Origin of the sequence: Nesterenkonia haasae (genome assembly GCF_010119385.1) — a bacterium.
Taxonomy (GTDB): Bacteria; Actinomycetota; Actinomycetes; order Actinomycetales; family Micrococcaceae; genus Nesterenkonia; species Nesterenkonia haasae.
The window spans coordinates 10,631-122,782 of sequence record NZ_VFIE01000019.1 but is presented as its reverse complement, the minus strand read 5'-3'; the positions used below and the strand labels follow the sequence as shown (position 1 = coordinate 122,782).

Annotated in this window: 102 protein-coding genes, 3 tRNA genes and 5 riboswitches; of the genes, 62 read left to right on the top strand and 43 right to left on the bottom strand. The window is 60.7% G+C overall.

Annotation, left to right across the window (positions count from 1 at the left end; translation table 11 throughout):
* The 3 genes from FH975_RS16280 to FH975_RS07195 all read left to right on the top strand — a co-directional run.
* On the top strand, window positions 1-697 hold a 697-nt coding region (locus tag FH975_RS16280; protein ID WP_202923097.1), incomplete at its 5' end, for a sensor histidine kinase.
* 37 nt (window positions 698-734) lie between these two features.
* Window positions 735-1,520, top strand: coding sequence for a LytR/AlgR family response regulator transcription factor (locus tag FH975_RS07200; protein ID WP_162320735.1), 786 nt, complete (start codon window positions 735-737; stop codon window positions 1,518-1,520).
* Window positions 1,521-1,628: 108 nt separating this feature from the next.
* Window positions 1,629-2,459 carry an aldo/keto reductase gene (locus FH975_RS07195; protein ID WP_162320734.1) on the top strand — a complete coding sequence of 277 codons (831 nt, stop codon included), beginning with the start codon at window positions 1,629-1,631 and terminating at the stop codon, window positions 2,457-2,459.
* Window positions 2,460-2,544: 85 nt separating this feature from the next.
* On the opposite strand, the gene FH975_RS07190 is transcribed toward FH975_RS07195, so the two are convergent.
* Window positions 2,545-4,674, bottom strand: a complete 2,130-nt coding sequence (locus tag FH975_RS07190) for a BCCT family transporter (RefSeq protein WP_162320733.1) — start codon at window positions 4,672-4,674, stop codon at window positions 2,545-2,547.
* A 190-nt stretch (window positions 4,675-4,864) separates the two neighbouring features.
* Here FH975_RS07190 and FH975_RS07185 point away from each other — a divergent pair, with 190 nt between their 5' ends.
* The 4 genes from FH975_RS07185 to FH975_RS07170 all read left to right on the top strand — a co-directional run bounded on the left by FH975_RS07185 (window position 4,865) and on the right by FH975_RS07170 (window position 9,437).
* Entirely contained in the window at window positions 4,865-6,151 is a 1,287-nt protein-coding gene (locus tag FH975_RS07185) for an endonuclease/exonuclease/phosphatase family protein (RefSeq protein WP_162320732.1), read from the top strand.
* A gap of 18 nt (window positions 6,152-6,169) precedes the next feature.
* Window positions 6,170-7,231, top strand: a complete 1,062-nt coding sequence (locus FH975_RS07180) for a hypothetical protein (RefSeq protein WP_162320731.1) — start codon at window positions 6,170-6,172, stop codon at window positions 7,229-7,231.
* A gap of 100 nt (window positions 7,232-7,331) precedes the next feature.
* The gene (locus FH975_RS07175) at window positions 7,332-8,336 is read left to right on the top strand and encodes a glycerophosphodiester phosphodiesterase (RefSeq protein ID WP_162320730.1); all 1,005 of its coding nucleotides are present in this window, start codon (window positions 7,332-7,334) and stop codon (window positions 8,334-8,336) included.
* Window positions 8,337-8,399: 63 nt separating this feature from the next.
* Entirely contained in the window at window positions 8,400-9,437 is a 1,038-nt protein-coding gene (locus FH975_RS07170) for a universal stress protein (protein WP_162320729.1), read from the top strand.
* Window positions 9,438-9,561: 124 nt separating this feature from the next.
* Here FH975_RS07170 and FH975_RS07165 read toward each other — a convergent pair whose 3' ends face one another.
* Both FH975_RS07165 and FH975_RS07160 read right to left on the bottom strand, forming a co-directional pair.
* Window positions 9,562-11,940, bottom strand: a complete 2,379-nt coding sequence (locus FH975_RS07165) for a C40 family peptidase (protein ID WP_162320728.1) — start codon at window positions 11,938-11,940, stop codon at window positions 9,562-9,564.
* A gap of 401 nt (window positions 11,941-12,341) precedes the next feature.
* Complete coding sequence (locus FH975_RS07160) at window positions 12,342-12,707, bottom strand: metallopeptidase family protein (RefSeq protein ID WP_162320727.1); 366 nt, start codon at window positions 12,705-12,707, stop codon at window positions 12,342-12,344.
* 167 nt (window positions 12,708-12,874) lie between these two features.
* Here FH975_RS07160 and FH975_RS07155 point away from each other — a divergent pair.
* The 5 genes from FH975_RS07155 (at window position 12,875) to FH975_RS07130 (ending at window position 14,683) form a co-directional block, all read left to right on the top strand.
* Window positions 12,875-12,947: transfer RNA gene (locus FH975_RS07155), tRNA-Glu, on the top strand.
* Window positions 12,948-13,032: 85 nt separating this feature from the next.
* A tRNA-Asp gene (locus FH975_RS07150) sits at window positions 13,033-13,106 on the top strand.
* Between the two features lie 22 nt (window positions 13,107-13,128).
* Window positions 13,129-13,201: transfer RNA gene (locus tag FH975_RS07145), tRNA-Phe, on the top strand.
* A gap of 528 nt (window positions 13,202-13,729) precedes the next feature.
* The gene (locus tag FH975_RS07135) at window positions 13,730-14,191 is read left to right on the top strand and encodes a YgaP family membrane protein (RefSeq protein ID WP_162320726.1); all 462 of its coding nucleotides are present in this window, start codon (window positions 13,730-13,732) and stop codon (window positions 14,189-14,191) included.
* Between the two features lie 66 nt (window positions 14,192-14,257).
* Window positions 14,258-14,683, top strand: a complete 426-nt coding sequence (locus FH975_RS07130) for a DUF302 domain-containing protein (RefSeq protein ID WP_162320725.1) — start codon at window positions 14,258-14,260, stop codon at window positions 14,681-14,683.
* A gap of 446 nt (window positions 14,684-15,129) precedes the next feature.
* Here the strand turns inward: FH975_RS07130 and FH975_RS07125 are convergent, their stop codons facing one another.
* The 5 genes from FH975_RS07125 to FH975_RS07105 form a co-directional block, all read right to left on the bottom strand.
* Complete coding sequence (locus FH975_RS07125; protein ID WP_162320724.1) at window positions 15,130-15,408, bottom strand: metal-sensitive transcriptional regulator; 279 nt, start codon at window positions 15,406-15,408, stop codon at window positions 15,130-15,132.
* Between the two features lie 48 nt (window positions 15,409-15,456).
* Window positions 15,457-16,344 (bottom strand): sulfite exporter TauE/SafE family protein, encoded by an 888-nt coding sequence (locus FH975_RS07120; protein WP_407938619.1) that lies wholly within the window; start codon window positions 16,342-16,344, stop codon window positions 15,457-15,459.
* Entirely contained in the window at window positions 16,344-16,958 is a 615-nt protein-coding gene (locus FH975_RS07115; RefSeq protein ID WP_162320723.1) for a rhodanese-like domain-containing protein, read from the bottom strand. The genes FH975_RS07120 and FH975_RS07115 overlap by 1 nt, the downstream gene beginning before the upstream one ends.
* A 97-nt stretch (window positions 16,959-17,055) precedes the next feature.
* On the bottom strand, window positions 17,056-18,447 hold the full coding sequence (locus FH975_RS07110) for an MBL fold metallo-hydrolase (RefSeq protein WP_162320722.1): 1,392 nt from the start codon (window positions 18,445-18,447) through the stop codon (window positions 17,056-17,058).
* 158 nt (window positions 18,448-18,605) lie between these two features.
* Window positions 18,606-19,484, bottom strand: a complete 879-nt coding sequence (locus tag FH975_RS07105; protein WP_162320721.1) for a M56 family metallopeptidase — start codon at window positions 19,482-19,484, stop codon at window positions 18,606-18,608.
* On the opposite strand from FH975_RS07105, the gene FH975_RS17065 reads away from it, so the two are divergent.
* Window positions 19,438-19,722, top strand: coding sequence for a (2Fe-2S)-binding protein (locus tag FH975_RS17065; protein WP_407938618.1), 285 nt, complete (start codon window positions 19,438-19,440; stop codon window positions 19,720-19,722). The two genes, FH975_RS07105 and FH975_RS17065, sit on opposite strands and share 47 nt — an antisense overlap.
* 10 nt (window positions 19,723-19,732) lie before the next feature.
* Here the strand turns inward: FH975_RS17065 and FH975_RS07095 are convergent, their stop codons facing one another.
* Window positions 19,733-20,608, bottom strand: a complete 876-nt coding sequence (locus FH975_RS07095) for a Cof-type HAD-IIB family hydrolase (RefSeq protein WP_328821814.1) — start codon at window positions 20,606-20,608, stop codon at window positions 19,733-19,735.
* Window positions 20,609-20,666: 58 nt separating this feature from the next.
* On the opposite strand from FH975_RS07095, the gene FH975_RS07090 reads away from it, so the two are divergent.
* The gene (locus tag FH975_RS07090) at window positions 20,667-22,169 is read left to right on the top strand and encodes a DUF1538 domain-containing protein (protein ID WP_328821813.1); all 1,503 of its coding nucleotides are present in this window, start codon (window positions 20,667-20,669) and stop codon (window positions 22,167-22,169) included.
* Window positions 22,166-22,492, top strand: coding sequence for a P-II family nitrogen regulator (locus FH975_RS07085; protein WP_162320717.1), 327 nt, complete (start codon window positions 22,166-22,168; stop codon window positions 22,490-22,492). The genes FH975_RS07090 and FH975_RS07085 overlap by 4 nt, the downstream gene beginning before the upstream one ends.
* A 12-nt stretch (window positions 22,493-22,504) precedes the next feature.
* On the opposite strand, the gene FH975_RS07080 is transcribed toward FH975_RS07085, so the two are convergent.
* Together FH975_RS07080 and nadE are read right to left on the bottom strand one after the other, a co-directional pair.
* On the bottom strand, window positions 22,505-23,308 hold the full coding sequence (locus FH975_RS07080; RefSeq protein ID WP_162320716.1) for an exodeoxyribonuclease III: 804 nt from the start codon (window positions 23,306-23,308) through the stop codon (window positions 22,505-22,507).
* Between the two features lie 105 nt (window positions 23,309-23,413).
* On the bottom strand, window positions 23,414-24,238 hold the full coding sequence (nadE, locus tag FH975_RS07075) for an ammonia-dependent NAD(+) synthetase (protein WP_162320715.1): 825 nt from the start codon (window positions 24,236-24,238) through the stop codon (window positions 23,414-23,416).
* A gap of 100 nt (window positions 24,239-24,338) precedes the next feature.
* Between nadE and pyrE the strand changes: the two genes are divergently transcribed.
* On the top strand, window positions 24,339-24,932 hold the full coding sequence (gene pyrE / locus FH975_RS07070) for an orotate phosphoribosyltransferase (protein WP_407938617.1): 594 nt from the start codon (window positions 24,339-24,341) through the stop codon (window positions 24,930-24,932).
* A 27-nt stretch (window positions 24,933-24,959) separates the two neighbouring features.
* Entirely contained in the window at window positions 24,960-26,204 is a 1,245-nt protein-coding gene (locus FH975_RS07065; RefSeq protein ID WP_202923096.1) for an MFS transporter, read from the top strand.
* Here FH975_RS07065 and FH975_RS07060 read toward each other — a convergent pair.
* Window positions 26,161-27,342 carry a MalY/PatB family protein gene (locus tag FH975_RS07060; RefSeq protein ID WP_162320713.1) on the bottom strand — a complete coding sequence of 394 codons (1,182 nt, stop codon included), beginning with the start codon at window positions 27,340-27,342 and terminating at the stop codon, window positions 26,161-26,163. The two genes, FH975_RS07065 and FH975_RS07060, sit on opposite strands and share 44 nt — an antisense overlap.
* 146 nt (window positions 27,343-27,488) lie before the next feature.
* On the opposite strand from FH975_RS07060, the gene FH975_RS07055 reads away from it, so the two are divergent.
* Complete coding sequence (locus FH975_RS07055) at window positions 27,489-28,085, top strand: TrmH family RNA methyltransferase (RefSeq protein ID WP_328821838.1); 597 nt, start codon at window positions 27,489-27,491, stop codon at window positions 28,083-28,085.
* Here FH975_RS07055 and FH975_RS07050 read toward each other — a convergent pair.
* The gene (locus tag FH975_RS07050) at window positions 28,018-28,383 is read right to left on the bottom strand and encodes an MGMT family protein (RefSeq protein WP_162320711.1); all 366 of its coding nucleotides are present in this window, start codon (window positions 28,381-28,383) and stop codon (window positions 28,018-28,020) included. The genes FH975_RS07055 and FH975_RS07050 overlap by 68 nt on opposite strands.
* An 85-nt stretch (window positions 28,384-28,468) precedes the next feature.
* Between FH975_RS07050 and FH975_RS07045 the strand changes: the two genes are divergently transcribed.
* Window positions 28,469-29,095 (top strand): SAM-dependent methyltransferase, encoded by a 627-nt coding sequence (locus FH975_RS07045; RefSeq protein ID WP_162320710.1) that lies wholly within the window; start codon window positions 28,469-28,471, stop codon window positions 29,093-29,095.
* A 4-nt stretch (window positions 29,096-29,099) separates the two neighbouring features.
* Here the strand turns inward: FH975_RS07045 and FH975_RS07040 are convergent, their stop codons facing one another.
* Window positions 29,100-29,774, bottom strand: a complete 675-nt coding sequence (locus tag FH975_RS07040) for an aspartate/glutamate racemase family protein (RefSeq protein ID WP_162320709.1) — start codon at window positions 29,772-29,774, stop codon at window positions 29,100-29,102.
* A gap of 49 nt (window positions 29,775-29,823) precedes the next feature.
* Window positions 29,824-30,612 (bottom strand): SDR family NAD(P)-dependent oxidoreductase, encoded by a 789-nt coding sequence (locus FH975_RS07035; protein ID WP_328821810.1) that lies wholly within the window; start codon window positions 30,610-30,612, stop codon window positions 29,824-29,826.
* Window positions 30,613-30,755: 143 nt separating this feature from the next.
* Here FH975_RS07035 and FH975_RS07030 point away from each other — a divergent pair, with 143 nt between their 5' ends.
* The 3 genes from FH975_RS07030 (at window position 30,756) to FH975_RS07020 (ending at window position 32,884) form a co-directional block, all read left to right on the top strand.
* Window positions 30,756-31,607: an MmyB family transcriptional regulator gene (locus FH975_RS07030; protein ID WP_162320707.1), complete on the top strand. Its 852-nt coding sequence runs from the start codon at window positions 30,756-30,758 to the stop codon at window positions 31,605-31,607.
* 213 nt (window positions 31,608-31,820) lie between these two features.
* On the top strand, window positions 31,821-32,576 hold the full coding sequence (locus tag FH975_RS07025) for an AzlC family ABC transporter permease (protein WP_162320706.1): 756 nt from the start codon (window positions 31,821-31,823) through the stop codon (window positions 32,574-32,576).
* Window positions 32,573-32,884 carry an AzlD domain-containing protein gene (locus FH975_RS07020; protein ID WP_162320705.1) on the top strand — a complete coding sequence of 104 codons (312 nt, stop codon included), beginning with the start codon at window positions 32,573-32,575 and terminating at the stop codon, window positions 32,882-32,884. The genes FH975_RS07025 and FH975_RS07020 overlap by 4 nt, the downstream gene beginning before the upstream one ends.
* Window positions 32,885-33,064: 180 nt before the next feature.
* On the opposite strand, the gene FH975_RS07015 is transcribed toward FH975_RS07020, so the two are convergent.
* Window positions 33,065-35,251: a transglycosylase domain-containing protein gene (locus FH975_RS07015; RefSeq protein ID WP_162320704.1), complete on the bottom strand. Its 2,187-nt coding sequence runs from the start codon at window positions 35,249-35,251 to the stop codon at window positions 33,065-33,067.
* Window positions 35,252-35,640: 389 nt separating this feature from the next.
* Here FH975_RS07015 and FH975_RS07010 point away from each other — a divergent pair, with 389 nt between their 5' ends.
* Window positions 35,641-38,448: a gamma-glutamyltransferase gene (locus FH975_RS07010; RefSeq protein ID WP_162320703.1), complete on the top strand. Its 2,808-nt coding sequence runs from the start codon at window positions 35,641-35,643 to the stop codon at window positions 38,446-38,448.
* A 524-nt stretch (window positions 38,449-38,972) separates the two neighbouring features.
* On the opposite strand, the gene FH975_RS07000 is transcribed toward FH975_RS07010, so the two are convergent.
* A complete protein-coding gene (locus FH975_RS07000) occupies window positions 38,973-39,371 on the bottom strand; it encodes a DUF1801 domain-containing protein (protein WP_162320701.1) in 399 nt (132 codons plus the stop codon).
* Window positions 39,372-39,469: 98 nt separating this feature from the next.
* On the opposite strand from FH975_RS07000, the gene FH975_RS06995 reads away from it, so the two are divergent.
* From FH975_RS06995 to FH975_RS06950, 10 genes are all read left to right on the top strand, one after another.
* The gene (locus tag FH975_RS06995; protein WP_162320700.1) at window positions 39,470-40,186 is read left to right on the top strand and encodes a helix-turn-helix domain-containing protein; all 717 of its coding nucleotides are present in this window, start codon (window positions 39,470-39,472) and stop codon (window positions 40,184-40,186) included.
* Window positions 40,187-40,248: 62 nt separating this feature from the next.
* Window positions 40,249-41,136 carry a fructose bisphosphate aldolase gene (locus FH975_RS06990; RefSeq protein ID WP_162320699.1) on the top strand — a complete coding sequence of 296 codons (888 nt, stop codon included), beginning with the start codon at window positions 40,249-40,251 and terminating at the stop codon, window positions 41,134-41,136.
* A 171-nt stretch (window positions 41,137-41,307) separates the two neighbouring features.
* Window positions 41,308-42,330 (top strand): class II fructose-bisphosphate aldolase, encoded by a 1,023-nt coding sequence (gene fbaA, locus FH975_RS06985; protein WP_162320698.1) that lies wholly within the window; start codon window positions 41,308-41,310, stop codon window positions 42,328-42,330.
* 53 nt (window positions 42,331-42,383) lie between these two features.
* Window positions 42,384-43,181 (top strand): HAD family hydrolase, encoded by a 798-nt coding sequence (locus FH975_RS06980; RefSeq protein WP_162320697.1) that lies wholly within the window; start codon window positions 42,384-42,386, stop codon window positions 43,179-43,181.
* 214 nt (window positions 43,182-43,395) lie between these two features.
* Window positions 43,396-44,472 (top strand): phosphate/phosphite/phosphonate ABC transporter substrate-binding protein, encoded by a 1,077-nt coding sequence (locus tag FH975_RS06975; RefSeq protein WP_162320696.1) that lies wholly within the window; start codon window positions 43,396-43,398, stop codon window positions 44,470-44,472.
* Window positions 44,473-44,572: 100 nt separating this feature from the next.
* Window positions 44,573-45,442: a phosphonate ABC transporter ATP-binding protein gene (gene phnC / locus FH975_RS06970; protein WP_162320695.1), complete on the top strand. Its 870-nt coding sequence runs from the start codon at window positions 44,573-44,575 to the stop codon at window positions 45,440-45,442.
* Complete coding sequence (locus tag FH975_RS16910; RefSeq protein ID WP_162320694.1) at window positions 45,439-46,515, top strand: PhnE/PtxC family ABC transporter permease; 1,077 nt, start codon at window positions 45,439-45,441, stop codon at window positions 46,513-46,515. The genes phnC and FH975_RS16910 overlap by 4 nt, the downstream gene beginning before the upstream one ends.
* Window positions 46,512-47,693: a PhnE/PtxC family ABC transporter permease gene (locus FH975_RS06960; protein WP_328821809.1), complete on the top strand. Its 1,182-nt coding sequence runs from the start codon at window positions 46,512-46,514 to the stop codon at window positions 47,691-47,693. The genes FH975_RS16910 and FH975_RS06960 overlap by 4 nt, the downstream gene beginning before the upstream one ends.
* Window positions 47,694-47,739: 46 nt before the next feature.
* Window positions 47,740-48,165 (top strand): DUF3151 domain-containing protein, encoded by a 426-nt coding sequence (locus FH975_RS06955; RefSeq protein ID WP_162320693.1) that lies wholly within the window; start codon window positions 47,740-47,742, stop codon window positions 48,163-48,165.
* Window positions 48,165-48,818: a thymidine kinase gene (locus FH975_RS06950; protein ID WP_162320692.1), complete on the top strand. Its 654-nt coding sequence runs from the start codon at window positions 48,165-48,167 to the stop codon at window positions 48,816-48,818. The genes FH975_RS06955 and FH975_RS06950 overlap by 1 nt, the downstream gene beginning before the upstream one ends.
* Window positions 48,819-48,851: 33 nt before the next feature.
* Here FH975_RS06950 and FH975_RS06945 read toward each other — a convergent pair whose 3' ends face one another.
* On the bottom strand, window positions 48,852-50,342 hold the full coding sequence (locus tag FH975_RS06945) for a hypothetical protein (protein WP_162320691.1): 1,491 nt from the start codon (window positions 50,340-50,342) through the stop codon (window positions 48,852-48,854).
* A 335-nt stretch (window positions 50,343-50,677) separates the two neighbouring features.
* Here FH975_RS06945 and FH975_RS06940 point away from each other — a divergent pair, with 335 nt between their 5' ends.
* Both FH975_RS06940 and FH975_RS06935 read left to right on the top strand, forming a co-directional pair.
* Window positions 50,678-51,964 carry an adenylosuccinate synthase gene (locus FH975_RS06940; protein WP_162320690.1) on the top strand — a complete coding sequence of 429 codons (1,287 nt, stop codon included), beginning with the start codon at window positions 50,678-50,680 and terminating at the stop codon, window positions 51,962-51,964.
* A 37-nt stretch (window positions 51,965-52,001) separates the two neighbouring features.
* A complete protein-coding gene (locus FH975_RS06935; RefSeq protein WP_162320689.1) occupies window positions 52,002-52,889 on the top strand; it encodes a PfkB family carbohydrate kinase in 888 nt (295 codons plus the stop codon).
* A 6-nt stretch (window positions 52,890-52,895) separates the two neighbouring features.
* Here the strand turns inward: FH975_RS06935 and FH975_RS06930 are convergent, their stop codons facing one another.
* The 4 genes from FH975_RS06930 to FH975_RS06915 form a co-directional block, all read right to left on the bottom strand.
* Entirely contained in the window at window positions 52,896-53,435 is a 540-nt protein-coding gene (locus tag FH975_RS06930) for a CoA-binding protein (protein WP_162320688.1), read from the bottom strand.
* Window positions 53,436-53,439: 4 nt separating this feature from the next.
* Window positions 53,440-54,735, bottom strand: a complete 1,296-nt coding sequence (locus FH975_RS06925; RefSeq protein WP_162320687.1) for an O-acetylhomoserine aminocarboxypropyltransferase/cysteine synthase family protein — start codon at window positions 54,733-54,735, stop codon at window positions 53,440-53,442.
* Window positions 54,732-56,750, bottom strand: coding sequence for an acetate--CoA ligase (locus FH975_RS06920; RefSeq protein ID WP_328821837.1), 2,019 nt, complete (start codon window positions 56,748-56,750; stop codon window positions 54,732-54,734). The genes FH975_RS06925 and FH975_RS06920 overlap by 4 nt, the downstream gene beginning before the upstream one ends.
* A gap of 96 nt (window positions 56,751-56,846) precedes the next feature.
* On the bottom strand, window positions 56,847-57,386 hold the full coding sequence (locus FH975_RS06915) for a flavin reductase family protein (protein ID WP_235928553.1): 540 nt from the start codon (window positions 57,384-57,386) through the stop codon (window positions 56,847-56,849).
* A 7-nt stretch (window positions 57,387-57,393) separates the two neighbouring features.
* Window positions 57,394-57,481, bottom strand: a riboswitch (SAM riboswitch).
* A 167-nt stretch (window positions 57,482-57,648) separates the two neighbouring features.
* A riboswitch (SAM riboswitch) is annotated at window positions 57,649-57,738 on the top strand.
* Window positions 57,739-57,746: 8 nt separating this feature from the next.
* Between FH975_RS06915 and FH975_RS06910 the strand changes: the two genes are divergently transcribed.
* From FH975_RS06910 to mgrA, 3 genes are all read left to right on the top strand, one after another.
* On the top strand, window positions 57,747-58,967 hold the full coding sequence (locus FH975_RS06910) for an acyl-CoA dehydrogenase family protein (RefSeq protein ID WP_162320686.1): 1,221 nt from the start codon (window positions 57,747-57,749) through the stop codon (window positions 58,965-58,967).
* Window positions 58,968-59,058: 91 nt separating this feature from the next.
* Entirely contained in the window at window positions 59,059-60,276 is a 1,218-nt protein-coding gene (locus FH975_RS06905; RefSeq protein WP_162320685.1) for an acyl-CoA dehydrogenase family protein, read from the top strand.
* 57 nt (window positions 60,277-60,333) lie between these two features.
* Window positions 60,334-61,404: an L-glyceraldehyde 3-phosphate reductase gene (gene mgrA, locus FH975_RS06900; RefSeq protein WP_328821808.1), complete on the top strand. Its 1,071-nt coding sequence runs from the start codon at window positions 60,334-60,336 to the stop codon at window positions 61,402-61,404.
* Between the two features lie 34 nt (window positions 61,405-61,438).
* On the opposite strand, the gene FH975_RS06895 is transcribed toward mgrA, so the two are convergent.
* The 4 genes from FH975_RS06895 to FH975_RS06880 form a co-directional block, all read right to left on the bottom strand.
* Complete coding sequence (locus FH975_RS06895; protein ID WP_162320684.1) at window positions 61,439-62,326, bottom strand: carbohydrate ABC transporter permease; 888 nt, start codon at window positions 62,324-62,326, stop codon at window positions 61,439-61,441.
* A complete protein-coding gene (locus FH975_RS06890) occupies window positions 62,319-63,146 on the bottom strand; it encodes a carbohydrate ABC transporter permease (RefSeq protein WP_328821807.1) in 828 nt (275 codons plus the stop codon). Before FH975_RS06890 ends, FH975_RS06895 begins: the two co-directional genes overlap by 8 nt.
* A 148-nt stretch (window positions 63,147-63,294) precedes the next feature.
* The gene (locus FH975_RS06885) at window positions 63,295-64,644 is read right to left on the bottom strand and encodes an ABC transporter substrate-binding protein (RefSeq protein ID WP_162320683.1); all 1,350 of its coding nucleotides are present in this window, start codon (window positions 64,642-64,644) and stop codon (window positions 63,295-63,297) included.
* Between the two features lie 59 nt (window positions 64,645-64,703).
* Window positions 64,704-66,143 (bottom strand): LLM class flavin-dependent oxidoreductase, encoded by a 1,440-nt coding sequence (locus tag FH975_RS06880; protein WP_268896686.1) that lies wholly within the window; start codon window positions 66,141-66,143, stop codon window positions 64,704-64,706.
* A 208-nt stretch (window positions 66,144-66,351) separates the two neighbouring features.
* Window positions 66,352-66,472: riboswitch (SAM riboswitch) on the bottom strand.
* Between the two features lie 168 nt (window positions 66,473-66,640).
* A riboswitch (SAM riboswitch) is annotated at window positions 66,641-66,729 on the top strand.
* A gap of 6 nt (window positions 66,730-66,735) precedes the next feature.
* On the opposite strand from FH975_RS06880, the gene FH975_RS06875 reads away from it, so the two are divergent.
* The 8 genes from FH975_RS06875 (at window position 66,736) to FH975_RS06840 (ending at window position 74,869) form a co-directional block, all read left to right on the top strand.
* Window positions 66,736-67,644, top strand: a complete 909-nt coding sequence (locus FH975_RS06875; protein ID WP_162320681.1) for a methionine ABC transporter ATP-binding protein — start codon at window positions 66,736-66,738, stop codon at window positions 67,642-67,644.
* Complete coding sequence (locus FH975_RS06870; RefSeq protein WP_162320680.1) at window positions 67,644-68,318, top strand: methionine ABC transporter permease; 675 nt, start codon at window positions 67,644-67,646, stop codon at window positions 68,316-68,318. The genes FH975_RS06875 and FH975_RS06870 overlap by 1 nt, the downstream gene beginning before the upstream one ends.
* A gap of 42 nt (window positions 68,319-68,360) precedes the next feature.
* On the top strand, window positions 68,361-69,245 hold the full coding sequence (locus tag FH975_RS06865) for a MetQ/NlpA family ABC transporter substrate-binding protein (protein WP_162320679.1): 885 nt from the start codon (window positions 68,361-68,363) through the stop codon (window positions 69,243-69,245).
* 12 nt (window positions 69,246-69,257) lie between these two features.
* On the top strand, window positions 69,258-70,493 hold the full coding sequence (locus FH975_RS06860; RefSeq protein WP_162320678.1) for an acyl-CoA dehydrogenase family protein: 1,236 nt from the start codon (window positions 69,258-69,260) through the stop codon (window positions 70,491-70,493).
* 87 nt (window positions 70,494-70,580) lie between these two features.
* Window positions 70,581-70,670: riboswitch (SAM riboswitch) on the top strand.
* 12 nt (window positions 70,671-70,682) lie between these two features.
* Window positions 70,683-71,525: an ABC transporter ATP-binding protein gene (locus tag FH975_RS06855; protein ID WP_162320677.1), complete on the top strand. Its 843-nt coding sequence runs from the start codon at window positions 70,683-70,685 to the stop codon at window positions 71,523-71,525.
* Between the two features lie 76 nt (window positions 71,526-71,601).
* Window positions 71,602-72,654 (top strand): aliphatic sulfonate ABC transporter substrate-binding protein, encoded by a 1,053-nt coding sequence (locus FH975_RS06850; protein WP_328821805.1) that lies wholly within the window; start codon window positions 71,602-71,604, stop codon window positions 72,652-72,654.
* Window positions 72,651-73,454, top strand: coding sequence for an ABC transporter permease (locus FH975_RS06845; protein ID WP_162320675.1), 804 nt, complete (start codon window positions 72,651-72,653; stop codon window positions 73,452-73,454). Before FH975_RS06850 ends, FH975_RS06845 begins: the two co-directional genes overlap by 4 nt.
* Before the next feature lie 11 nt (window positions 73,455-73,465).
* Window positions 73,466-74,869, top strand: coding sequence for an LLM class flavin-dependent oxidoreductase (locus FH975_RS06840; RefSeq protein WP_162320674.1), 1,404 nt, complete (start codon window positions 73,466-73,468; stop codon window positions 74,867-74,869).
* 11 nt (window positions 74,870-74,880) lie between these two features.
* On the opposite strand, the gene FH975_RS06835 is transcribed toward FH975_RS06840, so the two are convergent.
* Genes FH975_RS06835 through FH975_RS06810 form a run of 6 tightly spaced genes read right to left on the bottom strand, consistent with a single transcriptional unit; the run spans window position 74,881 to window position 80,670 of the window.
* On the bottom strand, window positions 74,881-75,852 hold the full coding sequence (locus FH975_RS06835) for an endonuclease/exonuclease/phosphatase family protein (RefSeq protein ID WP_162320673.1): 972 nt from the start codon (window positions 75,850-75,852) through the stop codon (window positions 74,881-74,883).
* Between the two features lie 55 nt (window positions 75,853-75,907).
* Window positions 75,908-76,624 carry an HAD family hydrolase gene (locus FH975_RS06830; protein ID WP_162320672.1) on the bottom strand — a complete coding sequence of 239 codons (717 nt, stop codon included), beginning with the start codon at window positions 76,622-76,624 and terminating at the stop codon, window positions 75,908-75,910.
* Window positions 76,621-77,703, bottom strand: coding sequence for an ABC transporter ATP-binding protein (locus FH975_RS06825; protein ID WP_162320671.1), 1,083 nt, complete (start codon window positions 77,701-77,703; stop codon window positions 76,621-76,623). The genes FH975_RS06830 and FH975_RS06825 overlap by 4 nt, the downstream gene beginning before the upstream one ends.
* Entirely contained in the window at window positions 77,703-78,572 is an 870-nt protein-coding gene (locus tag FH975_RS06820) for an ABC transporter permease (RefSeq protein WP_153078274.1), read from the bottom strand. Before FH975_RS06820 ends, FH975_RS06825 begins: the two co-directional genes overlap by 1 nt.
* Window positions 78,560-79,540 carry an ABC transporter permease gene (locus tag FH975_RS06815; RefSeq protein ID WP_202923095.1) on the bottom strand — a complete coding sequence of 327 codons (981 nt, stop codon included), beginning with the start codon at window positions 79,538-79,540 and terminating at the stop codon, window positions 78,560-78,562. The genes FH975_RS06820 and FH975_RS06815 overlap by 13 nt, the downstream gene beginning before the upstream one ends.
* Window positions 79,537-80,670 carry an ABC transporter substrate-binding protein gene (locus FH975_RS06810; RefSeq protein ID WP_153078275.1) on the bottom strand — a complete coding sequence of 378 codons (1,134 nt, stop codon included), beginning with the start codon at window positions 80,668-80,670 and terminating at the stop codon, window positions 79,537-79,539. The genes FH975_RS06815 and FH975_RS06810 overlap by 4 nt, the downstream gene beginning before the upstream one ends.
* A 197-nt stretch (window positions 80,671-80,867) precedes the next feature.
* On the opposite strand from FH975_RS06810, the gene FH975_RS06805 reads away from it, so the two are divergent.
* The 5 genes from FH975_RS06805 to FH975_RS06785 all read left to right on the top strand — a co-directional run bounded on the left by FH975_RS06805 (window position 80,868) and on the right by FH975_RS06785 (window position 85,577).
* On the top strand, window positions 80,868-81,635 hold the full coding sequence (locus FH975_RS06805) for a GntR family transcriptional regulator (protein ID WP_162320670.1): 768 nt from the start codon (window positions 80,868-80,870) through the stop codon (window positions 81,633-81,635).
* Window positions 81,636-81,657: 22 nt separating this feature from the next.
* Window positions 81,658-82,374 carry a hypothetical protein gene (locus FH975_RS06800; RefSeq protein WP_162320669.1) on the top strand — a complete coding sequence of 239 codons (717 nt, stop codon included), beginning with the start codon at window positions 81,658-81,660 and terminating at the stop codon, window positions 82,372-82,374.
* Between the two features lie 16 nt (window positions 82,375-82,390).
* On the top strand, window positions 82,391-83,557 hold the full coding sequence (locus FH975_RS06795) for a hypothetical protein (protein ID WP_162320668.1): 1,167 nt from the start codon (window positions 82,391-82,393) through the stop codon (window positions 83,555-83,557).
* A gap of 173 nt (window positions 83,558-83,730) precedes the next feature.
* On the top strand, window positions 83,731-84,456 hold the full coding sequence (locus FH975_RS06790; protein WP_162320667.1) for a DUF6318 family protein: 726 nt from the start codon (window positions 83,731-83,733) through the stop codon (window positions 84,454-84,456).
* A gap of 332 nt (window positions 84,457-84,788) precedes the next feature.
* Complete coding sequence (locus FH975_RS06785; protein WP_235928552.1) at window positions 84,789-85,577, top strand: PKD domain-containing protein; 789 nt, start codon at window positions 84,789-84,791, stop codon at window positions 85,575-85,577.
* 192 nt (window positions 85,578-85,769) lie between these two features.
* Here the strand turns inward: FH975_RS06785 and FH975_RS06780 are convergent, their stop codons facing one another.
* The 5 genes from FH975_RS06780 to dcd all read right to left on the bottom strand — a co-directional run bounded on the left by FH975_RS06780 (window position 85,770) and on the right by dcd (window position 91,910).
* Window positions 85,770-86,165: a hypothetical protein gene (locus tag FH975_RS06780; protein ID WP_153078279.1), complete on the bottom strand. Its 396-nt coding sequence runs from the start codon at window positions 86,163-86,165 to the stop codon at window positions 85,770-85,772.
* Between the two features lie 200 nt (window positions 86,166-86,365).
* Window positions 86,366-87,562, bottom strand: a complete 1,197-nt coding sequence (locus FH975_RS06775) for a CynX/NimT family MFS transporter (protein ID WP_162320666.1) — start codon at window positions 87,560-87,562, stop codon at window positions 86,366-86,368.
* A 48-nt stretch (window positions 87,563-87,610) separates the two neighbouring features.
* Window positions 87,611-90,190, bottom strand: coding sequence for an HAD-IC family P-type ATPase (locus FH975_RS06770; RefSeq protein WP_162320665.1), 2,580 nt, complete (start codon window positions 90,188-90,190; stop codon window positions 87,611-87,613).
* A gap of 11 nt (window positions 90,191-90,201) precedes the next feature.
* The gene (locus FH975_RS06765; protein ID WP_162320664.1) at window positions 90,202-91,332 is read right to left on the bottom strand and encodes a YggN family protein; all 1,131 of its coding nucleotides are present in this window, start codon (window positions 91,330-91,332) and stop codon (window positions 90,202-90,204) included.
* Window positions 91,329-91,910 carry a dCTP deaminase gene (gene dcd, locus FH975_RS06760; RefSeq protein WP_153078283.1) on the bottom strand — a complete coding sequence of 194 codons (582 nt, stop codon included), beginning with the start codon at window positions 91,908-91,910 and terminating at the stop codon, window positions 91,329-91,331. Before dcd ends, FH975_RS06765 begins: the two co-directional genes overlap by 4 nt.
* A gap of 108 nt (window positions 91,911-92,018) precedes the next feature.
* Here dcd and FH975_RS06755 point away from each other — a divergent pair, with 108 nt between their 5' ends.
* The gene (locus tag FH975_RS06755; protein WP_162320663.1) at window positions 92,019-92,978 is read left to right on the top strand and encodes an AEC family transporter; all 960 of its coding nucleotides are present in this window, start codon (window positions 92,019-92,021) and stop codon (window positions 92,976-92,978) included.
* Here the strand turns inward: FH975_RS06755 and FH975_RS06750 are convergent.
* The gene (locus tag FH975_RS06750) at window positions 92,975-94,420 is read right to left on the bottom strand and encodes an MFS transporter (protein ID WP_162320662.1); all 1,446 of its coding nucleotides are present in this window, start codon (window positions 94,418-94,420) and stop codon (window positions 92,975-92,977) included. The two genes, FH975_RS06755 and FH975_RS06750, sit on opposite strands and share 4 nt — an antisense overlap.
* 69 nt (window positions 94,421-94,489) lie before the next feature.
* Between FH975_RS06750 and FH975_RS06745 the strand changes: the two genes are divergently transcribed.
* Genes FH975_RS06745 through FH975_RS06715 form a run of 7 tightly spaced genes read left to right on the top strand, consistent with a single transcriptional unit; the run spans window position 94,490 to window position 101,545 of the window.
* Complete coding sequence (locus tag FH975_RS06745) at window positions 94,490-97,522, top strand: Na+/H+ antiporter subunit A (RefSeq protein WP_153078286.1); 3,033 nt, start codon at window positions 94,490-94,492, stop codon at window positions 97,520-97,522.
* On the top strand, window positions 97,519-98,049 hold the full coding sequence (locus FH975_RS06740) for a Na(+)/H(+) antiporter subunit C (RefSeq protein ID WP_162320661.1): 531 nt from the start codon (window positions 97,519-97,521) through the stop codon (window positions 98,047-98,049). The genes FH975_RS06745 and FH975_RS06740 overlap by 4 nt, the downstream gene beginning before the upstream one ends.
* The gene (locus tag FH975_RS06735) at window positions 98,049-99,803 is read left to right on the top strand and encodes a Na+/H+ antiporter subunit D (protein WP_162320660.1); all 1,755 of its coding nucleotides are present in this window, start codon (window positions 98,049-98,051) and stop codon (window positions 99,801-99,803) included. Before FH975_RS06740 ends, FH975_RS06735 begins: the two co-directional genes overlap by 1 nt.
* Window positions 99,803-100,432 (top strand): Na+/H+ antiporter subunit E, encoded by a 630-nt coding sequence (locus FH975_RS06730; protein WP_235928551.1) that lies wholly within the window; start codon window positions 99,803-99,805, stop codon window positions 100,430-100,432. The genes FH975_RS06735 and FH975_RS06730 overlap by 1 nt, the downstream gene beginning before the upstream one ends.
* Window positions 100,429-100,989: a monovalent cation/H+ antiporter complex subunit F gene (locus FH975_RS06725; RefSeq protein WP_153078289.1), complete on the top strand. Its 561-nt coding sequence runs from the start codon at window positions 100,429-100,431 to the stop codon at window positions 100,987-100,989. The genes FH975_RS06730 and FH975_RS06725 overlap by 4 nt, the downstream gene beginning before the upstream one ends.
* Window positions 100,979-101,365, top strand: a complete 387-nt coding sequence (mnhG, locus tag FH975_RS06720) for a monovalent cation/H(+) antiporter subunit G (protein WP_153078290.1) — start codon at window positions 100,979-100,981, stop codon at window positions 101,363-101,365. The genes FH975_RS06725 and mnhG overlap by 11 nt, the downstream gene beginning before the upstream one ends.
* 9 nt (window positions 101,366-101,374) lie before the next feature.
* Window positions 101,375-101,545 (top strand): hypothetical protein, encoded by a 171-nt coding sequence (locus FH975_RS06715; protein ID WP_153078291.1) that lies wholly within the window; start codon window positions 101,375-101,377, stop codon window positions 101,543-101,545.
* 2 nt (window positions 101,546-101,547) lie between these two features.
* On the opposite strand, the gene FH975_RS06710 is transcribed toward FH975_RS06715, so the two are convergent.
* On the bottom strand, window positions 101,548-101,820 hold the full coding sequence (locus tag FH975_RS06710) for a DUF4235 domain-containing protein (protein WP_162320659.1): 273 nt from the start codon (window positions 101,818-101,820) through the stop codon (window positions 101,548-101,550).
* A 91-nt stretch (window positions 101,821-101,911) separates the two neighbouring features.
* Between FH975_RS06710 and FH975_RS06705 the strand changes: the two genes are divergently transcribed.
* Entirely contained in the window at window positions 101,912-102,733 is an 822-nt protein-coding gene (locus FH975_RS06705) for a carbon-nitrogen hydrolase family protein (RefSeq protein WP_162320658.1), read from the top strand.
* A 5-nt stretch (window positions 102,734-102,738) separates the two neighbouring features.
* Here FH975_RS06705 and FH975_RS06700 read toward each other — a convergent pair whose 3' ends face one another.
* The 3 genes from FH975_RS06700 to FH975_RS06690 form a co-directional block, all read right to left on the bottom strand.
* Window positions 102,739-105,138 carry an ATP-binding cassette domain-containing protein gene (locus FH975_RS06700; RefSeq protein ID WP_162320657.1) on the bottom strand — a complete coding sequence of 800 codons (2,400 nt, stop codon included), beginning with the start codon at window positions 105,136-105,138 and terminating at the stop codon, window positions 102,739-102,741.
* A gap of 1 nt (window position 105,139) precedes the next feature.
* A complete protein-coding gene (locus FH975_RS06695; protein ID WP_153078295.1) occupies window positions 105,140-105,790 on the bottom strand; it encodes an ECF transporter S component in 651 nt (216 codons plus the stop codon).
* Window positions 105,791-105,965: 175 nt separating this feature from the next.
* Window positions 105,966-106,898, bottom strand: coding sequence for an aminotransferase class IV (locus tag FH975_RS06690; RefSeq protein WP_153078296.1), 933 nt, complete (start codon window positions 106,896-106,898; stop codon window positions 105,966-105,968).
* A gap of 57 nt (window positions 106,899-106,955) precedes the next feature.
* On the opposite strand from FH975_RS06690, the gene cls reads away from it, so the two are divergent.
* Window positions 106,956-108,464, top strand: a complete 1,509-nt coding sequence (gene cls, locus FH975_RS06685) for a cardiolipin synthase (protein WP_153078297.1) — start codon at window positions 106,956-106,958, stop codon at window positions 108,462-108,464.
* A 108-nt stretch (window positions 108,465-108,572) separates the two neighbouring features.
* The gene (locus FH975_RS06680) at window positions 108,573-109,394 is read left to right on the top strand and encodes a hypothetical protein (RefSeq protein ID WP_153078298.1); all 822 of its coding nucleotides are present in this window, start codon (window positions 108,573-108,575) and stop codon (window positions 109,392-109,394) included.
* Window positions 109,395-109,432: 38 nt separating this feature from the next.
* Here the strand turns inward: FH975_RS06680 and FH975_RS06675 are convergent.
* On the bottom strand, window positions 109,433-112,152 hold a 2,720-nt coding region (locus tag FH975_RS06675; protein ID WP_235928550.1), incomplete at its 5' end, for an MMPL family transporter.

Genomic DNA, 112,152 nt, shown 5'->3' with positions numbered 1-112,152 from the left:
ACTGGCTGAGCTTGACCGTGAGAAACAGCTGGCAGCAAGCGCGCGTTTGGATGCGTTGCGGGCCCAGATCAATCCGCATTTCCTGTTCAACATCCTCAACACGATCGCTTCGAAGGCCCGCACCAGGCCGGACGAAGCCCGCGAACTGCTGCTTCGGCTATCAGAGTTCTTCCGCTACGCGGTACGGCAGGAAGGCCACCTGGCGGAGTTCGCCCAGGAGTACTTCTTTGTACGCACCTACATCTCCTTAGAACAGGCTCGGTTCGGTGACCGGCTCCAGGTTCGCTACGACATCGACCCGCAGGTGCTCACCTCGCGTGTTCCCGTGCTCACTATCCAGCCCCTGGTGGAGAATGCTGTCAAACATGGGATCGGTTCCAAACCTGAGGGTGGAACGGTCCGACTCCGGGCGCGAGTTGATCCATTAACCAGGACCACCTCCATCCGAGTCTCCGATGATGGTGTCGGTATGGATCCTGAGGTACTGGCCAAGCTCACAGCTGGAGAGGGGGATGTGGGTGACCATGCTGATGCTGCGCTGACCGATCCGAGCTCGGCCGCTGGAGAACATGCAGGTGTGGGGCTGCGCAATATCTCTGAACGGCTCGATTCGCTCTTCGGAGACCGCTACGATTTGTCGATTTCCACACCGAAATCCGGCGGCACCGTGGTGGAGCTGAAGATTCCGCTGCGCTGAGGTCACCGCAGTGCTAGGCGTCCGTATACTGTGACTTGTGCCGCCCCGAGCCCTGATTGTTGATGATGAAGCTCCTGCACGCGAGGAGCTGCGTTACCTGCTGGAAGAAGCCTCCGGCGATATTGACGTCCAAGTGGTCGGAGAAGCCACCAACGGCGAGGAAGCGCTGGTCCTGATGCGCTCGCTGGACTATGACCTGGTCTTCCTAGACATTCGCATGCCCGGTTTGAGCGGACTCGAGGTCGCTGAGCAGCTGCGCGAACTGCCCAAACAGCCTAAGGTCATCTTCACCACCGCGTACCCCGACCACGCTGTAGAAGCTTTTGACCTCGCTGCTGCCGACTACTTGGTCAAACCCTTCGACGCGGACCGCCTCGCCCGTGCCCTGGAACGTGCGTTGACCGCGCCCGCACCTGCTCGTTCCGAGGAGAACCCGAAGAACGACGACGCGGCGGCCTCAGCTGCGCTCAGAGCCCCCGATCCCCGGGACCGGCTGGTGCGTATCCCCGTCCAGCGCGACGGACGAACCATGCTCATCGAGGGCGATGCCATTGTCTACGCAGCCGCTGCACGCGGTTACTCCTCACTCAAGCTCGCGGAGGAGAAGGTGCTGGTCTCGTTCTCCCTCAACGAGCTGGAACGCCGACTTCATGGACATTTCTGCAGGGTTCATCGCTCCTACCTCGTCAACCTCAGATATGTGAGGGAACTCGTTCCAGACTTCCGTGGCCATCTGGCCCTCGTGATGAATGACCGGCAGCGCTCTCGGGTGGAGGTCTCCCGACGGCATGCCCGTGAGCTGCGTCGGCGCCTGGGCGTCTGAGCTCAGCCGCTGTAGGCCTGTCGGAATGAACGGCCCGCAGCGGCGGTTCTGATCAGGTGGAGGCCCCAAGCCTCCAAGTCTTAACCCATCGAGAGGACATCAGCATCCATGACTGTAGGACCCACTGTGACGCTCAATGACGGCACCACAATCCCGCAGCTGGGATTCGGTGTGTGGCAGGTGCCCGCCGACCAGGCAGAAGAGGTGGTCACGAAGGCCTTGGACGCCGGTTACCGTCACATCGACACCGCCGCCGTTTACGGCAATGAGGAAGGTGTTGGTGCTGCGATCGCGAAGTCCGGCATTCCTCGTGAGGACCTGTATGTGACGACCAAACTCTGGGTGTCCGACTTCAAGGACGGCAAGACACAGCAGGCTCTGGAGACATCGTTGACCAAGCTGGGCTTGGACTACGTGGACCTGTACCTCATCCACTGGCCCGCTCCGGCCGATGAGAAGTATCTTGAGGCCTGGAACGGACTCGAAGAGCTGCAGAAACAAGGAAAGACACGTTCGATCGGAGTCTCCAACTTTGCCCCTGAGCACTTGGACCGCGTCGCGCAGACAGGATCGGTCACTCCAGCGGTGAACCAGGTGGAGGTCCACCCCGCTCTTCAGCAACGCGATATTCAGGCTGCTAATGAGAAATACGGCATCGCCACCCAGGCGTGGAGCCCCCTGGCTCAAGGGGCGGTCTTCGAAGACCAGCCGATTGTTGACGCAGCTGAAGCCCATGGAGTGACCGTCGCGCAGGTCATCATCCGCTGGCACCTGCAAAGCGGACGGATCCTGTTCCCCAAATCGGTGACGGATTCCCGTATCAAGGAGAACTTCGACGTCTTCGGCTTCCAGCTCACTGACGACGAGTTGCAGGCCATCGACGGTTTGGAACGCAATGAGCGCACCGGCAAGGAACCCACCACGTTCAATCCGGCCTGATCGCGGCAATTAAGACGTCAATGAAGGAGCCCGTCCGGTTGTGCCGGACGGGCTCCTTCATTGAGCTGACCGGGCCAGCCCGGTCCTACTTGGCCTTGTCGTTGTCCTCCGGTTCCACTGCAGGGATGGTGCCGGTGGCGACGGCCTCGTCGAAGTACTCTTCCGCCTCCTGCTCCCACCCTTCGTAGGACTCGGAGAACTCAGGAGTTGCGAAGGTTTGGTCGGCGCGGAGTGGGTCGCGGTAGGCGCCCTTTTCATCCCAGCCCAGCACGCCGGTCTCGGAGTTGACGTAGGTTGCCTGGGAGGGGAGGTCCTGGACCGCCAACACCAGATCGTCGCTGGCCTTGCCGCCGGCCTCCGGTGTGCCGGCACCGGTGGTGGGTGGCAGCCCGGCCAACGTACCGGAGGCACCTCCGAACATGGAACGCAGAGTCTTGGTCTGCTCGTTGAGGATCTGCAGCACCGTCCGGTGCACAGCTGGTCCCTCATCTGATCCGGTCACGCGGCGTGCCGTCTCGACGACTGCTGCTTTGGTGGCGTGGCGGCGGATCCGCACATATCGCGGCGCGGTCCGACCCTCGTAGAGGTAGAGCCTGATCTGAGCTATCACGGCCAGCACCATCACAATGGAGAAAGGCGCCGCCGATGCGATCGCGGCAACCTGCAGCACACGCAGCGACGAGTCCGGATCTTCACCCGCCGCCAGCAGCACGATGGCAGCCAGGGCAATGAGCGCAGTCCAGAACACGCGAGTCATCTTGGGAGTCTCAGTGCGCCCACCGTAGGCGAGCACATCAGTGACCAAGGACCCGGAGTCACCGGAGGTGATGAAGAAGATGGTGATCACGAGGATCGCCAGGACGGATGTGATGGATGCAATCGGCAGTTGCTCCAGCAGTTGGAAGAGAGACGCCTCAGTTCCGACAGTTTCGCCACCCTCGCCATCGTCAATCAGCATGGCACCTTCGGTCAGCTGGTAGTAGATGCCGGAGGAGCCGAAGATGGAGAACCAGAGGATGCCAACAGCTGTGGGGGCGAGCAGCACGCCGAGCACAAACTCGCGGATTGTTCGACCGCGAGAGATACGGGCGATAAACATGCCCACAAATGGTGCCCAGCTCATCCACCAACCCCAGTAGTAGATGGTCCAGTCCGCGGACCAGCCGTTGCCTAGCAGGCCGACATCTTCGCCGCCGGCTCCTGCTGCGTATTCGGTGCCGCCTTGGAACATCAGTTGCGGAAAGGCGATGGCGTACTCACCAACGTTGGAGACGATGGACTGAAGTAGGAAGAGAGTCGGTCCGGCGAGCACCACGAAGAGTGCTAACACGGCCGCGGCGGCCAGGTTGAAGTTGGACAGCCATTTCAGGCCCCTGTGGACGCCGGTGATCACCGAGATCGTGGCGATGGCCATGATGACAATCACCAGGCCGGTGAGCAGTGGTTCTGAGGTTGGGTCCTCCACCCATCCCATGAACCCCATACCGGCGGCGATCTGTTGGGTTCCGATACCCAGAGAGGTCACGACGCCGAATACGGTGCCGACGATGGCGACCACATCAATAATGTGACCCACCCAGCTTTCAATGAGCTTCCTGCCGAAGATGGGCTCCAGCAGCCAGCGCACCGCCAGAGGGCGTCCCCGGCGGAATGTCATGTAGGCGAGACCCAAACCGATGACCACATAGATGGCCCAAGCGTGCAATCCCCAGTGGAACAGGGACTGGCCGATCGCAGAACCAGCATTCGCAGCCTCTGACGCAGCGATCACATTACCGTCCGCGTCCACACCAGCATCGGCGGTAACCTCCGGTGGCGCGATCAGGTGCCAGAGTGGTTCCGCGACTCCCCAGAAGACCAGGCCGATGCCCATGCCAGCGGCGAAGAGCATGCAGAACCAGGAGCCCATTGCGAACTCTGGCTTTTCATCATCGCGTCCTAACCGGATATTTCCGGCCTTGGAGAGCCCTGCCCACAGTGCGAAAATGACAAAACCAGTGCAGATCAGCACGTACCACCACCCGACGGTGTCAACGATAGTGGAGTTGAGAGTTTCGAAGGCTTCAGCGCCGTACTGGTTTCCCCACCAAGTGGCGAACGCCAATGCGCCGAGAATTATGACGACTGCGGGGACAAAAACCCACATGTTAAGTCCACGGAGCACGTCTGATACAGACCAATCCCGTAATTTTTCGACTTCTGGCTGGGAAGCCATGAAGTTCCTCCTCGATGCAAGTGATGTAATAAATTACTGCGCCACTCTATACATGTGTCTGCGCCTAATGGCAGGTTACGCGTTGGTAACTATTTGGCCTTGACATCTCGGGGGCTTGGCTGGATGCCGAGAACGCGTTACCGTGGTCTCTATGCCCACAGGCTCTCAAACGCCTGCGCACCGGATGAAAATGAGGGATATCGCAAAGACCGGGTTCGCCCTGGTCCTTGTTTCGTGCCTATCTCTCGCGACTGTTCCCGCTGCGCAGTCCAGTACCTCAACTGCTCATTCCGCAGTTGTAGGGGTTGCTGACGACGCAACCCCAGACTCGCTGTTCCCAGCTCCAGGGCAACCGAGCGGTCAAAGTTCAGATGAAGACAAAACCGCGTCGACAGTTCCCAAAGACGCCGATGATCTGCGTGTGGCAACACTGCACGCCGATATCACGGCTGACTCCACCGGGGAAGACCCGGTGAAGGACCTCATTGCGAGTTTGAGTACTGGCAACCACACGCAGGCACGAGCTGTGGCGCAGACCGTCCAAATGAACGACCCGGACATCGTTGTCCTGACTGGTGTCAGCTACGACAAAGAACACCAGATCGCTGAGCTCTTGAACAGTTATCTGGCAGCCGGGCAGCATTCTGAGTCGGGCTTGGACTACCCCTACACGTTTACCGATGGCACAAACTCCGGCCGGGAGTCCGGGGTTGACCTCGATGGAGATGGCACGATCGGGGGCCCCGGAGATGCCGTCGGTTATGGCGAATACCCAGGCCATTACGGGACTGTCATTTTCTCCAAGTACCCGATCGTGGAGCACGAAGTTCGCACCTTCAAGGAATTCCTCTGGAGTGATGTACCGGACACCTCAATGACCACTGGGCGGGACTCTTCACTGGAATCCTCTGTGCTTCGGCTGAACGAAACCAGCATGTGGGACGTCCCTGTAGAGGTCGATGGGGAGCATGTTCATCTCATCTCAGCCTCCGTAGCCTCCCCGCCAGAGGTGGCGGACACTAATCGTGGAGACGATATGCGGCGCGTTATGGCGGACTACGTGGCGGGCCGGGCCTGGTACCTCTATGACGATGCCGGCGAAACCGGTCATATGGACCCCGGCACACCGTTCGTCGTCGCCGGAGTTCCCGCCGTGCGAGCCGGTGAATCAGAGAATCTTGACGTCCTGCTGGAATCACCAGTGATACGGGATACGCGTCCCGAAGCAGTCACTGAGGTTCCGCAAGAGGAGCATCCCGCCGCGACTTCGGCGGCAGATCCGGAGGACACTAGGCATGTGGCCGGGGGGCGAGGCGAGCGTGCTTCCTTTGTTCTTCCGTCAGCAAGTGTTGACGTCAGCGGGTCTGGAATCTTCTGGCCGGCTGAAGGTGAGCATGGATATGAGGTCGTGGATCCAGATTCAGCCTACGGTCTCGATGACCGTCTAGTGTGGCTCGACCTGACGATCAGCAGCTGAGCGCATACACTCGGCTCTATGGCTTCGACGAACCTTGTCCCCTCGAGCAGTGGCAATCGCGCTTCATCTTCCCAGGTCAGCGGGCGTGACCGGCGCGCAGCTAAGAAATCTCGCCGGCCACTTCTCCGCAGTGCAGCGGGAGGACTTCTCGCCGCAAAGTCGATCTCTTTTGTCTCACACCGGGCCTTCACCGAAGACGGCCAGCTCACACCCTCGGCAGAAGCGTGGCTGACCCGCGCGGTCACTGTGCAGCGGCCCCTTGTGTTGGCGAACCTTCGGCGGCTCCGAAAAGCCCACCCCACCTTCACTAACCGAGAACTCGCTGAGCGCCTCGATACGGAATTCAAACGGTCCATGACCGGCGGAGGTCTCCTGATCGGGGCCACCGCAGCAGTACCCGGTGTGGGAACCGCCACGTCGATGGGCCTATCTGTTCTTGCCACCGGCAGTTTCCTTGAGATGTGCGCACTGTACGCACAGTCCAAGGCTGAGTTAGCCGGAATCACCACGGAGGATCCCCAAAAGGCCAAATTGCTGGTCATGGGGATCATGCTGGGGGAGGAGGGCCGCAAGCTGTTAGGCGAACTCTCGGCTCAGGCCGAAGGCCGTGGTGGTGGACCCATTGGGTCCATCGTCCCGCTAAGCAATGCTGCTGCCGGCACAGCGGGTGCGTCCACCATGAGTCAGCTGATCGGCAATCAACTGCGCAAACAGTTCGTACGCAAGTTCTTCATCCGCCGGGGCACTTCCATGGTCGCCCGTGCAATTCCCTTCGGAATAGGCGCGGTGATCGGTGGGGTGGGGAACCGGGTTCTGGCCCGGCAAATCACCTCAAGTGCGCGCTCTGCGTTCGGGGAGCTCCCTGAGGAGACTCCCAGTGCGTTAGTTGAGGACTTCCGGCGTGGGCTCGAGCGGGAGAGGCAGCGGGCGGACCGAAAGAAGCGCCGGGCAAAGAAGCGGGAGCTCAAGGCTTCCACAGCTGCGCAGCGCAGAGAACTCAAGCAACAGCGCATACGCCAAAGCACCAGCCCATCTTCGAGCTCCGACGCAGCACTACCGGCGGAGTTCACCAAGGACTGACCTGCTGAACCGGTCCGTTTACGGCTCATTCACGCGGCGTTGTTCAGATCTTCCTTCTGGACTCGCCCGGAGTTGGCCTGCTCCGCATAGGCTCCGGAGTGTGACGCGCAGCGACGGACTCGAACAGTGCCGCCCTGATATCTTCCGCCCCCTTCATCTCTCTTCTGGGCACATTTTCGACGCTCTCCCGGTAGCCCCGCTCGAAGCTGTCGAAGGCCGTCTCGGTGCCAGGCGCACTCGGGTCTTCGCCCATCGCGGAGCGTCTGGTCTTTTCGCTGAGCACACTCGGGCCGCATATTTGCGTGCGCTCGAGGAGGGCGCTGACGGTCTTGAAATTGACCTGCACCTGACGCGGGACGGAGAACTGGTCTGTTTCCACGACCCGACACTTGAACGCACCTCAGACGGCGCCGGTGCAGTTGCTGAGACCACCTTGGCTCACATGCGACAGCTCGATGTCTCCAGTTGGAAGACCCCCCTGCTCCCGGCACGTTACGGGTCACGGTCTCATCAGCTGATGACGCTCCAGGACGTCCTCGAACTGCTGGGCACCGCCGGTCGGGACACGTGCTTGGCAATCGAGCTGAAGCACCCTTCGCCGTTTGGGCACAAGCTGGAAGACACCATGCTCAGGGTGCTCCTGGCCGCAGGATGGGACCCCGAGACTTCCCATATACGGTTCGGTGACCACACTGTCCGGGTGACCATTATGAGTTTCTACCCAGAGTCGTTGAGATACTTGGCAGAGTTGGTCGCCAGCGACAAACTCTGCGCCCTGGTATCGACCGTCGACGCCGCCTCCGTTGACGTGCGATGGTCACACCTGCGTTTCTCCGCAGCAGTACGGCCCGTTGTTGCCGCGGTAATGAAGGGTGCTGTCCGTGACTCAGAGACGCTGATCTGGAATCAGCAGGTGGGCATCGCCGGCCCTGGGGTGGGTTATGTTCGTTCTCGACGCGCCGAGATCAAGGCATGGATCGCGCGGGGCTGCCGGGTTCGCGTGTGGACAGTTGACAGTTTCGCCGATGCTGATCTGATGGCTGACCTGGGTGTGCAAGAGATCACTACGAATTTTCCTGGACGAATGGTTCAACGCGTGAGCTAAAGCCTCGCTAGTGGCAGGTGCGATCGGTACCATGAGGACACACCTGATCTGAGGAGGTCCACCATGACCCAGGAAAAGCCCGGCGTCGTCGTAGGCGTGGACGGTTCTGAACAGTCGCTGCGGGCAACCCATTGGGCGGCTGCTGAGGCCTATCGGCGAAGCCTGCCGCTGACAGTGGTCACCGCATACTCGATCCCCGCTTTCGCCGCATCCTCCATGGACGGAGGGTACGCCATGATGGACGATTCGTCGCTGAGGGCGGGAGCAGAACGCGTGATGGACGAGGCCAAGCAGTTCCTGCGGGACTACCCAGGCGAACTTGACTACCGGATCGAGTCTGGTGATCCCACCGCGGTGTTGCTTGAATACTCGGACGACGCAGAGATGCTGGTCGTGGGCTCGCGCGGACGCGGTGGGTTCTTCGGACGGTTACTGGGCTCAGTGTCCTCAGCCCTCCCTGCGCACGCGAAGTGCCCAACCGTTCTGGTGCCACTGAAGTTTTCTGCCAAAGAAGAAAACGCGGTGACGACTGCTACTGGAGCCATTCCCATAGTATCTTCGTCATCCCAGCCCGGCGCAGCAGCCCCTGAGTCGCTCATCGAGGAAGGTGCGCACCCTCTCCGTGCTCAGGATGCGCGGCCGGTGGTCGCCGGCGTAGACGGCTCAGATTACGGCAGAGTGGCTGCACTGGTCGCCGCGCAGGAGGCTGCGGAACGGGGCGTCACCCTCAGGCTGGTCTGCGCCCTGCCGCCGCTGGGGTCAACGCTGGTCTGGATCCCCACTCATATTGAAGATTCAGATGCCCTTGCCGAGTTGGAGGAGAAGCTAAAGGCCGGTCGCTCATGGCTCAACAGCCATTTCCCTGATCTCACAATCGAGGTTGAGGTCATCGACGGTACCGCCGTCGATGTGTTGGTAGAAGAGACCCGCCGGGCTCAATTGACGGTGCTGGGCACCCGTGGCCGTGGCGGATTCGCAGGTATGTTGCTGGGCTCCACCTCCCAGGGAGTCCTCCAGCATGCAGAAGGCCCCCTGATGGTCGTCCCCGACGGAGAGGACGAGCGCATCCAGGATCGCGCGGACTTTGGACCTGTCCTCTGAGCAGGAGCCTGAGCGCGCTCTGTCGGAGCCAATGGCACATTACGAGGCCCTCCCTTAACCAAGAGAACGACGACGCCCCCGGCACCTTGGTGCTGAGGGCGTCGTCGTTTCTGTGCGCTGCGAGCTAAGCGACTCGGCGAACCATGGTGGGGCTGCCAAATACGCTCCGCACCGACACACCGGCGCGTGGGTTACCCGCATCGGCAATCATGCCATTGCCTAGATAGATCGCTACGTGGTAATCGCCCCAGAAGATCAAGTCACCTGGACGACGGTCACCCCATGAGACCTGTTGGCCCTGGACCATCTGATCCCACGTGGTCCGCCCCAAGCTCACGCCAGCCTGTCGATAGGCAGCCTGGGTGAAACTTGAGCAGTCCCAAGAGTTTGGCCCGTTAGCGCCGAGCACATAGCTGGTGCCTGGACGGCTGGCTTCGTTTCGAGCCCAGTTCGTGGCGATGGACGCAGCATTGCTACCTCCGGTGCTGCTTGCTGGCTGGGCACTGCCACCGCTGGAGGAGGAACCGCTGGAGCTGGAGCCTTCGGAGGAGCTGCCGCCGCTAGAGGAGCTCCCGCTGCTCGATGAAGATCCGCTAGAGCCGGAGTCTGTTGATCCCGAGCTGCTGCTCTGCTGGTTCCGCAGCGAGCTGACGTGCGAGGCCAGCTTCGAGGTTGACACGGTACCGTCACTGTTGGTGAGGTCGGAGTTCTGTGTGGCTGCGCGCCAGTAGTCTCCACCGGAGCCGCTGAAGCCTGGCTCGATGCGGGCGGCCTCGACGAGCAGGCTGCGCAGTTCGCTGCTCAGGTCATCCCAATGAGTCGGCGCGGGGCTCGAAGTCCGTGTCGGTGAGGGTTCCGGAGTCGATGTGCGGGTAGGTGTCGGGGTCGGCGTGGGTGTGGCCGTCCGTGTTGGAGTCGAACTGGGAGCTGAACTCTCGGAGCTTTCCTCCGCTGCACTCGAACGCGCTGACGCCTGGTTGTCCAGGTAGGCGACGTGGCCTTCCAGGACGGTCCAGTTGATCGAGCCGCCACTGGTGGTGAACAGATCATTGCTCTGCAGCAGCGCGTAGTAGTCGCGAGCTCCACCGTCAAAGCCGGACTCCAAATCTGCCGCCTTGGCCAAGAGGGACTTCTGACCCGAACTCAGGGAGTTGTACCCCGGGGCAGAGGCCTCTGTGGGGGAGGGAGTTGGTGAAGGGCTAGGTGAAGAGGATGCCGTCGGTGACGGGCTGCTGGTGGGGCTGGGTGAGGAGCTCGGGCTGGGTGCCGGCTCGTCTTCCTGTTCCGCTTCCTGAGCTGGCTCCGCTTCATCTTCAGCCTGAGTGGTGAGATAAGCGACGTGGTTGGCGAAAGCCTCCCAGTCAACGGCGCCATCGCTGGTCAGGGCGGAATTCTCCAGAACCACACGGTAGTACTCAGCCGAGCCGTCGAAGCCCTCCAACTCGGCGCCCTCGGAGAGGAGCTCGCGCTGCTCCGAGTTCAAGGACTCGAATGTGGGCACTTCGGTGACCTCGGATTCTTCGGACGACGCGGCTTCCCCTTCCGCATTGTCCGAAGAATCCTCGGTGGTCTCATTGGCTGACTCGGCCTCATCGTCAGCCTCGTCGTCGTCTTCATCGTTGACTTCGGCTACGGCGGTCTGTGGGCCTGCGGCGCGCAGCTGTCGAATACGTTCGCGTACCGCTTCGCCGTCGAGGTTTCCGTCGGCGTCGAAGTATCCGGTGCCGCCGTCTGCCCTGTCATGCTCGCCGTACATGAAGGTGAGGAAGTCGCTGAGGCTTCCCTCGAATCCTTCTTCTTCGCGCAGCGTCTCAAGGAGGTCGCGGAGAACGCTGTCGAGCTCTTCGAGACTCTGATTGGTGGAACCGTCCTGTGTACCAGTGGAGGCTAGAGTTTCGGCGGCCTCTTCTGAAGCGCTCGCGGCAGCCTCAGAGGCTGCTTCAGCTTCACGCTGCAGTTGGGCGGCGTCCACCGCTTCGCGTTCGGCTTGCTCCGAGAGCTGCTGACCTGTTGCGTCATCGGCCAGAGCATCGTCGTCTCCCAATAGGACATCAGCGGCAGATGTGTCGCCGTCCTGGTACTCCTCGGAGGCCTCCATGGCAAGTGCTGCCTCGGCTGCGACGGACGCGTCCTCCGCTTCCTGCTGGAGGTCCGCGGCATCTTGGAGGCGAGCTTGGGCCAATGAATGCTGGCGCATCAGTTCGAGTTCCAACTCGTCTGCGCGGTCCACAGCTTGGTCGATGCGGCCCACGATGTCGACCATCATGCGGTCTCGTGCATGCTGTGATTCTCTCGCGGTGGAGATGTCGTCCGCGGAGGGGACCTCGGGCAGATCGGTTCGGACGAGGGTCTCGGCGGAGAGGGCCTGATCGGTGGCCTGCTCGACAATAGAATCATCGGAAGTGCGATCAGCGACCAGGCCGGGCAGGGTGGTCCCGACGAGCGCTGTAGTCACGACGGCGGCGGTTACGGCCGCCACCGCAAAATTGCGGCGGTGCTTCACGGTAGTTCCTCACTTTTTCTCATGGGCGCAAGTGCCACGTCAGCCAGCCCCGTTTTGGGAGAGGCGTGCTGTGGGTCCGATCCTGACGCGGACGCTCACATCCCGGGTTATAGATACCCCTCGTGTGAACGACTGAGATGGGAAACGCGTCTGGTGTGAACCCTTCGCGGTGCTGCTGGCGTTCACGATAATTGCGAAAAGGTCACGGAGGCAATAGCCCGTGTCGTTTCTGTGACGAAGCTGTGAGGCCAAAAACCCCGTGATTACGGGGATCCGGGGTCAGAATCCAGCATTCTTCAACCTTCAAGTAGGTTGAAGGTTGAGGCTCCACAACTTTGGCACAGGGTTGTGCTATGCCGGTACTGGCGAGCAGCGGCGTCGGATTTTGTGCCCCAAAGAGGCTAGTCCCAACCCAGTCGGTGGAGGGTCTCGTCACTGATGCCGAAGTGGTGCGCGACTTCATGCACGACCGTGACAGTCACTTGTTCGACGACGTCTTGTTGGGTCTGGCAGATTTCTAGAATTGGGCCCTTATATAGGGTGATGCGATCCGGCATAGCCCACGGCTCGCCACCACGTTCAGTGAGCGGAATACCTTCGTAGAGACCGAGAAGCACCGTATCCGGATCTTCCCAGGGCTCGGGCTGATAGTTCTCCTCCACGAATACGGCGACATTCTCTATTTTAGCCGCGAGCTCCGGGGGAATAAGGTCCAGGGCATCTGTGACGGCGGCATCGAACTCGTCATCAGTCATCTGCACAGGCATCGCCCCAGTCTAGGGGCGCCCAGACCTGAGTGGGTCCTCAGCGTTTCTCGCCTCGCTCGCAATTCGCGCTGCCTGAGCTGGAGGCAACTTGCCGCGTCGACGGATCACCAACTACACTCTTACAGGTTCCCCTGGAGGAATAAGCAGGATCCTTCTAGGGAGTTCGGGCCCCCATCGTCTAGCGGCCTAGGACACCGCCCTTTCACGGCGGCGGCACGGGTTCGAATCCCGTTGGGGGTACAAGCTCCGGCGCTTTCAAAGTGGCGGAGCGGGGGAGGCTCTGATAAAGTTTCTCCTCGTGCCGATTCGGCACAGCAACATGTAAGGCCCTGTAGCGCAGTTGGTTAGCGCGCCGCCCTGTCACGGCGGAGGTCGCGGGTTCAAGTCCCGTCAGGGTCGCAGGACATCGGTTTTCAGGTACGGCTCTGTAGCTCAGTTGGTAGAGCGTTCGACTGAAAATCGAAAGGTCACCGGATCGACGCCGGTCGGAGCCACAAAAAGCCGGTGTCTCGGCACTGAAACCCTCGGAAACCCGGGGGTTTCAGTCGTTTAAGGGGCAACCTGGCGAAGAGAAAACAGTCAACAACACCGCACTTTTGATTGGACTGTTTAGCTGAGTGAGCTACAAGAATGCGGGCTGAGGAACATCGGCTAGCGAGCCTGCTCGGGAGGGCAATGCGACGTTCTGCGCCGAGAGTATGGCGCCCCTGATATGCCAGGGTGAAGGTTGGGGCATGCGCGCAAGACTTGGTCCTCATCGGGTAGACGCTCGCCATGTCCCTAGTGAACTCGCAATGCTTGTAACTGATCTTGAGCAGACCCTTCAGGTGAATCAGGCACTCGACACGAGCGAGTGCGGAGACGCCGAGGCTTGCTACATGCCTGGCGAGCTATCGATTCCCGATCCAGGGGATGGTGGCACCACAAAGGCGTCTTGAACCGGCTATAGCGCACGGGTAAGGTGTGACCTATATCACTAAAAATATAGGTGTGGACAGGCATGAAGCGACGGAGGGAAAGCCATGTCGGACGCCCAACCGACTATCGACGTAACTGATCCAGTTCGCTCTTCACCCTCAAAATCAGTACAAACTGACCTGGACCAAGAGACCATTGATCGTATTCAGCGCTTTAGTGAAGGACCTGCGTCTGAGATCTCCGCACGCATACAGCAGTTGGAGCGTGAATGGGACATCGAACGCATACTTGAGCTGAACGCTTCGTCATTGGCCTTCCTGGGTACGGTGCTTGGCGTGACCTTCAATAAGAAATGGTTGTTGCTACCGGGGACTGTTTTGCCATTCCTCTTTCAACACGCCGTACAGGGCTGGTGTCCACCGGTGGCGCTCTTTCGCCGACTGGGTGTTCGCACCCAGAAAGAGATTCAGTTGGAGAAATACACTCTCAAGGTGCTTCGTGGTGATTTTGACTTCCTCGAAGAAAAGCCTGACGCCGAAAGTGCACTTCGCAGAGTCACCCGCTAGGCACCAAGTACTGGGCGTCCTGCGCGGTTCCAAGACGCCCTGAAGACTCAGAAAGAGGAAACCCAAATGCCTTACACCCGTAGCCTGACCGTCCGATTACCCTACGCGCAAGCCGTAGAACATACCCGCGAGGCCTTGGCAGCACAGGGCTTCGGAATTTTGAGCGAGATCGATGTCAAGGCGACATTTGAGAAGAAGCTGGGTAAGGAGTCCGCTGGGGCCCTCGGTGACTACGTGATCTTGGGGGCCTGCAACCCGCAGTTGGCCAGTAAGGCCCTTGCAGCTGAGCCTCAGCTCGGCGCGCTGTTGCCGTGCAACGTTGTGGTCCGCCGCGGCATCGATGACGACGAGAGCATCATAGATGCCGTGGACCCCCAGACCCTGGTCCAGCTCAGCGGCGCGGCCCAGGTGCGCGAAGTAGCAGACGACGCTGACGTTCGATTGCGTGCAATGATGGCCTCACTCGAGAACGTCGGCACCAGTACCACCTGAGTTCTACCGGAGAGTGAGCGCAGCTTCGTTACAGGAGTCTAGCTGTCGCGTGCCGTTCGTGTGGTCATGCCGGTGTAGCTCTACATGTTGGCCTCTAGACCGCACACTCAGCCGCAACTGTCGACAGGTCTGCCTCGTGAACCATTCAGCTGGTAGGCATCAGCGCCTTTGTGACCATCACCGCCCACGCAAGGAGCCTTGCCGTGGGCTCACTAGAGTGCAATATTCATATACCCGCGCCATCTCTGCCGCCGGGGGGGGTGAAGGTTCTAGCTCCCCGGTGAAACAGTAAACCCCTCAGGAGAGACGTGATAGTTCCGACGAAGTTCATGAGCAGATGGTGCCTTTCGCTCTGACGCGGGGCGTAGCGTTCCCGACAGAACGCAACTACTGCTTATTTGGTGGTTAAGACGAACCACTTGAGTTGGCGATACCTCTTGCGCAGTTCAGGACAGCGAGAGGAACAACTTCTCCAGCTCTTCCACGGTCAACCCGTCCTCAGTCTCCGCTGCGCGCTCTGGATCGGTGATACAGAACTGCATGGCAGAGGACACCACAATGAACCCCGCCCGGTCCAAGGCAGTCGATACTGCCGCCAATTGGGTTACTACTTCTCGGCAGCTCCCACCGGCTTCGACGGCGGTGATGACGGAGTCCAGTTGGCCTCGTGCCCGCTTAAGTCTGTTCAGGATGCGACGCTGCGTCTCCAGGTCGGCTTCTCTCATAATGAACTCCTTGTGTTTTGTGCTGCGTTGTCAAGATCATGTCTGACTTCAATGATGATTCGTCAGGGTACTCGGTGTCTCCTTGAATCTCCGCTTTGATGATGAGCGTATTCGCCGGAGAATGAGCAGAGCCGCTAGGAGGACAATTACCGCCGCTGACACTCCTACGCCAAAGGCCGTCGGCAACTCCTGGATGAACACGACGACGCCCATGGCGAGAACGAGGTAGCCGAATGCTTTCTTCAGGGCCTTCTCTGGCACGTATTTCACCAGCGCCGAACCGATCAGGGCACCGACTACGGTGACGCTGGTGATCATGAGCACTGGACCCCAGTCGATGCTCACGGTTGTCAGATATCCGGCCAGCCCTGTGAAGGATTTCAACGAGATGATGAGCAGGGACGTTGCGACTGCTGCTGGCATTGAGAGCCCGCCCAGCAGAACTAGTGCGGGCACAATCAGAAATCCACCGCCGGCACCGACCATTCCGGTCACCACGCCGACGACCAGGCCCTCCAGGATGATCTTGATCAGTGGAAGCTTCTTCCGATCCTCACCGGACTGTTTCGCTTTGCGGTCGAGAATCATGGCCAGCGCGGTGGCGACCATCATGACTCCGAAGGCGACCATCAGCACCACACCGGGAAGTTGGCTGCCCAGCAGTCCGCCGCCGAAGGCCCCGACCATGGCGGCGGCGCCGAAGATGAACCCCGTCCGCCATTGGACGTTGCCGCGCCATGCGTGGGCGACCACGCTGACTGCGGAGGTCACCCCGATGATGAACATGGAGGCAGCGATCGCCTCCTTCGGCGGCATGCCGGCCACATAGGTCAGCAGCGGAACCGCTAGGATGGTGCCCCCGCCGCCGAGCAGACCCAGAGAGAGCCCGATCCCGACGGCGAGGACCATTGACAGAATCAGAGCAGCGGACATCATTACTGTGGCACCTTCACCTGCAGTGACTGCGGGATCTCTGCCAGGAACTTCTCGACTGTCGGGTCAGCCTCGACCTTGTTCCACGGCATCTTGTTGAGTGCCGCCGCCATGGCGCAGGAGTCGGTCAGTGCTGAAAACGTCAGGCCCGCGCCGATCGCTCCGGCGAGGTAGCCCACCTTCGGTGAAATCAGCTTGCCTCCGAGGAACCCGGTCAGAACGAGCGATCCGGCTGCCATGCGCACCTGACGATCCATCGCCCAACGGTGCTTTCCCCTGCTGGTGTGCTGGCGGTGCTGTGCTTCCATAGCGACGACGCCGCCCTCCAGCACGCGAGCAGTGTTCACGCCCGCGGCCTTCAAGTGCTGAAGGGCTTGGTTGGCGCGGTTGCCGGTCTGACAGATCAGCACAATCTCGTCGTCAAACTGCTCAGCGAGAGCGTCGCGGTTCCGCTGCAGAAGGTCCAGAGGAACGTTGTGTGACTCAGGCACGCGCAGGGATTCATACTCGGCCGGGGTGCGGACATCGATCAGCAGCGGTGTCTGCTGCGAACGCAGCTTCTCAGCCAGTTCCGCAGGGCTCATAGGGGCAGTGGGTGCAGCGGTGTTGGTTCTCATGGGTAAAGTTCCCTTTCAACAGCAGTGGGTGAGCGACGCGCAGGTCGGCACTGTCGCAAACTCGTCAACATGTGGTGGTTGCGGTCCGGAACGTTGGTCAGTGTGACTGCTTCCACTCGGCCCAGCCTGCGTAGCTTCCGACCAGCTCGCGGACGTCGTGGCCTTCTCGCCTCAGTGCGCTTGCGGCCACTGAGTTCCGGACTCCCGACTGGCAGTAGGTGACGATGGGTCCGGTGGGCGGCAGCTGATCCTGGTGCCACAGGACACGGCCGGCGCTGAGCTGCTCAGAGCCTGGGACGTGACCCTCGGCGTGCTCCGACTTGTTCCGGACATCGAGCAACAGAGCGGGCTCGAAGTTTTCAAGCTCTGCTGGTGTAATCGTGGCTGGTTGGGTCTTCGGCAGTCCGTCAAGGCTGGTGATGTATCCCTTGACTCGATCAACGCCGACCCTCATAAGATGCTCACGCAGAGACTCCGCTTGTTCCTGATCTTCCGCAAGCAGGATCAGCGGCCGCGTCTCCCGCTCCGGATCGTAGGCCCATGCTCCGAAGCTTGCTGTCTTGCCCCCGGCGGGAATGTTCAGGGCCCCGACCGGGGTGCCGTGCTTGACCATGTCATGGGAGCGGGTGTCGACAAAGATCGCCCGACCCCCCTCCAGGGCACTGCGTACTTGGTCGACGGTCATCTCCACCAGGGTTCCCTGAGGACCCAGGATGTAGGGGCCATCTTTATTCTCGCGCTTCATGCGTCCGAAGTAGGCGTGCGCGTCGGGCTGGCCATCGAGGAGCTCATCGATGAAGCCCTGCTCGTCGTCGTCGCTCACGTACTGCGACCACCAGGCGTTGTGACGTTCGTAACCGACCGTGGTGGAGGGCAGCGCGCCGAGAGCCTTCCCACAGGCACTGCCTGCACCGTGTCCCGGGTACACCATGACGTGGTCTGGAAGGGTGACGAACTCGTTCCTGAGGCTGCGGTAGAGCTGCTTGGCCCCCTCGAAACGGGTGTCTTGTCCGCCTGCTGCCTCATCGAGGAGGTCCGGACGGCCGAGGTCCCCGGCGAAGACGAAGTCTCCGGAGATCATGTAGCCGGGATCATTGCTGAAGGCGCCGTCAGTGACGAGGAACACCAGGTGCTCAGGCGTGTGGTCCGGAGTGTGACGCGCCTCGAGGCGAATATTGCCGAGGGAGACCACATCTCCATGGTTCAGCCGTTTGGCGTCGAAACCGTACTGCCAGTCCTCGCCGCCCTCTCCTGAGACATAGGCATCGGCCTCTGTGGCAGCGGCGAGCTCCCGCGTGCCGGAGAGATAGTCGGCGTGGATATGGGTCTCCGCCACAGCGGTGATGCGCATACCGTGCCGGTCAGCCAAATCAAAGTAGTCGCTCAGATCGCGACGGGCGTCAATGACCACCGCTTCACCCTTGGACTGGCAGCCGATGAAGTAGCTGGCCTGGGCTAGATCTTCGTCGTAGATGCGTTCCAGAAGCATGAGATCGCTCCTTCTTCATAGACAATATAAATACCCTGGGGGGTATGCAAGTGAGTCTGCCTTATACCCTAGGGGGTATGCAAATCAGTGCGTGGTTGAGAGGGAACGCCGTGGGATCTCGCGCAGCCTGCGGTCGGGCCAGGGTGGTCTGAAGCTGTCTAGATCACGCATCCGGAAAGGACTGCGGCAACGGCGGCACCGTGGGCCGCGGTGCTCGTCACGATCAGGACCGCCGAAAGGGCGACGATCGCCGCCGCGCCGAGAGCTCCTTGCCTCGGGTCTACTGGGGAGATGAGTTGCCGCACCCGTTCCGGGCCTGCGGCCAACATCATCCGGTGCGGGCCCGTCTGTTCGGTGGCGTTGCGCTGCTCACTATTGGCCTGCCCCATAATTAACAATGCCGAGGCCAAGGGGCGCTTTCCCACGCGGCGTTGTGCGGCATTGTTCGCCGAGATCTCCAAATAGTGCGGGACGGAGTCAGCAATAGCTGCGGCAAATGGCACACATCGTAGAGGGCCTGTGATACTACCGATGAGATCAAGGATGAGGTGGTGCCGCTCGCGCAGGTGAGATGCCTCGTGCTCAAGAACCGCGCGCAGCTCATGGACGCTCAGCTCCTCGAGTAGGCCCGTCGAGACGACGATGCCGCAACGACCGCGCCCCAGCGCAAAGTCAGACGGCTGCGGATCGGCCACCACTGTGACTAGGTACCCCGCGACGTTCTCCCGACGTCCCGCCGGCAGCAATGATTGACACGTTGCCCGAACACGCGCATGACGCATCAACACCGAACGCAGACCCAGCACCATCACCACCGCCACTGCCACCATCGGCGCCAAGAGGAAAACCACGGAGGGGACTGCGGTCTCCACAGGGAGTCCGGAGGAGAATGGATTGGAAGCCTCCAAGCAGCGCTGACACACGTCAGCTATCGACGAAGGAAGCGGACTGGGTCCGGTGAGGGACCAGGCGAGAAACAGCCCCGTCGGCATGCCACGTTCGGCCGCTGAATTGTCGATGCACGCGATCCGAGGCACTCTTCCCGCGGGCGACCGTACCGTCCTACTAGCCGCCGAGCATGCAACCAAAGAGCACGAGATGGGGCCTGACGACGTGCTATGCCGATGCTCTGGGGCGACAGTTGGAATGGTTCAGGACGCTGCGCAGGAAGGCTGCCAGAATGTGACCGAAATCGGCGAATGTGCGCGAGCGGGAACCGGGTGCGGAACATGTCACCAGCAGATCGGAAAACTACTCGACACTGTGGCCGGGTAACGGGAGCTACTCAGGTGCAGCGCCCAGCGCCGGTACTGACTGAGCCGCTCGCCCAACGGGTCAGGAACTCCGCTCCGGCCTCATCATGGATAGCACCGGTGCTCGAGGTGAGCACCGCATAAGGGGTCTCAGGGATACCATCAGCTGGGCGTACATCCACGTGACTGACGGCAAGCCCCTGCTGATACAGCCATGTGGCCATCGCATAGTCAGTGCGAGAGTCGCCCATCGTGAACCAACTCTCCGCTGTGATCCCACGAGCCTCCAACAAGGCCAATGCGCGCTCCGCGCCGAGATCCTTCCCCACACGCTGGTGCTCAATGTCGGTGGAAATGATGGTCGGATCAATGCGGACGCTCTCCAACCGGTGTTTCTCCAGTAGGCCAGGGATCGCGGCGTCGAACTCTTTCTGGGCCTCCAGGTACTCAGAGTTCTCCACATCCACTGACTGCTCCACCGAGATCATGGCGCGCTTCGTCTCATCAAAGAACATCAGTCCCGCGAAGCGTTGCGCGACGAGCTCCCGAACGTCCGCAGCAAGTGCAGCAGGAAGCTTCAACTCCTGGTCAATGTGAACGTCCCCCAAGCTCCAGGGTGTCACCTCAGCCCAGACCGCACCTTTCTCGCTGACCGTGAAAACGGGAGCTGCAGAGAGCAGGCCGGATGATCGCAATGGCGGAATCACCTGCTGGGCGATGAAGTCGTCAGAGCGACCGGTATTGAAGATCACCGGGATGCCGCGGTTCGCCATCGTTGCGAGGTCCCGGCTGATCGATGCGATGGCGACGGTTCTACTCATGGGAGAAGCGATAGGCCCATCCACATCCAGTAGCAGACCAAAGGCAGGGGAGGGATTGAAAACAGCTGTCTCAGCAGTGAAAGTCACCAGACCATTATCCTGCACCCCTCTAGACTGGTCAGCAGCCGCGCAGAAGGGAGCTGGGGTGAAGCTGCTGCAGTCGCTGCGGAGACGGTTCCTTCATGCCCTCCGAGCACTCTTGCCTATCCTCGGCGTAGTCATCGCCTTCCAGACAGTTGTATTCCGTCAGGTGCCTGAAGGTGCGGCGTCTATCGTGCTTGGACTGTTGATCGTTGCTGCAGGGATTGCGCTGTTTCTGGAAGGCCTGGAGCGCAGTGTGTTCCCGGTAGGGAAGTCCATCACCAATAAACTGGTGAAGACGGCGTCGCTGTGGAAGCTGCTTCCTTTCTGCTTCGGTATCGGATTCGCCGCAGTGGTCGCTGAACCAGCGCTGATCTCGGTGGCAGATCAGGCTCAAGTCGTCAGCGAAGGGCGAATCAACAGTCTGACGCTGCGGTTCATCATCGCCATAAGCGTTGGAGTCGTCATGGTGCTTGGCGCGGTACGTGTCTTCCTGGGCTGGCCCCTTCACCGCGTCCTGCTGATCGGTTACGGCGTGGTCATCCTGCTGACCGTGATTTCACCCCAGGAGGTGGCCAGCCTCGCATATGACTCCGGAGGGGTGACCACCAATATTGTCACCGTGCCGCTGATAGCCGCCATCGGGATCGGTATGGCTGCATCCGTGCGGGGACGGAGTCGGCTCGGCGATGGCTTCGGGCTTGTGGCCCTGTGCGTCATGGTGCCCATGGTCAGTGTGCAGCTCTACGGCATCGTGGTCTACCAGTTTGGGGAACCCGCGGCGGTCACTCATGCAGAAGCAGGAGCCGGTGAGATGCTGTGGATCGAGCTTTTTCTCGGACTAATGACAGTGGTCCGTGATGTGCTTCCGGTGATTACCGTGGTGCTGTTCTTCCAGTTTGTGGTGCTGCGCCGGCGACTAGGCAACCCGATCGGAGTCACCGTGGGCTTCGTGATGGTCGTACTAGGTCTATATGGATTCATCGTGGGGCTCGACATAGGGCTTCTGCCAATGGGGCGCCAGATGGCGGAACAGCTGATTGCCACAGAGCAGATCCCGCTGATCATCGCTTTTGGTGTGCTGATCGGTTTCGCCACAACCTTGGCCGAACCAGCGCTTATGGCCATCAGCAAAGAGGCAGAGGACATCTCGGAGAAACGTCTCAAGGCCAACACTCTCCGCCTCCTAGTAGCCTGCGGGGTGGCGGTGGGGATCGGCGTCGGCGTGCTGCGGATTCTCACCGGTGGTTCGTTCGTCGTCCTCATCACAGCGCTCTACGTCTTCGCGCTGCTGCTCATGTTGCTGGCTCCGAAGGATCTTGTTCCGCTGGCGTTCGATCTCGGGGGCGTGACCACCAGCGAAATCACTGTTCCCCTGATTACTGCCCTGGGGATTGGCCTAGCAGCGGCAGTTCCTGGACGTGACGTCCTCATGGACGGCTTTGGGCTGATCGCATTCGCATCCGTAGGTCCGGTCATTGCAGTGCTTGGCTATGCTTGTACTGTGAAGCTCGGAGCCATAGCACGCGGGAAGTCATCGCCACCAAACTCCCCTCTGGAGGCATGATGTCGCACAGTGTCGTATTCGTGGTGACCCCGGATGACCAAGAAGAGAGAGCCATCACCCTCGTGGAGGATGCCGGCGCCACCGGAGTGACTGCGCTGTCTGCACGTGGTGTCGGCTCACACGCCCGCAGGACTATCTTCGGAGTGCACTTCACCGGGGCGCAGTCGCTCCTGATGATGGTGGTCCCCACGGAGAAAGTCCAGGCCCTGATGGCATGTCTGCACGAGGTCATTTTTGATGGCCAGGACTCCCACGGAATCTGCTTCTCAGTTCCTGTAGACCAAGTATCACTGCCTGGGCACTCCGGCGCCACAGGGCCTTAGGTCGTAAAAGAGCTACGTCAGTTCCATGACCACCGGTGCGTGGTCGCTGGCGCCTTTCCCGCGACGTTCGTCCTTGTCCACATAGGCGTTCTCCACCCGCCTTGCCAGAGTTGGGGACGCCAAGTGGAAGTCAATGCGCATTCCCTGTCGCTTCTGGAATCGGAGGCTGGTGTACTCCCAAAAGGTATACACCCCGGGGCCAGGCGCATGCGGGCGGACCACGTCGGCGTATCCCGCGTCGAGGAATCCCTGGAACGCAGCACGCTCATCGTCGGTCACATGCGTCAGCTGGTTCTTCTCGAAGAAATCGATATCCCACACATCCTGGTCCTCTGGGGCAATGTTCCAATCCCCCGCCAGGACGATCTGCGCGTCAGGATCCTCGGTGAGCCACGCTTCAGCGTGCCTCCGGAGCCGGCGGAGCCACTCCAACTTGTAGACCATATGCTCGTCATCGCGCGTTCTCCCATTGGGAACGTACAGGCTCCACAGCCGGACTCCGTTGCATGTGGCCCCGATGGCGCGGGCCTCCTGGACCGGGTCTTTGCCATTCTTGCCGAACTCCGGCTGATCAGGGAAGGTACGCTCGACGTCCTTCAAACCCACCCGCGAAGCGATGGCCACACCGTTCCACTGATTGAAGCCAAAGTGCGCGACGTCATACCCGTTGTGCTCGAAGAGCTCCCAGGGGAAGTTGTCATCCTTGCATTTGGTCTCCTGGATAGCCAAGACGTCCACATCGGACTTCTCCAGCCAGGCTTCCACCCGATCGGCCCGGGCCCGCATCGAATTCACATTCCACGTCGCGATTTTCACGCTCACCACGTTATCAGCGCGTCCCGACGTACGTCGGCCCGCTACGACGACATATGGCCGGCTTGAGGGCCGAAAAAGTCGGCACGAACGGCCGCCGTCGGTGGGTCAGTCCTTCCACCAACTGTCTAAGGGTGTGACGGGAACGGTACGTTTGTGACGTGTGGCGAGGTAATGGCTCTCCAGGCGGGCGGCGGCGTCGTCGTCGATGCTCTGACCCTCCAGATAATCATCGATCTGGTCATACGTGATGCCAAGTTCAATCTCGTCGAGCTGTCCGGGACTGTCATCCAAAAGGTCAGCGGTGGGTGCTTTGGACCAGATGTGCTCATCGACCCCGAGATGCTGCAAAAGCTGGCGGATCTGCCGCTTGTTCAAAGCGAAGTTCGGCAGGATATCCGCCCCGCCGTCGCCGAATTTAGTGAAGAACCCCGTGACGGACTCAGCACCATGATCCGTCCCTACGACCAAAGCGCTCTGCTCTCCGGCAACCGCATACTGAGCTGTCATGCGTAGACGAGCCTTAACATTCCCTCGGTGGAAGTCGGCCAGCCTGCCCCCGAAGGTTTCCTTATAGGCCACATCTACTCCCGTGACGGCCTTCTCGATATTGAAGGTGTGCACATGGTCTGGGCCTATAAAATTCAGAGCCAGCTGGGCGTCATCCTCGTCATGCTGCACCCCATGCGGCAGCCGCATGGCGTGGAAGCGCGCGTCGGTCCCCTGAGCACGCAGCTTCTCTGCAGCTTGCTGGGCTAGGTAGCCAGCCAGAGTGGAGTCCACTCCGCCGGAGATGCCCAGAACGAATCCTTTGACCCCGGCAGCAGTGGCGTAATCTGCCAAGAAATCAACACGGCGGTCGATTTCGTGAGCCGGATCAATACGGGGTTTGACGCCCATTTCCTCAATAATGGTTTTCTGGAGCTCGCGCATGGTCCTCAGTGTAGTCAGCGCCGTGTCACTGTGAGGTGAACTGAGGCTGAAGGGCAGCTTGGAGTTTCGAACTGCTCCGCCGGCCGGGGGCGGACATAGGATGGGCCCCATGACGTCCTATGCATCTGCCACGCCAGGCGCTGACCCAGAGGTCAGCAGGCTGTGCGAACTCATTGACCAGCACGCTGTTGTCCGCGGGAGAGTCACCCTCTCGTCGGGTAAGGAAGCGGATTACTACGTCGACCTGCGTCGGGTCACCCTGCATCACGAGGCAGCGCCCTTAGTGGGTCGAGTGATGCTCAAAATGCTCGACGCCGCCGGTATCGACTATTCGGCGGTGGGCGGACTCACGATGGGCGCAGACCCTGTCGGCACCGCGATGCTGCATGCGGCTTCTGCTCAGGGCCGGGGGCTCGACGCCTTTGTGGTGCGCAAAGCTGCCAAATCCTATGGCATGGGCCGGCAGGTGGAGGGCCCCAGCATCGAAGGACGCAAAGTCGTGGTCCTGGAGGACACTTCCACCACTGGCGGATCCGCGCTGCAGGCAGTTGAAGGCGTACGGGCTGCCGGCGGAGACGTCCAGGCTGTGGCCGTGATCGTGGACCGTGACACCGGCGCCAAGGAGAAGATTGAGGCCGAGGCCGGAGTTCCCTGCTTCTACGCATACTCCAAGCAGGATCTGGGGTTGGAGTGACTGCTCTGAGCGAGAGCTGAATCACCGGTGACGCAGGATCGTCCGGCCCTGCCGGTGATACTTACTGGGCTGTGCACAACGCAGATCATCGCTTGGGGCATCCTCTACTACGCGTTCCCGGTCCTGTCAGCGCGCATCCTGGAGGACACCGGATGGACCGCTACCTCTGTGACTGTCGCCTACTCTGCGGGCTTGGTGGTCTCCGCGCTGCTTGGCATTCCAGTAGGCAAAATCCTGGATCGGCGTGGCCCCCGGTTAGTCATGACTGTTGGTTCCGTTCTGGGGGTCCTGGGTCTGGTCATCGTCGCATCAGCTGTGAACTACTGGATGTTTCTCACCGGGTGGCTGATCGCCGGAGTAGCTATGGCGGGCAATCTCTACCCGCCGGCGTTCGCTGCCGTAACACGGTGGTACGGGCATCGGCGAGTATTTGCTCTGACCGTCATCACGCTCATCGGAGGACTAGCCTCCACAGTGTTCGCTCCGGTCACCGAGGCGCTGACCGGCGCCTTCGACTGGCGCGGGGTCTACCTGGTCCTGGCGGTTGTGCTCGGCGTAGTGGCGATTCCCGTCCACGGACTTGTGCTGAGCCGCCCCTGGCCCGCAGAGGACAGAGGCGCCCAAGACCACGACGACGCCGGGGACAGCCTCACGGCCCAGAAGCGCAGTGACATCGCCTATGCCCGCGGCATTATCCGGTCACCGGCATACCTGCTGATGACGGTCGGGCTGACCCTGGGCGGGGTGTCAATGTTTGCGGCCATGATTAACCTGGTGCCCATGCTGATCGACCGCGGCGTCTCATCCTCGCTCGCGGCGTGGATCCTGGGACTTGGGGGTTTGGGCCAAGTGGTGGGGAGACTCTTCTATTGGGCTATGGAGCGTCACCTCAGTGTGGTGGCGCGGCATATGTGGATCTACGGACTGTTGGCCGTGAGCACGGCCGCCCTTGCCGTGGACGCCACCAACCCGGTGTGGTTGATCTTCATTGCCATGGCCGCTGGTGTGGCGCGCGGGATCTCCACCCTCCTGAAGGCCACTGCCGTCACCGACCGGTGGGGCCCCCGTGCCTACGGGAGGCTGTCAGGAGTGTTCAACGCACCGGTGATGCTCAGCGTCGCCCTCGCCCCAGCGCTGGGCGCATGGTTGGCGGAGCTGCTAGGCAGCTGGGAGATGATGTATGTGGTACTGGCGGGCATTGGAGTGCTCGCCATGGTGGCGCTGATGTTCAGCGTTCCAGGGCCGCGCCCATCCGCTGAACAGCCTCAGTGAGTACTGCCTGGCTGGCGGCGAAGTTCAGCCGTGCGTGGCGCTCGCCGCCTGTGCCGAAGGCATGACCGGGGGTGAGCGCGACTTTCGCCTCGGACAGGAGGTGCTTGGCCGGCCCCAGAACCGGGGTTTCGACCCCGCCATTGGGCTCATCATCAAACCCGTAGGCGGTGAAGTCCAACCACGCCAGGTAAGTGGACTCTGGGGAGGTCATTTTGACCTCGGGGGCCGACTCTGCCAAAAGTTCAGGCAGCAGAGCGCGGTTGGCTTCTAATCCGGCGAGCGCCGCGTCGAGCCACTCATGACCCTCGGCGTAGGCGGCAGTTTGCGCCACCACACCGGCATGACTGGGACCGTGAGATGTCTCCGGTGCCAATGCCGCGAGTTCCGATGTGACCTCTTCCCCGGCGATCAGCAGTCCAGCCTTCAATCCAGCGAGGTTCCACGCCTTGGAGGCTGACATGACCGAGTAACCCCGAGGATCCACGGTGAGGTACGGCGTGAACTTGGCATTGGAGTAGACCAGGGGGGCGTGGATCTCATCTGCCACCACGCGGACCCCGTAGTCCGCTGACAACTGGGCCAGCTGTTCCAACTCCCTCTTGGTGTGTGCCACACCAGTGGGGTTATGCGGATTGGACAGTAAGTAGGCTGCCTGTCCTCCGGTAGTGCGCAGGTTGAAGGACTCTTCCAACATGTCGAAGTCAAGCCGGCCATCGGCACCCAGAGGTGCCTCCACCACACGCCGTCCGGCGCTGACGGGATACATGAAGAACGGAGGGTAAACCGGGGAGGACACGATGACGGTGTCCCACAACTCACCGATCAGCTGCAGCGCCTCGACCGCACCGGTCATCACATCCCGGACGGGACGGATCTGCTCTGGACGCGGCGTCCAGTCCCAGCGCTGCTGGGCAAAGTGCAGGAAGGCATCCACATAGGGCCCGGTGTGCGGGTACCCGGTGTCTCCCAGCTCAATCATGTCCCGTAGCGCACGAGCGATCGGCTCAGCCAGCGGAGTGTCCATCTCCGCCACCCACAGCGGCAGGACCTCGTCGCCGAAGGCTCGCCACTTGATGGACTGCCGTCGTCGCAACTGGTCGAGCCCAAGGATTTCCAGAGGATTCTGCACATCACCCATGCCATGAGCTTATCGAATCGGGGCTAATCGAGCAGATCAGCCACCACGAGTAGGGTAATGATGTGGATCAGCCCAACAGACAGCACGACGACGCCACGGGTCTCGATGCCCACCACGCCTCAGCTGCAGAAGCGCCAGAGAGGGAAGTGGGAGTCGGCCCCTGGGACGGGCCGTGGCCGGACAGCGCGCACCTGGACCCCACTTTTCTGCGCGAGGGAGACCGGCGCAACGTGATCGATTCCTATCGGTACTGGAGGCATGGGGCGATCGTCGCGGATCTGGACTCAAAGCGGCACGGTTTTCACGTGGCTATTGAAAATTGGCAGCACGATTTCAATATCGGCACCGTGGTCCGCACCGCCAATGCTTTTCTGGCGAAGGAAGTGCACATCATCGGCAAGAAACGGTGGAATCGGCGCGGAGCCATGGTGACGGACAAGTATCAGCACATCAGGCACCACCCCACAGTGGAGGAGTTTGTGAGCTGGGCAGAGGCAGCCGGCGTCGTCGTTCTCGGTGTGGACCTGTTTCCAGACTCAGTGCCGTTGGAAACGTACCCGCTGCCCGAGCGGTGTGTGCTGGTGTTCGGGCAGGAAGGGCCCGGCCTCAGTGAACCCATCAGGGAGGCTGCTCACGCGACTCTCTCCATAGCCCAGTTCGGGTCCACTCGGTCGATCAACGCCGGTGTGGCCGCCGGGATCGCCATGCACTCCTGGGTGCGTCAGCACGCCGCACCACAGTGATCTCATCCAGGTGCGGATTCCACCGGTAGCGTTTCAGATCTATCCGGCAGTTTTCTGCCAGCACTCCTTCGGTGCGCAGACGTTCCAGCTGTTCGGTGAGCAGGTGTGGCGCGGGGACGCCATTGGCACGGATGATCCGATGCCAGGGAAGGTCGAAACCATCCTCACGCAGGACCCGTCCCACAAGTCGGGGAGTGGACAGGCCAGCGATCGCCGCCACGTCTCCATAGGTGGCAACTCTGCCGGACGGCACCGAGGCAATAACGTCCCGCACCCGTTCGTGCGTCTGCTCATCCACATCAGCACTCTAAAGGGCGTCACTGACATTTGCAGATTCAGCAAACCGAGCTGCTGAGTGGGACGCTCGGAGCCAGGATGGCAGCATGACCTATGACTTCGACAAACCGTACTGGGAAACTCATTGGGCTGCAGTGCACGGAGCCGCGCAGACGCCAGCCTCGCCTGCCAATCCCTATCTAGAACGTGAGACCGAGTCGCTGCAGCCGGGGACTGTTCTGGATGCCGGGTGCGGAGCAGGGGCGGAAGCCATCCACCTCGCACGTCGGGGATGGGACGTCACAGGAGTTGACATCTCTTCTCGCGCCCTCGGCCACGCCGCACGGAGTGCTGACCAGGCCGGGGTCGCCGAAAGAACTCGCTGGGTTGAAGCTGATGCCACAGTGTGGTCTCCCGACGTAGAGTTCGACCTCGTGATGACGCACTATGCGCATCCAGCGTCGGCGCAGCTGGACTTTTACGAGCGGATCGCGTCATGGGTTAAGCCTGGCGGGTCGCTGCCGATTGTGGGGCACCTTCACGGGGCGCACAATCATGCCCCGGAGCACCCTCCAGAGGAGGCCTCAACACATACTGCGGCCATCTCCGCCAGGTTGAACCCGGGCCAATGGAGGGTCCTCACGGCAAGAGAAGAATCCCGAAGGGGCCGCAATCCTGCCGGCGAAGAGGTCACTCTCCACGACGTGGTGCTGATGGCTCGCCGGAGACCCTGAGATTCTAGGGACGTGAGGGCGCTGACGTCGACTGTGCAACGTCTGTGATGCGGCGAATCTGCGCAGCGATCGCATCGGAGGGTTCCAACACCCTCACCTGCGCACCGACCGCCAGTTCCACCTGAGGTTTGATCCAGTGGTAGTGGGTGCAGGCGAGGACGATCACATCGGCAGCCTGCTGCTGCACAGCTCTGGTCACTGGCTCCAGATTCACCTCATCAGGCCGCCGTGCTTCGATAGTCGCTGCCCACTCTGAGCAGTCCGGCTCGAGCACTGTGAGGGCTGAAGCCCAGTCCGTCTTCAGTCGTTGGTACCGCTGACTGCGAAGCGTCGCGGGAGTTGCACAGACTACGATCGTCTTGGACTCTGACATGGTGCTGGCAGGCTTAACCATCGGCTCCAGCCCCACGAATGGGGTGCGGGGATAGTCGGCGCGCAGCCGGTCGATTGCTGCCGCTGTGGCGGTATTGCATGCCAGCACGATCGCTTCGCAGCTGCTGCCGAGCAACGGTTGGATGGCCCGTTTAGTCAGCCGGTAGACCTCGTCTTCTGAGCGGCTGCCATAGGGCACGTTGTGATGATCGTGAGCGGTGAGGACACGGGCCTGGGGGAGCAGTTCGCGCAGGCGGACAGCAACAGCCTCCCCGCCGATTCCGGAGTCGAACACACCTATCTGCACACGGGTACGCTAGCGCATGAATGGAGATAGGTGTGGAATCGGTGTTGATTCAGAGGCGGAAGCCTCCGCTGAGTTCGACGCGCTGCCCGGTCATCCATGCGTTACCCGGGCTCAGTAAGGCCGCCACGGCGGCTCCGATGTCCTTTGGTAAGGCGGTGCGACCTAAGGCAGTCCTGGCACTGAGCTCCTGCTGTACCGTTTCGCTGGCTCGGATGTACCCTCCGGCGAAATCGGTGGCCACCGGGCCGGGAGCCACCGTATTGACGCTGATACCGCGAGGACCGAGCTCCTGTGCCCAGTACCGGGAGAGCACCTCTACTGCGCCCTTCATCGCGGCGTAGGCAGCATACGGGCTTGTCACGAAGCGAGCGAGGCCGGAGGATACGTTCACAATCCTGCCACCATCCGCCAAGAGCGGGGAGAGTCCATCCGCCGCGGGTGCCACGAGTGCCTGTGTGAGCAGATACACACCCTTAAAATGGACGGCGTAGAGCTGATCCAGTGTTTCTTCGTCGGTTGAGCCGAGAACTGCTGCTCCGGTGAAGCCGGCATTGTTCACCAGGATGTCGATGCTGGCCCGACCCCAACCGTCCGCGAGGGTACCGCGAAGATCGGCTGTGAACTGTTCAAACGACGAAGCCTCGCTGGTGTCCAGTCGTAGCGCCTCGGCTCGGCATCCACGGCCGCGCAGGAGACGGAGCACCTCCTCAGCTTCCTCTTCATGACTTCTGTAGGTCAGCACGATGTTTGTTCCGTCTGAGGCCAGGGCTTCAGCCGTTGCCCGGCCGATACCCCGGTTGCCGCCGGTGACAAGTGCGATGCGTGTATCTACGCTCACGGTGGTCCTTTCAAGAGGTGTGGACCCAGCGTCCGCCGAGGCCTTCATCTATCCTGTATCGGCGGTAGACGCACTGTGAGGTGTTTTTGACCGGGGGGATGACAACCCCTGCCTCCTCATCTCGACGGGGTCATAATGAATAGATGCAACTCAGAGAGCTCGGGTCGTTCCTACGCGTGAGGCGAGCCGGCGTCCGGCCGAAGGATGTTGGCATCGCCCCCGGTCAGCGCCGCCGTGTGCCGGGTCTGCGGCGGGAAGAGGTGGCGATGCTAGCAGGCGCTTCCTCCGACTATTACATTCAGCTGGAGAGAGGGCAGGCCCAACCCTCTGAGCAGATGCTCGCAGCCCTGGCAAGGGCACTGCGGCTCACTTCAGACGAACGCGACCATCTTTTCCATCTTGCCGGCAGGCCCGTTCCTGCTCCGCATGGACCTGCTGGAAACCTTCACCCGGCGCTGTTGGACCTCCTCACGAAGTTAGAAAATACACCGGCACGCGTCATCTCCGATCTGGGAGTCGTCCTGGCGCAGAATCCCGCGGGAGGCGCACTGTTGGGAGAGCCCGCCCCGTCCTCGGGGCCCCGGTCGGGTTCGATCTACCGGTGGTTCACTGAACCGGGCTACCGCCTGATATACCCTGTTGAGGAGCATTCCCATCACTCCCGCCAATATGTGTCGGATCTCCGTGTCGTCGCTGGCCGCCGCGGTGGGGACGACGACGTGCAGGAAGTTCTGCGGAATCTCCTGCGCTACAGCGAAGAATTCGCTGCCCTATGGGAGCTGCAGCATGTCGCTGTGCGGCGCAGTGACCGGAAGCGGATTGTTCATCCCGCTATCGGCGTTCTGGACTTGAACTGTCTGTCACTTTTCAGTGAGGACCAGCGCCAGCGTCTCCTATGGTTCACGGCGCCTGCGGGGAACTCGACGTCGGCAGAACAGCTTCAGCTTCTCGCCGCCATTGGAACTCAGGACTTTCAGCCATCGGAGAGACTGTAAGCGGCGAGACTGGCTGAACGTCCTGCACCGCACAAGTGCGGCGGATGGCCGGGACCTGACAGTCAATCGAACCAAGATACCCTACAAATGAGTCGGGCTTGCGGGTGCAATAATCTAGTGATGGACGATGTTGATGCTCACCAGCCCCGACCCCTGCGACGAGTCTGCCCGCCATGCGTGTAATGAAGAGGAGGGGCAAGGCAACAGGTATGCATGACTGAGACCCCTGAACCGGACCAGCAGAATGGCGCCCTGTGGCGCCTCACACCAGCGGCGAGGATCGGTCTGGCGATTGCCGCGGCTATTTCGCTCTACGGGGTGTCTTTCGGAGCGCTCGCGGTGGCCTCAGGGCTGACGCTGTGGCAGACCATTGCGCTGAGCGCGCTCATGTTCACCGGGGGGTCACAGTTCGCGTTCATCGGAGTGATAGCGTCCGGAGGTGCCCCGGCTTCTGCATTTGGGGGAGCGACGCTGCTGAGTCTGCGCAACACCATCTACGCCGTCCAGCTCAAGGCGCTGCTTAACCCCCGGGGAGCCAAGAGGTTGGTGGCTGCGCAGCTGACTATTGATGAAACGATGGCGACATCTACGGTCCAGGAGACCGCCGCCGAACAGCGGCGAGGCTTCTGGATTACCGGTATCGCCTGCTATCTGGGGTGGAACCTCGCCACAGTGGTGGGAGCTTTGCTGGGTGATTTCATCGCGGAACCTGAGTCGCTAGGACTTGACGGAGCCGTCGTCGCTGCTTTCCTCGGTCTGCTGTGGCCGCGCCTCAGAGCCCGGGAGCCATGGGCATTGGCCGTGCTGGCAGCATTGCTCACAGTGCTGATCATGCCTCTGGTCCCCGCAGGGGTCCCGATACTCGTCGCCGCTGGAGTAGCCGTAGTGTGGGGGTTTTTGGCGGCTCGAAGAGAGCGCGTCAGCCCTGGTTCCCGAAGGTCCCCAAGCCGTATGAGGTGTCAGCAGTGAGTTTGTGGGTGTGGGTGCTGCTGGCGTGTGGTGCGGCTTATGCCACGAAGCTGGTCGGTTACTTGGTCCCAGGGAGTTGGTTAGGTCATCCTCTGGTGACACGGATTTCAGGCACAATGACGGTCGCCCTGTTGGCCGCGCTTGTTGCGATGAACACCTTCTCCCAAGGCAGCGGAATCGTTTTTGACGCGCGCATCGGCGCATTGGTCGCTGCAGGTATCGCGTTGTTGCTGCGAGCTCCGTTCATTGTTGTGGTTATCGTCGGAGCCGCCGCCGCCGCCGGGCTGCGTCTGCTGGGGCTCCCTTAGGGAATATACGGAGCGGGACTTGGGGTCAAGAGTCGGCGATACAGGACACCGTGATGGCTTGGCGGACTGGAACAAGGAAAGCTTTGAAGCGACGGCCGGCACTCCACATACTCATCGGATTGCTTCTGAATGTCAGTTGTCACTTGCTGCGTAGGCGTCCCCTGCAGGTCATTGTTTGGGTTAGCCGTCACCGGGAAGGGTTGGTCCGGTGGCTTGCGCTGTGGTGTACCGGGGAGTACGCCGGTCGTCGAAAGGTGAGTTTGAAGCTTCTGGGAAATCCCCGTGCGGATATGCATGCCCTACCTCGTCCCGGGTCATATAGGCGTACCACATCGGCGCTGCGAGCGTCGATCCGTAAATCTCCTCGTAATACACGCCATCGATAGTCCGCTCGTAAAGCTGTTCGATACCCTGGTAGCGGCCCACATACGAAGTCGTGACGAGTCCTTCGGTGAACCCCATAAACCACGTAGCCGATGCAGTGTGGCTAGTGCCGGTCTTGCCGGCCATAGGGAAGGGAGGGCCGCCCGCGCCGACGGAGTTCTGCTGCTCCGCGATGTTGATGAGCGTGTCATTGACCTGAGCGGCAACCTCCGGATCAAGGGCGTCCTGGCAGTCGACCTCCGGGACGACGAGTTCGTTACCCAGCCTATCCGTCACCGACTCAACGGCTCGTGGCTCACACCGTTGACCATCGTCGCGAGCAAAGGGGATATAGGCCGATCCCATGGTGAGCGGATGCATCACCTGAGAACCCAGTACAAACGACGGGGTATCTAGCGGGATCCCCTCGTTGAGGTTCACCTGGAAACCGCGGTCAATCGTGACGTCGGGGTTGACCAGTCCAAGCCGGTCAGTAACATCGGTAATGGCGCACAGGTCCATTTCATATGCAGTGGCTAGTGTTGCAGTGTTCAGTGAGTGAAAGAGCCCAAAATCTACGGTCATATCAATTTCCATGTTTTCGGCAACATTTCCCACGGGCCAAGCATCGCGAGTGTCACCAGCGCCGTCAGGGAGCAGAGTGATGCTTCCGCCCGGGCGGCAACTGGCTTCCCATTCCTCACCGTATTCATATTCGGTCTGAGATGCATCGACGACATCGTCCATCGAGCCGCCCTCTTCAATCCATGCCGCCGCGACGAAGGGTTTGAGAGTAGAGCCGCCAGGAAAGCCAATGCCCCCATTATTGACGCCGCCGACGTTAAAGTTGACAGATGTTGCGCCGTTTCCGTCGTCTTCCGGACTGTAGGTGGTGGACTGAGCCATGGCAAGGATGTCGCCGTTGCGGGGGTCCAGTGTGTTGATAGCAGCGATAACTCCCTCGGGTTCGCCAACTGGCATGGTAGCGAGCACTTCTTCCTCAGCGGCGCGCTGCATTTCGGCATCGAGGGTGGTGTGTACGTGGAGACCGCCCCGTGCGATGAGCTCACGGCGTTCCTGAACGTCTTCACCAAGGGCCGGATCCTGCTCCAACAAAGTGTAGACATAGTCGCAGAAATACGGAGCAAGGTCTGCCGCGATGCAACCGGAACCCGGAGCCTGGGGCTCGTCTACCAGGTCTAAATCAGCTGCAGCGGCCTCTTGATACTCAGGTTCTGAAATATAGCCGTTTCGAAGCATTGTTCCGAGTACAACATTCCGTCGGCTGGTCGCTGCCTCTGGGTTCGTTACGGGGTCAAAGTAGTTCGGCGACTGCACCATGCCGGCCAGCAGAGCTGCCTGTTGGGTATTGAGCTCAGCGGCGGAGACGCCCCAGTAGTACTGTGCAGCGGCTTCCACGCCATAATTCTGCTGTCCGAAAAGCACAATATTCAGATAACCTTCGAGAATTTCCTCTTTGGTCATATGTTCCTCCAACGACACAGCCAGGCGGGCCTCGTAGAGCCGGTCGGCCATGGTCGTGGTTCCTCCCATCACGAGGCGCTCTCGTCCCTCAAGGGAATCCGCGTTAAGCACCAGAAGACTGGCGTACTGAATGCTTATGGTGGAGCCACCCTGGCGAGTGTCCGTGGCGAGGTTGTTGACTGCTGCGCGGGCGATGGCTCGCAGGTCGGTTCCACCATGTTCGTAGAATCGCTCGTCTTCAATGGAGACAATCGCGTCGATCATTTCGGTGGAAATGTCATCAATGGAGACCGGTTCGCGGTTTTCCGCGTAAAACCTGGCGATTTCAGTCCCGTCGGCTGCGTAGAACACGGAAGGAAGGCTTTCAGGCGCTTCACGCAACTCTGCCGGGTGCTCATCAAGAACTTCTTCGCCCATCCGAGCCAGGGCGCCGGTGGAAGCAGCAATGGGGAAAACCATGAGCGCGGCAAGTGCCCCGCAGAATGCGCTAATCGCTAAGAAAACGGGGATCTTCCCCATGATGGCAGCGGTACTGACTACTCGAGACGGCCCTGCCATCCGGAAACCCCCATTTAAATCGGCTCGAATACGACGCGAAAGTTTCCGCTTCCCTTCATCCAAGCACGATCACCGAAACCGTGGGAGGGGTTATCAACCCCAGTATTGGCAACCCCGCCCTCGCCGCTCCTGAACGCGTGCATTCTGAACGACTGCTGCAGCGACCGGTAAGGGGGCGAGTTCGTCGGTGGAGACAGGTACTAAGAACCCCTGCCACCTGCGGGCACCGGTCTCTAGGGTGAATAGACCTAGTGAGGAGGTAGTGATGATGAAGGCCAACAGTCCACCGGAGCACCGGGCAGGACGTGAAATATGGATGCTCAGTCTGCCGTATGCCTGACGGACATTCAATGAATGAGACAGGACGTCTCATCGCTCTGGATATTTCCCGCTCCATCGCGGTGTTGGGAATGATTATTGTCAACGTAGGCCCACATCAGCTTGATGGGACTCCCTCATTGGTGATTCGCTCCGCGTACGGGCGGGCATCGATCCTATTCATCGTCGTGGCAGGTATCGCAATCTCACTACTGATGAAGCGTCAGCGGAGTCGACCAAATGCGGCGGCAATGTTGATTTGGCGAGCTCTGCTTTTGCTGTTATTGGGCCTTCTTCTGCAGCGTTTGCCCCATCAGGCTAACGTGATCCTCGCCCTCTACGCCCTGCTCTTTCTCCTCGCTTTGCTCCTGCTGCTTCTACCCACGCGAGGGCTCCTCATCCTGACACTGACTTGGACCATAACAGGCCCCCTAGCCTGGATACTCATCCATGTGAGCGGCTCCCCAGTGACCAACGTCGAGCCTGCCGCCCTCGGGCACCAGCCGACCGAGATCATCACGTCCGTGCTTTTCACCGGGCCCTACCCGCTTATCGTGTGGGCGGCTCCCTTCATCTTTGGCTTATGGCTGGGAAGAATGGAACTGAGCCGTGTGATGGTGCAGCGACGCCTCATTCTCTTCGGCGCTGGGACGGCCATCGGCGCGCTCCTATGCGCCAACGCGCTCGTATCCCGGATCGGAGAGCCAAACCTCTCAAGGGTCGGCTTCGACTGGCTGGTGACCGCCTACGGTCACAGCCAGATGCCGCTGTGGCTGATCAGCTCCGTCGGGATGGCCGCCGCCCTGATCGGCATACTGTTGATTATTACCCCGCTACTCGGCGCCTCTGCCCGTCTCGTGGCTGCGATTGGACAGATTCCACTGACCGCGTACGTGACGCACCTACTTGCCCTGTCCTGGTTCGAGCCACCGACAACGACTCTTGGCGGGTTGGGCATCAGCAGTGTGCTGTATTCGCTGCTTGTTGTTTTCGCCTTGTTCTGGAGAAAGATCTCTACCAGGGGGCCCCTCGAAACAGTCCTGAGCCAACCCATGTCCTGGCTCGCCGCCCCGAAATCATCCGCTCACGTCGATGCACCTACTTCACACGTCCCCGTCACTATCACCACCACGAAATGGAGTACCCCCACTATGCGAACGGCCAGCGTCCTGAGCATCACCACTACCGCAACGGTATTAGCGATCGTCCTAAGTTCCTGCGGGATTGTCGACCAGGAGTCACCGCCAGCCCCAGAGGGGCCTGCTCCAGGGACACCAACGGACGAAACACCGTCTGCTCCCCTTGGCGAAGCGACCAACAGTGCCGAATCGGAACTGGAAGAGACTGTCCTGAACCAAGCAGGGGTGAGTGCAGGACATCCATTGGCGGCAGAAGCGGGCGAGCGCATCCTTGAACAAGGTGGGAACGCCGTTGACGCTGCGATAGCGGCTGCCTTCGCTGTCTCCGTGGTTGAGCCCTTCGCCTCTGGTATTGGGGGCGGTGGTTCGGCCATTATCGTAGGACCTGGAGAGGATCCCCGATTCTACGACTACAGGGAGGTCGTCAACGACGCCGGAATCATTCCCGACAGCAACGTAGGAATTCCAGGGTTCGTCGCGGGGATGGGGCAGCTGCACCAAGAGCACGGCGACCTGGACTGGTCTTCGATTCTTCAACCGGCCTACGAACTTGCCTCAGAGGGTTTCAACGTGTCGGAGTTCCTAGCCGAACGAATGCAACAAAGCGAAGGCACAGCAGCTGTGTCGCAGATCGAGCATTTTGCGCCTGGTGGCCAACCACTCGCAGCAGGCCAAACCCTGGTTCAGGAAGACCTGGCAGCCACCATCAACACGCTCAGTGAGAACGATTGGGAGGATTACTACACCGGGTCTCTTTCGGAGTCGCTCGTCGATGGCGCTGACGGCATCGACGCTGGTTCTCTAGCTGACTATGAGGTGGTTGCCGCTGAGCCAGTGAGAGGTGACTTTGGGGAATACGAGTTGCTGGGTGCAGCGCCCGCGCTTCCTGGAGCACCGATGATCCAAATGCTGCAGATCGCCGAAGCCCAAGGAATAACAGACATGGACCCGGGCTCCGCCGAGTACGTCGATACCCTCTCACGGGCTTGGCTGGTGGCTGAAGATAGCGTACTCACCCAGCTGGGGGATCCGGATTTCGTCTCAGTCCCCGTTGAGGAGTTGACGGATCGTGAATCCAACGCCGCCATCGGGCTCGGATCCTCAGCCCAGAGCATCCAAGCCACTGGGGGCCGTACTGATGCCCCGAATACGACGCACGTCAGTGTCGTGGATCGAGAGGGCCTGACAGTCTCGATGACCAACACCCTCCTGTCTTTCTGGGGCTCAGGGCAGTTAATTGACGGGTATTTCCTGAACAACCACCTTTCACGATTCGAAACTATCCCATCCGACCTTAATCAGCCCGAGCCGGGTCGACGCACTGTGACGTGGTCCAATCCCGTCCTGGTGCTCGACGACGCAGGCCTACCGGTGATGGCAATCGGAAGTCCTGGGGGCCACCAGATTCTCAACATCCTCGGCACTGTCCTGGTTCAATGGGGACTGCAGGAGAGGAATCTCCAAGACTCCATCACCGCCCCGCGGTTCCGCGCCGAAGGCAGCACACTGTATTTGGAACAGGGGCACCCCTCCGAGCTCGTCTCTGAGCTCGAAAACCTCGGTTGGAACACCCAAGTTTGGCCAGATGAACTGGCGACTTTCGGTTCAGTCCAGATGGTGGAAGCTGATTACGGTGCCCGTACCATCAACAGCGCGGATGACCCTCGGCGCGACGGCGCCCATCGCATCCTCGACTGGTAGCCCCGGCCTCAGCCTCATGGGAGGAGTCCTCGCGACGACACCAGAGTCAGCGAGCGGAATGCCCTGAGCTTCAGGACCGTCTGAACGATTTCCAGGGCCAGTCTGCATTGGCTTTCAGGTGCAGGAGCGTAGGGTCGAGCTGGACCGGTGGAGCTTACCGTGAGTTCACCCGTTCCCTGGGAAGAGCACTGCGTGATTCCATGGCCGGACGACGGTCTTCAGCCTCCTCATGGTGAGCTTCGATCTGCACTGCGCTCGCCACGACTGCGGAGGCTCCATCCACGAATCGATGAACATGCGGCGTCATCTTCTTCGAAGGCGCCGGGACCGGGGGTGTAGAAGTTCATCGCAGTGGCGGCCTCAGTGTTCACGACCAAGGGCAGAGGAATCTCGCTGCGTCACCGCTACCGCGTACGCATGAGTTCCTCAGGCAAGAAGACCTGTCCGTAGCAGTCATAGTCACAACTTCTTCCGAAACTGGGCGAGGATCAAAATCGGCGCTTATAGTTGTGGCACTACTGGTATTACCCACGGAGCAACAGATACGATGCCAAGGCAAGGTATTCCTCAACGCGCTTTTCCCTGATGTCGGATGGTTCGAATAAGCGGATGTGTTTTCGGCCCTCCTTGCTGCCCTTTCCTTCTAGGTGCCCGTACAAGTCATCGATGTAGGCTCCTCCGCCCAGTTCAACTGTGATGTAGTTCCTGCGGGCGAAGAGGCCGGTGAACAAGAACGATCCATCCTTGTAGAGCAGCCCTCCGTATTGGAAAGTTTCTTCGACGGTGGGATAGTTCGCCTTTACCAGCTCGCGCATTTGAGTGAGAATCTCGGAGCGCCCATCGGCCTGAACTTCGAGATTCTCTAAGAGGGCGCTGATCTTGTCCGCCGTGCTTCGGTCCTGATGAGCTCTGAAATTTGCCATATCGAGACTTTATTGGTGGATCTGCTCTGCAGTCTTGAACGTTTCGGTCAATTCGGTGGAAGTCTAGGATCAAGTCAGCGCACCTGAAGGAGGGAAGAATGAGCAGCTACACTGCCCGGCCTGGACCAGTTCCTGGTACTTCACTGTGGCGGGTCGCTGCAGAAGGCGATGCGAATGAAGCCTTCCGTGTTCTCCCCGATGCCGCCATGGATGTGGTGTGCTTTAGGGGCGAACTGCTCTTCGCTGGTCCAGACACGACTGCCATGCTTGTGCCCTCCTTCAAAGACGCTGCCACATGGGGTCTACGTTTTTCTCCTGGTCTTGCGCCCTCACTTTTGGGTGTATCAGCGGATGATGTCGTGAATCAACGCATCGCACTACACGAACTGTTACGAGTACCGCCTGCCGCGTTGGATGCGGCGTACTTCGATCCTGCCGAAGCTCTCGAGCTTGTTGCCGTCGAGCTGTGGCAGCGGGTGGCGCCGGACCCGGCTGTTCTGAATCTCGCGTGTTCGTTGGACAGCTCTGCACGCAAGGGGGCCAGTGTGCAGTATATGAGTGAGCACTTCGGTCTTTCGCAGCGGACGCTTCTGCGTTTTAGCAGTCGCGTATTCGGATACGGCCTGAAGACCCTTATGGCGATCCACCGATTTCAGCGTGCCCTAGACCTTTCCCGGACTGGTGCCGCTATTAGGGACGTTGCAGCCGGTGCACGGTACGCCGATCAAGCTCACCTCAGCCGCGAGGCGCGAAGGTTTTCGGGTGTGACTTTCCGCCACCTCATCGATGGTGCATCTCAGACCACTAATAGATAATGAGAAGTGTTAGCATTACATCTCGAGTCATCCACTACCGCAGAGGCTTAAGGAGAGTACGCATGGTCGATCAGGAGGAGCTCCACCGTTTCGAAACGAGACAGGGATTCATTGCCGCACTAGACCAAAGCGGAGGAAGCACACCCAAGGCCTTGCGCCTCTACGGGGTAGAAGACACGGAGTACAGCTCCGAGGAGGAGATGTTCCGGCTCATTCATCAAACGCGCACCCGGATTGTCACCAGCCCCCCGTTCAACGGTGAGCGGATTCTCGCCGCAATTCTCTTCGAAGCAACACTGAGCGGGGAGGTGGACGGCAAAGGGTTCGCCCAGTACCTCCGTGAGAACAAAGGTGTCATTCCGCTGCTGAAGATCGACAAAGGACTGGAAGACGAGCAGCAGGGAGTCCAGCTCATGCGCGAGATCCCAGGTCTTGGTGCACTGCTCAAGCGGGCAAAGGACTCCGGTGTGTTCGGCACGAAGGAACGCTCCGTCATCCACAGAGCCGATTCAAAGGGTATCGCGGACGTCGTCGCTCAGCAGTTTGAGCTTGGGCAACAAGTTCTTGACGCCGGACTGCTGCCTATTCTGGAACCTGAGGTCAGCATCGAAGCCCCGGACAAAGAACAAGCGGAATCCATTCTTAAAGATCAGATCTTCCGCCATCTGGAGCAGCTAGGGGATCAGAAGATCGCCGTCAAGGTCACGATTCCCACCGCGGACAACTTCTACGCAGAACTCATCGAGCATCCTAAGGTGGCCCGCGTGGTCGCGCTTTCTGGCGGATACTCCCGCGACGACGCCAACGAACGACTCTCGCGGAACAACGGTCTGATCGCCAGCTTCAGCCGAGCCCTCTTGGACGGCCTCACAGCTCAGCAGAGCGACCATGAGTTCAACAACACCCTGGACTCCACGATCGAGTCAATCTACCGGGCGTCGATCACATAAGGAGCCGCCCTGCTCAAGAGACTCTGACAAGCCACGCGCCCTGCCATAGGATGGGGTCACAGCAGCGCTGTGACTTCGCTTCCCTATGCCCAGTGATCCGCGCATCGCTAGGGTGAGGGTCGGGACAGGTCACTCGCTGCGCCGTCAGATCCAACGTCAAAGGAGCTCAGCGTGGCCATCGCAACCCCTGACAAGTACAACCAGATGATCGACTCTGCCAAATCTGGTGGATACGCCTTCCCAGCGGTGAACGTCACCAGCTCCCAAACGCTCAATGCCGCAATCAAAGGATTTGCTGACGCCGAGTCAGACGGCATCATCCAGGTCTCCACGGGCGGAGCCGCGTACTGGTCGGGGCCTTTCATGAAGGACATGGTCGCAGGCTCCCTGGGTTTCGCAGCATTCGCCAAGCAGGTCGCTAAGAACTACGGCGTGAACATCGCGCTGCACACTGATCACTGCCCCCAGGACAAACTCGACGATTTCGTCCTACCTCTGCTGGAGGCCTCAGAAGCAGAAGTCAAAGCCGGCCGTGACCCCATCTTCAACTCCCATATGTGGGACGGCTCCGCCGAAACTCTGGAGGAGAACCTGCGGATCGCGGCAGAGCTGCTGCCGCGGAGCGAAGCGGCCAAGCAGATCCTCGAAGTGGAGATCGGCACCGTGGGTGGTGAAGAGGACGGTGTGGAGAACGAGATCAACGAAAAGCTCTACACCACCGTCGATGATGCAATTGCCACCATCGAAGCCCTGGGCCTCGGGGAGAAGGGCCGTTACATCACGGCCCTGACCTTCGGCAATGTGCATGGGGTCTACAAGCCCGGGAATGTGAAGCTACGGCCCGAGATTCTCAAAGACATCCAGGAACAGACGTCGGCAAAATACGGCAAGGACAACCCCTTCGATCTGGTCTTCCACGGTGGAAGCGGCTCTACCGACCAAGAAATCTCCGATGCCGTCAGCTATGGCGTCATCAAGATGAACATCGACACTGATACGCAGTACGCCTTCACTCGCCCCGTGGCCGACCACATGCTGAAGAACTACGACGGGGTGCTAAAAGTCGACGGCGATGTCGGCAACAAGAAGACCTACGACCCCCGTGTCTGGGGCAAAGCCGCGGAAGAGAATATGGCCAAGCGAATCGTCGAAGCGGCCCAGAAGCTCGGCTCGGCTGGTAAATCCATCAAGTAGACGGCGAGGTGGCAAGCAGGGTGCGCGATCTCAGAGCGGACACGACGTAGTTGGTGACACGCAACAAGCTACTCCTGTTGGATTTCGACGGCACGCTCTGCCTGGGCGATGACCCAGTTCTCGCTTACGCGGACCAGGTCGACAGCCTCCTCGAGCAGCGTTCCCTGCGGGGGCCGGGTGGGCGGCCAGTGCGGGAGGTCGTCACCACGGCCTTCGCGCAGGACCGCCTGCTGGCTGAGGAGATCGAGTACGACGACGCCGGCACGCCGGTGGCTCTGGACACTGCCCCGTCCCCGGATGCGGGAAAGGCCCATCCCCTCGCCTGGCCCCTCCAAGACGGGTACCAGTTGGTCCAGCTTCTTGCTAACCAATCTGGTCTCACCCAAACGGAGGCCGGCCAGGCCTTCCGCCAGGCACGCCGAAACCTGGTGGGAGGCGGTTTGGGCTCTACGGACCTGCACTGCCCACCCGAAGCTCCTGCTCTACTGCAGGAGCTTCGCGGGTCCGGAGTCACCGCCGTTCTCGCCACGAACGCTCCCGAAGAGGGGTTCGACACGTGGTTGCATGCCCTGGGCCTCCAGGACAGCTTCGATGCGGTCATCAACTCAGCGCAAAAGCCGTTCGGGATGCCGCTGACTCTGGAGCGGGCTCGGCACATCAGCCCTCAGCCGATATCCGCCAAGGACATACTCTCCATCGGGGATATCTGGGCAAATGATCTTGCACATGTAGAGGCCCTGGGAGGACACACTATCCTCATCGACCGGTTCTGCACCGGCCTTGGAAACCCTGACGTGCGAGTCGCTGCATTCGCCGAATCTCTGGGTGCCATTCGCCGTTGGGCAGGCTAAACGCTGTGTGATTCGACTGCCAGACACTGAAAGTTAACTCTGGGTGACAGCTTCGAGAAATGAGCACTTTCAGGTTGTGGCCAGGTTCAGCGCCACTTAGAGTGAGATGAGTCTTGCGGGCCCATCGCCCACACGACAGTTCGGGCGAAGGTCATCACGGCCTCTTCCCGGCGACCGCACCTGCACCTTGACTGGACTCGAAGGAAACTCCCATATGCGTATGAACACCAAGTCAGCTTTCGCGCTGGCCAGTGTCTTGACCCTTTCTCTTGCCGCCTGTGCCGGTGATCAGGACGATGTCGCCGGAGATGACACGGACGACGACGACGTCGCCGATGTGGAGGACACTGACAATGGTGCCGACGGTGGCGAAGACGCTGCCGCCGAGATCGAATCCGTTGACTCGATCACTATCGGGCTTGTCCCGGCCACCGACTCCGCCACGGAGGCTGAGGAAGAGAACGCCGAGTCCTTGGCCGAGCAACTCTCCGAATCACTGGGCGGATTCGACGTCGACATCTTCTTCGCAGACAGCTACCTCGGTGTCATCCAGGGTATGCAGTCAGGCGATGTGCAGCTGCTGATGTCCGGCCCGGTTGGCATGATCCAAGCAGAGGATGAAGCAGGCGGAACTCCGATTCTGCAGTCCCTGCGCTACGGTGCCGACACCTACGTGACCCAGTGGTTCACCAACGACCCGGACACCTACTGCCTGGACGACGAGCCCGTCGCCAATGATGAGGGGTTCCTCTTCTGCAACGGCATATTCGATGAGGAGTCCGGCGAGCTCGCCGACTATGGACCGATGGGTGAGGATGCACTGGAACTGATCGAGGATGGCACTAGCGTTGCTTTCGTCGAAGAGGGCTCCGCTTCCGGCTTCTACTTCCCGCAGACCCAGCTCAATGAGCTCGGAGTCGAGGTGGACGCCCAGTTCGCCGGCGGCCACGACCAGGCCGTGGAAGCTGTCTACAACGGCGAATTCACCATTGGAACATCCTTCGACGACGCTCGGGCCAACATCGTGGACGACAACCCCGATGTGGGTGAGGAGCTGGTGGTCTTCGCATGGGCCGGCCCCATCCCTAATGACGGCATTGTGGCCTCCGACGAGTTCACTGATGAAGAGCTCGACATCCTGGTCGATGCATGGCTGAGCTTCGCCGAATCAGGTGACCTTGACGAGGGCGACCCGCTCTACGACGTTTACGAGATCAACGGTCTGGTCCCGGCTGACGAGGAAGCTCTCGACGTCGCACGCCAGGTCTACAACGACTTCGGCGACCAGTGACCAGGCCGCTGATCTGAACTGAGAGGAACCCCCTGATCTGCGGGGTGCGATTGCCGACCGATGGCCGGGCTCGCACCCCGAAGATCAGGACCCCTTCACCATGATTAAGTTTGAGAACGTCGACGTTGTCTACCCCAACGGCTACAAGGGGCTCAGCGACATCAGCCTGGAGATCAATCAGGGCGAATTCGTTGCCATCATCGGGCTTTCTGGGGCGGGGAAGTCCACCCTGATCCGGGCGGTCAATGGGCTCGTCCCATACACCAACGGCACACTGACCGTGGGCGAAACCGTAGTGGACCCCAAGAACAAGTCCAAGCTGCGGAAACTGCGCTCGAAAGTGGGCATGATCTTCCAGCAGTTCAATAACGTCGGGCGCATCAGTGTTCTCAATAATGTGCTGATCGGACGATCGGCCTTTACCCCGACCTGGCGTTCACTCATCGGCTGGTACGGCAGCCAGGACAAGGAAGTGGCCTTCCAGTCCTTGGAGCGCGTAGGGATCGTTGAGAAGGCTTACAACCGGGCAGCTGCGCTGTCGGGGGGTCAGCAGCAACGCGTAGCCATCGCCCGAGTTCTGGCCCAAGATCCGGAGGTCATCCTCGCCGATGAGCCGGTCGCCTCCTTGGACCCGCCCACGGCGCGAAAAGTGCTGGGGGACCTGCGTACCATCCAGCGTGACCTAGGCATCACCTGCGTTGTGAATATGCATCACTTGGATCTCGCGCGGGACTACGCTGACCGGATTATCGGGATGCGAAACGGCGAGGTGGTATTCGACGGCCCGACGCAGGAGGCCACCGACAGCGTGATCGCAGAGGTGTATCAGCGCCCACTGTCGGCTGACGAGATCAGACAAGCGCGTGGGGACGGGCGTCTGGGGGAGCACATCGAAAACCCCACAGAAGCCGATCTAACCCAGGCAGTGCCGGCTGTCGAAGACGGCATCGAACGCAAGGACACTGTGTGAGCACAGCTGTCTCCAAGCGCTCGGTTGCAGCAGCATCCGCGCAAGGGCAGAGCCGCCCTAGACCTCCCAGCCCGAAAGTGCCGCCCTATCTGGGATTGGCATTTCTGGCTTTGGTTGCCTTCGGCCTCTTCTGCTGGACGTGGGAAGGCGATGCCGTCCTGTTCTTCCCGCTCGGCGATGTTGTTCTCTGGGCTCCCCGCGATCCGTTGATCGGCCTGATCATCATGGTGATGGCGCTGCTGATCTGTTTTAAGCTCCGCATCAGCCCCATGGGCGCCTTCGGCGGACTCGCCCTCATTGCAATCACATACTGGGCCGGATCCAATATTCACTTCATCGACCGCATCGCCGAGGTGCCTGGTCGACTGACCGGGGGAAACACTCGTCAGCAGCTCCTCGGGTATTTCAATCCCGACTGGAGCTATCTCTTCCTGCACAACGTTGCAGGCACTTCTCGGCCTATCTGGGGTGAATGGCTGATCACCCTGTGTATGGCGGTCGTAGCCACGATTATTGGGTGCTTCATCGGGCTTCTCCTCGCTATGCTCGCCTCCCCGGTGTCGAGCCTCAACAAGGGCACCAGCCAGACCATCAAGGCCATCAACTCAGTCGTCCGTTCCATCCCAGACGTCGCGTGGGCACTCTTATTCGCCGCATTCATCGGCGGGACAGCCTACGGACTCGGAGCGCTGGCCGCGGTCCTTGCGCTCATCATGTTCAACATCGGCATCGTGGCCAAACTGCTCAGCGAGTCGATAGACGCTATACAGCCTGGGCCCCTTGAGGCAGCTGATGCCGCCGGCGCCAACCTCATCCAGCGTGACCGCGTTGCGGTGCTGCCCGCTGTCATGCCTAGTTTCATCTCCTACAGTCTGTACGTGTTCGAACTGAACATCCGGGCATCAGCCGCGTTGGGTGTGGTCGGGGTGGCAGGTATCGGTGGAGAACTGAGCCGGCAGATCGGGAGAATGTCTCAGGGGTACGAGAATGTCGGAGCCATCCTCTGGGCCCTGGTCTTCGTGGTGCTGCTGGTGGACCTGCTGTCGCTCTGGATACGGAGGAAGCTGCTGTGAGCCACGGGTATAAGGTTTCAGCTGCGCTGGTCGGCGCGTTGCTTCTGGCGTCAGGCGGATTCCTGCTGACCTACGCACCTGCTGCGGAGTCTTCGGACGTTTTCTCCAGGATGATGTGGGGTCTTGCCATCGGCGCTGGCGCATTCTCCGTTGCGTTGACGATCTACGCACTTGCCTATGTGGGGACCAGGAAACAGCGGACCCGGGAACAGCAGCGCGTAGCTTCCGGTCAGAGCCGGGGCGGGTACACACCCGACGGCCTCGACATGCGCCCGGTGAAACCAGTCAAGTTCTGGTACAACATGGCGCTGATTATGATCGGCGTGCTGTTCGTCTCCTCGGCGGCAGGCACAGGCATGACTCTCAGTGCTCTCCTCGAGATGCCAGCACGGGTCTGGGACTTCGGTCTCCAAATGGTTGGAGGGGTGGCGCAGGTGCCCGATGAGGAGGCACGCGGCAACTGGTCCTCCGCATTCGACGCGATGCTTGAGTCAGTAGCCATCGCCTGGATCGGTACCATCGTCGGCGCGCTCTTCTCACTGCCCTGCGGGATACTGGCGGCCCGTAATATGACCCCGTTAGCGACCTACATTCCGATGCGATTCATTCTGTCCGTGATTCGCGCGGTACCGGAGATTGTTTTCGCCGTCGCGATCTTCATCCCACTCCTAGGTGTGGGTCCCGCCGACAGAGGGGGAGCGATGGCTGGTGCCTTCGCTCTAGGGATCAGCTCGATCGGAACATTGTCCAAGCTGATCTCTGAGTCGATTGAGGGCGTTGATCAGGGCCCTCTTGAAGCATCCCGTGCTGCTGGGGCCAGTCACATCCAGGTGATCCGCTGGGCTGTGCTTCCCCAAGTCCTGCCCGAGGTCATCGCCATATGGCTCTACCGGTTCGAGGTCAACATTCGAGCCTCCGCCATCCTGGGAGCTCTCGGTGCTGGAGGTATAGGCCGTCTCATCAGCCCGCCCAACGGCCTCTTCGGCCAGCGCCCATATGACTGGGAAGCCATCGGCATCACATTATTCGTCATTATCGCTATCACCATGGTCGTGGACCAGACCTCCGGATTCGTCCGGCACAGGGTCATCCACGGTAAGACGATGCGGCAGAAGAAGCGCAAGCCCGGCGATCTCGCCGCCGATGAACCAGAACCGCCGAGGTCGGTGGCTGTCTAATTCAGTCCCGCAGAGGCAAGCGCCTGACCCAGTTAGGATGAGCAGTATGAGCATCCTCGGTAAGAATCTTATGGAGCCCGAACCTACATTGTTGCCTCCCGAGCCGGAGGTCGTCGAGTCTCTGGCCACAGGTGAGGAGCCTGTTGACCTGGCAGCTAAGCACCCCACATCGTCCTTGGTGTGGGCCCTGCTGGCGGAGGAAGCGTTGGACGCCGGTTATACCGTTGAGGGGTACGCCTACGCCCGGGTGGGTTATCACCGTGGCCTGGACACGCTTCGCGCCAACGGGTGGCGCGGTCAAGGGCCGGTGCCCTGGGAGCATGAACCCAACCGAGGCTTCCTGAGATCGCTGGCTGCGCTGGGACAGGCTGCCGCCGCCATTGGTGAGCTTGGTGAGGTCGAGCGAATCGGGAACCTTCTCCACGACTGTGATGCCACCGCAGCTGAGCAGATCAGCATGCTGCGGAGCTAATGGCCAAACTCTATTTTCGCTATGGGGCTATGAACTCCGGCAAGTCCACCGGACTGCTACAGGCGGCGTTCAACTACGAGGAGCGCAACCAGCGAGTACTCCTAGCCAAGCCCGGGGTCGATACCAAAGGCGATGACCAGATCGTGTCGCGATTGGGAGTGGCCCGCACTGTTGACTTCCTTATCGCCCCGGAGGCCGACCTTCGAGCCCTCTACCACCGCCATGCCACCGCGGATCCTGCAGGCACCCTGCTGGAAGGTCTGGTGCAGGGTGAGTCCTTTACCTCCTCCGCCGAGGTCAAGCCGGTGGCATGTCTGCTGGTGGATGAGGCGCAGTTCCTGACCCCTGGCCAAGTAGATGACCTTCTCCGCATCGCCGTACTGGACGGGGTTCCTGTGCTGGCCTATGGAATTCGCACTGACTTCCGGACCCACGCATTTCCCGGCTCCGCCCGACTCATGGACCTGGCCCATGCGCTCGAGGAGCTGAAGACCATCTGCAGCTGCGGGCAGAAGGCGGTGTTCAACACCCGCAGACAGGGTGATGCAGTGATCTTCGACGGAGATCAGATCGCCATCGACGGCACGGATGTCTGGTATGAGTCACTCTGCGCCGCGTGCTACCTCGAGCTCTCTGAAGGCCGCCTGGGCTGATCCCCAGCGGCCCCACCAGGTCCGCCAGGGAACCTATTGCGTTGACCACCGCACCGGATTGCGAATTCCCTCACCTGTGACATCGTCAGTGTGATCGACCGGCGATGCATCGTGACTGATCCGGTACCGCTCGGCGAACGCGTCGACCTCCGCCAGTGTCAGCGGGGTGGGGAGCTCCCTGTGCGGACCAGCGTTCCTCAACGCGTCCTGGTAGCGAACAGGACCCCCAGGATCTATCGGGTAGGTGTGCTCATCGGTTCCGATCACCGCGCCATGACTGTGAGCAAATCGGCGCGCGAGTGATTGCCAGTCCGCAAAACTCACCAGCCCGGGAGAGACCAGGCCGTGCGAGAACAGGCTTACCAGGATTTCGTCGTAGGTGTCCGTGCTTTCGAGGTACTCACGGAGTACATCGAAACTGGGCTGCATGTGAAACCTGTTCCAGAACGGAATGGAACCAGTTGCCAGAGTCGCCCGCGGATCCAAAAGGGTGTATGTCTGCGCCAACAACCGGTTGTCCTGCCAACCGAGGCGGCGGTACCAGTCCCGGTACAGTTCTGCGATGAAAGCAGAGGCGTCCTGTGGCTCGTTCTGGTGCAGACGTCGTCGTTCCCACCCCTGTTCGTGGATAAGGCGCTCAACGTCGTCTCCCAGAGCAGGGTCCCAGCCCCATTCGCCATCCGGCGTGCGTTCCGTCATGTCAGGTGGAGACCACGCGGTGAAACTCGAGTTCTGTTGCCCAAGGAATTGCGTAATCCGGGTGCTGCCTGTGTGATACTCCTCCTCGGGGAGCCCGCCCAGGCAGCCGAATTGGAAGAAACTGCGCTCCCCAGTTCGCGCAGCCCGCCAGGAACGGGAGTTCTCCAGGGTAATGATGGCCCCGCCCGGTTCCAGGCGCTCGCGAAGAAACTGTTCATATACGGGCCCCAGTGACAGTCTCTTGAGCCGGAAGAATGCGGTCTTTTCCATCATGGGGCGGTCTTGGGCGGGATCGTGCATATGGTGGACACTGATCCGGGGATTCTGCTGCGCAATTTGCTGGGCTGCCGGGGCCCAAGATTTCATCGCCCCCCGGATATCGTCTGGGTGATTCTTGCCGTCAACGACGGAGACCAGGGTGGTCTGGGGCAGGTATGGAATTCCCAACGCCGTAGCGAGGAAGTACGCGGCACCACTGACGGCACCGACCATCACGGCGGGGTACTGTCTCTGATCGGGCTGTTTCCGGGTGTACTCCTCCACCACCCAACGGTCGATGGCGTCGACGTTGATGTCACCGATCCACCTTGCCGGCAGAGCCTGGCTCCGGCCTGCTAGCTGGAAAGCCTTCTTGCGGATCTTCTTCGGCGGCCTCGTGACGAACTTGGCCACAGCCCTGCTGGGGGGTCCGATCCCGGGTAGCGGCTGGAGATTGCCGTTGAGGAAGCGTGACACGGTCCGGACGGCGCCGACTGAGGACTCGACATCCATCACCAACTGCGCCCCGGTCCGGCGTGTGAGGCGCTCAGTGAAATAGGTGCCCATACGTCCTGACTCCTTTACCCGCCCACGTCATCTTTGCCGTGGCCTCAGCGTCATCTCAGACTTCTGCGCTTGGCTCAGCACTACGCCGTGAACGCAGACGCTTGAACACGCTCCAAAGAATTCTCAGGACCAGCCATCCGATGACCAGTTTCGGCAGTGCGAGCTTCGCGGCCAACCTGGCTAGAACCCAGGATTTCGCAATTGCGGTTACTTTACCCATGCTTGATGAAGCTATCCGGTGCTGCTGGGCATTTTCTGAACGGTGTGTTGGAGGTCACTGGGTGTCAGGGTTGCTAGACTTTTTGAGGCCTACTCACTTGTCTGGAAGGACTCTCATGCCAGCCATTGTTATCGTCGGTGCCCAGTGGGGCGATGAGGGAAAAGGCAAGGCGACCGATCTGCTCGGCTCCCGAGTCGACTATGTGGTCAAGCCCAACGGAGGCAATAATGCCGGCCACACCGTGGTCGTCGGTGGTGAAAAGTTCGAGCTGAAGCTCCTGCCGGCCGGAATCCTCTCCCCGAATGCCACTCCGGTGATCGGTAACGGTGTAGTAGTCAACCTTGAAGCACTGTTCGAAGAGATCGACGGTCTGGAGGTTCGCGGAGCCGATACGTCTAAGCTGCGGATCAGCGCCAACGCGCACCTAGTGGCCCCCTACCACCAGACGATGGACAAGGTCACCGAGCGGTTCTTGGGCAAGCGTGCCATCGGCACCACCGGGCGTGGCATTGGGCCGACGTACATGGACAAAGTCGGACGGCTGGGCATCAGGGTCCAGGACATCTTTGATGAGTCCATCCTGCGGCAGAAGATCGAAGGCGCTCTGCGGCAGAAGAACGAACTCTTGGTCAAGCTCTACAACCGCCGGGACATCACCGTCGATGAGATTGCCGACTACTTCCTGTCCTTCGTCGACCGACTGCGTCCCATGGTTGTCGACAGCACTATTTTGCTCAACGACGCCTTAGACCGAGGTGAAGTGGTGCTGATGGAGGGCGGGCAGGCCACGTACCTGGATGTCGATCACGGCACCTACCCGTTTGTGACGTCGTCGAACCCCACAGCCGGTGGGGCCAGTGTCGGATCAGGCATCGGGCCCACACGCATCAATCGATCGGTGGGCATCATCAAGGCCTACACGACCCGTGTCGGCGCCGGCCCGTTCCCCACTGAGCTGTTCGACGACTGGGGCGAGTTTCTGCAGAAAACCGGCGGCGAGTTCGGCGTGAACACCGGGCGCCCCCGCCGGTGCGGTTGGTACGACGCTGTGATGGCCCGGTACGCTGCGCGAATCAACGGTTTTACTGACTTCTTCCTCACCAAGCTTGACGTTCTCACTGGAATTGAGGAGATCCCGGTGTGCGTGGCCTATGACATTGACGGTGTGCGGCACGACCAGATGCCGATGACGCAGACTGAGTTCCATCACGCCAAGCCGATCTTCGAGAACTTTCCTGGCTGGACCGAAGACATCACTGGTGCGCGAACACTGGAGGAACTGCCCGAGAATGCGCGGAACTATGTGCTGGCCTTGGAGAAAATGTCGGGTGCGCAATTCTCCGCCATCGGCGTGGGACCAGGCCGCGATCAGGTCGTCCAAGTCCACGACCTCATCAAATAACCATTGCAGCACAGAGTGAAATGAGGGAGCAACGCACATGGCCGAACAGGTGTCGTCTTTGCTGGTTTTCGGGTCCATCAACCAAGACATTGTGCTGCGGGTCCCCGAATTCCCTGAGCCCGGACAAACACTAAAGGCCCTCAGCACTTCCCGGGCGACCGGGGGAAAGGGCGCAAATCAAGCAGCTGCGGCGGCGCTGCAGGGCACCACAACGCGCATGATCGGCGCTGTGGGCAACGACCCCGGGGGTTCAGAGGCCAGATCGGCTCTTGAGGCTGCGGGAGTGGACACGTCTCCACTGCTGGTCTCCGACGGCGCTGCGACGGGGACTGCATATATCAACGTCCGGGGCGACGGGGAGAACACCATTGTGGTGGAGCCGGGGGCTAACGCTGTACTGAGCGGCAAGACAGCCGATAGTGTCTTCGCCGACGCTCGATGGGCCCTGCTCAGTCTCGAGGTGCCTGAAACTGAAGCCATGGAGTTCGCCACCCGTGCTCAGAGGCACGGCGTGCAGGTAGCCCTGAACGCTTCCCCTTCTCTGACTGGCCCGCTGCCTCAGGGTTTGGTGGACCTCCTCATTGTCAATGAGGGGGAGATCAGCAGCTTAGCCGGGTCCGCATGGGAACAGATCGAAGATCTTCCCACGGCCGTCGGCGTGGAGTCTGTGGTGGTGACTCGCGGCGGAGCTGGCGTTGACCTGTTCCAGCGCGGCGTGCCGGTCCAGCACGTCCCTGCTGATGCTGTGAGGGTGGTGGACACCACTGGATGTGGCGACGCCTTCGCCGGCGTCATGATGGCGGCCCTGACCCGAGGTGCTGGATACCAAGAGGCGCTGCGCCAGGCGACATCGTACGCCGGCCGCGCAGCCGAGCACCCTGGCGCGATGTCCGCCTATTTCCTCATTTCAGAACGCGACGCCTGAAACTGTTCAGCGGTCAACAATCTGCCGTTTGGCGCTGATCACACCAGTGTCGAAGCCGCCCAGGTGCAGGTTGCCGTGGAACCGTCCATGTTCAATCTTGATGCACCGGTTCTGTACAGCGTTGAGCCCCAGATCGGTGGCCACCTGCATCGCTTCGTCCGAATGGATGCCCAGCTGCACCCACAGGGTCTTCGCTCCGACCGCGGCAGCTTCCTGCGCCAGTTCTGGGAGGTCCTCAGGCTTGCGGAAGGCCACCACCACATCCGGGGCTTCCGGAAGGTCGGCCAGTGAGGCATAACCGGGTTCACCGAAGATCGTCTTGCCGACCAGCCGCGGATTGACGAAGTACAGCTGGTAACTGGAGTCCGACATAAGGTAGGTCGCCACGAAGTAGCTGGCACGGGAGGGTTTGTCGCTCATCCCGATGATCGCCACAGAATTCGCACTGCGCAACAGTTGCAGCCGTCGCGCCGCTCCGGGCTCTTCCCACACCCCGTGCGGGTGTTCTGCCGAGCTGTTCTCAGTGGCTGTTGGCGTCGTCGTCATCTCTTCACTCTCCCTTGGTGGCTGTCTCCAGGGCCTGGTCCAGGTCCCAGATGATGTCTTCAACGTCCTCAAGCCCCACAGAAATCCTGATCATGTCCGCAGGAATTCCGCCGGCCTCCAATTGAGCCTCACTCAGCTGCTGGTGCGTGGTGGAGGCGGGGTGCAGGATCAGTGTCCGGGCATCGCCGACATTCGCCAGGTGGCTGGCCAGCTGAAGCGACTCGATGAACCGGATGCCATTGTCCCGGCCGCCGGCGATCCCAAAGCTGAAGACGGAGCTCACGCCATGAGGCAGCAGCTCTTTGGCCCGCTCATGATGAGGGTGGCTGGGGAGCCCAGAGAACCGCACGTAATCCACCCTCGGATCGGCCTCCAACCACTCCGCGACCCGCTGAGCATTCTTGGTGTGCTCGGTCATACGCTGCGGCAGAGTTTCAATTCCCTGAATCAGTTGGAAGGCAGCCTGGGGAGTGAGGCTCGGACCGAAGTCGCGCAGCTGTTCGGCCCGCAGTTTGGTGAGGAAGCCGTATTCGGCGAAGTTTCCCCACCAGGACAGGCCGCCGTAGGAATCCACCGGTTCCGTCATCTGGGGGAATTTCCCGTTGTCCCAGGGGAACCGGCCTGATTCTATGACGACGCCGCCCAGTGTGGTGCCGTGCCCGCCTAAGAACTTGGTCACCGAGTGAGTCACGATATCTGCACCATGTTCCAGCGGGCGGAACAGGTAGGGGGTGGTAAGAGTCGAATCAACCACCAGCGGCACTCCATGCTCGTGAGCCACCTTGGCAAGACCCGGAAGATCGACCACATCCGAGGAGGGATTGGACACCACTTCAGTGAAGACCAGCTTGGTGTTCTCCTGCAGTGCCGCCTTGAAGTCTTCGGCTTCGTCTGAGTTAACGAATGTGGTCTCGATGCCGAACCGACGCAGCGAGACATCCAACTGGGTGATGGTGCCGCCATAGAGCTTTGAGCTGGCCACTATGTGGTCACCCTGCTGACACAGTGCGGCGAAGACCAAGAACTCCGCGCTCATACCGGATGCGGTCGCGACCGCTCCGATTCCACCTTCTAAAGACGCTAGGCGTTCTTCCATGGCAGCGACTGTCGGATTGCCGATCCTTGAGTAAATGTTTCCGAACTTCTGCAGCGCGAACAGATTGGCGGCATCGTCAGTGTCTTTGAACACGAAGGACGTGGACTGGTGGATGGGCACTGCCCGGGTGCCGTAGGTGGCGTCGGGGACTGCCCCGGCGTGCAGCGCACGGGTGCGGAAACCAAACTGGTGGTCGCTGGTCATACTGATGTGTTCTCCTTCGCGGGTGCTGTTCTGCGCGTCTCGCAGATCTGTTGTATCTGCGGCACGCAGGGCTCATTCTGCAAGCTTGTGGTGTCGCCCAGGGGTTCGCCGTCATGCAGCTGGGTCAGGAGTCGCCGCATAATCTTCCCCGATCGAGTCTTGGGCACCTCAGGCACGGGGATCACCGTCCGGGGTTTGGCAACCGGGCCGATGACCTGGGCTACATGGTTCCGAAGTGCGCTCCGCAGCTCCGATTCGGCCACTTGGTCCTGCTCAACGCGCCGCTCAGCAGCGCCGGTGAGCACCACGAATGCCACGGCGGCATGTCCAGAGGTTGCGTCGTACACAGGTGCCACGCCGGCCTCCACCACATCGGGGTGACTGATCAGGGCGGACTCAATTTCAATGGTGGACAGCAGGTGGCCGGAGACATTGATCGCGTCATCGGTGCGGCCAAGGATCCAAATATCACCATCGTGATCCCGTTGGCCGGCATCCCCGGCCAGGAACCACCCTTTGTCTGCGTATTTCTCCCAGTAACTGGTGAAGTACCGCAGCGGATTGCCCCATACAGTCCGTGCCATGGATGGGCCAGTATGGGTCAGCACCACATGGCCTTGCGTACCTGGGGCGGTGGTTTTTCCGTCATCATCGACGACGTCTGCTCCCCACCCGGGCATCTCCTGGGCCACACTTCCCGGTTTCTGGTGAGCAGATTCAGGCCGCGGACTCAGCACCGTGGACCCGGATTCAGACTGCCACCAGGTATCCACTAATGGTAGGTCGGGCTTCCCATCCGAGGTCACAGTGTCCCGGCCGATCTGTGCGCGCAACCAGCTAGCCGCCTCCGGGTTGACGGCCTCACCCACAGTGCCAGCGATGCGGATCGAGCTCAGGTCATATTCTGCAGGTACTCCATCGGGGAACCAGCCCATCAATGAACGCACCAGGGTGGGGGCAGTGTAGTAGCTGGTCACCCGGTGCCGCTGAATAATATCGAAGTGCCGCCCCGGGTGCGGAACATTGGGAACGCCTTCATAGATCACCTGTGTGGCGCCGGCGGCCAGCGGACCGTAGAGCTCATAGGTGTGAGCAGTCACCCAGGCTAGGTCCGCAGTGCACCAGTGCACATCATGGGCGCGCTGGTCCGGATCTGGGTTGGCGAAGAGCCGCAGGTAGCTGACCAGTGCTCCCGTGAGGTAACCACCTGTGGTGTGCACTAGTCCTTTGGGTTTCCCGGTCGTTCCTGAGGTGTACATGATGAACAGCGGAGTCTCAGCCTCAAAGAACTGCGGTTGATGGTCTGCGGCGGCTGACTCCACCACGTCATGCCACCACAGATCACGGCCTAAACCGTTCCCATTGAGGTCGTCGCTGTTCCAGCTGACCTCCGAGCCGGTCCTGCGCACCACGAGGACATGTTCCACAGTCCCGCCGTTATCAACTGTGAGCCCCGCTACGGCGGCGTCTGCATTGGCTTTCACCGGCACCGCTGAGCCGCGGCGGTACTGGCCGTCGGTGGTGACCAGCAGTTTGGCACCGGTGTCTTCAACCCGGAACCGGAGGGCCTCGGCGGAGAATCCTCCGAAAACGAGTTGGTGGATTGCGCCAATACGAGCGCAGGCCAAGGTGATCACAATGGTCTCGATCAACACCGGAAGGTAGATGACTACACGGTCTCCGACGCCGACCCCTAGACGTTCCAAGGCGTTGGCCGCCTGGTGAACGCGGCGTTGAAGATCCGCGTATGTCACCGATTCAGCATCCCCGGGCTCTCCCTCAAAGTGCAGAGCCACCCTATTGCCGCGTCCCGCCGTGACATGCCTGTCAACGCAGTTGACTGCGGCGTTGAGGTGACCTCCGGCGAACCACTGAATATCTGGTCCGCGGCCCATTTCCGGGTTCGGGGGAGTCCAGGAGTGCGTAGTGTGCCATGGCGTATGCCAATCCAGGAGGCCCGCAGCCTTCGCCCAGAAGGCTAGCCGGTCGGGCTCACGTTCTGGGTCTCGGCTCACCGGCTCGTTCCAGCAATGGACATCTGCAGTGAAGGGATCGGCGGACAGACTCTGGGCAGACTGGTGCTCCGTGGGCAAGGACGTGCTCACTGCCGCTCAGGCCTCGCTGGACGGTAGAGGAGTGAAGGCACTTTGGTGGAAAACTAAGCCGTTCCGTGTCGGATCCGCTGCGAGGTCAAGGACCTCCAGGACCACAATGTCATGGTCGCCCGCCGTGAACTGATTGTAGATTCTGGTTTTCAGCCACAAGGGCGTTTCAGCGAGAACTAGGGTGCCGTCGTCGTCGGTGGCGTAATCCACGTCTGTAAAGCGTTGAGCCCTGTCTTTGGACGCGATCTTCCGGCACAGTCCCTGCTGATCAGAGCCGATAATGGATACGCCGAGGTGGGACGCTTCGTCACGCAACAGCGGCCAGGTGCCCGATGTGTGTTGGACGGCGAAGGTCACCAGCGGTGGTTCAAGGGAAACCCCAACAGTGAATGTGGAAGCCACCAGACCTTGTGGACTGCCGTTGATCTCGGCAGCTACCACAACGATGCCTTGAGGGAATTGGGCGAAGGCAGCGCGGAGTTCCAACGGATCCAAGGCGGCAGCGCTCATAGCGGGCTTCGCGAGGGTTGCAGCAGACAAAGTCATAGAGAATCTCCCATCGAACCTGGCGGTAGCACCCGGCAGGTTCCGGGTTGCTGCAGCGTCACAGAGCCAGATCTCTCGGCCGCTCGGGATGGACATCACCAACCGTACGCCTCTTGACGGCGACCGAGCAAAAAGGCATGTCACATTTCGAGACTTTCCCCATCCCTGGTCATGACGCTGCATGACATTGATTCGGGGCCAATTTGGGAAACTTCGCCACTTGAGCATTAGAGTAAATGCGCCTTGAACTTTTCAGGCGTCACGACCATCAAGAGCGATCGAGGGATCTGGCCCGCAGACATCGCAGCAACCCCCTGTCAAGGGCCGGTGCTAATGCCAGAGACGATGGAGGAGAAAACCATGAATGCTCGTACCCCTGTGTCTGATCTTGCCCTGCCGGAGGAGCTGCTGGCAGCCATCGCTGATGCCGGAGAGAACGCGCTCAACCGCGAACTGGACCGCACGCTGGCCTATGAGGAGGTCCGCAGGCTCGCAGATGCGGGTCTCGGCAGGCTCAGAGTCCCGGCAGAGTCCGGAGGATTCGGGCTCTCCTGGGTGGAGACCACGGAGGTGCTGCTGGAGCTCGCCGCTCAGGACAGCAACATTCCGCAGATCTTCCGCGGCCACCTGGCCGTGCAGGAGGACGCGATGTGGCGGGGACACCAGGACGTGGTGGCTCGCGGCTGGCTTGAACGCATCGGCGCCGGCGAACTGGCCGGCAACGCCTGGACCGAGCCCGGCAAAGGCGGCTTCCACCAGTCAGGGACCGTGGTGTCGCAGACCCCCGAGGGTCCTGTAGTCAACGGCGTGAAGTACTACACCACCGGATCCATTTTTGCCGACTGGCTCGATGTCACCGCCCGCGACGAAGAGGGCAATGAACTAGGTGTGGTGGTGCAGCGGGACCAGCCGGGAGTCACCATCAGCGATGACTGGAACGGCTTCGGCCAACGGACCACTGGGTCAGGCTCGACTACTCTCCACGATGCGAAAGTGGCCGAGTCCGAGATCAGGCTGCTCACCGACAGATTCCCCTACCAAACTGCGCTGTATCAGCACATCCTGCTGATCGTGTTGGCTGGTATCACTGAGGCCGCTACCCGGGACATCGCGCAGGCAGTATCAACCCGCACGCGTACCTACTCCCACGCCAACACCCGCCGCCCGGCCACCGACCCGCAAATCCTTCAGGCCGTCGGCGAGGTCGACGCCGTGGCAGCCCTAGCCCGTGCCCAGGTCCTGGAGACTGCCCGTGTGCTAGATCGAGCCTTCGCTAGCCGTGAGTTCAGCAAAGACACCCAGGAGAATGTGGCCAACGAGGTCGAGCTTGCCACTGGTCGCGCACAGGTCGCTCTGCATAAGCCAGTGCTGGAAGCTACCGGTCGGATCCTCGACACTCTTGGTGCCTCCGGAACAGACCGTTCGAAAGCCCTGGACCGGCATTGGCGCAACGCCCGCACCGTGACCAGCCACAATCCGTGGATCTACAAGGCGCGCATTGCCGGGGACCACCGGGTCAACGGCACTGCGCCGGTGCGACTGTGGAGCGTCGGCGAACCACAGAACGCCACGACGGTCTGACCCACTCACTTTCCACCCCCCCCCACGCCGCAGGAGCCAGCACCGGACCCCGGTCCGGTCTGTGCGCGAGATGACAGAAAGACGACCACCGATGACTGAAACACCACGCTCACACTGGACCGGAAACGCCACCCCGGAAGAAGTCCAGCACTGGAGTCAGGTAGCCGAGCACGTCGCGGAGACTCTGGCGCAGGACGCTGTGGCCCGAGATCGCGCCAATGAAACTCCGTATGCTGAGACCAAGCTGCTGAAGGAATCTGGCCTCGTGACTCTCCTGATCCCCCAGGAATACGGAGGCGGAGGGGCCCACTGGTCGACCGCATTCGAGGCAGTGCGAATACTGGCCCGTGCTGATGCCTCCATCGCTCAGCTGCTGGCCTATCACTACATCAACGCAGGCAACATCGTCTTTACCATTGCGCACCCGGAGAAGCGGGAACGCTGGTACCGCGACACAGTGGCCGGTCAGTGGATCTGGGGTGACTCGGTCAACCCCACTGACCCCGATCTGAGACTTGAACCCGCTGGCGGCGGTTGGGTGCTGACAGGAAAGAAACGCTACTCCACCGGCTCCGTAGTAGGGGACGCCCTGCTAGTCAACGCCCGAATCACCGCCGGTCCGGAGGAAGGCAAAGTCCTCACCTTCGTACTGGAAAACGGCCGGAAGGGCGTGAACTATGTGGATGACTGGGATTTCTTAGGTCAGCGGCTTTCCTCGTCCAATACCGTCACCTATGACCAAGTGGACGTCCGCCCTGACGATGTGTTGGACGCCCTGAGCGATGAACCCTACTCCACACTTGTCACCGCAGGGATCCAATTGGCGTTCGGCAACCTCTATCTGGGCATCGCCGAAGGTGCACTGGGAAAAGCTCGCGAGCTCATCAACGCGCGGCCCAATTCCTGGTTCCTCTCACCGGCGGAGAAATACCGTCACGACCCCTTCGTGCAGCGGCTGGTGGGTGATTTCAAAGCACAAACGGCCGCAGTGGCGGCCCTGGCCGGGCAAGTGAATCGGCGGTTCGAAGACGTCGTGGCTCTGGGAAACGGCGTGAGCGCCCAATTGCGCGGAGAACTCGCCGTCGAGATTGCTGAACTGAAAGTCGTCTCATCAGATGTGGCCACACAACTGACCCACCAGATCTTTGAAGCCACAGGCACATCCTCTACGGCCTCCAAACACGGGTTCGACCTCTATTGGCGCAATATTCGCACGCACTCCCTGCACGATCCGGTGGACTATAAGAAACTCGAAGTGGGTGCCCACTTCCTCAACGATGAACTCCAACCCCTGTCCCTCTACACCTGAGCTGACGCGGCTCGGTACAGTAGCCCCAGGGAGTCCCAACACAATGAAGGAGTACCAGTGACACAGTCTGTGGATGTATCCGCTTGGGGTCAGGAGACCCATACCCCCTACGCGGCAGCCGAGGATCGGTACTCACAGTTCAATTACCGGCGCGTAGGACGCAGTGGTTTGCTGCTGCCTCCGATCTCATTGGGCCTGTGGTGGAACTTCGGAGATTCCACTCCCTTCGCCAATCAGCGCGAAATCATCCGGCACGCCTTCGACGCCGGGATCACTCACTTCGATCTGGCCAATAATTACGGTCCCCCCTATGGTGCGGCGGAAGAGAATTTCGGACGCATCATGGCCAAAGATCTCAAGCCCTACCGCGATGAACTGGTCATCTCTTCCAAATCCGGGTGGGATATGTGGCCTGGACCGTACGGGAATTTCGGGTCCCGAAAGTACACTCTGGCCAGCTTGGATGAAGCCCTGGGCCGGATGGGACTCGACTACGTTGATATCTTCTACTCCCATCGGGTGGACCCAGACACCCCACTGGAAGAGACCATCGAGGCGTTGGACGCCGCCGTGCGTTCTGGCAAAGCCCTCTATGTGGGGATATCGTCTTATTCAGCGGAACGCACCCGGGAGGCCGCGCGCATCGCCCGGGAGCTGGGCACTCCATTGGTGATTCACCAACCCGCCTATTCCATGCTCAACCGATGGGTCGAAGACGGCCTGCTGGACACCCTGGAGGAGACGGGGCTGGGGTCGATTGCCTTCACTCCGTTGGCACAGGGGCTGCTTACTGATAAGTACCTCAAGGACCCGCAGGCAAAGCCCTCCGGAGGCCGGTCATCTTTGCTGGGTCACCACCTCAGTGACGACAACCTCAACAGGTTGCGGCAGCTCAACGACGTCGCTGCAGCGCGTGGGCAAACCCTGGCTCAGCTGGCTATCGCGTGGCTGCTGCGTGATGGCGGTGCCACTTCAGTCCTACTGGGGGCCTCGTCAACTGCGCAGTTGGACGAGAACCTCGCAGCTGTGAGCAACACACGTTTCTCGTCCGAGGAGCTCACCGCCATCGATACCATCACGCAGGGGGACACGGGCATCAACATCTGGTCGGTCTCCTCCGAACTCTGAGCCGCCGGAACCCCGCCTATGGGTGCGGGCGGGGTTACTTCACTGCACCTGTTGTCAGTCCCTCGATGAGATAGCGCTGCAGAATGACAGCCACGGTGAAAACTGGGATCACGGCGATCAATGAGGACGCGGCGATCCGGCCAAAGTCTTGGACCCGCTCGCTGAGCATCCCGGCCAACAGCACGGGTACCGTTTGGCTGTCCTGACTTTGAGTCAGGAACGTGGCGAAGAGAAACTCGTTGTAGTTCAGAATTGCGGCGATCACACCGACCGCTATCAGGGCCGGCGCCAACATGGGAGTGACCACACGCAGCAACAGCTGCCCCTCATTGGCTCCATCGATTCGTCCAGCTTCTTCGATCTCCACAGGAATGCGGCGGATGAACCCGTCGAGCAGCCAGATGGCCACAGGCACATTGATCAGTGCGTAGACCAGGGTCAAGCCTTCTAGAGTGTTCGTCAGACCCAGGATGCGCAAGAGTGTCAGCAGCGGGATGATCGCCACGATCGGAGGAAGCAGCCAGGGACTCAGAATGAGACCAGCTAGTGCCTTGCCCCCCGTCCGGTGTCTGGCGATTGCCCAGGCGCCTGGAAGAGCCAGCAGCAGCGTCAGGATCGCACCCCCGAAGGCTGCCCCGAGTGAGTTGAGGACCCCACGCGGAATCGCAGAGTCCCACGCGTTGGACCAGTTGCTGAAGGCCGGCTGGGTGGGCAGCAGAATCCCTGAGGCGATCTGCCCCTGAGTCATGAAAGATATGGACAGCAGGTAGAGCAACGGCACCAGGACCACCACGACGCTGAGCCCCACCCAGGTATTGGCGAGCAGTGACGGACGTGGTTTGCCCGGGGTAGGCAGTCTGGTGCGGAACCGGCGGGACGTGAGCGCCTGAGCAGCCCGGGTGGTGTTCGTAGTGTCAGTCATTGCGGAGCCTCTTTGAGATCAGGAAAACGGGAATCGTGACCACAGTGACCACAACCGCCAGCAGAAGTGTGATGGTCGCCGCGATACCCACATCGAAGTTCTGCAGGGCAGACCGCCAGATGAGGAACGCTGGCACCTGCGTGGAGGACCCGGGACCTCCTGAAGTCATCACATAGACCAGGTCGAAGACTTTGAACGCCAGAATGAGCCGAATCATGAATGCGGCGACGATCGTGCCGGCGACTGCGGGCAAAGTAATGTGTCGGAACATCTGGTAGCCGCTGGCACCATCCAGCTGGGCGGCCTCAATGATCTCTGGCTGTTGGCCCAGCAGGGCGGTGAAAACCAGCAGCACCACCAACGGCGTCCACTCCCACACATCAGCCAGCGCCACTCCGAAGATCGCCCATGTGGTGTCCGAAAGCACCGCGTAGGTGCCCGAACCCGGAGTAAAGCGGCGAATCAGGGTGTGCAGAAGTCCACCCGAAGGGCTGAAAATGAAACCGAACAGAATGCCGACGACCACTGGAGGCACAATCATGGGTAGCAGCAGGACAGTCCGCACGAACGCTCCCGCGTGCAGTGACCGCCACAGCGCTACGGCGGTGACGCTCCCCAGGATGGTGGAAGCAATCGCTACTCCGAAGGCATAACCGGTGCCCAATGCCAGGGAGTCGCGAACGGCAGGTGACCCTACCGCTGACTGAAAATTGGCCACACCCACAAACTCTTGGAACGGGTTGCCCAAACTTGACCGGGTCAGGGCGGCCGAGGCGATGAATACTAGCGGGTAAGCCGCCAGTACCAGAAGAACCAACACGCTGGGACTGATGAAGATCCGATGGTACACCTGTGCCCGGGGGCGCCGCCGCCTGGGACTTCCGGAACTATTCGGAAGCCCAGGCGGCTTGGCAGCAGCAGAGGGCTCTGCCATCGAGCCGTGTTGGTAACGGGGCTCCGCAGAGATATCAGTCGACAAGGAGCCTCTCCCATTCGCTTTGGACCGTGTCCAAAGTCTCTTGGGCCGAACTGCGCTGGCCGGAGAGGTGGGCAGCGAGTTCATCGGTGAGGACCTGCGCCGCTTCAGTGGCGTTTTGGCCGGTGGGCCATGCCAGGGCGCCATGCAGCGTGGAGGCGTTGACTTCCTGAAGTTCGGGGAACTCCTCACCATAGGTTTCGTCTTCCAGAGAGGAAATACGGTTGGGGTCGATGCCCGTCGGAGGCAGGGCGGTCAGAAGTTCAGAGTTGACCTCGGTGGAGGCAGCCCATTCGATGAACTGCTGGGCCAGATCGGCGTTGTCCGTATTGCCCGCGACTACCCAGCTGAATCCTGCGACGAGTGACGCGCGCGGATCATCCTCGGCGTCGGCGCGTGGCAAGTACGTCACACCCCACTCATCGATGACCTCAGAGCCTGAATCAGGATCCTGAGACCGGACACCGAGGTCGGTCCAGTTCTCGATAAAGGCCACATTGCCGGCGAACCATGCGGAATTTCCAGCACCGAAGTCGGTCTCGGCGGGAGTGGGCAGGGCCTCGTCCCAGATGTCCTCGAGAGCTTCCAGAGAGGCAACGGCTTCCGGGGAGTTGATGGCGGGGTTTCCGTTCTCATCGAGGAACTCGCCACCAAAGCCTGCTAAACGGTTGGCAAAGCTGGCGCCGAGAATGAGCGGTGACTGCTCACCGAAGACTGCGGCACCGTAGACGCCGTCGTCGCTCTCATTTTCGGTGATGGTCGCTACCTGCTCGGCATATTCATCCCAGGTGGCTGGTGGTGCGTCAAACCCATTGCGTTCCAGAATCTCTGTGTTGTAGAACAATGCGTGAATGTCACCGTCGAAGGGCAGTCCGTAAATTTCGTCCTCAACATACGCATAGGGCTCCCAAATGGTGGGAATGAAGTCGTCCACGTCAATGTCTGGGCTTTCTTCAACGAACTCCGTGATGGGCTGGATGCTGTTGTCGGCGGCAAGGTCGCCCAGGGAGACGTACCAAGGGGCCGAGACATCGTAGACATTGGCACCCGACTGCTGGTCCAAGGTCAACTGGGAGGCTATCTCGTCGTAAGGAACTGTCGTGACATTCACAACGACGCCGGTCTCCTCCTCAAATCCCTCAGCGAGCCAGTCACCGGCCCCTTCATGGGAGGCGTTGAGCAGAATGTTGAGTTCTTGACCCTCATGTTCACCGGCGAATGCGTCTCCCTCCGCTTCGGCGCCGGCACTGGCGCATGAGGCGAGCGTCAGGGCCAGGATTGAGGTGCTGGCAGTCAGGGCCACGCCGTGTCTGCGGCTCTGCGAGTGATTCTTCTTAGTCATGGTGCTCCTTGATGTGTGGGGTGAGTCGGTGGTGTCACCGGTAGTGGGTTTCTTGGCGCTCAGCGGCGCAGAAGCTCGTCTTTGGGGGTTTCTGTGGCTGCGGCTGTCAGGTGAGCGAAGGCCCCGCGGTAGGCAGCTGCTGGATGGGAGTCGGGAAGCTGATCGGATCCGGTAAGGCGTGCTCGTAGGCTGGTGGGACTGCTCGTTTCTTCAGCGGCTCGGGCTAGTCCACGGTCGCGCAGCACCGGCAGCACATGGTCTATGAACTCGTCATAGGAACCCGGAATCGTAGAGTTCATGACATTGATGCCGTCGATCCCTGCGTCCTGCCACGCGGCAAGCTCATCTGCGATCTGGTCCGGGGTGCCCACCACCCGAGTGGATTGGGCGCGGAAGTGCGCAAGGTCACGCAGCGTGACCCGGCCGTTGGGAGCGATCTTCTTGATCTCGGAGAGATGGCCCTGCGCGCCTTCGGTGTGTTCGAGGTCTTCCAAGGGAGTGTCAATGGGAAGGTGTCCGACATCTACCCCGATGCTGCCGGCCGTATGGGCGATCAGGGCGTGATCGTCAATGGCGTCATCCAGATTTCGAGCTTTTTCCTGAGCTTCGGTTTCGGTCGCTCCAATGACAAAGGACAGGCCCTGAATAAATTTCACATCCTCCGGTCGACGGCCGAATCGGGCGGTGCGCTCGCGGACATCCTGTGCGTGGGCGGCAGCAATGTCTCGGCGTGGAGCCATGGAGAATGTGGCCTCGGCATGAGCGGCAGCCACATCTCGGCCGCGGTCGGAGGACCCGGCTTGGAACAGGTACGGGGTCCGTTGTGGGGACGGCGACGAAAGGTGCGGGCCCTCTACGGAGTAACGTTCACCGGCGTGGTTGATTTTGGCTACTTTGGCCGGATCTGCGTGGAGACCGTGCCCGCGGTCGTGGGAGAAATTTTTGTCCTGCAGGAGGGCTCCATCCTCCCATGACCCTTCCCAGAGCTTGTAGCAGACCTCGAGGTATTCTTCCGCCCACGCGTACCGATCGTCGTGTTTGGCCAAGCCGCTGGCGCCGAAGTTCTTATGGGCGTTCTCCTGCGAGTTCGTCACGACGTTCCACCCCACCCGGCCGCCGGACAGATGATCGAGGGTGGAGAGCTGGCGGGCGAAGGTGAAGGGATGAGCCTGAATTACCGAGGAGGTCAGAGCAAGACCGATCCGGTCGGTGACGGCCGCCAGTGCGGACAACAAAACCAGCGGATCATTGGAGGGCACCTGGAGACCCCTGCGCACATGAGAGGCCCAGCCGCCCTCATGGTCACCGTAGAGGCCGACCACATCAGCAAAGAATGCGATGTCAAAACCTGAGTTTTCAAGTTTCTTGACCAATGAAACCCAGTGGGGCAGTTCATTGAAGCGATGCTGTTGAGCCTCCTCGAGCCGCCACGCACCACCAATAATGTGACTGGTGGTGTTCATGAGAAAGGCACTGAGTACGAGTGGCTGGCGGGACAATCTGACCTCCGAGGGTTCTGGACATGGGTAGAGATGGCGGCTGCATAGGGCCGGGGTGCAAAAAATGCCAGGGTGCAGCAGCGCCGAGGAGTTGGTGTGCTTCCCGGGCTCAGGTACGGGCGGAACAGAGCAGAGCGGTGCCGCGCAGGGGCATCCCGTTGTTCGGGCCTCGAAGCACTGTAGGCGCTGAAATGTTCACTAAAGATCTCTCCCATCGGTCCTGGCGGTAGCACCCGGCACGAACGCTGGCTCCCTGGCTTGGAAGCACGTCGAACCCCGGGTTGCTGCGGCCTCACTGAGCCAGATCTCTCAGCCGCTCGGGATGGTTACCCGGAAACAGTACGACTCAATCCATGGAAAGATCAAACACAGCGTCACACTCTGAGACATAGGTTCTGCGCCTGGTGGTGGAGTGATTCACCACAAACCCAGTAGGTGACATTCTGTGAACGCGGTTTGACGCGGGGATATGTTCAGCACGTAGAGTACGGTGTTGTACACCATCCAGAGCGACCGAGGGATCTGGCCCGCAGACGTCGCAGCAACCGGCCGTTATGGCAAGGTGCTAACGCCAGAACGATGGAGATAGCTCATGATTTCGCTTCGCGGTGTGTCCACGACGTTCGCTGCCGGCGGCAAGGAACCGATTGTGGCAGTCGATGATGTTTCTTTGGAGATTCCAGATGGAAGTATCCAAGGGATTATTGGCTTCTCTGGGGCTGGAAAATCAACGCTTCTGCGGAACATCAATCTTCTCGAACGGCCCACCACGGGACAGGTATGGGTCGGTGACACGGAGCTCACCGGGCTGAACGCCGAAGGACTCCGTCGAGCCCGCCATCACATTGGCATGATCTTTCAGGGTTTCAACCTGGTCAATAACCTCACCGTGCTGCAGAACGTGGAACTTTCGCTGAAGTTCTCAGGTGTGAAGGACAAGACTGAACGACGTCGGCGGGCAGCGGAGGCCTTGGAGATTGTTGACATCACGGATAAGACCAAGAACTATCCGGCACAACTCTCCGGCGGGCAGAAGCAACGGGTAGCGATCGCGCGCGCGCTGGCCACCAAGCCTGAGGTGCTGCTGTGTGATGAACCGACCTCTGCCCTTGACCCGTTTACCACTGCCACCGTCTTGCAGTATCTGGCCGATATCAACACTGAGTTCGGTATCACGGTGGTGATCGTGACCCATGAGATGGAAGTCATCAAAGCACTTGCCGATCATGTCGCGGTAATGGAGGAGGGGCGTGTGGTTGAGAAGTTTCCCGCCACGGAATTGCGCCGGGAGGGTTTTGCCCCCACGACCTCAATCGGCCGCTACCTGGTGTCCGACGGGATCAGTGTCCGGCGGGCCGGAACATCCGGGGTGTCAGAGGGCTTCGACCCCGCTGCAGAAGGAGTGCAGTACTACGACCAGCAGGTTGACCCGCAGCGCCGCGATGAGGTTGCTCCGCGTGAGAACAAAATCTTCGCTGCGGTCGAGGGAGGCCTGCGCTGATGAGCTTCGACGTCGTTCTGGAGCGCCTGCCAGAAATTAATCAGGCGATGCTGGAAACCTTCGCGATGATTGGGGTGGCGATCCCACTGGCTGTCCTGCTGGGCACTCCACTGGGCATCTGGCTCTGGAGTCACGCTCCGGCTGGGCTTAAGCCCACGCCGAAGTCACATGCGGTGGTCTCTGCGTTGGTCAACATGGTCCGCTCTTTCCCGTTCCTGATCCTGCTCATCGCGATTATCCCCTTCACGCGGCTGATTGTGGGCACTTCCGTGGGGACAGCAGCAGTGATCGTACCCTTGACGATCAACGCGATTCCTTACTTCGCACGGCTTGTGGAGCAGAACATCACTCAACTGGGCACTGGCGCCGTCGAGGCTTCGCGAGCTATGGGTGCCACGCGAGGACAGATTATTCGCAATGTGCTCCTCGTTGATGCCAAACCGGCGATCATCGGGTCCATCACCATCACCACTGTCAGCTTCATTTCGTACTCAGCCATGTCGGGTCTGGTCGGAGGCGGCGGTATCGGCGATCTCGCCATCCGCTACGGCTACTACCGGTATGAGACGGAAACCATGGTCGTGGCGTGTGTACTGATGGTCATTCTGGTGACCGTCGTTCAGTACGGCGGCACCCGCGCCGCCCGCTGGACTGATAAGCGCGTCTCCGCCTGACGCTCTTCGTTTTTATTTTCCCTCGTATCAGAAAGAGAAACAATGAACGTTCGACGCCGCCTGCTCACCTTCACCGCCGCCCTGCCAGCATTGGCGCTGACCGCCACCGGCTGTGGTCTGGCGGGCGAGGATGAAGAGACGATCAGCATTGTGGTCACCGAGTCCGCCCCGTTCCAGGAACCCGCGGAGATCGCTGCGGAGCTCCTCGAAGAACAGGGTTACGAGCTCGACATCACCTATATGACTGACATCAACCAGCCCAACCAGGTGGTGCAGACAGGTGAGTACGAGGCTAACTATTTCCAACACCTGGCTTATTTGAACAACTTCAACAACTCAAATGACACCGAGGTTGAGCCCCTGTTCTCGGTCTACTACGCCCCTTCGGGGCTGTTCTCGCTGGAATACGACGACATTGACGACATTCCCGAGGGGGCCGAGGTCAACCTCCCGGTGGACCCGTCCAATAATGGACGAGCGTTGCAGCTGCTGGCCGACGCCGGGCTCATTGAGATCGATCAGGAAGTCTCAGTGATCGAACTGACCCAGAACCACATCACCGAGAATCCGCGAGACCTCCAGTTCGTTGAGACCGATCAACAGTCTGGGGCCCAAGTGCTGCCCGATGTCGACCTCGGTTTCGCTTTCGTCCGACTTGTTGCTGAGGCCGGATACGAGGTTGATGAGACTTTGGTTCACCTCGAGGATGGGCGCGATGAGGTGCGCACGCCTTTCACCTGTGTTGTGGCGGTGGGGCCCGAGGGTGTGACAGAAGACCAGGCGCAGGCCCTACAGGACGCCTTCCAATCACCCGAGGTGGAACAGTGGTTTGAGGAGTATCAGGGTGGCGTCATCGACTACGCCGATTTCATCACCCTGGATAACGCTGAAGAGATCTGGACTGACTTCACCAGTGGCGACGCCTGAGGACGCTCACCAGTGAGAGCTGCCACCGAGTACCCAAGCGTCATCCCTCGCGAACTGCTTGCACAGATCGCAGGCGGCGCTGTAGAGCGTGACCTCCACCGAATCTTGCCGTTCAAAGAGGTGAACGTCCTCGATGAACACCGTTTCGGTGCCATGCGGGTGCCCGGCCGCTTCGGCGGTCCCGATGTCAGTGTCGAACAGCTCATCACAGAGGTGATCGCACTGGCGGAAGCCGATTCCAATATTGCCCACCTGTACCGGGGGCACTTCGGATTTGTGGAATCTCTGCGATTCCAGGCTGAAGAAGTTCAGGATGTTTGGTACTCCCGCATCCTTCAGGGCGTGACGGTAGGCAATGCCTCTACCGAAAGTGGCGGCAATGCCCTGGGAACCCTGAACACTCAACTCACCACCGTCGAGGATCGGTCCACTCTCACGGGGGAGAAGGCCTACTCCACCGGAACCATCTTCTCTGACTACACCCGGGTCTCTGCCGCGTCTGGTGAGGGAGAGCATGGACGGCGTTTCGCCGTGGTGGCATGTGATGCTGAAGGTGTGACGGTAGTCGACGATTGGGATGGATTCGGTCAGAAACTCACGGGTACCGGAACTACGCAGTTCGATGATGTTCACGTTGACAATCTCGCTGTCTTCGACAGAGTCGCAGGCTCTCACGAAGCCGTCCATGAGGCTGCGTTCTTCCAGCTGTATTTGCTAGCAGTGCAGGTAGGAATTGCTCACGCTGCCATCAGGGATGCCACCGCAACCTTGCGCAAGCGCACTCGGACTTTCAATACGTCGGCAACAGGGGCAGCATTTAAGCAGGATCCCTTAATTCAACAGATCATCGGTCGGATGTCCTCCAAAGTTTTCGTGGCCGAGGCCGCTGTTCTGGAAGCTGCCCGGATCCATGACCGCGCTTTGCGTTCTGGTCTCGAAGCGGGAACACATGATCCTGATTTCGCAGGAAGCCTCCCGACGGAGGTCTACGATGCGGAGATTGCGGTGGAAAAGGCGCAGGTGACCGTCCCTGACCTGGTCCTGAGCGTCACTCAGGAGCTGTTCCAGACGGTGGGGGCCTCCGCCACGCTGAGGACCAAGGCACTGGACCGCCACTGGCGCAACGCGCAGACTATTGGCACGCACAATCCCATCGTCTTTCGAGCCCGGTCGATCGGAGACTATGAGATCAATGGCACGCTCCCTGAGGGGCTCAACGCGATCGGAGACTCGGGATCGGCCGGGTGAGCGAACATTCTTACGACTTGTGACGTGACCGCCACGGTGCTTTTGCGGATCACCAGGCTGAACAATTACAGTTGCTCCCGTTGTACTAAACCATCCAGAGCGACTGAGGGATCTGGCCCGAAGACGTCGCAGCAACCGGCCTATGCGGCAAGGTGCTAACGCCAGAGCCGATGGGAGTGATTATTTTCCATGACGTCTGCACCTGCTGTTGACCGTAGGCAGTACGCTGCTGCGTCCACTCAGTCAGTGGTTCCTCCGGAGTCCGTTGCCGCCGAGTCCCTGTCCGTGACCTTCAACGATGTCGGCCGCGCGTTCGATGGTCGCACCGTACTGAGGAATGTCTCACTGACCGTGACTCCGGGAGAAGTCGTCGCGATCCTGGGATCCTCCGGCTGCGGCAAATCAACTCTGCTCCGAGCCGTCGGAGGGTTGGATGAGGGCTTTACCGGTGACATTGTCATAGGGGACAGCCCCGTGACTCGCTATGACGAGCGCACAGCAGTCGGTTTCCAAGAGCCACGCCTGCTTCCCTGGCGCAGCATACGCAAGAACGTCGAGCTCGGACTTCCTCGCGACCTCAGCAAGAGTGAGGGTCAATCTCGCGTTGACGAGTTGCTCGAACTAGTGGGTCTTGCCGAACGCGCACACCTACGTCCCCGCGAAATCTCAGGCGGTATGGCACAACGAGCCTCTTTGGCCCGAGCTTTGGCGCGGCAGCCGGGAGTGCTGCTTCTCGATGAGCCCTTCGGTGCGCTCGACGCGCTGACCCGCCTGAAAATGCAGGACCTCCTCCTGGATGTTCACGCCAAGACTGGCACCACCGTGCTTTTGGTGACCCATGACGTCAATGAGGCGTTGCAACTGGCGGACCGCATCCTCCTGCTGGGCGGGCGGGGGACAGCCACTGCTGAGGGAGCCACGGTGAAGTCGCTCGTCTCTGTGCCGGGAATCAGGCCCAGGGACCGCGCCGCCACTGACCTTGCTCAACTGCGCAGCGAACTCTACGCCGGCCTCGGCGTCAGCTCCCGCTGACCGGGGACCACGCCGGGTTCGGCCGGACCCAACACGATTCACTCGCATCCTACGATCCACAATGAAAGGCCCCGACGTGCCCACTTCTCTCCAGACCAGGCTCAAGCCCGCCATCGCCACCTCAGCAGCTGCGGCGCTGCTAGCGACCACTGCCTGCGGAGGAGACGATGAACTCGACACCCTCAACATCGACTTCGCCACCTATAACCCGCTTTCATTGGTGATCCTTGAGCATGGGTGGCTGGAAGAGGAACTCGAAGACCACGGTATTGACGTGGAATGGACCCAGTCCCACGGGTCGAATCGCGCGAATGAAAACCTGCGGGCAGGGAATATCCATATCGGTTCGACTGCTGGATCTGCCGCGCTGTTGAACCGAGCGGTCGGAGCGGACACCCACACCATTCTCATCGAATCCCAACCCGAATGGTCGGCACTCGTTACTCGCGAAGGCTCAGGCATCGAAAGCGCAGAGGACCTGGAAGGTGCCACCGTCGCGGCAACCCTGGCGACCGACCCGTTCTTCTTCCTCGCCCGCACCTTGGCCGAACACGGGCTCTCCCTAGATGATGTGGAGGTCCAATCACTCCAGCACGCAGACGGACGACAAGCACTCGACAACGGAGACGTCGACGCCTGGGCTGGGCTGGACCCGATTATGGCAAGTGCTGAGGTTGACGGCGCTGAACTGGTCTACCGCAACATCGACTTCAACACCTATAGCGTCATCAACGCCACCGGCGATTTCCTGGAAAACCACCCTGAGATCGCACAAATCGTCGTCGACGTCTACGAGCAGGCCCGCCAATGGGCAGTTGAGAACCCGGATGAGACAGCGGAAATCCTCGCAGAGTACGCCGGCATCGATGGTGAGGTCGCCGAAGTGGTTCTCAATGAGCGGGTCACTTTCGACATCGACCCAGTTCCGGGCGATGACCTGTACGCAGCATTGGAGCCGGTCGGGCCGTTCTTCGTGGAGAACGGAGACGTCGACAGCCAGGACGCCGTCGATGATGCCCTGGAAGACCTGTTCTGGCCTGACTTCGCGGAGGATCGCGAAGCTACGGATGCCGAAGGGGCCGAAGACGCCGCCGATGAGGCCAGCATTACTGAGGATGAAGACCAATGACCACTGCACTCGCGGCACCAGCGGCTACCCCCGGACGGGCGAAATCTTTGCCCGGTGGACGCATACTCCTAGGCGCAGCAGTGCCACTTCTCATCCTGGGACTCTGGTGGCTTGTGACAGGCCCTTTGAACCTCTTCACCCCCACGCAGCTTCCGGCACCCCAACGGGTTCTCGACGCAGGACTGGGACTGCTGGAAGATGGGGCGCTGTATGCCCACGTCGGGATCTCGGTGCAACGAGTGCTCTTCGGCTTCCTCCTCGGAGCCATCACCGGTCTGCTGCTGGGTTCCCTCCTGGGACTGTCTCGCCTGGCCGACGGCCTTCTTCACCCTACTGTCGGCGCCTTCCGGGCGGTCCCGTCCCTGGCCTGGGTGCCGCTGATCCTACTGTGGGTCGGCATCGGTGAAGATGGGAAGGTCCTGCTAATCGCCATCGGGGCCTTTTTCCCGGTCTTCACCTCGGTTCATTCTGCTCTGCGCCACGTCGACCCGCACTTGGTCGAGGCTGGCCGGGCTTTCGGCTACCACGGCACCCGACTGTTGACCACAGTGCAGCTCCCTGCCGTGGTACCTCCAGTGTTCTCAGGGCTTCGCCTCGCCTTGGCACAGTCCTGGCTTTTCCTGGTCGCCGCCGAGCTCCTCGCCTCATCCGAGGGGCTGGGCTTCCTACTGATCGAATCTCAGAACAATGGACGAGTAGACCGGCTGCTGCTGGCCATCGTCCTGCTCGCCATACTCGGCAAAACCACTGACGCTCTGCTCGGCATCATCGAACGCAAAGCCCTGAAGACCTGGGCCTGAAGGAGTACACCATGAGCTACCCCACCACCCCCACCGGTCACCGGGAGATTCTGTTCAACGCCTTCGATATGAACTGCGTGGTGCACCAGTCACCAGGCCTTTGGCGTCACCCAGAAGATCGCGCTCGGGATTACAACACCATCGGGTACTGGACCCACATCGCGAAAACTCTGGAGGCGGGCTTGTTCGACGGGCTCTTCATTGCGGATGTGCTCGGGCCCTATGACGTATTCGGCGACAACCCTGAGGCAGCATTGCGCTCCGGAGCCCAGATCCCGTTGCAGGATCCCTTCCTCCTCATTTCCGCGATGGCTGCTGTGACCGAGAACCTGGGGTTCGGAATCACCGCAGGCACCGCCTACGAGCACCCCTACCCGTTCTCTCGTCGACTCGGCACCTTGGACCACCTCACAGGCGGTCGCGTTGGCTGGAACGTTGTCACCGGTTATTTGCCGTCTGCGGCACAGAACATGGGCCAAGACGACCAGATGGAGCACGATCAGCGTTACGACCATGCGGATGAGTACATGGATGTGGTGTACAAACTGCTCGAGGGCTCTTGGGAAGACGACGCCGTCGTCGCTGATAAGGAGTCCGGGGTCTTCACTGATCCCGCAAAAGTCCACCGGATTGAACACCAGGGTGAGTTCTTCAAGACTCCTGGTATCGGCGTCGTCGAACCTTCACCGCAACGTATGCCGGTCGTATATCAGGCTGGTGCCTCCACCCGGGGGCGTGCCTTCGCCGGAAAACATGCTGAAGCCGTGTTCATCAACCCGCCCACCAAGGAGCTTGCCAAGGCCTCAGTGCAGAGGATCCGTCAGGCGGTGGCAGATGCTGGCCGTGACCCCTATGATGTCCGGATCTTCGCAATGCAGACCATTGTCACAGGAGCTGACAACGACGCCGCCCACGCAAAGTACGACGACCTGACGCACTACGTAGACGCCGAAGGTGGGCTGGTGCTGATGTCCGGATGGATGGGCATCGATCTCTCTCACTTCGATCTCGACCAGCCCATCGGCGATGTCGAATCCAACGCCATACAGTCCACCGTGGAGACTTTCCAGAAAGCCTCGGGCCGCGAGGACGAAGCCTGGACTGTTCGGCAGCTAGCTGAGTGGGTCGGCGTCGGAGGTTTTGGGCCGGTGATCATCGGGGACGGTCCATCCGCGGCCCAACAGCTGATCGAGTGGCAGGAAGAAACCGATATTGACGGATTCAACCTGGCGTATCACATCACCCCGGGCACATTTGAAGACATCGTTCAGTACGTGGTGCCCGAACTGCAGAAACTGGGCCGGTACAAAACCGAGTACACGCCCGGAACCCTCCGGAACAAGCTCTTCGGTCAGGGCGATCACCTGGCGGGCAACCACCACGGCGCACAGTTCCAGCTCAGGCGCACCCAGTGAACCAGGGGCGGCTACTGCAGGTTGCGGAGAGTGGCCCGGACCGCCAGGTGGTCTGAGGGGAACGCGTTTCCGCGCTGATCAGGGATGTGCCGGGCAGTGCCGCCATACTCAGTGAATCCCGGATCTGCCGAAGCGTCCGCGTCATCAGCAGCGCCACCTAAGTGATCTGCGGTGACAACCTCCATACCCAGCACAAAAATGAAATCTATACGGTCCCTGGGTTCATTCTCCAAGGTTTCGATCTGCGACCAGCTCAGACCCGGAGCCTGCATCGGGTCCGGGTGGACGCTCCGGAACGCGTCGGTGTAACCGGCGTCCAGGAACTTCTGGGTCGCCGGCCACTGAAGCTGGGGTCGGTGTTCTCCGGTCCAGTCGAGCCCGGAGGGCACGTTGAAATCTCCCGCGACAATCACCGGAATATCACCCAAGTCAGCCCGGAGACGCTCGGTCTCCGCCAGGATCCGTTCGGCCTCAGCAGTGCGCTTCTGCTCACCGGGCTGGGCCAACACCTCCGCAGCGTTCTGGGGGAGTTCATCGCTGCGGTACGGGCCATAGTCCCAGGCCGCCAAATGGACTGACCAGGCCAGCACGTCCCCGCTGCGCGTCTGGACCAGAGCCGCAGTGGCATAGGAGGCAGTATCGGTCTTCAGCAGCCGAATCGGTGAGGAGCTGAGCACAGCGCAGTCGTAGTCCTGCTGGGCTACGGTCATTCCCGTCCTACGCCCCAATTGCAGACCGGCATTGCCGAAGCACTCTTGGAGGAAGACGATATCGCAGTCTTCAGCATCCAGCACCGCCGTCTGCTTCGCCTCCGCTTCAGAAATCTCCCGGCCACCGAACCAAATATTCCAGCTGAAGAGTTTCAGGGAGCGCAGTTCGCGCAGTTTCTCTGCGAAGGCCTCCTCAACAGGAACGGCCGTGTGATTGACGGACTGCGATTTGCTGGATCCAGTGTCTAATAGCGTGTCTTGCGGGCGGCGCATAGTGGTAGGTTCTCTTTCTCTTGAAATATCAGGAAACGGGCGGATGGGATGCGAGTCAGGGCTCGACGGCGATTGAGTCCAGGCTTGCCAGCCTCCAGCGGCACTGCAGCTGCACGGAGGGGTCGGAGTTGACACCGATGACCAGGAGCCCAGCAGCCGAGGCTGCCTGAGCGCCAGCCGGTGAATCTTCAAGAGCCACGGTATGTTCCGGCGCCACACCTAAGCGCTCACAGGCGTAGAGATACAGGTCAGGTGCTGGTTTCCCTGCATTGACATCTTCCACCGTGCACACAGTGTGAGCCTCAGAGAGCAGGGCAGCATCGGCAAGCATTGTGGTGACATCGTTGCGCAGCCCATTGCTCGCAACAGCCACCGGCACTTGTGAAGCCAGGGAGGTGAAGAGCGCCACCGCACCAGGCATCGGTTCCACACCGGAACTCAGCAGGGCCGAGTAGCGGCGCGTCAGCTCAGCCGCCAGTGTTGGTGCACGCTCTGCGGGCTCAGCGGCCGAAACAGAGTCGCCTGAGAGACCTTGAGCTGAGATGACGCGGGAGAGTCGCGCGGCTGCGTCATGTACAGAGAGTCCCAGAAGCCGCTCAGCCGGGAAGTCCTGGATGTCATGTTCTGCCAACCACGTGTCAACCATCTGCAACCAGAGTGATTCGGAGTCAATGAGAAGCCCATCGCAGTCGAACACAGCGGCTCGGGCGGAGATCTCCACACCTCCTTCAGCTGTTATCAGCCGCAGCATGGTGGCGGTCTGTTCCGTCATACTATGACCCGCTCAGCAGGGCTTTGCCCATGTGCTGCCACGCGCAGAGCAGGCGTGGACATCACCTGCGGGGTGACTCGCGTTCCTGGGGTCAGGTCGGACGCTTCAGATGCTGAAACGGAGGACGTGACGTCCAGATCATTCACCGGATTCGTGGCACGAACAACGGTCCGTTCACCTGTGTAGATCTGGGAGATTACCGTGCAGGGCCCGTCTTCATCGGGCACCAGAGTGATGTCCTCCGGCCGCACGAATAACGTATCCAGGCCGGCATCTGGGTGTTGAACGGGCAGCGCGCCGCCTCTGTACTGAGGGTCCACCCCGACTTCTGTCACGCTGCCGACGAACCGTGCCACGAATTCTGTGGAAGGCTTTTGGTAGATCGTTCGGGGCTCATCGAGCTGTTCGATGACACCGTCCTTGAGAACTGCTACTCGGTCGGCGATTGACAGTGCCTCCTCCTGATCATGGGTGACGAACATCGTGGTGATTCCCAGTTGTTGCTGCAGACGGCGGATCTCTTCCCGGATCTGGGAACGCACAATCGCATCCAGCGCTGAGAGCGGCTCATCAAGCAGCAGCACACCTGGCTGGATGGCTAGTGCGCGAGCTAGCGCGACTCGCTGCTGCTGCCCTCCGGAGAGCTGATGCGGATAGCGGCTGGCGAACTCTGTCAGCCCGCACATCTCCAGGAGCTCCTGCGCGCGGGCTGCACGCTTATCGCGGTTTACTCGGCGCACGCGCAATCCGTATTCCACGTTTTCTTGGACCGAGAGGTTCGGGAACAAGCTATAGGCCTGAAAGACCATGCCGATTCCGCGTCGATTAGCGGGCACGGATGTTATGTCCTGGCCGTTGACCAGGACCCTGCCGGACGTGGGCTTCTCAAACCCGGCCAGGATGCGAAGCGCTGTGGTTTTGCCGCAGCCAGATGGTCCCAGTACGGTGACCAACTCACCTGAGGAGATGTGCAGGTCAATACTCTGCAGGACCTGGGTGGAGCCGAAACTCTTGGTGATGCCATCGAAGACGACGTCGTTCCCGGCCGTTTCGCGAACAGTGGTGGTGGCCTCAGTCATCAGTGTGCTTCCTTCTCTAGAGTCGTAGCCTCATCCAGCGCGGCAGCTTTCCGTTTGGCTTTGCCCAGGGCGGAGAATCGCCCTGCGGAGAGTGTCGCCACGAGCAGCAGTATCCAGGTGCTCAAATTCAGCAGCACTGCGATAGCGATCGAGGCACGGAAATTTGTATTGGAGACGGTGAACAGCCAGACCGGGATGGTCTCACGGTTCAGGGTGGCGGCGATGGCGAACTCTCCCAGGCAGACAGCTGTCGCAAAGAACACCGAGAACAGCACTGGTCCGCGAATATTGGGGATGACTACTCGCCAGACAGTGCCCCAGACGCTGGACCCCAAGGAGGAGGACCCCTCCACCATGGCCTTCAAGGGGATCGTGCGCAGCCCTGCGTCGATGGATCGGAACGTGAAGGGCAGACAGAGCACCACATAGGTACCGACCAGAATCAGTGGCAGATCAGGGTGCTGGATGAATTGGCTGATCTCGCTTGCCAGGGACCCTCTGCCCTGTTGTGCACCCCAGCGCAGAAGCGCGACGACGCCTGCGGCTAGCGCGATCGGAGGCACCACTAGAGGAAGGGTGCAGAGAATCTCCAGTACCGGGCGCAGCCGCGGCGCCCAGAGGTGGACCGCCAACACAGCCGGCACCAGGGTGGCCACGAGGGTCACGATTGTCAGCCCCGCGATCAGCAGTGTGCGGGTTGCTGCGGCGGCCAGACTGGCGTCATCGGTGATGACCGAATAGGCAGCGAGCGAAAAACGTCCCCCGGGGAAGACCGCGTAGTAGATGCTGCAGAGGACCGGAACGGTCACATAGAGAGCAACGGCGATGATCGGCAGCCAGTTGGAGTATCGCCAGTTTACTGAAGCCATCGGGCGCTCCTTCTCTGCAGGCGGTTGAAGAAGAACAGCACGACGACGGCGATGACCACCATGGTGACGCCCAGCGCCATCGCAGTGGATTGACCGCCGGCTCCCAGACCCGACCCCAGCAATGAATCGATGCTTAGGGGAATCAGTGGAAATCCGCCGGAGCCGATCAGTACCGCGGCGGAGGCGTAGGTTGCGAATGCGGAGCCGAAGAGCAGGATCCAACCGCCAAGCAGAGCTGGGGTGGCAATGGGGATTCCCACGCGCCACCAGAAAGTCAATCGGGACCCGCCCAGGGAGATATTGGCCTCGATCCACTCCTTTCGCAGACCTACGAATGTGGGCAGAGTCACCATAATCATGGTGGGGATGAGGAAGTACTGGTACATCGCGACCAGGCCCTGCCATGAATAGAGGGTGAACCCAATCGCTTCGAGGCCCAGCAGGCCGAAAATGATTCCAGTGTTCCCCAGCGTGACGATGAAGGAGAACGCCAGTGGCGCGCCCCCATCATTGGCAAGCACCGATGAGAACACCGCGACAACAGAATCGAGACGCTCGGATTTGATCTGGGCGATGCAGAATGCAGTGATTGCCCCTGCGATTGCTGCGATGAGGGAACCCACCACCGAGACCAGCACCGAGTTGCGCATGGCCCGCGAATGCGAGCTCAGGTCCAAAAAGTTATCCAGTCCGATCCCGGTGCCGCCGTCGTCGGTCTGGACGGCGAAGGCGATAGTGAACATCCCGAAGATCGGAACCAGGAAGAAAACTGCAATGATGAGGGTCAGGGGAGCCAGTGCGATAACCGCAGGGGAGCGCAGAGCGGTGGTGACGCCCTCCCAGCGAGCGCGGCTGACCAGGCGAGGACGAGCGCCGGGGGACACCCCCGGCGCCCCACCGCCCGGTGCCGCAGCACCAGGTGGAGCGCCGGGCGCGGACCCGGGGGTAGGAGTGACGGGGACACTCACTGGATGGCCTCAGTCCAGAGCGACTCGACGACCTCCTGGTTTGCCTCGCGCTGCTCAAGGGTGGGCTGTGGTGCCTCGATGCCGTCTTCACCGGGAAGCGCGTCCAGGGCCTCCTGGTTCACCGACTCCGCTTCGATCATGGCGTCCAGCCGCACCGGGGTGACATAGCCTTCCAGCAGCAGGTTCTGTCCTTCGTCGGAGAAGAGGAACTCGTAGAACAGACGCGCCACGGCGGGGTGAGGGGCGTCGTCGTTAATTGAGGCAGCGTAGAAGGATGAGACCTGCCCATCCTCGGGAAGGTGGATATCCAGGACTGCGCCTGTATCGGCTTCCAGATCGTCCGCAATGGGCTGCAGCAGGTAGTCCCAATTGATGACAATCGGCGTTTCACCGGTTTCGATGGTGCCGGCGTTGGCTTCTACGGGAACAAAGTTACCCATAGCGGAAAGCTCATTGAAAAACTCAATGCCGGGCTCGACGTCGTCGAAGCTGCCACCATTAGCTTCCGCGGCGGCGTGGACCACCATGAAGCCTGATTCACCGGTCGTGGGATCACCAGGGATAGCGACCATACCGGAGTACTGCTCATCCAGCAGATCAGCGAAACTCTCCGGGCAGTCATCCACGCGAGAGGTATCACAGCCTATAGCCATGGTCCCGCCCAGGTGATTGATCCAAGTTCCGCTTTCGGAACGGAACTCCTCGGGGATGTCGTCGTATGTTTCCGGGGAATACTCTGCGAGCAGCCCGTCCTCATCGGCCTCATCAGCGAAACTGATTCCCGTGTCCAGATAGTCCAGGGAGTCACCTTGGCCCTCCCGGTTCACTACAGCGTTGATGAGATCCTGGCTGGAACCGGTGGACTGGTCATTGTTGATTTCGATGTCGTAAGTTTCTGAGAAGGCCTCCAACAGGCCCCCGTAGTTGGCCCAGTCGTCGTACAGACCCATCGCGTTGAAGGTCCCCTCGGCCTGTGCGTCTTCGATGAGTTGGTCCATTCCGCCGCCGTCTTCGACGCTGGTGGCTTCACGCCACGTGGCGGAGCTCTCCGATTCTTCGCCGCTGCCACAGGCAGTGAGGCCCAGCGTGATGACTACGGCGGATCCGAACATGATGCGAGTGCGTGTCACGTGATTCAGTCCTTCAATTATGATGTGGCGCGGAATCCGCGTCCCTTGCACTACCATCTTCACTAGTGAAGTCGAACGGGTCAAATGAAAGTTCACTAGTGAAAATGAAGTTTGGGTGAACTTTCTGTGACAGGCGGTGATAGTTCCGCGGCGTAGACTTCTGGCTCAGTAGCCCAAACATGCAGGAGGTTTGCCCGGTGGGAACATTCGCTTTCGCGGAGATCGCCCAAGCCGTGGAGCAGGAGATCCAGGAGGGTAAGTATCCCCCTGGTAGCTCATTGCCTTCAGAGCGGGAGCTCAGCGAACGGTTCGGAGTATCGCCTGGAACGGTCCGCATGGCCCTGCGCGAGTTAGTCGCGGACGGCACAGTGGACGGCACTCGTGGGCGCCCCAAGCGTGTCGTGAGAGTGCCGCGTCGACCCGCATCATTCAACGAATTCCGCAGCTTCGCGCAGTGGGCCCGCAGGCAGGGCTACGAGCCTGGCGGAGAGGTTCTGTACTCGGAATGGAAGATTGCTGATGCCCAGGACGAACAGATGCTCGATGTCCCCCGCGGCCGGCGCGTGCTCGACGTGCTGCGCCTGCGGACTCTCGATGGCGAGAGCGTCATGTTGGAGCACACCCATTACCCGGAGTGGCTCGGCGAAATCGTCGAGGCGATTGATGACCGTGCACCATCGGTGACATCGCTTCTCGCCGATCACCACGCAGTGCACTTTTCACACGCGGAGCATGCATTCGGCGCCGAGCGGGCCAAGGTCCGCCACGCCGATAGCCTGGGTGTTCCACGAGGTTCGGCGCTGCTGATGCACCAGCGGGTCTCCCGAGACTCGACTGGCCGTCCATTGGAATGGTCCACTGACCGCTATATCGCAGGGAAAATCATGCTCTCAGTCGGCAATTCCTGGCATTCGAACCCCTTGCAATGGATCACCCCCGATGCATTTGGGGGCGTAGGGCCCTAGCTGACGCTATTCTTGAGTGGCTATGCTCCAGCTGCTCAGTCTCCTCGAATCCTTACGTGCCCGGCAGGCGCAGATCGACGCCGCGCGCCCGGACCCGCTGCTTAGTGACTCCCAGTTATTGGCCGCAGCGCTCGCCAACCGGTACGTCACTGCTAAGCGGATCACCGAGGGCAGGTGGGTCTTTGAGTTCCGGGGGCATGTGATCGGTGGATTCGCCAACAGAGTCACCACGTTGGTCAGTGCCCACTCCCGCCGGCTGCTCCATGATCCGGCCCAGTTGCGCGCTCATTTGGACCTGATGGAGGTCCCCCACGCTATTGAGTACGACGACGCCTCAGAGCAGTTCCAGCCCATGCTCCCCATTGAGTTCGAAGAGACTGATGACAACGACGAGCACCCCGCGCTCCTGCAGGCCTATTGCGTGGGCAAGGAAGCGGTAAGTGTGATTGCGGTTGTGGCTGATCCTGCCCATGGGAAGAGATCCCTGACGATCGATGTCACCGACCGCATCGATGAGGGGATCGCCCAACTTGCGGTTGATGGTTTGTCCAGTGTTCCAGGGCTATTGGCGGGTGCCGTGAATTTGCAGGTGCGCTCTCTTGACACGGGTGATGACGGCGTCGTCATCGGTATTGACGAGACGGCAAGCACTGTTCCGCACCATTATCCCGACCTCGGCCGCGGCCGAGCGGTCGCCGACGCGGTGGCTGAGCATATTCTCTTTACTGCCGCTCTGTGACGCTATGGTGAATCCCATGTCAGAGACTTACTTCCCTTCCCCAGCAGGTGGGAGCTCCGGGCGCCACCAGGGCCCTCCTCCACCACCACCCGCACCAGGGCTAGTGGCCGGTCGGCCCAAGGTGGATCTGGGGGAGGAGCCGTCAGCGACCTCACGGTTTGTCGCTGAGCATGTGGAGCCACGCTACGGAGAGCTTCGGAAGTGGAACTCCACTCTGGCTCACGATGAGCTGCTTCAGCGCGCAGCTCGCCGAAAGCGCATGACGATCAAGAAGATCACCGAATCAAACCAGCTCTTTTTTCTGTCGGGTGTGCTCGTTGGGGGCATGGACGGTGTTATTACGTCATTGGTCAGTCACCAGGCCCGGCGGGTGTCGCGTTCAAAGGCGATGACAAAGCGCTATCTGAGTTCTGCTGAGGTGCCGACCCCTAAGGGTAAAGCGATCAATCCCACTGACTTCGCGCGTGCAGTGAAGTACATGAAGGCATTGGGCAAGCGTGTGGCAGTGAAACCTTCCGCTGGTCGGGCCGCCAGGGGTATCAGTGTTAACGTCACCAGAGAGTCGGAGCTGCGCACGGCGTGGCAGGCTGCGATGGCAGCTCGTTCGGCCACGTCAGAGTCCCGGTATCTCATTGTGATCGAGGAATACACCCCAGGACTTGATGTTCGTTGCTATGTGGTGGGTGGTCAGGTAGTGGGAGCGGTTGCCCGATTGCCGCTCTACGTCATTGGCGATGGTCTCTCCACGGTGGGCAAACTCGCTGATGATGAGATTGCTCGCCGTCGGCCCAATGAGTACTTGAAGAGTCGCCAGCCCGAGGTCAGTGACGCGTTCTTAGCAGCCGTGGGATTGACTCGTGGGAGCGTTCTCGCTGAGGGGAAGCTGCAGTACTTGACTCCGATCGCGGATACTGGTCGCGGTGGGGGCATCGCTGTCGATGTGCTGGATCTGCTCAGTGATGAGCTGAAGGACTTGGCCGTGGATGGACTCTCAGCGGTCCCGGGCCTTGGCGCCGCCGCTGTCGATCTCCTTGTGCCGGAATTGGGCAGCGCTGAAGGAGCCGTGGTGCTGGAGGTGAACCCGTATGCCAACATCATGCAGTTTCACTACCCCAGTTACGGGGAGCCGAGGAAGATCAACGATGCCATCATGGAGGAGATCCTTGAACGCGCTTCGAGATAGAAGCGGCGGAGTTTTCCACAGTTTTTGATGTAGGTCTGGTGCCACGAGATCAGTCTGGTTAGGCTATGACTCACAGCTCTTACTTCGCAGTAAGGGCTGTGGCCTTTGAAAGACTCGCGGCGACGTTTGGGGTTCCCGGCGTGCTGCGCAACAGTGTGAACGGGTGACCGGCTGTGAAACATTTCGGGTTCGTTGGGACGGCTTTGGGTGCCGCAGTGGTGGTGGGATTGGTGGGTTGTGCCGCAGGGGTGGATGCTGAGAAGCCTCAGCCGACAGTTTTAGACGCTCCTCTCGATTCACCTGGGAAGAGTAAGGCTCCAGAAACTCCAGGTGCTGGCGGGGTCGATTCTGACGATGCCTCTCCAGATGATCCCGAACCGACGCCCATTCCTGCCTCGTCCGATGGCCCTGCCCAGAACTGGCCTCCTCCTGACACACCTGAAGAGATCTACCAGCCCACTGAAGAAGGCGCCGAGGCTCTCCTGCAGTACTTCTATGAAGCTAGACACTACGCCAGGGTGACGGGCGATACAGGTCCTCTCGAGGCGGTATCTACTAGCGATTGTGATTTATGCGGAGCTGAAGTCGATGTGGTGCAGGAGCTCTTCGAGAATGAGGGTTGGTACGTCAGCGAACCTGATGAAGTTGGTCACTCCTACTTGAGGCTCGAATCTGAAGATCTGGCGACGGGACTCTACGCACTGCATGAGGAGGATTTCGAAACCTATCTGGCAGGTGAGCTATTGGGAGAGACAATTGCCGACACAGTTGATGCCTTCGGATTCGCGATGCTCTATGAAGATGACCTGTGGCGGATGATCGAAATCAACTACATAGGTGAGTATGAACGGGATCTTCACTATGGCCGTGATGAACCGGGTATAGGTGAGGGTGAATGAGCCTCTTGATGAACGTCCTCGGGGCTTTGAGTTCGGCGGCTGTTGCTGCTGGAACTCACTCTGCGGTTGATGAACTTCAGGAGCACGATTTTCAGTTTCGTCACGCCGATCGGAGTGTTGAAGTGCAAATTGAGATGCGGAGTCCGGAGAGGGAGTCGCGGCAGTGGCGAGAGGTGCCGAGGCAGGAAGGTCCTCGCGGCGGGAGTTCTCAGTCCGGGACGGGGCCGCCGGCCCAAGGAAGCGGCCGTGGCTCGCCAAGAGGCGGCTCTGCCCCAAGCGCGCACTACTGCGTAGATGATGCCGGCGATGCGGACCCAGCCTGCGCAAGATTCATGGCCGCCATGCCGACCTTCATCACGAACTTCACATGTTCGATAGGGCAACGGTTAGCTGATAATCAGGAGCAGCGTGGTTTTGCTCCACGAGAAGTGTGCGCCGATGATCAGACCCCGGCTGAGGTTGAGCAAGTCTTTGCTGAGGTACTCCCAGACCAGACCGAATCGCAATGGGAGTTGATCCTTGCCCAGATCCCCGGCGAGGTCGAGCAGGCCTTCACCAACCTGCCCATCGAGGGTGGGACTGTAATGTTCGAAGAAGAACTTCTGGGCTTCGGCTATGTCAATCAACACACCAACGTCTTCGCCGAGGTGTCGACTCAGTCGTTCACCGAATCCCTACTCGGGATTGAGGTCGACATTCGAGCAATACCCGTCGAATACAACTTCAACTACGGAGACGGAACAACAAAGACCACATCCAATCCCGGCGGCCCAGCTGAGCAGCAAGTCGCCACAGGGGCCCTCGACACTGAGACACCCACGTCCCACGTCTACCAGGACACCGGCACCTATCCCGTTGAGGTCACCACCACCTTCATCGGCGAATACCGACTTCCGGGAGGTGCCTGGACATCTATCAGCGGCTCCACCTCAGTGCCTGCCAGTCCGGGTGAAGCAGACATATGGCGCCTCAGTCACCGACACGTCTCAGGAGCTTGCCGGGATGCAGCGCACTGGGGCTGCTCAGGGCCGGTGGAGCTAGCGCCAGGCGACCAGCCTCCAAAGATCTTTGCCGATCACTATGACGGTAACGGGCACTACATCGGTCCTCGAAGACCGTAGGGTTCGCATCCAATAAGCGTTGAAGCGTGAAACACGATGCCATCACGCGGCATACCTTCATAACCACCGCTGCGCGTGAAAGCCGCGCCGTTTCACTCTCACCGCTGGATTCGTCCTGCGGGAAAAGCGCAACGGCGCGGCGACTACTCGGGAGTCTCGGCTGCGTCAGAAGATCAATGCCGCGATGCCTGCCTAGTTCCTAGTTTCATCCTCTTGGGTCCCCGAAGAACTCGCACCATTACCGGACTGGTCTCCACTGAACTCCTGGGCCTTCGCCTCCACAATGTCCTCCGCCTCGTCCACCACGTCAGTCATCATTTCTTGAGCCTCATCGGCCTTGTCGGCAGCCTTCCGAAGCGCTTCCGATGCAGACTTAGCAGCCTTCTTAGCGCCTTCAGCAACTTCATGAGTGACTCTGGTGGCAGTGTCAGAAGCCATCGAGACAAAGTCCTGGACTTCCTCACGCTCCCACGTTTCTTGCGCCGACTTCTTGGCGCTCTCGATCCCGGCGTCGACTCGGCTCTGACCCGTCTTGGTGCCGATCAGGTAGCCGATGGCAACTCCGGCTCCCAGTGAAATCAATCCCATGATGTGCTCCTTATTCCGAATATGTCTCGCGTTGGATAGTTCCAACTTAGCGGGGCCGACCCGGCACTGTCACGGGGTTGATGCCCTTAGTTTGCCCTGATAATGCCCTGATCTTTTGCGACGACAACATCAGGATCAAGTCAAGAGCCACGGATCGAGTCGGTCCTGTGTCCAAGGCAGAGGCGTCAGCTGGAGCCCCATCACTCGACATGAACGTTGCGGCCAGCGAAATGGCCGAAGACTCCTTGGGCGACCGCAAGGGCGAGGGCGCACCACAAGACCGGGGTCCACGAACTCACCACCTGGTACAGCGCCCCGGCCAACACTGGCCCAGCGGCCGCGAGAAGATATCCCACACCCTGCGCCATACCGGAGAGCTTGCCCACCTGGCGTGGGCTGCCCGCGCGCAACGATATGAACGTCAGGGCGAGAAGTAGCGAACAGCCAGTCGATGTGCCGGCACACAGCGCCCAGAGCGGCATGAGTCCGGGAGCGGTGATGATACCCAACAGCGCGACAAGCATAAAAGCAACTGTCACCGCTGAAATCGCCCGCTGATCCCGGGTACGCTGCATGATTTGGCCGGCAATGAGACTCGCGACGACGCCGACCGCTTGGAACAATCCGAGCCACAGCCCCGCAGAAGCCTCATCGACTCCAAGTGAAGTTTGGATCGCTGGAAACCAGGTGAGCAGAGTGAAGAACAACGTAGACTGCAAGCCGAAGTAGAGGGTCACCTGCCAGGCAAGAGGTTGCTTCCAGAGAGTAGTCGGCAGTCCGCTCCCCACTAACTGGGGGGATGAAGTCACAGGAGGATCCGGCGCCGGTTTCTTTCTCAGGGCCCAACCGACTGCCGCCAACAGCGCGAAGACCGCCGGAACCGCGAAAGCGAGCTCCCACCCGAGCGCGTCGGCCAGTGGGACCGCCCCGCCCGAAAAGACGGCTGCAGCTCCCACAAGCGCTGCGGTGTAGACCCCCGTCATGAATGGAACCTTGTCCGGAAAGTCGCGTTTGACCACCGCCGGCACCAGTACGTTGCCCACCCCGATTGCTGCTGAGAGGATCGCGGTTCCTGCGTAGAGCGTGATCGCCTGCGGCATCAGCTCGGAGCCCGGGACTGATCGCAGTAGGGTTCCCCCGGTCAGCAGCAGGAGAGAAACGAAGATCGTTCGCTCCAGCCCGAAGCGCCTGCCCAGCACATGGACGAATGGAGAAATAATGCCGAAAGCCACGATCGGCACTGAACCCAATGCTCCAAGCGCCAATGGGCTCAACCCTGTGTCGGACCCAATCCGTTCGATCAGCGGCCCCACCACTGTGATCGCAGGGCGTAGGTTCGCGGAGACAAGCAACACTGTCGCCAACAGCATCAGATTGCCAGAAGCTCGGAAAGGCATACGGGTCACTCTATGGCACCGCCATCACCGTGGAAGGTGGTGTGGTTCTCACGGATGGGCGGGCGACGAGACTTGGCTGCTGTCTGACAGAACGGACCTCTTCACCAAGGCCACGTAACCCCGGTGTCCAAGCTCGACAACTCCGCAGCCGCCTAGCGAGGCTACGAATGTGGCGGCCAGCAATTCAGCAGTTGGTAGCGCGAAAAGGTGGTACTGCTGGGAGATGGGTACCAGCAGCACCAGTCCCAGAATGACGTACATGGAGCTGAGGAGAGTGACCCGGGGAACGGTGAGCGGACGCAAGGCAGTATTGAGGACCCACAGACCCACCAGAGTTAAGGCGATAAAGCTGGCAGTTTGGATCTCAGGGGCTGAGTCGCCGAACCGACGTCCAAATGCCGACACCACGATCAGACTCATCACGATTGCCAGAGAGCTGGGAATGGCAAACAGAGCCGAGCGTCTGAGGAAGCCGCGCCGATACCGTTGAACACTCGGCATGACCGCCAGAACGAAGGCAGGCAGACCCAACATGATGAAGTCCGCTGTGGAGAACTGCCGGGGGATGAAGGGGAAGTGCCAAAACGCGATGGCAAAGAATAGCCCCAGAACGATCGCATAAGCGGTCTTGGCCAGGAACAGGTTGGCCAGCCGCTCGGTATTGGCGATCACCTTGCGACCCTCCTCCAATACGGAAGGAAGCCGCGAGAATTTACCGTCCAGCAACACCATTCGGCTCACAGCCTTCGTCGCAGGCGCCCCTGAACCCATCGCGATGCCCAGGTCGGCCTTCTTAACGGCCAGAGCATCGTTGATACCGTCACCGGTCATCGCGACTACATGCCCATTCGCCTGTAGCGCCTCCACCATAGCGGCCTTCTGCTCGGGAGTGACCCGGCCGAAAACATGGTGGGTAGCCATTGCAGATCGCAGCACCTCAGTGTCAGAGGGCAATGTGGAAGCGTCGATACCGTCACCGTCGAACTCCAGCCCTACCTCGCGGGCCACCGCGGCGACTGTCTTGGGGTTGTCCCCAGAGATGACCTTGAGACTGACTTCCTGTTCCCGGAAATACTCCAAAGTGGTCGCGGCATCGCGCCGAACGTTCTCCTTGAACGTCACCAGAGCGACTGGTTTCAATTTCGGTGGCAGAGTTTGACCTGTGCGCAGCGGCACCGTGGTGGCCTCATCCAGCGGGCCTGTCACCGGAGCGTGCGCCAACAGCAGTGTGCGCAGACCTTGGGCGGCGATCCCATTGGTGTGCCGAAGCAGTTGATCGACGTCAACATTTGAGTCCACCTGGGCGTCCTTGAGGATCTCTGGTGCGCCAAGAACCCAATGCCCGGCTAGGCGGCCTGCGTCCTCTCCGAAGGTGACAGCGGACCACCGGCGCATTGAGGAAAACTGCACGGTATAGGCCGGCCGGTGCGCAGGCAAGGCAGTGAACGGGACGGTAAGCGCGGCGGCAGTCGGATTGGCGGCCTCGTCATGCCCGAAGTGCGCCAGCACCTGCTGCCAGGGTTCGTTTCCGTCTGCTGAGTGCACCGCGTGGGATCCGGAGCTGCGTTGCCACCCCACTGGCAGACCCGCTGAGTCCAAGGATGAGGATCCGTGAAACACGATGGTCCCGTCCGTCAGGGTTCCCGTCTTGTCCAAGCAGACAACGTCCACACGGGCCAGGATCTCCACCGCGGGCTGTTCTTGAATCAACACCTGGTGGCGGGCGAGCTTCACCGCAGCTACCGCGAAGGCGATGGTTGTCATCAGCGCCAGACCCTGTGGCACCATCGCGGTGACGGACGCGACGGCGGTGACTAGCGCCTCACGCCATTCACCGGTGGCCCAAGCCGTGCGCCACCCCCCATTGGCGAGCATCTGCCCGTTGAACACCACCGCAGTGATCGGGATCAGGATGATGGACAGCCAGAATGCGATGCGTTCTAGGGCGCGGCGGATCTCGGAGTTGATCTTGAGGTATTTCTTGGCCTCCGTAGTGAGCTTCACCGCATGGGCCCGCTCACCGACCGCCGTGACGACAAACCTGCCCGAACCAGCGATCACTGCCGTGCCGGAGAGTATGCCGTCCCCCCGGCGCTTGGCTACGGGGGCTGATTCACCGGTGAGCATGGACTCGTCAATGTCCATGTCGCTGCTGGAAAGCACGACGCCGTCCGCTGGTACTTGGTCACCGCGGCGTAGTTCTACCACGTCGTCCAGAACGACCTGCTCGCGGTGAATCTGGATGATCATCCCGTCGCGCAGGACTCTGATGCGGTCCTGATGCAACAGCGCAATGCCGTCGAGTTTCCGTTTGGCGCTGTACTCCTGGACGAGTCCGATCACCACATTGCCGACAGCGGCAATGGCGAACAGTAGATCCAGCCACCGCCCTAGAAGAATGATGATGACAGCGCACACCCCGATGATGAGGTTGAAAAGGGTCATCAGATGCGTGCGGAGAATCTCAGCGATTGACCGTGACGTGGTGTGCGGCTGGACGTTGGCCAGCTGCAGCTGAAGTCGCTCAGAAACTTGTACGGAGTTCAGGCCCTTGGACTCTAGGATCTCGGGGTCGGGCGCTGACCTCAGCTCCGCAGGATCGCGGTCTTCGGTCTTTGCTTTAGCCACGGGGCCTAAGTCTAAGGCGTCGTTCCGTTGATGGAGACCACGAGGTCCTCACCGCTGGCACCGATCTGAATGTCGAGGTCGAACGGCACCTGTTCGATCTCGTTCAGCTGCTCGCCGGTGTGGTGATGGATGGCATCAAAGCTGGCTTCGGCCACCAGTTCTTGGTGCGTGACCTGCCAACCGTCAGCGTCGAAGGTGAGGGAGAAGTCCTCTGCTTCAGGAAAACTCCAACTGATGGTGTCCGGATCGACCCGGTGCGGGGTCGTGGTCCCCACCGGACAGCCGGCAGGCATCAGCACCTGCTGGTCACAGTCGTTGAAATAGGCGCTGAGTTCCTCTTCCAGGCGCTGCGCAGCCTCCTCGGAGGCCTCAAGGTCCATGGTGACACGCTCAGCGGAGGCTGCCTCATCACCGTCGGCAGCTGTCACCACATGGGTAGTGGACCCGGTCAGCCATTGGGAGTCGATGCTGATTTCGGCCACGGTAGGGACATATGCGGACAGTTGTGCCGTCTCATCGTCCAGGTTGACCGGCTCCCCATTGACCTGGACCTGACCGATCCCACCCTCCGGCGCACCGGGGACATCCACCTCAAACCACGTGAGCCCGGATGCGGCGATCTCCCAATCGTCGAAGAAGCCCCAGGAGGTGCCGGTGTGGGTCAGCGGTAGCTCGGTGGTGTAACTGTCCTCTCCGGCAGTGAAGCTGAACTCGGCACCCCCGCTGGTCTCAGTAATTTCAGCGGATTCGATCAGTTCGGCGGATCGACCCAGTGGTGCGCCGGAGAGCAGGAGGTTGTCGACCTCGCCGTCCTGGGTAAAGTCAGGAACCGATTCGAAGAGTCCCAGCGCCTGGGACCCCTCACCAGCTCTGAGTGCCTCCCAGTAGGTTTCGGCCGTCGCCTCCGGGGAGTAGAGCTGTTCATTGACTTGCCACACCGCGACCACGGTGGCAACCGCCGCCACCACAAGGCCCAGCGCCCATCCGATCACCGCGCCGTAGCCAGGGCGGGAGGTGCCTGATTCACCAGCAGCAGAGCGTTCGTGAAGGAAATCGGGATGCTCATCATGGCCAGCTGAGAGGTTCGGCACGGCGTCATGGCCGGTGTGCCGCGGTGAGGAGTGCTGAGGCGCGTCGCTCATGAGGCGATGATCGTCCGGTGGAAGTTCTCGTGGCTGCGTGAAGCGGTGGGTCCACGCTGGCCCTGATAGCGCGACTGATGTGCTGTTGAGCCATAACCTGTCGATGCAGGAGAGGACAGCTTGAAGAAGCACAGTTGGCCAATTTTGGACCCAGGCCAGAGCTTGATGGGCAGTGTCGCCATGTTGGAGAGCTCCAATGTCACCTGCCCGGTGAACCCGGGGTCAATAAAACCAGCCGTGGAGTGGGTCAGGAGTCCCAGTCGGCCCAGTGAAGACTTACCCTCCAAACGGGCGGCCACATCGTCCGGCAGAGTGACCACCTCATAGGTCGATCCGAGGACGAACTCGCCAGGGTGCAGCACGAATGGTTCATCCGGTTCGACTTCCACCAAACGGGTGAGGTCGCGCTGCTCGACCGATGGGTCGATATGCGCGTACTTGTGGTTGTCGAAAAGTCGGAACATCCGCTCTAGACGCACATCGACACTGGAGGGTTGGATCATCTCCTCATCGAACGGATCAAGACGAATGCGGCCGACGTCGATCGCGGCGCGAATATCATTATCGGAAAGCAGCACGGACCCAAATTACCAGCAGTGACCGCATCCAGGCAGGCGTATTGTGGTGCGGGGCGCCTGACTGCGGCGCTCGTGAGCCCTGAAGTCCCCTGAATGGAGGAAATGTGCATGGCGGCAGTGTTGTCCGGATTTGCCGTGGTCTGGATGATCATCGCAGTCGGCTATGTGCTGGGCCGGATCAAAGTCCTTGGACCTGAGGCGCGTGTAGTTCTCTCCCGGGTAGCGTTCTTCGTCGCTTCGCCCTGTTTGCTCTTCCTCACTATCTCTGGGTCGCCCATTCGTGAAGTGCTCGGACCCCAATTCGGTGTCGCTGCCCTGAGCGCCTTCACGATGCTCGGACTGTTTTTCCTCTTCGGACGCTTCTTCCTTCGCGGCCGCTCGGGGGCTGACCTCGTCATCGGAGGGATGAGCGCCTCTCTGGTGAATGCCGCCAACCTTGGATTCCCCATCGCGGCCTACGTGTTGGGAGACATCAGCCTCGCGGCTCCCATCGTCATGTTTCAGCTGGCCCTCTACGCCCCCATCTACGTCGGTCTGCTCGACCAACTGACTGCCGGAAAAGGCGCGACGACGCGGGTTCGACCACGAGCCAGCATTGAGGTTGTCCGCCGACTCGGTCAGACACTGGGGAACCCAATGATTATCGGCTGTGCTCTGGGCTTGGTCTTCTCGTGGCAGAACTGGAGGCTCCCAGAGCAGATTCACGAATCTGTGGAGTTGCTGGCGGGGGCGTCCATTCCACTGATGCTCTTGGCCTTCGGGCTCTCGCTCGTCGGCTCTCACCCATTGGACAAAGCGTCAGGGCGCCGTCGTGATGTGCTGATTGCCGTTTCGATCAAGCTGGTGCTGCACCCGCTGCTTGCCTACGTGATCGCAGCCTTCGTCTTCGGTATGGACGGGCTGATGCTGTTGGCCGCCGTCGTCATGGCTTCTCTGCCCACCGCACAGAACGTGCTGGTTGCCGCAGTGCGCTACGGCACTGGGGAGACCATTGCCCGGGACACGGTACTGGTGACCACGATCCTGGGGATCCCCTCAATGGTCGCGGTTGCGCTGTTCCTGGCCTAGTGCGCTGCAGAGTGGTCGTGCATCTTCGCTGGGCCCGAGGGGTCCCGAACCTTCACCAGCAGTATCGTCAGACCCAGTGTGAGCACAATGGTGATACCGACGATGGCCATCACCTGCCCACCGAAGATGAAAATCAGCAGCCCAATCAGTGCTGGGGTCAAGAAGGAGAATCCGCGACCCGCCGTGGCGTAGAGGCCGAAGAGTTCGCCAGCCCTGGCCGGTGGGGCGAGGCGTCCGAGGAACGCTCGGGATGAGGCCTGGGCGGGGCCAACGAACACGCAGAGGAGGAGGCCAAAGAGCCAGAAAGCGCCCACCGGGGAAAGCGACACTGGCCCCACTTCACGCGGTTCGACGAAAATCCACAGGAGCACAGCGATCCCCAGCAGGCTCCCCAGGCTGAACGCGATGACTCTCCGGGGCCCGAGCCGGTCGTCGAACCATCCACCGACGAATGCCCCGAGCGCCGCCACCACATTGCCGGCGACTCCAAACAGCAAGACACTGCCCGCCATCTCAGTGAAGGGGATGTTGGCGTCTTCAATTCGGTAAACATGCACGCCAAGAACTGCTCCCCACACGAAGACTGCGGAGAGCCCATCACGGTAGATCGCTGAGGAGAGGAGGAACCACAGAGTGTTGCGGTCCTCCCTCCAGAGCCCGCCGATGACCCGGAAAAGTCTGCGGTAGGACTCGGCGACTGAGACCTTTTCCTCCACGTCATGCTTATCTGCCGTCTTAATACGAGTCAGCAGCAACGGGAGCGCAAATACGAGGTGCCAGGCCGCGGCCACGAGTGCGACTGCACGGATGTTGACGGCGTCGTCACTGCCGACTCCTAACCAGTCTCCTTCGATCATGCCCACATAGACCAGCAGTAGCAACACGATGCCGCCCATGTAGCCGGCACCCCAGCCGATCCCCGATACTCGGCCCATACGCTGGTGGTCGGAGATGTCAGTGATCATCGCGTTGTAGTTCAGGTTGGCGAACTCATCGAAGATCCCCATCAGCGCCATCAACGTCACGCCCAGAAGCAGATAGCCCTCCTCAGGCCTCACGAAGAAGCAGAGCGCCACCATCGCAATGACCATGACCGTGTTCAGGGTCAGCCATAACCTCCGGCGTCCCGCCTTGTCGGTACGTTGGCCGATAACCGGCGCTGTAAGAGCCACCACGGCACCGGCCGATGCTGTTGCCACAGCCAGATACTGGGCACCGCGGTCTCCTGGGCTAGCGCCCTCTGGCAAAACGGCGGGGTCGAACACCGGAGATGTCAGGTAGGTGCCGAATACGAACGTGGTCATGACGGCCGAAACGGTGGCATTGCCCCATGACCAAAGACTCCACTTGGCGATGAGGGACTTGTTCAGCGGCTCCTCGGGAGAAGCAGGGGCGTCCCCGGCACGCGCAGCATGCTGGACTGGCTCTGTGGTGCGGCTCATGGGGCGAATGCTACTCCCTCTCTGTTAAGATAAGGAGAATTCGGTACGGGGGATGGGAAGGGTTAATCTGTGATCGTCGCTCTCGCTGTGCTGTTCGCAGTGAGCATCCTCATCCCGGTCCTCTACTCCTGGTGGGGACGTAAGACCTTCTACGTCCTGGCCGCGGTCCTAACAGCTGCCTTCCTGTGGACTTTCTTCTACCTGCCTGACGTTATTTCCGCCGACCAGGACGCGCTCATCGGGGCCTCCAACGCGCCGCCCGCTGAGGTTTTCGCGTGGATACCCCAACTAGGTGTGGAACTCGCCTTCCGCATGGACGCACTGAGCCTGGTGATGTCGATGCTGATTACAGGTGTTGGCGCTGCCGTCATGCTCTACTGTGCCCGGTACTTCCCTGCCACTGAGCGTGGTGCGGGGCCGTTCGCTGCTCAGTTATTCGCCTTCGCAGCATCCATGCTGGGCCTGGTGCTCTCCGATGACCTGGTGATGCTCTTCATCTTCTGGGAACTCACCACGGTCCTGTCCTTCCTGCTCATCGGGTACTCCGCGCACCGCATCTTCGCTCGCCGATCTGCCATCCAAGCGCTCGTGGTGACCACGTTCGGAGGCCTCGTGATGCTGGTGGGCCTGCTGTGGATCGGTGAGCTCGCCGGCTCCTACAGACTCTCTGACATTCTGGCCGCGTCAGATGAGCTGACCGGTACAGCCGTGGACATCGCGATCGTACTCATCCTTATCGGTGCTGTGTCTAAGTCAGCCTTGGTCCCATTCCACTTCTGGCTTCCGGCCGCCATGGCAGCACCGACTCCAGTGTCGGCCTACCTCCATGCGGCCGCCATGGTGAAAGCCGGAGTCTATCTCGTCGCCCGTTTCGCGCCAGGGTTTCACGACACCGCCTTCTGGTTGCCCCTGGTGCTCGGCCTAGGGCTGATCACAATGCTTGTCGGGGCATATCGGGCCCTGCGCCAAACAGACATCAAACTAGTCCTTGCCTACGGAACAGTCTCGCAACTGGGTTTCCTCATCATGGTCAACGGCCTCGGAACCCAGGACGCGGCCCTCGCCGGTATCGCCATGCTGCTCGCTCATGGACTGTTCAAAGCCGCACTATTCATGGTGGTCGGAATCGTCGACCACAAAACCGGTACGCGGGACTTGCGTGGGCTCTCTGGCATCGGCGCTGCGCAGAGGCCGCTGTTTATCGTGTCGCTCATCGCTACTGCCTCCATGGCAGGGCTGCCGCCGCTCTTCGGCTTCGTGGCCAAAGAGGTGGTCTTCGAGTCGTTCTATGGATATGCGGAGCTCAACGGAGTATGGGGGTGGGTGGTGCTCTGCGGCATCGTGATTGCCTCCGCGCTCACCGTGGCCTACTCGGCACGCTTTTTATGGGGCACTTTCGCCACCAAACGGCACCCTGCGGGCCACCCTGACGCCGGCGAACCCATGCAGGCCACCACATTCCACGGCAAACCCGACGCCGTCTTCCTCGCAGCTCCTGCGGTGCTGGCGGCGGCTACCGTTGTTTTCGCTCTGGCCCCACAGCCCCTGCAACTTCTGATCGAGCCGTTCGCCGGAATGTTCGATCCGGCTGACCCTGAGGTGGAGCCGACCTACTTGGCTCTGTGGCACGGCCTGACCCCGGTACTCGCGCTGTCAGTGCTGACCTGGGGTCTGGGTTTGGGGCTATTTTGGCTGCGCGGGCGTCGTGAAGGTGCGCTGCGTTCGCTGCCGGCAGCGCTGGACGCTGAACGGTCCTACCGCGCCAGTATCCGCGGACTGGACAATTTCGCCGCCTGGGTGACGTCGAAGACCCAGCGCGGTTCGCTCGGCTGGTATCTGTTCATCATCGTTGCGGTAGCCACCGGAGTCCCGGCGGGGGTCGTGGCCTTCACCGGTCACACCTTCCCGGACCACATCATCCTGGCAGAAGGTCCCATGCAAGTGGTCCTCGGGGCACTGATCGTTGCCGGTGGGCTCGGCGCCGTGTGGGCACCCAAACGCTTCATGGCCGTACTCATGGTCAGCCTGTGCGGTTGGGGGATCGCTGGCCAGTTTGCACTCCAAGGCGCGCCAGACCTGGCGCTTACTCTGCTCCTTGTGGAGTCGATCATCCTGGTGGTGTTCGTATTGGCGCTGCGCACACTACCGGCCGGCATTTGGACTCAGAACCCCACCCGGTTCCGGGCAGGCAGAGCGCTGCTTGGGGCTGCATTCGGTCTGATCGTCATGATTGCAACGGCGATCGCGATGGACCGGCGGGTCGCGGAACCGATAAGTGTGGAGTACCCGTGGATGAGCTACGACGTCGGCCACGGCGCAAACATCGTCAATGTCACCCTGGTCGATATCCGTGTCTGGGACACCTTCGGCGAGATCACGGTGATTGCCGCCGCGGCCACCGGAGTGGCCAGCCTCATCTTCGTCAAACGCCGTGATGTTCAGCGCCGAGAGCTGCACGAAGTGCCGACAGGTTCAGTCGGGCGTGTACTCTCCGACAAGGCGCTTTCCCCGCAACAAGCCAAAGAGGTTCAGGTCGCACGCAGTTTTGCCACCGTTGCGCGCGAGGCCTGGCTCGTAGCTGGCCGGACCTTGGCACCGGAGCACCGGTCAATCATCTTCGAAGTCGTCACCCGGCTTATGTTCCATGCCATCATCCTGCTCTCCATCTACCTCCTCTTGGCTGGTCATAATACGCCGGGCGGGGGCTTCGCTGGGGGGCTGCTGGCAGGACTTGCGTTTGTGCTGCGCTATTTGGCCGGGGGCCGCTACGAGCTGGAAGCCGCCATTCCGTTCTCCGCTGGAGCGCTGATGGGGTGGGGCCTAGCAGTGGCATGCTTCACCGGTGTCATGCCGCTGATCTTCGGCGGTCAGGCCTTCCAGAGTTTCGTTGTGGATCTCCACCTGCCTCTCCTGGGGGAGCACCACTTGGTGTCCTCTGTGCTGTTCGACGTCGGCGTCTACCTCGTAGTAATCGGTCTCATTGTGGATGTGTTGCGCAGCCTGGGCTCTGAAATCGATGTGCGCAGCGAGCAGGACAACCGTAGGGACACCTCCCTGGGTCACGGTATTCATTCCCAGACCTCTCTGGGGGTGGCGAGATGACCATTAACCTCACGCTGCTGATCGTGATGGGCGCGATGCTGGCTATAGGCATCTACCTGATGTTGGAACGTTCGTTGACTCGGGTCCTTCTGGGCATCATCCTGATCTCCAATGGTGTGAACCTGCTAATCCTGCAGACCGCGGGCCGGTCCGGGGAGAGCCCCATTGTTCGGGATGGTCTAGGCGCAGAAGATTACCTGGATCCGTTGCCGCAGGCACTGCTCTTGACTGCGATCGTCATTGCTTTCGCCATGGTCGCCATACTGCTGGCCCTCATCTACCGCTCCTGGGTGATCGCCCGACAGGATGAAGTGACCGATGATGAGGAGGACCGCCGGGTGGCCACCACAATCGGTGCTCACGACCCGGAAGAAGATGACGAGGTTGGTGCCGAAACGTCAGAGTTCATTGACTCAGTGGATCCCGCTACCGGCGCTGTTCGGGCAGTGAATCCCGCCGAACGTAATCGTGACGCGGACAGCGACGCGGCGCCCGGCAGCGGAGCTCATCAGGCAGGTGAAAGCTGATGCAGTTCAACGTGGTCGACTTTGTCCCGCTGGCGGTGCTCATTCCGTTCTTCGGCGCCGCCTTCGCCTTCGCGTTCTACCGCAACCAGGCGACCCAGAAGGCCATCACTATCGGTGCCCTCATCATCACCGTAGTGCTGGAGATCGTCCTACTGTCCGAGGTGTGGCACGGAGGCACCCACGCGGTTCAGCTGGCTGGCTGGCCCGCCCCGTTCGGCATCTCGATGGTGATTGACCGGTTTGCCGCCCTGATGCTGGTGGTCTCCTCGATCATCACCCTGGCCGTGCTGCTCTACGCCGTGGGACAAGGTGCAGCAGAGGAGAGAAACGACTCGGGGCCCGTCTCGATCTTCTACCCGACCTATCTCATCCTGGTGGCCGGGGTCTCTAATGCGTTCCTCGCCGGCGACCTGTTCAACCTCTATGTGGGCTTCGAAATCTTCCTGACGGCGTCCTATGTTCTGTTGACCCTCGGTGGTGGTGAAGCGCGCATCCGGGCCGGGGTGACGTACGTGGTGGTCTCGATCCTGTCCTCCATGCTGTTCCTGATCACCATCGGGCTGATGTACGCTGCGACCGGCACCGTGAACCTGGCTGATCTGGCACTGAAGCTCACGGAACTCGATCTTGGCACGCAACTGATGCTGCACGTGATGCTGTTGGTCGCCTTCGGCATCAAAGCTGCTGTGTTCCCCCTGGCGTTCTGGCTGCCAGACTCCTATCCCACCGCACCAGCGCCAGTGACCGCAGTCTTCGCCGGATTGCTCACCAAGGTGGGCATCTACGCCATGATCCGCACTGAGACACTGCTGTTCCCGGGGGAGCGGATCAATACCGTGTTGATGGTGGTGGCGGCACTGACCATGATTGTCGGCATTCTCGGCGCCTTGGCTCAGGCTGACATCAAACGTATGCTCTCCTTCACGCTGATCAGCCATATCGGCTACCTTGTGTTCGGGTTGGCCCTGAGCAGCGTCATCGGGATGGCCGCAACCATCTACTACGTGGCCCACCACATCACCATCCAAACCACGCTGTTCCTGGTCACTGGGCTCATCGAACGCCGCGCAGGCACCTCCAACGTCGACAAGCTCGGCGGTCTGGCGCGCATCTCGCCGGTGCTGGCAATCCTGTTCTTCCTACCTGCCATGAACCTGGCCGGGATCCCCCCGTTCTCCGGGTTCGTGGGGAAACTGGGCATAATTCAGGGCGGAATCGCGGAGAACACATGGATTACCTGGACCCTGGTGTTCGCCTCGGTGCTGACCTCACTGTTGACGCTGCTGGCTGTGGTGCGAATCTGGGCCCGAGGATTCTGGCGCAAGGCAGAAGATGTGGAGAAGCCGGAGCGCATCCTGATCCAAAAGACGCTGGCTCACGCTCGAGCGGCGAATAAGCGACTGCTGCCGAGCGCAATGGTCGCCCCCACAGCCCTTTTGGTCGCAATGTCGCTGGCTTTCACCGTCTTCGCCGGACCGCTGATGAACTTCTCCCGCGCCGCAGCCCAGGATATGTACGAACGAACCCCATACCTGGAGGCTGTTCTGGGGGAGGAGCGCGTCGATGGGGTGCGCGAAGAGCTGGTGGAGTTCACCACCGGTTACGTGGTCGACCTCGACACTGACGACGACGGCGCGGCCGAGTTTGCCCCCGTACGTACCTCTCTGCAACCGGAGATGGAATCCGATGAAGGCGGTTCCACCAGTGTGGATGTTGATGAACAGAACGATCCCGCCGACGGAGGGGATCAGTGATGCGACGGCCCAAGACCCCGCTGATGCTTGATGTTCCGCTCATCCTGTTCCTCGGCGTGTTCTGGATGGCCGTCTGGCAGAGTTTCGAGATCGGCACCTTCCTCATCGGCGTCGTCTACGCGACGATCATCGTGCGGGTCTTCTACTTGCCACCGCTGCGCGGTACGGGTCGAGTGAACCTGTTCTGGGGTGCCGTGTTCTTGGCGCGGTTCCTCTTCAAAATGGTGCTGGCAAGCTTCCAGGTCTCGTGGTTAGCAGTGGTGAGGGGTCCACGAATCCGCAACTCCATCATCGCCATCCAGCTGCGCAGTCATGACGATCTCATCATCACCCTCACCGGCCATGCCCTCGCCCTGGTCCCCGGTTCACTCGTGCTCGACGTGGACCGCACCACAGCCACTCTGTATCTGCATGCGCTCAACGTCACCGACGATCATGCGGCGGAGAAAATACGGCAGGACGCACTCCGCACGGAGGCGCTGCTGATCCGGACTGGAGGCAGCCGCTCGGATTTGGCAGTGGTGAAGGCCGAGACTCGGTTGGGTCGCGTAGCCGGTCTCTCAAAAACCCAGCGAGACACCCCCTTCGCGGCTCCGGCGGCCGAACTACAGGAGGAGGACACACCGTGACGCTACTGGACTATTCGTATTGGATCACCCAGTTTCTGCTTGCGCTCGGGGTCCTCTGCGCGGTCTACCGCGTCTACAAGGGCCCCTCCGTCCTAGACAGGGTCATCAGCGTTGACGTCATCCTCATCATCGTCGGATCCGTGATGCTGGTGGAGATGGCATACAACGGGTCCACGGACTACATCCTGTTTGTTGTGGTCACGGCGGTTATTGGGTTCCTCGGTGCAGTGGCCATTGCCCGATACGTAGCGGTCCGCCAACCGGACTCCGAAGACAGGGTCCGCCGCGCTGAAGAGCAGGCCACAGCCATTACCGGTGAGCCCGCCCCAGAACCGGAAATCCCAGGGTCGGCCTGGGGATCCGGCGCATACCCCCACGGCGGCACACTCTTGGAGGACGAATCAACCTCCTGGTTCGCAGCCTTGGCACGTTCGGGGTTCGTTCCCAAACGCAATAAGCACGACGACGTCAGCGAACCCCGCACCGATAACACCCCTGACGATCCTGAGGACGGTTCTGGCCCCCAGCCGGGATCAGGAGGTACCCATGACTCTTGACACCGTGTTGGACGGCACTGCCGCAATATTCATGGTGGTCGGCGGGCTGATGTCTTTGGCCGCCGGAATCGGCCTGGTGCGCTTTCCCGATCTGCATTCCCGCATGCATGCCGCCACGAAGCCTCAGGTGCTGGGACTGCTGATGCTGGTCCTGTCCGCAGCCATCATGTGGCGTTCCTGGTCATGGGTAGCTATCGCATTGTTAGCCTGGGGCCTCATGATCCTCACCGCACCTGTCAGTGCCCACGTGGTGGGCCGGGCGGGCTACCGCACCAAGCACATGCGGGCGGACCTGCTGGCCGACGACGAATTGGCCACCGCGGTGGATCGCCTCTCCCGACAACGTGGGGTGCGCAGGGAAGTCAAAGACGACTAAGGTAGAGACATGATACTGAAACTCGCCTTTGGAGGCATTGCCATTCTGGCAGCGGTGGCAGGCATCGTCGCGATCACTGGCGACCCTGCGGTCGCTTCAGCATTCGCTTTCGGAGGCGCCGTGCTTTCCGGTATCAGCTTGGCTTACCTCATAGGTCGTGACGGGAAAAAGGCTCTCTAGCCTCAGACCTCGGACTTAGCTCCGTAGGACTTGCTGATCTTCTGCACGCTCGCTTTGGCTCCACGCTGGGATAACACCTGAACTGCAGCGCTGACCGCCGCAGAGGTCACGCCGAAAACCAGCGCGCGTTTGATATCGACTGCGTCTACCTCGTCATTCTTGGGAGGCTCTTCGCCGGTGATCTGCTCCCACGCGAAGTCGAAGACCTTGGAAGCCACGAACCCGGCTCCCAACGAGATCCCAAGAGTGAGGCCCTTTTCAATCAGTTTGTCCATGGTGTCGCTCCTAATAGGCATATAACTCGGAATATGTGACCAACACTAGCGGAGTCCGCTGAACAGAGCCTAGACCCCATAGAGTTGAGTTATGAGAATTGCTGTCGCACAGATCGTCACAGGCGAGGACATCCAGGAGAATCTGCGCCTGGTAGAGACCTGGACTGCTCGGGCCGCCGAGGTCGGAGCTGAATTAGTGGTCTTTCCCGAAGCCACCCAGCGCGCCTTCGGCTACTCTCTGACTCCCATTGCCGAGGACGTCTCGGGAGCGTGGGGAAGCGCGGTGCACAAAATTGGCCAACGGCATGGTGTTGTCGTTGTGGTCGGCATGTTTACCCCTGGGGCCCCCGCAGAAGACGAGAACCGCCAGCGGGTGAAGAACACCCTCTTGGCAGCCGGCCCCTCCGTTTTCGTCAGCTACGACAAGCTCCACCTCTACGACGCATTCGGATTCCAAGAATCACGAACCGTTGAACCAGGCCAGCGACAGGTCCGTTTCGGCACGGGGGGTCTGCTCTTCGGCCTGGCGACCTGCTACGACATTCGGTTCCCCGAACTCTTCCGTTCCCATGCGGTCAACGGCACCCACGCGACGATCCTGCCCGCCTCTTGGGCTGCCGGCCCCGGCAAGGTGGAGCAGTGGAAAACACTTGCCATTGCTCGCGCCCTGGACTCGACTCAATATGTGATTGCCTGCGGCCAAGGCTTGCCGGCTGCCGCCGGAGTTGAGGCACCGGAAGGCGCGCCCACAGGTGTGGGACACTCACTCATCGTCTCTCCCACCGGGGAGATTCTGGCTGCAGCGGGCGAAGAGCCCGAGCTGCTGGTTGCGGATATCGACGCGGAGACCGTCCAACACGCCCGCAAAGTGCTGCCGGTGTTGGTCAACGCTCGCCAAGATCTCAACCTCTGACGCACCTACATCCACACCAGGTTCCAGGTTCCAGCAAAAATGGCGGTGGCAGTAGCCGATGCGGCGATAGCTAACCCGCCGAGGACTACGACGCCGTCAGCCCGAGTGAAACACGCAGAGCGGGACCAAGTCCGTTCACCTGCACCGAATCCGCGTGACTCCATAGTCACCGCTAAACGCGTGGCAATCCGGATCGCTTGAACCAGAAGCCCGAACGCCTGAGAGAGGAATCGGGTGCCCAGACCACGGGCTCGCCGCGCGTGTCCCAGAGTCGTCCAGTGCGCAGCCATCAGGCCCAGCAGCCGCATCGCCGCCAGAGCGCCCAGGACGAAACGGGCCGGGAGCTTCAGCTGCTGCGCCAAGGCGTCCGCCAGGTCAGTCGGGTCAGTAGTTGAGAAAATGAGCACGCTCGGCAAGACGATCGCGAACGCCCTGGCGCCCAGGGAGAGCCCCATCTCGAGGGAGCCTGTGGAGATAGTGGTGAGCCCGAGATCGAGCAGCACCCGCCCTGATTCCTCGGCGGCAACAGCAGCGCCCCACACCGCCATGACGGCAGCAGCTGCGAAGATCCATATCCGTCTGAGGAATGTGCCCAAACGAATATTCGCCACTGGCAGGAGTGCGAAACAGGCAACCGCCACCACGGCCGCGGAGACGGGGTCGATAGTTGATATCAGCGCAATGGTGATGAAGCTCAGCGCAATCAACTTTGCCAGGGGTCCACGTCGACCAAGCCAGGACGTGTCCCGCACAGCGGAGAGTAGCGGGGTGGCAGTGGCCCCGGCCGTTGATGTATCAGCATTTGGGGGCTCCTCGGCTTCAGCAGCGGTGAGCGCGAAAACATCTGCGTCCAGTGCCCGCAGAAAGTCCCGATCGTGAGTGACAGCCACCACCGTTCCCCCAGAGTCCAGATGCTCTCTGAGCAGCCCAATGAGCTCACCGAAGGTATGCGCGTCCTGGCCGAACGTCGGTTCGTCGAGCATCAACACTTCAGGACCCGCAGCAAGAGCGGTTCCCACCGAGAGGCGGCGTTTCTCTCCACCGGAGAGTGTAAAAGGGTTCGCTTCGGCCAGATGTGTCAGGCGTAGCCGGTCAAGGAGCGCAGCCACGCGTTCAGTCACCTCCTGGTCGGTGAACAGAGATTCTTTGGTTCCGGGTACTTTCGCCTGTTCCGCTGAGAGTCGTAGCTCTTGGGTGACAGTGTGCCGCACGAACTGGTGTTCCGGTTCTTGAAATACGGTGCCGATGCGCGACGTCAGATCTGCTGAGCGCCAGTGATGGGGGGAGCTCGGCAGTCGTGCGCCCTGTTCTCCTTTGAGGCGGGCACTTGCCGTGATGACACCGCCGTGGGGTGCCAGCAATCCGCCGAGAGTCAGCAGGAGCGTTGATTTTCCCGCTCCATTCCGCCCTGTGATACCTGTCGCCACCCCACTGTCGAGCGTGATGTCTAATCCGCTGAGCACAGGTTGCGGCGGCGGCGTCTTGCGCCAAGATCGGGCAGAACTCTGCCGACTGACAGCCAATTCGGTTCCGGTCAGTAACGCCTGATCAGCAGAGTCGTCGGGTAGCTGTCCGGGGGAGAGCCAGGTGGGGAGTGCCTCCACGACATCATGGTCAGGCACCCACAAACCGGCGTCGACCAATTCTGCACGCAGAGCCTCGTCGTGATGAAGCGCGCTGGCTGGGAGACGATGTCGAATGCCGCCCCCAGGCTCGAGGACGATCAGCGTATCGACCTGGTTCAGCCACGTACCGAGCCTGTGTTCAACCACGATCAGCGTGGCGCCGGTGGCCTGTGCTGCTGTCACCACCGAGTCGCGGACATGATCAGTGCCCTCCGGGTCTAGGTTCGCCGTCGGTTCATCGAGCAGCAGAAGCCCCGGCTGCATGGCCAAGATACCGGCCAGAGCTAGCCGCTGTTTCTGGCCTCCGGAAAGAGCTGCAGTGGAATGGTCAAGGGGGAGATGACCCAGCCCCACAGCCTGCAGAGCCTGCCGGCACCGGTCAGGTATCTCCGCTCGGGGTACCGCAAGGTTTTCACAGGCGAAGGCCACATCGTCACCGATTCGGGACAGCACCACTTGCGACTCGGGGTCCTGCTGCATGAGGCCGGCACGTCCGCGTGCTTGCTCCGGTGGCACGCCGTCGAGCCGGAGGTCACCGAAAGAACCGGCGTCGTCGTCCTGAAGGACCCCTGCTATCGCGTGCAGAAGCGTGGACTTGCCCGCTCCGGAGGCGCCGGCGAGGAGGACCTTCTCACCGGCCGCAATGTCCAGATTCACACCCTTGAAGGCGGGCCGCTCACGATCAGCGTGGTGGTAGGAGAAGCTGGCAGCGGTGATGTGCACACCGGGCGCCGCAGTACCCGTGGTTGCCCACGGCTGCCCAGGCGTCGTCGTGCTCATTTCAGGCGGAAGAAGGTGCAGCAGGAGCCTCACGGACCCGCGTACCGAATGCAGACTCGCGGTGCGCCTTGCGGGAACGCAGAGGTGCTAGCGCGCCGGTCGCTGCCAGTCCACGCGTGGCAAGCCACGGCAGGAAACCGGCTATTACTGCCCCAGAAATGGCGAACCCGATAATGTGGGTCATGGTGCCGACAGCATCGTACTGGTAGTAGCTGGCGATCCAGTTCTCGTTGATTCCTCCGGCCAGCCCCGCGGCAGCTCCCGCCAGCACGGCCACATCCACCGTGAACCGCCGGTAGAGGAACGCCAGCAGAATCAGTTCCGCGCCGACGCCCTGGACGAATCCGGAGAGCAGCACACCGAGTCCCCACTGTGAGCCGAGCAGAGCCGAGACTGCAGCGGCGACCATTTCGCAGTAGATGGCTGCACCGGGCTTGCGGATAATAAGGGCACCCAGCACCGCAGGGAACAACCACATTCCGGCCACCAGCGAGGCCGAGGGGGGATAAGCGATGAAGAGTGTGCTCACGGCGTGGTAGGAGAGGTTCCACCCCCAGAAGATCACACCCGAGGCGACAGCCAGGGTGGACGCGACAACAATGTCGCTGACAGTCCAGCGTTGACGGATGGGCGCAGTTGCAGATGATTTCATGACGACTTCCTTCGCAGGTTCTAGCCTGGGCAGGTTCAAGGGTCTGGGCCGATAGCCCACTCTCAGCGCCTGGGAACCGGTAACGGCTCTGCTGCGGACGCTCCCCTGTCGGACGGGTTACATTGTTCAGTTGTTCGGCGTTATCCTAGCACTGCTGAGGATGTGCCTCCTGCGTTTAGCCAGCCTCGTTCAGGAAACTCAGCAGAGCAGTCGTCAGCTCTTCGTCAACCGCGACACTGTGATCATCGATCCGGCCGATGGGAGAGACGAGCTTCACTGACCCAGTGAGCCACAGGAACTGGGCGTCGTGGAGGTCTTCAGTGGTGACGGGCCCCAAGGAGGTCCTCCAGCCAGCCTGCTCGGCGGCGCGAAAGATCGTAGCCTGGGTCGTGCCGGGCAAAATGCCAGCGTCCGGGCTCGGTGTCCTCAAATGAACCTGCCCGTCGCTGGACCGATGTCCGAGCAGAATGGAGGAGACGGGTCCTTCCAGCACCTTGCCGTCTGAAGAGGTGAATATGACGTCGTCGTGCCCGTGCTTAGCCGCCCACCTCAGTGCGGCCATATTCACCGCATAACTGAGTGTCTTTGCGCCCAAAAGGAGCCAAGGCGCGCGCTCAGAGGCACCGGAATCGTATCCGCGGTCGAGGAGGGTGACGCTGATGGGGCGCCCGCGCGATGTCCGCACCTTCTCAGAGACAGGCGTCAGCAGCGCCCAATACGTGCCGGAGAATGCCGGGTCATCACTGGCCGGCTCGCCATCGACCCCGCGTGAAGCAGTGATGCGAACGGCAACCTCGTCCGGTAGTCCTCCGCGGTTGCGGAACTCATCCAGGCCCAGTTCCACTGCAGCTCGCCACGCGTCCTGCGGCGGGATCCCAATATCAGTGATGGTGGCTGACCGTTGCAGTCTTTCGAGGTGAGCGGAGAACTTTCTGACGTGCCCTTGTTCAGCGAGCATCGTCTCAAAGATGCCGTCTCCGCGCACCGCACTGAGATCGGTCACCCGCAGTTGAGGCTGGTGGGGGTCAAAGATGATCCCCTCGGGGTGTTCGGCGTCAATCCGCACCCCCACGGCACGCAGGGCCTCTTCATCAAAACGTTCAGCCATACGCTTAGCTTATACCCAGCATAGGATTGGAAAGATGGAGTTGGACGGAGGTGCAGCATGCTATGGCCGCTGAGTGGTCTCGGCATTGATGCATTGCCCTTCTGGATAGTCATCATCGTTGTGGTCATCGAAGTCGGCATCCGAGTAGCCGTTATCGGCATCATTCCGGACAAACGCCGGCCCAACACCGCCATGGCATGGCTCCTAGCGATCTTCTTCATGCCACTCATTGCGCTGCCGCTGTTCCTCTTAATTGGACGGAACAAACTTTCCGCCCGCAGACGGCAGCGGCAGGGAGCCATCAATAAGGCACTGTTGGAAGCGACCAGCCATATGGACCTTTCGGACCAGCTGCGCGACTACGACGAACAGCTCGGAGCGACGGCGGCGCTGAACCGAAACCTGGGAGCCTTCCCCATTCAAGAGGGAAATCACATCACGCTGATTTCCGGCTACCAGGAGTTCTTCATTCGTTTGGCCGCCGAAATCGACAGTGCCGAAGAGTATGTCCACGTCATGTTCTACATCGTGGGGGAGGACCCTGAGTACGCCGGGCCGGTGCTCGACGCCATGGAGAGAGCGGCCGCGCGGGGAGTGACCGTCAGATTCCTCTTCGACCACCTAGGCACTATGCGTGTTCGCGGCTATGGCAGGCTGCGCCGCCGCCTGAAGGAAGCCAGCAGAACGTGGCCGCACTTCCAGTGGCGTCGCATGCTTCCCATCCGCCCGCTCCGGCGCCGATTTTCGCGGTTGGATCTGCGCAATCACCGCAAAATTGTCGTCGTGGACTCTCAGTTGGCTTTCACTGGTTCCGCGAACCTGATTGAACCGCACTATCAGCGTCCGGCAGCTCAACGTATGGGCCGGCGCTGGGTGGAGATCAACGCCAAAGTCACTGGCCCGGTCGTCACCGGATTGGACATCGTCTTCGCTTCCGATTGGTATGCCGAAACGGGCGAAAACCTCGGAGAAAAGCTGCTGGTAGATTTGCAGGCCGATGAGGAGGCAGGTGGCGGTTCGCTAGTCCAAATCGTTCCCTCGGGGCCCGGCTTCCCCGAAGAGAACAACCTGCGGCTGTTCAATGATCTTATCTACCAGGCAACTCACCGGCTGATCATTTGCACGCCATACTTGGTTCCGGACGATTCGCTGCTCTACGCCGTCACCAACGCGGCGCACCGTGACGTGGACGTCGTAGTGCTGGTGACTCGTAAAGCTGACCAGTTCACCGTGCAACACGCCCAGCAGTCCTATTATCAGGCACTGTTGGAAGCAGGCGTGCGAATCTTCCGTTACCCCGAGCCGTATGTGCTGCACTCCAAGTTCATGATCGTGGACTATGACGTGGCAGTCCTGGGCTCCTCAAATATGGACATGCGTTCCTTCTCCTTGAATCTGGAAGTCACAATGATGCTCGTTGATGACGAAAAAGTCGCTGAGCTGAACGACATATTCGAGCAGTACCGCAGCATCTCGCACGAGCTTGAGCTGGAAGAATGGGCCTCTAGGCCGTGGCGGACCCGCTACCTGGACAATGTGTTCCGGCTTACCTCCGCACTCCAATGAGTGTCAACCCACTGCCTTGTTCTGAAAATTTCAACTATCCTAGGTCGCGTGCATTTGCCCTATCGGAGGTCCCACACCTGGAACAGCTCCCGGGTATGCCTATCCGTTGTGGCAGTTACCGCACTGGGAGTGCTGTGCGGATGCGGGGGTTCACAGCCCGATTCAGCAAATACCGTCACGCAAGAAACCGAGCCTTCCGACACCGGGACTGCAGCGCCAGAAGGCTCTGAGCAGACCACCGAAGGGACTGAAGAAGCCCCTGCTGAGGGGGCCGCTGAAGTGGAGGAGCCTGGCGCTCTGACCGACGAGGAGAAGCTCGAAGTCTTACTGAGCTCCGCGGACCTGGGGGTCTCCCCGGAGGTGCACGCCACGCATGAAGGCCTCTCCTACTTCCAGGAGAACATTGCAGTGGAATACACCCACTACACGGAGATCTTCGATGAAACCGAATGCGCCACGGCCATGGATCGGATCAACGTTGACCTCGTCGGAGAGGACCCGCAGAGCGGCTTGGCTCAGGCGTACACCCTGCCGCCGGAGGAGGGGACAGACGAGGAGTATCGCCCCCAGGTCTACGCATGGATGCTCAGTTATGACCGGGAGGTGGACACATCCAGCGTATGGAATTACGTCCACGAACACTGCACGGGCGTGCAGTTGCAGTCCGGCACCGATGAAGTGGAGATCGAGCCGTTCACTCTTGAGGACAGTGCAGAACTCAGCACGGACGGGGTCTCCATGGTCATCCACCGCGATGGCGCGCCCATCGACTCCCCAGCTGCTGTGCGACACTCTATGACCATAGACTTTGGCGACAACCTGGTGATGATCTCCGCAGTCGGCCTCAGTGAGACTGAATTCGCTGAGCTAGCCGCAGCCCAATCTCAAAAGTTGGCTGACTACGCTGAGTCTCAGGCCGACGACGCCTAGCACTGCGCGGCAACTGGCCGGCGGTGCCGCACCGGCTCCTAGACCCTGGACAGCTCTGGAGCTGTCGCTGGCTCAGCGGCAGCTGCTTCTGGTTTCAGAGTGCGCTCCAGCTTGGCGCCTTCGACGTCTACATCCGGCAGGATGGCATCCAGCCACTTCGGCAGCCACCATGAGGCGGGGCCGCACAGGTGCAGCAAGGCCGGCACCAAAAGCAGGCGAACCACGAAGGCATCGAGCAGTACACCGACGGCGAGACCCATACCGATCGAGGCGACCATGGGGTCAGGGGTAAATATGAACCCTGCAAACACGCTCGACATGATCAGGGCGGCGGCGATGACCACGGATCGTCCAGCATGCAGACCTTGTCGCACAGCCAGCCGTGGAGCAGCCCCATGGACATAGGCCTCCCGCATTCCCGATGCGGTGAATAGCTGATAGTCCATGGCCAAGCCGAACAGGATGCCGATCATGATCACTGGCAGGAACGTGAGGATCGGGCCGGGATTGGAAATCCCGAAGATGTCGGAGAACCATCCCCATTGGAAGACAGCCACCACCGTCCCCATGGCAGCGGATACTGAGCCGATGAATCCCAAGGTGGCGATGATGGGCAACAGCAACGACCGGAACACCATGACCATCAAGACGAGGGACAATCCCACTACTAGCCCCAGGTAGAGCGGCATGGCATCTGCGATATGGTCCGAGACGTCAATGTTGGCTGCGGTCAGCCCGGCCACAGACAGCTCGGTCTGCTCCGCGAGGTCCCCACTCAGCACCGTTCCATCACGGAACTCATGCACCAGTTCCTCTACTGACTCAGAAGCGGGGCCCTCTTCTGGAATGACCTGATATGCCGCGATGGTGTTGTCATCATTCATGCCGGCCGGCACGGCAGTGCCAATGCGCTGATGATCCATCAGCTCTTCCGCAACGTCGAGTTGGAGATCCTCGGCCTCCTCAGAGGAGAGACCAGTGGGAAAATCGGCCACAGCAATCAAAGGGCCGTTCATGCCCTGGCCGAAGGCCTCCTCAGTCGCCATGTAGGCCTGGTAGCTGGTGGAATCCTCTGCTTCTGTGCTGGCATCTGGCAGCCCCAAACGGATGGAGAGAGTAGGCACCGCCATCACCGCGAGCAGCACCAGCGCGCCAGCGGCAATAAGGATCGCCTTACCCGTGTGCATAGGGGTGGTGATGGGTTTCAGCTGCTGCATGCCCACATAGCGGCGCTCGCGGCGTCGCAGGATCCGGGTCCCCACCAGGCTCAGCAGGGCTGGAGTCATTGTCACAGCAATCAGCACCGCGATCGTCACGCAGACAGCAGCCACGGTCCCCATCAGCGCAAGGAAAGGAAGCCCCGATACGTTGAGGGCCAGCAGAGCGATGACTACGGTCGCTCCGGCGAAGACTACTGCGTTGCCTGCGGTTCCGTTGGCCATGGCAATGGACTCCCTGAGCGGGATGCCGTCCTTAAGCTGGCGACGGTGACGGTGAATGATGAACAGCGTGTAGTCGATACCCACGGCAAGACCGAGCATCAGTCCAAGGATCGGAGTGATGGACATCATTTCAACGACTGCCGAGAGCGACATTGCTCCGGCCACGCCAATGCCCACTCCAACGACCGCGTTCAGAAGCGGTAACCCAGCGCCTACAAGGGTTCCCAGCATGATGATGAGCACAGCTGCGGCGATCATCAGTCCGATAGCTTCTGCTACGGAGAACAGATGCGGCAGCTCAACATTGAGGTCACCTGAAGGGAGGACCTCCACCCCTTCGATGTCCGCAGCGAGAAGCTCTCCGGCGATTTCCTCAAGGTCCTCAGTGCCAACCTGCTCAAGGGGAATCTCGAATGTGATCATGCCGATCGCAGTGCTCTCATCCTCAGACACGGTGCTGGCCCCGGCCGCGAGGTCGAGGGCGCGCTCGCCACGTTCGACTGCCTGGGCAGGGTCGTCACCGTCGAGGCTGTCCTCCAGCTCTGACAGTTCTTCCTCAGCCGAGTCGAGCTCCGCACGCCCCTCGTCGAGTTCAGCTTCGGCAGCTTCGAGCTCAGCAACGCCCTGCTCAGCCTGCTCCACCTGCGTCAGGGCAGTCTGCAGCTGTTCGCGTTCTGCCACTACCTCTGCGCGAGCATTATTGAGTTCCTGCTCTACTGCGGGCCAGTAGCCACCTGCCAGTGCTTCATCGACTTGAGCGTCAATTTCTGCATCCGCAGCATCCAGCGCCGCCAGTCCGTTTTCGATCTCCTGGCGTGTTTGGGAGAGCTGATCCGCGCTTAGTCCGCCGGCTTCTAGGCCTGCCTCTAGCTCTTCCCACCCCGCGTCGAGTTCCTCACGGGCCTGATCCAACTCTGCTCGACCCTCGTCAATGTCCTGGCGTGCGTCTTCCACACTGAAGTCCTCAGGAAGCTCTTCCAGCTGCTCCCTGGCCTCTTCCAGCTCTTCGCGTCCCTCGGAGAGCTCGGTCTCCAGTTCAAACGGACTGCCTGTGGAGTTCACGGTCTGGTGCTCTTCGATGTCACCGAGCAAGTCCTCTATTGCGGCGATCTGTTCGTCAGTGAATGGCTCACCGTCAGTGGTACGGAATACCGTGTTCGCCGACCCCCCGGAGAGGTCCGGTAGCTCCTCAGCCAGCCGATCAGCGACCCGAGTGGTCTCCAGGTCCGGAACAGTGATCTGATCCGTGAGCTGTCCGCCGAATCCTGCGAAGGCAGCCACAGCCGCCAGCAACATGACGAACCATGCGGCGATTA

Coding starts and splice junctions, on each gene's coding strand:
- FH975_RS07195 (WP_162320734.1), top strand. CDS start 1,629: ATGACTGTAGGACCCACTGTGACGCTCAATGACGGCACCACAATCCCG.
- FH975_RS07190 (WP_162320733.1), bottom strand. CDS start 4,674: ATGGCTTCCCAGCCAGAAGTCGAAAAATTACGGGATTGGTCTGTATCA.
- FH975_RS07185 (WP_162320732.1), top strand. CDS start 4,865: ATGAGGGATATCGCAAAGACCGGGTTCGCCCTGGTCCTTGTTTCGTGC.
- FH975_RS07180 (WP_162320731.1), top strand. CDS start 6,170: ATGGCTTCGACGAACCTTGTCCCCTCGAGCAGTGGCAATCGCGCTTCA.
- FH975_RS07170 (WP_162320729.1), top strand. CDS start 8,400: ATGACCCAGGAAAAGCCCGGCGTCGTCGTAGGCGTGGACGGTTCTGAA.
- FH975_RS07160 (WP_162320727.1), bottom strand. CDS start 12,707: ATGCCTGTGCAGATGACTGATGACGAGTTCGATGCCGCCGTCACAGAT.
- FH975_RS07135 (WP_162320726.1), top strand. CDS start 13,730: ATGTCGGACGCCCAACCGACTATCGACGTAACTGATCCAGTTCGCTCT.
- FH975_RS07130 (WP_162320725.1), top strand. CDS start 14,258: ATGCCTTACACCCGTAGCCTGACCGTCCGATTACCCTACGCGCAAGCC.
- FH975_RS07125 (WP_162320724.1), bottom strand. CDS start 15,408: ATGAGAGAAGCCGACCTGGAGACGCAGCGTCGCATCCTGAACAGACTT.
- FH975_RS07120 (WP_407938619.1), bottom strand. CDS start 16,344: ATGATGTCCGCTGCTCTGATTCTGTCAATGGTCCTCGCCGTCGGGATC.
- FH975_RS07115 (WP_162320723.1), bottom strand. CDS start 16,958: ATGAGAACCAACACCGCTGCACCCACTGCCCCTATGAGCCCTGCGGAA.
- FH975_RS07110 (WP_162320722.1), bottom strand. CDS start 18,447: ATGCTTCTGGAACGCATCTACGACGAAGATCTAGCCCAGGCCAGCTAC.
- FH975_RS17065 (WP_407938618.1), top strand. CDS start 19,438: ATGCCACGTTCGGCCGCTGAATTGTCGATGCACGCGATCCGAGGCACT.
- FH975_RS07085 (WP_162320717.1), top strand. CDS start 22,166: ATGATGTCGCACAGTGTCGTATTCGTGGTGACCCCGGATGACCAAGAA.
- nadE (WP_162320715.1), bottom strand. CDS start 24,238: ATGCGCGAGCTCCAGAAAACCATTATTGAGGAAATGGGCGTCAAACCC.
- pyrE (WP_407938617.1), top strand. CDS start 24,339: ATGGGCCCCATGACGTCCTATGCATCTGCCACGCCAGGCGCTGACCCA.
- FH975_RS07060 (WP_162320713.1), bottom strand. CDS start 27,342: ATGGGTGATGTGCAGAATCCTCTGGAAATCCTTGGGCTCGACCAGTTG.
- FH975_RS07045 (WP_162320710.1), top strand. CDS start 28,469: ATGACCTATGACTTCGACAAACCGTACTGGGAAACTCATTGGGCTGCA.
- FH975_RS07030 (WP_162320707.1), top strand. CDS start 30,756: ATGCAACTCAGAGAGCTCGGGTCGTTCCTACGCGTGAGGCGAGCCGGC.
- FH975_RS07025 (WP_162320706.1), top strand. CDS start 31,821: ATGACTGAGACCCCTGAACCGGACCAGCAGAATGGCGCCCTGTGGCGC.
- FH975_RS07015 (WP_162320704.1), bottom strand. CDS start 35,251: ATGGGGAAGATCCCCGTTTTCTTAGCGATTAGCGCATTCTGCGGGGCA.
- FH975_RS07010 (WP_162320703.1), top strand. CDS start 35,641: ATGAATGAGACAGGACGTCTCATCGCTCTGGATATTTCCCGCTCCATC.
- FH975_RS07000 (WP_162320701.1), bottom strand. CDS start 39,371: ATGGCAAATTTCAGAGCTCATCAGGACCGAAGCACGGCGGACAAGATC.
- FH975_RS06995 (WP_162320700.1), top strand. CDS start 39,470: ATGAGCAGCTACACTGCCCGGCCTGGACCAGTTCCTGGTACTTCACTG.
- FH975_RS06990 (WP_162320699.1), top strand. CDS start 40,249: ATGGTCGATCAGGAGGAGCTCCACCGTTTCGAAACGAGACAGGGATTC.
- FH975_RS06975 (WP_162320696.1), top strand. CDS start 43,396: ATGCGTATGAACACCAAGTCAGCTTTCGCGCTGGCCAGTGTCTTGACC.
- phnC (WP_162320695.1), top strand. CDS start 44,573: ATGATTAAGTTTGAGAACGTCGACGTTGTCTACCCCAACGGCTACAAG.
- FH975_RS06955 (WP_162320693.1), top strand. CDS start 47,740: ATGAGCATCCTCGGTAAGAATCTTATGGAGCCCGAACCTACATTGTTG.
- FH975_RS06950 (WP_162320692.1), top strand. CDS start 48,165: ATGGCCAAACTCTATTTTCGCTATGGGGCTATGAACTCCGGCAAGTCC.
- FH975_RS06945 (WP_162320691.1), bottom strand. CDS start 50,342: ATGGGCACCTATTTCACTGAGCGCCTCACACGCCGGACCGGGGCGCAG.
- FH975_RS06940 (WP_162320690.1), top strand. CDS start 50,678: ATGCCAGCCATTGTTATCGTCGGTGCCCAGTGGGGCGATGAGGGAAAA.
- FH975_RS06935 (WP_162320689.1), top strand. CDS start 52,002: ATGGCCGAACAGGTGTCGTCTTTGCTGGTTTTCGGGTCCATCAACCAA.
- FH975_RS06930 (WP_162320688.1), bottom strand. CDS start 53,435: ATGACGACGACGCCAACAGCCACTGAGAACAGCTCGGCAGAACACCCG.
- FH975_RS06925 (WP_162320687.1), bottom strand. CDS start 54,735: ATGACCAGCGACCACCAGTTTGGTTTCCGCACCCGTGCGCTGCACGCC.
- FH975_RS06915 (WP_235928553.1), bottom strand. CDS start 57,386: ATGACTTTGTCTGCTGCAACCCTCGCGAAGCCCGCTATGAGCGCTGCC.
- FH975_RS06910 (WP_162320686.1), top strand. CDS start 57,747: ATGAATGCTCGTACCCCTGTGTCTGATCTTGCCCTGCCGGAGGAGCTG.
- FH975_RS06905 (WP_162320685.1), top strand. CDS start 59,059: ATGACTGAAACACCACGCTCACACTGGACCGGAAACGCCACCCCGGAA.
- FH975_RS06895 (WP_162320684.1), bottom strand. CDS start 62,326: ATGACTGACACTACGAACACCACCCGGGCTGCTCAGGCGCTCACGTCC.
- FH975_RS06885 (WP_162320683.1), bottom strand. CDS start 64,644: ATGACTAAGAAGAATCACTCGCAGAGCCGCAGACACGGCGTGGCCCTG.
- FH975_RS06875 (WP_162320681.1), top strand. CDS start 66,736: ATGATTTCGCTTCGCGGTGTGTCCACGACGTTCGCTGCCGGCGGCAAG.
- FH975_RS06870 (WP_162320680.1), top strand. CDS start 67,644: ATGAGCTTCGACGTCGTTCTGGAGCGCCTGCCAGAAATTAATCAGGCG.
- FH975_RS06865 (WP_162320679.1), top strand. CDS start 68,361: ATGAACGTTCGACGCCGCCTGCTCACCTTCACCGCCGCCCTGCCAGCA.
- FH975_RS06855 (WP_162320677.1), top strand. CDS start 70,683: ATGACGTCTGCACCTGCTGTTGACCGTAGGCAGTACGCTGCTGCGTCC.
- FH975_RS06845 (WP_162320675.1), top strand. CDS start 72,651: ATGACCACTGCACTCGCGGCACCAGCGGCTACCCCCGGACGGGCGAAA.
- FH975_RS06840 (WP_162320674.1), top strand. CDS start 73,466: ATGAGCTACCCCACCACCCCCACCGGTCACCGGGAGATTCTGTTCAAC.
- FH975_RS06835 (WP_162320673.1), bottom strand. CDS start 75,852: ATGCGCCGCCCGCAAGACACGCTATTAGACACTGGATCCAGCAAATCG.
- FH975_RS06830 (WP_162320672.1), bottom strand. CDS start 76,624: ATGACGGAACAGACCGCCACCATGCTGCGGCTGATAACAGCTGAAGGA.
- FH975_RS06825 (WP_162320671.1), bottom strand. CDS start 77,703: ATGACTGAGGCCACCACCACTGTTCGCGAAACGGCCGGGAACGACGTC.
- FH975_RS06820 (WP_153078274.1), bottom strand. CDS start 78,572: ATGGCTTCAGTAAACTGGCGATACTCCAACTGGCTGCCGATCATCGCC.
- FH975_RS06800 (WP_162320669.1), top strand. CDS start 81,658: ATGCTCCAGCTGCTCAGTCTCCTCGAATCCTTACGTGCCCGGCAGGCG.
- FH975_RS06795 (WP_162320668.1), top strand. CDS start 82,391: ATGTCAGAGACTTACTTCCCTTCCCCAGCAGGTGGGAGCTCCGGGCGC.
- FH975_RS06785 (WP_235928552.1), top strand. CDS start 84,789: ATGGCCGCCATGCCGACCTTCATCACGAACTTCACATGTTCGATAGGG.
- FH975_RS06780 (WP_153078279.1), bottom strand. CDS start 86,165: ATGGGATTGATTTCACTGGGAGCCGGAGTTGCCATCGGCTACCTGATC.
- FH975_RS06775 (WP_162320666.1), bottom strand. CDS start 87,562: ATGCCTTTCCGAGCTTCTGGCAATCTGATGCTGTTGGCGACAGTGTTG.
- FH975_RS06765 (WP_162320664.1), bottom strand. CDS start 91,332: ATGAGCGACGCGCCTCAGCACTCCTCACCGCGGCACACCGGCCATGAC.
- FH975_RS06755 (WP_162320663.1), top strand. CDS start 92,019: ATGGCGGCAGTGTTGTCCGGATTTGCCGTGGTCTGGATGATCATCGCA.
- FH975_RS06750 (WP_162320662.1), bottom strand. CDS start 94,420: ATGAGCCGCACCACAGAGCCAGTCCAGCATGCTGCGCGTGCCGGGGAC.
- FH975_RS06740 (WP_162320661.1), top strand. CDS start 97,519: ATGACCATTAACCTCACGCTGCTGATCGTGATGGGCGCGATGCTGGCT.
- FH975_RS06735 (WP_162320660.1), top strand. CDS start 98,049: ATGCAGTTCAACGTGGTCGACTTTGTCCCGCTGGCGGTGCTCATTCCG.
- FH975_RS06730 (WP_235928551.1), top strand. CDS start 99,803: ATGCGACGGCCCAAGACCCCGCTGATGCTTGATGTTCCGCTCATCCTG.
- mnhG (WP_153078290.1), top strand. CDS start 100,979: ATGACTCTTGACACCGTGTTGGACGGCACTGCCGCAATATTCATGGTG.
- FH975_RS06715 (WP_153078291.1), top strand. CDS start 101,375: ATGATACTGAAACTCGCCTTTGGAGGCATTGCCATTCTGGCAGCGGTG.
- FH975_RS06710 (WP_162320659.1), bottom strand. CDS start 101,820: ATGGACAAACTGATTGAAAAGGGCCTCACTCTTGGGATCTCGTTGGGA.
- FH975_RS06705 (WP_162320658.1), top strand. CDS start 101,912: ATGAGAATTGCTGTCGCACAGATCGTCACAGGCGAGGACATCCAGGAG.
- FH975_RS06700 (WP_162320657.1), bottom strand. CDS start 105,138: ATGAGCACGACGACGCCTGGGCAGCCGTGGGCAACCACGGGTACTGCG.
- FH975_RS06695 (WP_153078295.1), bottom strand. CDS start 105,790: ATGAAATCATCTGCAACTGCGCCCATCCGTCAACGCTGGACTGTCAGC.
- FH975_RS06690 (WP_153078296.1), bottom strand. CDS start 106,898: ATGGCTGAACGTTTTGATGAAGAGGCCCTGCGTGCCGTGGGGGTGCGG.
- cls (WP_153078297.1), top strand. CDS start 106,956: ATGCTATGGCCGCTGAGTGGTCTCGGCATTGATGCATTGCCCTTCTGG.